Genomic DNA, 115,343 nt, shown 5'->3' with positions numbered 1-115,343 from the left:
ATTGCCTGAAGCAGCATCTCATTTGTTCTTTCAGGTCTACCTTAACGACACTGCAAAGGCATATCAAAGGCATGTCAAAGGCATGTCAAAGGTATGGATAAAGCGTACATGTATTCCTTCAGGTTGTCTGGTATCTTCCCGTTACCAATCCGGTACCAACGGTGTACCAATGGCCTCATCTTATGTTCATCCTACGTCTTTGAACGTAAGATGAACATAAGATGAGGCCATTGGTACACCGTTGGTACCGGATTGGTACTATACTGATCATTCGCCACAATAGAGCCCGTAGGGGGGCTTGTATTTGTAGCGCTGGGTTTCAACCCCGGGTCGTAATAGGTTTCAACCACAGGACGTAATGGGGTTTCAACCACGGGAACATAACGGATTTCACCCCGGAAATTCAACGATTTTCCCGTTGCCCACCATTCTGTAACCATTTCCCCGTTATGGCGTTATATATACATGGGCGTGGGTTTACAGACAAAAACAAATTTACACATGACAGAAAAAACGTGTAGGTTTGTAACAGCAGGCATACCAATATAATGCCCCTTACGTTTATATAGCATAGCCCGGCGGCTATACTCCCTTAACTAAACAAATCTATACAGGTGAAAAGACTATACTCATCCTTGCTTCTACTGGTCATGGCGGGTAGTTTGTATGCCCAGGAGTCAAATACGGACGGACTTTCAAAGAAAGAACAACGGGAACAGCGCAAATTGAAGCGTATTTCGTTGTTCAAACAACTGGAAGAAGGGGAGAACCTGTATCAGAGAGAATTCTCAGCAGGTGCCAGGCTAAATACCGATGGCTGGACCGGGTTGTTTGAATTAGGTTACCGGAAGAACAGAAACAAGGTGAATTATTTTCAGCTTGAATTCGGTGAGAAAAAGCACCCTAAGGAAGATAAAAAGGCGGGACAACCCAAAGGCGTTGACCCTTATGGATTTATCTACTCAGAGAAACCTTACATATACGGCAAGCAAAATAACTTCTACCAGGTGAAACTGGGAGTAGGGCAACAAAGATTGATCGGTGGTAAAGCCAACAAGAATGGCGTACTCGTGAACGCGATCTACTATGGCGGCCTGTCTGTGGGCATGCTGAAACCTTATTACCTCAACATCGTGGACCCCAATACCGAACAGGGCATACAGGTTAAATATGGCCAGAATCCATTATATGACCAGGCATTCCTTGACAGGGCCTCTATTATAGGCGGTGCGGGATTCGGTAAAGGCTGGGGCGAACTGAGCATCGTTCCCGGTGTACATGCAAAAACTGGCCTGCGGTTCGACTGGGCCCGTTTCAATGAGGTGGTAAGCGCCCTGGAAGTAGGTGTGAATGCGGAATACTATACCAAAGATATCAATATAATGATAGACCAGGATGCCAAGAAATTCTTCTTTAATGCATATATCGCTCTTCAGTTTGGAAAGCGTTGGGATAAGAAATAGCTGAGAAGTATTAAATTTGTGTCCTAAAGAAAGGATCAGAGATGGAAGAAACACCGATTACAACCGCAACGCCATGCAGCACAGCACCTGCTGCCGCTGCTCCGAGAACAAAAAAACCGGATTGGCTGAGGGTTAAGTTGCCAATAGGAGAGAGTTATAAGCAGGTACGTAACCTGGTTGATACACATAAGTTACACACGATCTGTGAGAGCGGAAATTGCCCTAATATGGGTGAATGCTGGGGAGCCGGTACCGCTACTTTTATGATCCTGGGGAATATCTGTACCCGTAGCTGTGGTTTCTGCGCGGTAGCTACCGGCAGGCCGGAAGCTGTGGATTGGGATGAGCCTCAACGGGTTGCAGAAGCAATATACCTCATGAAAGTGAAACACGCTGTGATCACTTCTGTGGACAGAGATGAGCTGAAAGATGGTGGTTCCATCATCTGGGCCAATACAATTAAAGCAGTCAGGTCACTGAATCCGGATACAACCATGGAAACATTGATCCCTGACTTCAGGGGACAGTGGGAAAACCTCCAGCGCATCATTGATGTGGCGCCGGAAGTAGTGTCCCACAACCTCGAAACAGTTGAACGCCTCACCAAACAGGTGCGTATCCAGGCAAAATATCACCGCAGCCTGGAAGTGATCCGTCGCCTGAAAGACGGTGGCATGCGTACCAAAAGCGGTATCATGCTCGGTCTTGGTGAAACTAAAGAAGAAGTGGTACAGGCTATGCAAGACCTGTACGACAATGGATGTGATGTGGTGACACTCGGACAATATCTTCAACCTACCCCAAAACATCTGCCGGTTGTCCGTTTTGTTCATCCTGACGAGTTCGCAGAATTGCGTGAAATAGGATATAACATGGGCCTGGATTATGTCGAGTCAGGACCATTGGTAAGATCTTCGTACCATGCAGAAAAACATATTCATAGTGGACGCGCGGTCAAATAAAAGTTAAACTGTTGTTTAAATTTACATCAGTGGTAACATGTTTCTGATTGCGAGTCACTATCTTTGCCGTGCAATTACGGGAAGGGCATAGCTATAATTCCCTCAACAGGAATTATAGTTAGCCCGTATGTCGGCTTTTATCCCAAAAATTGTAATCTACCGTTAACAACCTGAACCTACCTGTTTGCAGTTTGTGCATATGCTAAACTGTGCCCGTCGTATGCGAGATTCACTTTAGCATCGAAATCCTGAATTGATTAATATATATACCGGACAATATCGTCGTTGTCCTCCGATTGGTGTAAAGAAGAATCTGATTGTCAAAACCTTTTATGAAAAGAGTATTTTATCTGACCGCCGTACTAGGTGCCGTGTTATGCAACACAACCACTTATGCGCAAAAGGTCTCCGATTCATTGCTTCCTCAGGCAACCTTGCAGGCTTGCATTCAGTATGCACTCAACCATCAGCCCGTTGTAAAACAGGCCCGACTGGATGAAGACATCACTGAATATACCATTAAAGGTAAGCTCGCCGACTGGTATCCTCAGGTTGGGCTGGACTACAATCTGTACCATTACCTTAAGGTACCGACTTCCTATTTCAACGGTAACTATGCGCAGATTGGCGTAGCCAATACATCTGCTGCATTGTTCCAGTGGAACCAGAACCTGTTTAACCGCGACCTCCTGCTGGCTGGCAGAACCGCCCACGACGTCCGTAAACAGGCTAAACAGAATACAGAAAGCTACCGGATCGACGTGGTGGCCAATGTAACCAAGGCTTATTTTGACCTCCTGCTCACCCAGAAGCAGATCGATGTGCTGAATGAAGATATCGTTCGCCTGGAGCGCAGCCTTAGGGACGCCTATAATCAATACCAGGGTGGACTGGTGGATAAGACCGACTATAAACGGGCTACCATCTCTCTCAACAATACCCGTGCGCAGAAGAAGACAGGAGAGGAGCAGCTGAAAGCCCGCGAAGCTTACCTGCGCCAGCTGATGGGTTACCCTGTCGCAGGCCCGCTCCCGTTGGTCTACGATACTGTCCAGATGGCACAGAGTGTACAGCTGGATACCACCGTGACTGTAGCATACGATAACAGGATAGAGATGCAGTTGCTGCAAACACAAAAGGTATTACAGGAAGCGGAACTAAAGTATAATAAATGGAGTTTCCTGCCTACAGTGTCAGCTTTTGCGAACTATAGCTTCAACTACCTGCACCCGGATTTTCCGAAATTATACAGTAACAACCTCCCCAGTTCCCAGATAGGCCTGAAAGTGTCCCTGCCCATCTTCCAGGGCTCTAAACGTATCTACAATATCCGCCAGTCGGAGTTGCAGATAAAACGGATAGATCTGGACGTGGAAAATCTGCGCAATCAGATCAACACAGAGTATACACAGGCGATGGCTACTTACAAGGGCAATTTTAACCAGTTCATGGTGATGAAGGAGAACGTGGACCTTGCCCGGGAAGTGTATAACCTCATCGAACTACAGTACCGCGAAGGCGTGAAAACCTACCTCGAGGTGATCACCGCTCAAACTGATCTCCGCTCAGCGCAACTCAACTATTTTAATGCAATGTACACTGTACTGTCAAGCAAGGTAGATCTGCAACGGGCACTGGGAACAATATCAACTAACTACTAACAAAGAAACTGGCCGGGCTCACCAGCCTGGTCATTGAAAGGACAAATATTTTCAGATGAAAACAAAGCAACACATTCTCCTCATTGGCGCTACAGGCTTATTTTACCTGGCTTCCTGTAAAGGCCCGGCTCAGAAAGCAGCCATGGTATTGCCTCCTACTCCGGTAAGCGTTGTCCCTGCTACGCTGGGCACCGCTGTTTATTACGATAAATATCCCGCTACCGTAGTGGCACTGAACCAGGTAGAACTGCGTGCACAGGTATCAGGATACATCACCGGCATTTTCTTCAAAGAAGGTGAAGTGGTACAGAAAGGAAAACCGCTCTATGAAATAGACCGCCGTAAGTATGAAGCTTCCTACCGTCAGGCAGAAGCCAGCATTGCTCAGGCAAAAGCTAATCTTACCAAGGCGCAGAAAGATGCAGACCGTTATCATAAACTGGCAGAGCAGGATGCGATTGCCCGTCAGACGCTCGATAACGCTGATGCTGCGCTGGATGTAAGCCGCAGCCAGCTGGCAGCAGCAGAAGCAGCCTTACTGGCAGCACGTACAGATCTCGACTACTCCGTTATAAAAGCGCCTTTCACCGGCCGTATAGGTATTTCACAGGTGAAACTGGGTGCTCAGGTAAGTGCCGGAACCACATTGCTCAATACAATGTCTTCCGAAAACCCTATCGCGGTTGATTTCGTGGTAAATGAAAATGATATCCCACGCTTCTCAGCGCTCCAGGGTAAGGCAGTAAGCGCCGGCGATTCTACTTTCCGCCTGCAGCTGCCTAATGGCAAACCGTACGATGAACCAGGCCGTATCGCTGTCATTGACCGCGGTGTGGATAATTTGACTGCTACCATTAAAGTACGTATCGAATTCAACAACCCTAAGGGCGAACTCAAAGAAGGTATGAGCGGTGTGATGAATGTCCTGAACGATCAGTCAGGAGAGCGTGTGATCATTCCTTATAAATCAGTGATAGAACAAATGGGTGAATTCTTCGTATTCGTTGCAAAAGATACCGTTGCTGAACAGCGTAAAATACACCTGGGTCCACGTATGAGAGACAGGATCGTAGTAATGGACGGCGTACAGCAGGGTGAACTGGTCGTAACCGAAGGTTTGAACCGTTTGCGTGATGGTGGTAAAATCGATACTACAACGGTGAAGAAAGCACCGGACGCAGCTGCCGCTAAGAAATAGATAACAGTTTGAGTTTGAATCAATAGAAGAAGAAACATGATTGCAAATACTTTTATACGCAGACCGGTTACCGCAATAGTTATATCTGTTGTGCTGATACTGGTAGGGTTGCTGGCCATGACCAACCTGCCGATCGGTCAGTACCCTGAAATTTCTCCTCCCACTGTACAGGTAACCGGTACCTATATTGGCGCCGATGCCCAGACCGTTGAACAGACAACGGCCACTCCCGTGGAGGTACAGGTGAATGGTACCCCTGGCATGACCTATATGACCAGTAACAGTACCAACAGTGGGGCCATGAGCTTGACTGTTAACTTTGAGGTAGGTACAGATATCAATATCGCGGCGCTGGATGTACAGAACCGTGTAGGTATCGCACAGCCAACCCTGCCTCAGGAAGTACAGCGTCTCGGTTTGACAGTAAGAAAGCGTAACCCCAGCATCCTCATGCTGGTGGCTTTATACTCTCCTAACGGAACACACGACGTTACATTCCTCGACAACTACACCAACGTATTCATCAAAGATGCGTTACTGCGTGCGAAAGGTGTGGGTGATATCTTCACCCGTGCTGATGATTTCAGTATGCGTATATGGCTGAAACCCGACAAGCTGGCCCAGATGGGGGTAACAGCAGAGGAAGTGAGAGCGGCCATTACCGAGCAGAACGCGCAGATATCTGCTGGTACAGTAGGTGCTCCTCCGCAGAAAACCGGGCAAACATATGAGTACACCATTTTCGTAAAAGGCCGTCTCGTTACTGCCGAAGAATTTGGGAACATCATTATCAAAACCCGTCCTGAAGATGGCGCTGTTGTATACCTGAAAGATGTAGCCCGCGTACAGCTGGGTAAGTTCAGCTATAGCAACAACTCATATGTAGATGGTAGGAGAGCGTCTTACCTGCTGGTATACCAGGCGCCAGGTAGTAACGCGATCGAAACTGCAGAAGCTGTGTATGAAACCATGGCACAGCTGAAAAAGACCTTCCCTAAAGATGTGGACTACGTGGTACCATTCGAATCAGTTTCCGTGATCGAGGTATCTATACACGAGGTGGTAGAAACTTTGCTGGAAGCACTTGCCCTGGTGGTAGTGGTGGTATTCCTCTTTCTGCAAAGCTGGAGGGCGACCATTATTCCGGTACTGGCTATCCCGGTATCCATCATCGCAACGTTTATCTTCTTCATACCACTCGGATTTACCATCAACACCCTGACCCTGTTCGGTTTCGTACTGGCCATCGGTATAGTGGTGGATGACGCCATTGTGGTGGTGGAGGCGGTCCAGCATAATATGGACCACGAGCAGATGACACCTAAAGAAGCGACCTATGCAGCGATGCAGGAGATCTCCGGACCCGTAATCGCCATCGCGTTGATCCTGGCGGCGGTATTCGTACCGGTAGGGTTTATACCAGGTATCGTAGGACGTCTGTATCAGCAGTTTGCGATCACTATCGCGATCTCTGTACTGATCTCTGCTTTCGTGGCATTGTCCCTCACGCCGGCCTTATGTACGCTCATCCTGCGACCAATGCACCTGGATAAGAATTCCAAGGGGTTGAACAGATTCTTCTTTAAGTTCAATACCTGGTTTGGTCATGTAACCAGCCGTTATTCACTGGGTGTGAAGAAAAGTATCCGCGGAGCGCGTTATGTGATTATACTGCTGATCTGTATTGTGGTAGGAACTGTGATGTTATTCAGAGGCAAGCCAACGGGCTTCATTCCTACAGAAGATGACGGTCGTGTATACATCACTTTTGACCTGCCTGAGTCAGCTTCTACAGAACGTACCATCTCAGTAATGACAGAGATGATGCATACACTGGATAGTGTAAAAGCGATCGGTCACTACGCTGCCCTCGGTGGTCTGAACGTAGTAAGCTTCGCCACAAAATCAAACAGTGGTACCATCTTCTGTCAGCTGAAACCATGGGATGAACGTAAGGACAAATCACAGCAGATATTTGCGCTCGTAGCACAGCTACAGGCCAAACTGTCAAGGTTTAAAGAAGCCAACGTAGTGGTAATTCCTCCTCCGGCTATCCCGGGTCTGGGTTCTACAGCAGGTTTCTCCTTCATCCTTCAGCAGAAAGCCGGCGGTGGCGACATCAAAGAGTTTGAAGGCGTATTACAGAAATTCACAATGGCCATCAACCAGCGTCCTGAAATAGCAAGGGCATTCTCCTTCTTCACAGCGCGTACGCCTGGTTACCAGCTGGAAATAGACCGTGAGAAAGCCAAGAAAATGGGTGTGCAGATATCTTCTATCGCCACTGCGTTACAGACCTATCTGGGTAGTGCCTATGTGAATGACTTCACGGTATACGGACGTAACTTCCGTGTGGTAACACAGGCTGACTCCACTTATCGTGGCGATATCAAGGACCTGTCCCAGTATTTTGTACGCAACTCTTCCGGTACGATGGTGCCGCTGAGTGCTCTGACCTCTTATAAAGTGACAGAAAGCGCTCCGGTAATTTCCCACTATAACCTGTTCCGCTCCGCGGAAATAAACGGTAGCCCTGCTCCCGGTTACAGTAGTGGTGACGCCATCAAGGCGCTGCAGGAAGTGGCCGCACAGGTATTGCCTGAAGGTTATGGATATGAGTTCTCCGGTTTGAGCCGTGAGGAGATCCTGTCAGGTTCGAAGACGGTTTACATCTTCGCCTTGTCTATCGTATTCGTATTCCTCTTCCTGGCAGCTCTTTACGAAAGCTGGTCAGTGCCTTTCTCGGTACTGCTGGCAGTACCTATCGGGGCCTTTGGTGCGATCGCAACCCTGACCTTCCTGCCTAATATCACCAACAACGTATATGCACAGATCGGTCTGATCACGCTGATCGGTTTGTCGGCAAAGAATGCGATCCTGATCGTGGAATTTGCGAAAGAACGTGTGGACAGAGGTATGGAACTGGTAACGGCGACAGTAGAAGCGGCCAAGCTGCGTTTACGTCCTATTATCATGACGTCCCTGGCGTTCCTGTTAGGTATCATGCCATTGGTAATAGCCAGTGGAGCAGGCGCGGAATCGCGTAAAACAATGGGTTGGACAGTGTTGGGTGGTATGTTTACTGCTACCTTCCTGGCGATCTTTATTGTGCCGGTACTATTCGTAACAATTACCCGCCTGGCTTACGGTAAAGAAAAGCTGAAAGCTATGCAGGAAAATCATAAAGCGATGCAGCAGCACGAATTATAAACGGGAAACTATTGCATAGAAAAGAAAAGGCGTCCGCATTTGCGGACGCCTTTATTATTTAGTGTTGTTGTGGGCTTTCATCTGATGGTCATGGCAAAGAAGATCACTGAGGCGAGAATGGATGCTGCAATCATTGCCAGCAGGGCAATGAGCAATATCTTCCAGCCTATATGTACCCTCATCTGGTGAGGAGGGGGTGCAACATTTTCAACATGAATGTCTTTTCTTTTTGCGTACCAGGTCGAAGTAGCAACCGCTGTTCCGGCTTCCAGAGCAACCTGTTGCATAATCGCTGTTTTCAGGTGAACAGGAGGCTGCGCCGCTTCCCTGAAAGCCAGGCGTTCAAGCTTGCGTTCCACTTCATCCTTTTCGGTCTGTACTTCCGGAAAAATATCGAGATAGAACTTATATTCGGATTCTTCTTCCGGTGTAGCGAATCCGAGAAGTACTTTTTCAAGATTTCCATCTGATATATAACGCTCGTAGTCCATAGTCGTTATGAGGGTATTTTCTCAAGTTAACACATCCTTATTGAGGGTCGAGAAATATGCTTATTTATCCGTTCTGCGAATTTGGTGAAAAACTCAGAGAAAAAGTTGTCCAAACTAGCGAAATGGTTAACAGTAATAAAAAATATAAAAACCGGTCTGAAGGGATGTTTTCAGACCGGTTTTTCTTTGACTGATAATGTTTTAGTTAGTTTTTTTCTTGTTGAACAGATTACCGATCGTACTCTTTACAGCCTGTCCTGCCTGTTTGCCGGCATCCTGTAAAGGTGCTGATTTAGTACCGGTACTGGCAGTATCTTTCTTGCCGGTCAGCTGCTTGGTGATTTCATTCTTCACACCTGCAATAGCATTGTTCTTTACAGATGTGAGGCTGTCTTTCAGGGCTGTTTTTACTGTATCCACCTTATTCTTTACAAGTGTGGAAGCCTGGTCTTTCAGGTTGTTCAGCGTACCTGAAGCAGTTTCCTGCAGGTCGGTTTTGTAAGTTGGCTTCATAACATTACCACCCAGCAATACATTCAGGTGAACGCTATCGCTGATATTAACAGGAATACCTTTGCTGCTTGCCTTTGATGCCAGGCCGGTGATCAGGGCATCACCCTGTTTGCCGATCACGCTGCGGGGAAGCGTCATCTGCAGGGTATAGTCCAGTGACTGGTCAAAGCCATGGGAACCACCTACGAGCATGCTGATATTGCTGAAGTTCACTTTGAACGGATTAACCTTCACACGGCCATTCTCAAAAGCGAAATAGGTTTTGATATCTTTCAGTGAAAGGTTTTTCAGCTGGCTCACATTCAGTGTATTGGCCAGTTGTTCTACCGGCGCAAATTTCTGTAGCGCACCTTCCAGTACCAGCAGGTTACCATCACCAGTAAGGCTGCTTAACAGTGGCATCATATCCTGTCCCAGTTTACCGGAAAGTTCCAGCTGGGAATTGATCTTACCATTCAGGAATTTAGCTGCTGGCATGAGCGCCTGTACGGTATTGAAAGCATTGAAAGCCTGTTGTACGTCCACGTTCTGCACGTTGTAGGACATGTTGATGTCCGGATTGGTTTTACTGTTTTTCGTGCTGTAGCTACCATTTACTTCCATAGCACCCTGTAAGGCGTTTGCCTTGATCTGCTGCATGGATACTGTTTCATCTTTCAGTAACAGGTTACCGGACAGGTTCGACATATCCAGTTTATCGTAGTGTACTTTATCTACCTGTGCCTGTAATGCGAAGTTCAGGTTAGCCGGAACAGCGAAAGGAGCGCTGGCAGTATCAGCAGGTGTTGCTGCCGCAGTTGTTTCAGTCGTGCCCATCCATTTGTCCAGGTTCACTTCATCTGCTTTAACGGCCAGTTTACCATCCAACGGCTGATTTTTCAGCACATAGGCCAGCATATTATTCACTTCACCGTTCGCCTGGAAATTGGTTCCCAGGTATTGTCCGTCGAACTTAGACACCGTCACGTTCTTTGGATTGAACTGCATAGAAAGGGTGTTCACCTTTACGCCATCAGGATAATCTTTGCTACGGTACAGGAGATTGCTCACCAGGATGTTACCCGCTGCATAGAATTTATCATAAGCCTGTTTTTCGATAGCGCTCATATTTCCTTTTGCGCTTAGATCTGCATCCACAAGACCACTCAGGGCTGTACCATCTTCCAGTTTCACAAACTGAGATACTTTGGAAAGGTCCAGTTTACCTTTTGCAGCACCATCCACATACATGTCAGAGATAGGCGTTTTTACCAGCAGGCGCATGTCCAGCGGTGTATTATCCATTTCCACGTGTGCGGCAGGCATGTCCACCACAGTATGATCGGGAACACCATCAGGATTTTTCACATGGAGTTGTACCTGGATATTCTTCACTGGTTTAGGCAGATCAGGATATTGGAAGAAACCATTCTTCACGTCCAGGTTCAGGCCAAAGGCAGGCATCTGGGTGGCGCTGTAGGTGCCTTTTACGTAACCGTCAAAAGCAGCGGTACCCTCGGTTCTGATCTTGTCGAAGTCCTGCATGAAAATAGCCGGTACAAGAGAGAGGATGTCTTTGAATTTGGTAGACGGCGCCTTCATGGAGAGGTCCATGCCGTAGGTGCTGTCGTTCACCATTTTAAAGAAGCCCTGGAAAGCCAGTTCCAGGTTATTCAGCGTGGCCTTTCCTTTCTGGAAGGTGTAAGTGCTGGTTTTGTTGTCCACCTGTATATCAGCGTCCATAGTTGTTTTTGTACGCAGCAGGTAGGGGATGAGTCCATAGCGGAAGGTGATGCCTTCAGCCTGGGTATTGGTCTGCAGGGTGAAAAGGTCTTGTGTGAAGTCTCCTTTTCCCTGATGATCAAGTCCTTCTATGAGTAATGCCATATCACCTTCCTGGTCGTCATAACGAATGGTGGCATCTTCGATACTATATTTCTGGAGGTCCAGGGCAAATTTGGACGACGCGGTATCTGCCGGAGTTGCCTGTGCGGTATCAGGCTTCATGATATCCCAGTTTACCAGTCCCTGTTTATTGATAATTGCGTGTACTCTTGGTTCCTGGACGCTTACGTTGTAAATATCCATTTTATCCCCTTTAATAACGCTCATGAGGTTCAGCGCCAGGTCGATCTTCTTTACTGCAAACAGTGTATCGCCGGCAAAGGGAGCGCGGTTCACAACGCTCAGGTCTTCCAGTGCTACGGCCAGTCTGGGGAAATGTCTTATCAGACTGATATCCACGTCTTTAAAGTCAACGTCTGCAACAAGTTGCTTGTTTAGCTCCGTCTTAACGAGAGACATGATCTTACCTTTGAAGAAGTATGGGATTGCAATTGCTGCTATAACCAATACCAGCAAGAAGATTCCTACGATTTTGAGGATTTTTTTGAACATGTTTTAGATAAATGTTTTTTACTATGTATGAAGGTAGCAAGGAAAACCCGTATTCGGAAGTTTGATTTAGGTTAAATTTGCCCCCTGAAAATAATATATTCTTGATTATGACGCCGGAACGTAGGGAAAGGTTACTATCCGTATTAAATAAAAGACAGGCAGGGTTGACCGTAGTACTGGAAAATGTACAGGATCCGCACAATATTTCAGCTGTAATGCGTACCTGCGACGCCGTAGGTATCCAGGAGATCTATGTCCTGAACAACAAAATTCCCCGGCATAAGAAATGGGGCGCCAAGAGTTCTTCCAGCGCGGCCAAATGGCTGACTATCCATCAGTTCTCCGATACGGCGGAGTGTGTGGCAGCACTCAGACAAAAATATGATAAGATCTTTACGACCCATCTTGCTGCGGATGCTGTCAGCCTGTACGAAATTGATTTCACTGGTTCTGTAGCGTTGGTGTTTGGAAATGAGCATGAGGGCGTGAGCGATGAGATCCGTGCACTGGCAGATGGTAATTTCATTATTCCACAGGTAGGGATTATCAAGTCGTTGAATATATCTGTAGCGTGTGCGGTTAGCATTTATGAGGCTTTGAGGCAAAGGACAATTGCAGGGTGTTATGAAAAGAGGAACCTGCCGGATGGACAGTTTGAGGAGTTGCTGGAGAAGTGGGGGTTTGAGGAAGAGGAGTAAACGTCGATACTATCAAAGCATATCAGGGTGTCAAAAGTAATGGAGACAAAAAATAGCCCGTATCAAAACTTTTGATACGGGCTATTTCTTTGAATATCGATATACCTTATCTGGCAGCTGTTTCGGGTTGCGCAATAGCCTGCTTCGCCCGTTTTACTTCTTCGAGATAAGGGTTCCTGTAAGTTTCTATAAACTGTTTCTTGGCATCGCGGCAAGAACTCACACCACCGATAAATTTCAGTGTTCTGATGTAATACCAGGCTAAGTCAATCTGCCCTGGTAAAAAGCCTGACCTTGCACTTGCAGGATAAAGGTGATGGTTATTATGCCATTCTCCGGCAACGATTCCTGGCCACCACTGGTTGATGGACCTATCTTTTGTGTTAAAGTCAAACCCTGCCACCTGTTTGTCTTCCCCTTTGGCATGTCCTTCGTAATTGAAAGTTCTTACACCAACGCCCCATACACAGGCGCCGGCCAGTAAGGCTGCTACCAGGTAAAATCCGCCAATGACATAAAACACAGCGATCCAGAACGCCCAATTTGCAAATGTAGTAATGATCGTCCTTAAGGGGTGTGCTACAGATCCCCATTTAAGATAGCTGGCATAGCTATTGGCTTTTACACCTGTATGGCTTAACATGGCTGCCACTTTATTATAATCTTCTTCACTTAGGTTTTTAGCTATGGGCTGATGGTTGGCATCTGCCAGGAAGCAGTATAAAAAGCCACCCTCTGCATTATAAGGATCACCTGGTTCGTCTGACAATGCATGATGTACATGATGTGATACAACATATACTTCTTCTGCCAGCATTTTAATAACGAGATTAGCTGTAAAAAAGCGCCAGAATTTATTGCTGAACTGGTACGCCTGGTGAGTGCCATAGCGGTGGTACCAGATGGTGCCGTGTGTACCAATGAAGATCATCCCATACACAAAAGCAGCCAGTAAATACCAGAAGTTAAAATCCTGTACCTGCATTACAGTAAAAATGATCACGAAAGGAGCAAGGAGCAGGATACAGAACCAGGAGAAAAACGGCAGCCAGTTTTTACGTGATGCCGTAATATTAGTTCTGCGGAAAAATTCAGTAAGCAATTGTTTAACAGTTGGCTTTACAAGTAAACCATTGCTGTCTTTCCAGCCATAGCTGGGAGCCGCTAATACGTTCTCAATAAATGACATATTTCTTCAGATAAACAGTTGTAAATAAATTTCATAGGACCCACCAAAGGAAAAAAGGAGATGAATGCGAGAGCTATAAAGGAAAGAAGAATAGTTATACTACAGCGTAAAAAAATAATTCAAATGCAAGATGCTCTAATCATCGATCTGAGCTCAATATACGGTATATATTGGGAATCTATCTGTTAAAGTTATCAAAAATGAGTAATGGAACTGCCAAGGCCGGTAGGGATATTAAATCTTAACGCCGCTCTTTTCCTGCATTTCTTCAAATACCTGTTGGATGCAAACCTTTACAATTGTATCCATTTCATCTCTTGTTAAAACTTCCGGATATTTTTTAGTGATGAGTATCTGGCTCTTGTAACTAACAATGTATTCATATTGATCAAATTGCACATTGATCAAAGACTCTACGGAAAATGATGTATCCCCGTTTCTCTTGAAGTCAATAAGTGAATATTGCAGAGAAAGACTATGAATTACGTCTTTGTCGTGGTTAGCCTCAAATTCAAGTATAAAGGCAGGGAACCCTGATACGGAATTATACGTAGTCTCGTTGAAAAGCTTTCTGTTGATGATAGGCGTTTCCTGTGTTTTCCAGAAGAGATCAGTAAACTGCTCATGCTGATATTTGAATAGCAGAAATAGTTGCCCTATTGAATTCGCATATAGCTGATTGATATCAATATTATCACGATTGGCAGATTCAGTTTTTTTATTTTTCAAATGCTTTCTCCAGATATCAATTTGCTTTTGCAAATCATCATTTTCTAATATTGATTGTCCTTTTGCTGCATCAATACTTAAATTAAGACTCCAGATTAATTGCTCAGAAATATATTCTATAAGAGCTCCAGGATCCCCTGCATCCGCCTTGCTCAGGGTCCGTAAATACGCTTTTTTATCAACAGACTTAATCACCACAGGTGGCAGATGATGCTTAAACAAAACATAATTCATCAACAGCCGGGACAACCTTCCATTACCATCATCAAAAGGATGAATGCGCACAAAATTATAATGCAACATCGCCGCTAATACCACCGGATGCATCTCATTCTTTTCCTCCTCTTCCCGCAGCCACATCATTAATTCCCCCATCCTTATTGGCGTCTCTTCAGGAGAAGCATAGTGGAATATCTCTCCGTTGGGTAAGCGTACAGAATTGGGGTATTCTTTATAATTACCTACTTTGATTTCGCGGCGCGTATATTGCCCGTCTGGCGTGATTGCCTCTTTCCAGAACGGACGTACTAATAACAGAGAGTGCAGATTTTTAATGACAGTCTCATTAAGTGGTCTTTCGTGATCAGCAGCTAATTCTTTTATGAGCTCATAAGCAACATCGTGGCCTTTCATTTCCTCATATTCTCTTAACTCATGATTGCCGGTCGTTCTGTCGAATATCAGTAATAATTCGGTTTCACCATATGTAAGCGTATTACCTTCCAGATGATTGGAATTATAGTTGAATTCCAACCTGAACTTTTTGTCAAGCCTTTGCTGGTATTCTGTTTTCATGGGAAGGAGCTGTCGCAATTGTTCTGTAAGCAGCATTACTTTTTCAACACTGGATGCCATCTGCAGTAATTTGTTTAAAATTACTCAATTGAGATAATGCAGAAAAATCCATTCTACTCATTGCATTGAGTAGTCATTCATTCTGTTCACTGTTACTATCCCGCAAGAGAACATTTTTCACATCTTCGAAATAAACGCTGCTGCATCCGTCCACGCAATATCCGGATACCGATGATTATCCAGCGGCGCAAGTTGTACGCTGAACATACTCTGTATATACTGGCTTTGCTGCCAGTGGGGATACAGTTCATTTTCACCTTCCGGATGCGCTGCCCGTTCCTGTTGATTGTATGCTGCCAGTTCAGCCAGACTGCCCATTTTAACCAGCTTAAATTCCCTTTCCTTCACAGTACCGGCAGTAGCGGCTAATTCCTTCGGACTGACCTGAAAACCAGCAATACGCAATATTCTTGGTGCAGCGGTATCCAATGCTACAGCAGCGGTGTAAGCGGCAGCATTATCCATAGTAGTAAAGTCAAGCCGCCAGTCAGGATCTTCCCAGTAACCGACAGTATTATTTTGCAGATCGAGCAGGGGAGTGTGGTTGCACAATAGTTCTGCAAAAGCGCCGGTGAGAATGGATGTCGCAGCAATGGGCGCTCTGTCCAGCCGCTCGTGGAATTCACGCCTCAGATCAAAATTGCGGTTCTCACCACGGGGTTGTTTGGTGAAGTCTGCGGCAAAATCGGATGGAATAAAACGCGGAACGCCGGCATTAACGGCAGCAGCAAGCAGAATGGTCTGCACATCTACGATAACATCATGCAGTCCCTGCAAGGCGGAAATCACACAATCCACTCCCTTACAGGCCAGGGTCATTTCATGGATATTGGTCATATCCGTCTGGATGATGCCGATATCATGATGCTTAAGTGCAGCTATTTTCTTCAATGCTGTATTGGGTCTGATAAGAACGCGTATATCGGTACCTCTTGTGAGCAGTTCACGGATGATCCTGCTACCGAGATTACCTGTTGCGCCTGCTACCAAGATCTTCATATGATCGCCTTTTTGAAGTATACAGCATTATTGATGCCTGTTTTATGGCAACAAAAAAGCCGTCCACAAAAGTGAACGGCTCTTCTTATAATGAATCTGTTATTTCATCATGCACTGCAGGTTACACAACCTTCTTCCATGGTACATACTGCACCTTCCACAAATTCAACTTCATCGAGTTTGGAATCAACAGCTGCTTTAGCACCTTTCGCTTCAGCCTTCTTTTCCACCATTGGTTCCATCTGCTGACCACCCTGTTTTTCAACGGTGAACTGTACCGCCTGTGCAGCAGCCTGTGTACGCAGGTAGTACATACCTGTTTTCAGACCCTTCTTCCATGCGTAGAAGTGCATAGATGTCAGTTTAGCTGCAGAAGGAGTGTCAACGAACAGGTTCAGTGACTGAGACTGGCAGATGAATGCACCACGGTCTGCCGCCATATCGATGATAGTACGTTGTTTGATCTCCCATACTGTTTTGTACAGCTCTTTGATCTGAGTTGGGATTTCAGGAATATGCTGAATAGATCCGTTGGAAGTAATGATCTTGTTCTTCATATCATTATCCCAGAGTCCCAGTTCTACCAGGTCTTTCAGCAGGTGTTTATTTACTACTACGAACTCACCGCTCAGTACGCGACGGGTGTAGATGTTTGAAGTGTAAGGCTCGAAACATTCGTTGTTACCCAGGATCTGTGAAGTAGATGCTGTAGGCATTGGCGCCAGCAACAGGGAGTTGCGGATACCATGTTTCTTAATCTCAGCTTTCAGCGCTGTCCAGTCCCAACGTGGAGATGGTGTTACACCCCACATATCGAATTGCAGGATACCTTTGGATGCAGGTGAACCTTCGTAAGTTTCATATGCGCCGTCTTTTATAGCCAGGTCTTTGGATGCAGTTAATGCAGCAAAGTAGATGGTTTCAAAGATCTCGCTGTTCAGCTTTTTAGCTTCTTCACTTTCGAACGGATAACGCATCAGGATGAAGGCATCAGCCAGCCCCTGTACACCCAGACCGATAGGACGGTGACGCAGGTTACTGTTACGCGCTTCGTCAACAGGATAGAAGTTGTTATCGATGATGCGGTTCAGGTTCAAGGCAGCCTGATAAGTTACTTCATATAATTTCTCATGATCGAATTTACCATCTATCACGAAGCGTGGCAGTGCCAGTGAAGCCAGGTTACATACTGCAACTTCATTTGCATCGGTATATTCAATGATCTCTGTACACAGGTTGGAACTCTTGATAGTACCCAGGTTCTGTTGATTGGATTTGCGGTTGGCAGAATCTTTATACAACAGGTATGGAGTACCGGTTTCGATCTGTGCATCGAGTATAGCAAACCACAGGTCCTGTGCTTTTACTGTTTTACGTGCGCGTTTTTCCTGCTCATACTTTGTGTAGAGTTTTTCGAACTCTTCACCCCAGCACTCATGCAGTCCTGGTGCTTCATGAGGACAGAACAGGCTCCAGTCGCCATTTTCTTCTACACGTTTCATGAACAGGTCAGGCATCCACAGTGCGTAGAAGAGGTCTCTTGCACGCATCTCTTCCTTACCATGGTTTTTACGCAGGTCGAGGAATTCGAAGATGTCAGCATGCCATGGTTCCAGGTAGATAGCGAAAGCTCCTTTACGTTTACCACCGCCCTGGTCTACATAACGTGCGGTATCGTTGAATACGCGCAGCATTGGGATGATACCGTTGGAAGTACCGTTGGTACCACTGATGTAAGAACCTGTAGCACGGATATTATGAATGCTCAGACCAATACCACCAGCGCTCTGGGAGATCTTCGCAGTTTGTTTCAATGTATCGTAGATACCCTCGATACTGTCATCCTGCATGGTGAGCAGGAAGCAGCTGGACATCTGTGGTTTAGGTGTACCAGCGTTGAAGAGGGTAGGAGTAGCGTGTGTGAACCAGCGCTCACTCATCAGGTTATATGTCTTGATAGCAGAGTCGATATCGTTTTTGTGGATACCAACAGCCACACGCATGAACATGTGCTGCGGACGTTCTGCTACTTTACCATCCACTTTCAGCAGATAAGAGCGTTCCAGTGTTTTGAAGCCGAAATAATCGAAAGCAAAATCACGATCGTAGATAATGCTGGAATCCAGGATCTCAGCATTCTTTTTAATGATCTCATATACATCATCAGCAATCAGTGGAGCAGGTTTGCCTACTTTAGGATCGATGTATTCATACAGCGTCTTCATTGTTTTAGAGAATGATTTCACTGTATTTTTATGGAGATTGCTCACCGCAATACGCGATGCAAGCAAGGCATAGTCAGGATGTTTTGTAGTAAGCGACGCTGCAGTTTCTGCGGCAAGATTATCCAGCTCACTGGTAGTTACCCCATCATATAAACCCTGTATCACTTTCTTAGCTACATCTATGGCGTCTACGTATTCCGCATTCAGTCCGTAGCAGAGCTTCTCGACACGAGCAGTAATCTTGTCAAACTTAACAGCTTCTTTGTGGCCGTCGCGCTTAATTACAAACATGGGCAGGTGAATTTAAGAGGTTGAGTAATTTATGAATTATGGTTAGTTGGCAAATTGTGCAATAGACTGCAATTATTATGCCTTTATTAGAAATCTTCGTCCAGGCTGAAGGTCTGTGTATCCTTACCAGACATCACACCTGCTTTCTGATAATCGCCCACTCTCTTTTCGAAGAAGTTGGTCTTACCCTGCAGGGAGATCATTTCCATAAAGTCAAACGGATTTGCCGTATTATATATTTTAGCATAACCCAGTTCACTTAACCAGCGGTCAGCAACAAACTCGATGTATTCAGACATCAGTTTACTGTTCATGCCGATCAGTGCTACCGGTAATGCTTCTGTAATAAATTCTTTTTCGATGGAAACTGCATCACGGATGATGGTGTGTACCTGCTCCTGCGACAGTTTGTTTTCCAGCATGCTATACAGCAGGCAGGCAAACTCACAGTGCAATCCTTCATCACGGCTGATCAGCTCATTGGAGAAGGTCAGTCCCGGCATTAATCCTCTTTTCTTCAGCCAGAAGATAGAGCAGAAACTACCACTGAAGAAGATACCTTCCACAGCTGCGAAAGCCACCAGTCGCTCAGCGAAGTTGCCATTCTCGATCCAGCGCAATGCCCATTCTGCTTTTCTCTTTACAGCAGGTACTGTTTCGATAGCATGGAACAGACGATCCTTTTCTGCCGGATCCTTTACATAAGTATCTATTAATAATGCATACGTTTCCGAGTGGATGTTTTCCATCATGATCTGGAAACCATAGAAGCAACGGGCCTCAGGTAACTGTACCTCACTCATGAAGTTGACAGCAAGGTTCTCATTCACAATCCCATCACTTGCTGCAAAAAAAGCTAATACGTGTGTAATGAAATGACGTTCTCCATCATTGAGGTTGTTCCAGTCCTTCATATCTGCACTCAGGTCAATCTCCTCTGCTGTCCAGAAACTAGCCTCATGTTGTTTGTACTTCTCCCATACCTTCGGATAGTTGATAGGCAGCAATACAAATCTGTCTTTGTTTTCCTTTAAAAGCAGTTCATTCTCTAAATTCATCACTCAGTAAATTTTATATGGTTAACGTATACAGACAGAAAGGACATGACGGAGGTATTATTCTCACGTTATAAAACATTGAACCCTTTCTTGATACCCTTTGATACGTGAATGTTCCGACCGGATTTCATGTGCCTGCTGGTAAAAATTCCTGCCTGGCTGCCGGGGTGTTCGCAATAAATCCCTGGAGACTTAACAATCGCGTCGTGAACTGATACAAATGTACACATGAATGAAAACCCACCCTTTTTTAGTTTTTAACAGCCTGTGGAAAAACAGCTGATGAATTCCGAAGACATACTATGATAGCGCGCTCAGGCGAAACCGGAATATTAATAAATACTTAATCCCCAGGTTTCATGCACAAACTCATGTGAGTAGCAGGATCCGGCAGAAAGTTTTGTTAAAACATATATGTAAATTGACTTTCAGCCATTTATTGCACATATTTACAAATAAATCATATTTCTCTGATGGCATCTCATGTATTAAGCCTGCGCCATATTGTAAAATCTTATCATGAAGTAGTGGTGCTGGATATTCCCGGTCTTGAGCTGGACTATGGCGTGTACTGGCTGTTAGGAGGCAATGGAGCCGGTAAAACCACCTCCATGAAGGTCATGGCCGGCCTGATTCCGTTCCAGGGCGATATACTGCTCGAGAATAACATCAGCTGTAATAAACAACCTGTACAATACCGCCGCCTGGTGAATTACGCAGAAGCCGAACCCCTTTATCCGGGTTTTGTGACCGGTAGTGACCTGGTATCCCTGTATGTGAAAACCAAAGGAAAAGGGTATAAGGATATACAGGAAGTGATTGATCTCTTGGGAGTTGCGTCCTTCATCCACCAACCAGTAAGCAGTTATTCCAGCGGTATGCTGAAAAAGGTGTCTTTGTTGCTGGCTTTTACCGGTCAGCCGAAGGTCATCCTCCTGGATGAACCCCTGATTACACTTGATACACAATCAGTTCCACTGTTATACACAATGGTGGATGAATTTCACCGCCAATATGGCGTCACGTTTTGCATCACTTCCCATCAGCCGGTAACCGCCGGATCGATCCACCTGAAAGTGGAAGGCAAAAATATTGTGAAGGTCTAATTATTTATCCCCAATGGCTTTATCCAAGATATTCACAATACGCTATTATGCAAATAACACAGGATTTTTCCTGGTGATATTCTATTTCTTTTTTGGCATCGTTCCCGGTGGACAACTGCTATCTTACCACCATACGCTCATAAAAGGCTTTACCGGTAATATGGACTTCCTGGCCCTCGTATGCCTGGCCTGGTTGCTGTATAACCTGAAATGTATGGCGTTTGTCGTTAATGTATTATCCACAAAAGAACATACCTTCCTTTACGGCACCCTGGGCGTACTGGAAGGCGCTACCAAATGGCGTACCTGGTTATGGCTGCACCTAACCCTCTATGCGCCCGTACTGGTATATAGCTGTATTGCTGCGGCAATAGCCATACAGTTACATTTTTATGCCTCCGCTGCCATTATAGGCCTGTTTAATATTATCATGATCCTTGCGCCGCTCTGGATCTATGATCACAAAATGAAACATCCCGGTACAGTATCTTTTCTGGCCAGGTGGCAGCAATGGCTGAACAGGACCATCAGAAAGCCTGTCTGGTCATTGTATGGCTATGAGTTGCTCAACAACAATATAAAGTCGCTGGCAATCGCCAAAGTAGCATCAGGCGCCGTGGTCATTGCCACCGTTTCGCTGATGGGTAATGAGTATGACGAACGTTTCCTCCTGGTGGGTTTTCTCGTATGTACCCTTGCCCAGGTGATACTGATATACAATCACAGGCGCTTTGATGATCTTTATCTGTCCCTGCTGCCACAGTTGCCGGTACCAGTGTGGAAAAGATACCTGCAAACGGGTTTACTGTATCTGATGTTGTTATTGCCGGAAAGTATCCTGCTGGCCTATAAAGTAGGGCAACAGGCGGCGCCAGTGCACATCATGATGCTGGTGACTACAGGCGTATCTGTTTTAATGCTGTTACGAAGCATTTTATATTTTCCACGTATGGACCAGGACAAGTATTTCCGCTGGGTGTTGATCGTTATCGTAGGTCTGCTTTTCCTGGGACTGGCCCGTTTGTATTGGTATGGAATTATCCTGCTCCAGGTGCCTGCCTTTACTATTTTTTACAATAGGTATTACCGTTATGAGGCTCCGCTGGAAAAGGTGGATTAGCCCCCTACTTTCAAAGTGGAAATATGGGTATATTCGTCCGGAGATCGTAAACGGGGGCACAGAACACAAACATATTTTAACCATTGACTATGGGTTTTTTATCAAAAATCTTTGGTAGACGCAACAATGCCGGCGCTGAAGATCAATTACCGGTTGTGCACATAGCTGATGATGACGAACGTATGAACTGGGCTATTGAAAAAGCCAATGCTACCTTACATTATTTTCAAACCTGTCTGCAGCAGCCGGATCCGGAGCAGCAATACTTTTCTGTAAAGGTGCTGATCGACGATGGTGTGAACCGTGAACATCTCTGGCTGATCTCTCCCAGTTTTGATGAAGAGGGCAATCTGTATGGAATAGTCGGTAACAAGCCGGTTTATGTCAATTCCGTTACGGTCGATCAGAAGATTGGTATAGATCCCCGTTTTATCTCCGACTGGATGATCATCGAAGAAGGACGGCTGATAGGAGGGTATACCATCCGCGCTATCCGCGATGGCCGGCCAGTACATGAACGGGCTGAATTTGACCGGCAGGTAGGCTTATATATCGATGAGGGAATTGATTACTTTGTACACGATTTTTCCACGCCTGAAGGCGCCATTCTATGCCTCGAAGACGCCTACGATGAACAGGATATAGAAAAGGCCCTTGCCTGCAAGAACTTTATAGAGGAAGCCAGATTGCTGTTGCTGAAAATGAATGACAGATTCAGTGGTAAGGAAGTATTAGAGACTACGGCCGACATCTTACGTACATCATTCATCAAAAGCCTTAAAAAAGATGGCTTTCCGGTTTTTAAAGACCTGCGCCGTGCTTACCCTTATCGTAGGAAGATTACAGACAACCTTTACCTGATCACAGAAATATGCGTTTTTCCTGACGGAAGAAAAAGCAAACAGGAGATCTACACCTTTAAAGGCGAAGACGGTTGGAGAGTACTAAACATAGTAGAATAACAATACACAGGTCCAAACAATCCATGTCATGATGAAGAAGATCTTAAGTCAGAGCTTTTTGCTTTTATTCGCCGCTTTTACAGCAGCTGCACAGCAACCATTGAATGTAGGCGTAGTCGGTCTGTCGCACGATCACGTACACCTGCTGATGCATCAATGGAAAAAAGGTCAGGTAACCATCGCCGGCATTGCCGAAGCAGATGCACAACTGGTAGCCCGTTACAAAAAAAGTTATCAGCTGCCTGATTCCCTTTTCTATCCCGATCTGAATACGCTGCTGGCGCACAAACATCCGGATGCGGTACTCGGTTATAATCCGGTGTCAGAACATATTAATATCGTAGAAGCCTGCGCTCCCAAGGGCATTCCGGTGATGGTGGAAAAGCCACTGGCTACCACCGTAGCCCAGGCGGAAAGAATGGCGACACTGGCAAGGAAACATCATATTCCGCTGCTGACCAACTTTGAAACTACCTGGTATAATACCAACCAGTACGTGTATGACATGGTGAAAAAACAGGATGCCATCGGCCCTGTGCGTAAAATGGTGGTGCATGACGGTCATGAAGGTCCGCGGGAGATAGGTTGCAGTGAAGACTTTCTGCGCTGGCTCACCGACCCTGTAAAGAACGGGGGAGGAGCGCTGATGGACTTCGGATGTTATGGCGCTAACCTGATGACCTGGCTGATGGATGGCAAAGCACCGATCGCAGTTACAGCAGTTGCCCGCCACATTAAGCCGTCCGTTTACCCCAAAGTGGAAGATGACGCAACTATCCTGCTGGAATATCCGGAAGCAACCGGTATCATAGAGGCGTCCTGGAACTGGCCGTTCAGCATCAAAGATTGGGAGGTTTTCGGTAAATCAGGTTATCTGCATGCATTGAATCCCAGCGATCTGCAACAGCGTAAGAAGAGTGAATATCAGCCGGTTAAGGTGCCGGAAGCAGCCTATACGGACAATATTACGTATCTTGCAGCTGTGCTGAATGGTACCCTGAAGCCCGGCAACGATCTGTCTTCCCTGGAAAACAACCTGATCGTGGTGCGCATCCTGGAAGCCGCCCGTACATCTGTGAAGGAGGGAAAACGTATTGTTCTTAAGTAAAGAAGGTTTCGCGAACTAATACATAAACAGCCACACCGTTGTCATAAGCAACCGTGTGGCTGTTTGATCATATTACTATCCATAACACTATTAATAAACACCTATGTCTAACACATCACAGCAAGCCCGGTCCGCCAAAGATCGCGCCTGGATCATTACCCTGACCATCCTTTTCGGCGTAATGGCCCTTCTCCTTTTTTATACCATTATCTGCATCTGGCCCTCTGGTTATGTGAGCAGTAAAGACCCCTTCAAATTGTTCGGAAGTGTCTATACCATTACGGCTGAACACCGTTTCCTCTTGCTGATGGTACTGGGTGGAGCACTGGGTGCCAATATCCACCTCATTATATCATTCACCGCTTTTGTGGGTAACCGCACCTTTGTCACCACCTGGATACCCTGGTACCTGTTAAGGCCATTGATCGGCGCCGGTATGGCGATGTTTTTCTATATGTTGCTGAGAGGAGGTATCCTGACCTATAGTCCGCCGGTAGCTCCGGAACTGCCTGAAAATAACCAGGTAACAGAAGCCGTTTCCACTCCAGCCGTTACAGAAGGAGAGGTGAATGCCAGTGCCGTACCGGAAGAATCTACCGTACACAGTGGAATTACGCAGGATTCCGCAGTTGTGGATTCCGCCGCCGCAGCTAACGATTCTACCGCTGCAATACCTGCTGCCGAAAAGCACGAGGCTACAGAACAACGTGACAGTGTGCCGCTGAACCCTTACGGTATGATGGCAATCGCCTGCCTGGTAGGCCTGTTCTCGAAAGAGGCATCTGAAAAACTGGAAGAAGTGTTTAAAACGCTGTTCAACGTGAAAGAGAAAGTGCAGTATAAAGACCCGCTGCCGGCAGATGGGAATAGCAATGGTAACGAGAACACCAGTAATCAGACAGATGTTGCTGATGCAGGGCTGGCTGATTCGAAGACAGAACCGACGCAGGAGATATAGTACTTATGCTATCCATCATACTTCGTTTAAACAAGGTCTAAACAATGCTTCTCCTATGCTCATCTTACGTTCATCTTACGTCTTTGAACGTAAGATGAACGTAAGATGAGCATAGGAGAAGCATTGTTTAGACGACAGCTGAACGAAGTTATATCCTCTTCTCTTTCCGCACAAATTTCCGGTGAATGATCTCCTGCACCGGTATTCCCTCTATCTTACTTTCCAGCCAGGAAATGATATCCAGATACAGGAAGGATCGCCTCTCATAAGGATTTTGTGACAATTGCACCAGCCTTTCTTTCAGGTCAGCAAAGGCGCTGCGCAGGGCTTTGGGATGCGCATAGATATTTCGCCGTAAGAATTTCAGGATCTCCTCCATCATCTGGCCAAGGTCTTTGTTCTTGGCAATGAAGTGGTAAACTGATTTGATCAGGTATTCCACCAGGCTGTAGTTTTCCAGCTCATAATGGGCTATAAGGTGGAGAATGCGTGCAAAACATTGAATATCAGCGCGCAGATTGCCTATCCGCAGGTGAATTATCTTGTTCAGATAATCGATCGCCTTGTTATTGTCTCCGCTGCCGAAATACAGACACGCTATCTTGTAGTAGAAGAGGAGCACCCTGTGCTGGTCTACCTTCAGCTGATGCTCGGCTATCTCCGTTTCCAGCTGTGGCACGAGGGATAATCCCTCACTGAAAGTCCCTTCGAGGAAGTAATGGTTAATGCGTGCCGTATATACGTACACAAAAGCCGAGGTCTTGGTATTCTCGTTGAAGCTCTCCTGGTTTTCGGCGATGAAGGTTTCAAGCTGGTCCAGGTCGCGCATGAACTTTTCATGGTTCATGGTATAGAAATGGGCGGTCAGCAGGTTGTGCATAGCCTTGATATACAGTTCCACATCGGTCCGCTGCAGGGAAGGGTATTCCTTGAACAGGTCCACCCATTTCTGGGTATAGCGGTAGAACATGACAAAGTCCTGGAGGATGTAGTAATACCAGCTATAGGCCTGGTAGAGGTGGATCTTCTCATAGAAACTCATATCCGTACCACAGTTGGCCGGCAATTCCTGTTCGAAGAACATCTTTACCATGTCGGCGTCTTTTTTGTCCCTGGCGTGACCCAGTTTCAGGTACAGGCCGTACATGCGGAGGGACAGGGTGGAAAGCCGGCTGATATTGCTGAGCCGGTGCTCTATCTGGCGCGATTCTGCGCTCAGTTCATCAGCCCGGTTCTCCAGGCTGCGGGTAATGTGCCGGCTCTCGATCTGTTTCTCAAATTCTATAATTTCATAGCTTAGCATGACCTCTTCCTGCTCAATTGCCATCGCTTTTGCCCGGGAAAGGATCTTAAGGCTCTGGTTATAAAGCCCTTTACTGTACAAGACCCGGGCATAGTCCAGCTGCTCCCGCAGGTCTATCAGTGGATCTTTCTGCTTGTACAACAGGCGGAGGCTGGTAAGCAGCTGTTTATAAAGATGGGCCTTAACATTGCTGAGCTGCTGTTTTTTGATTGCGGGTATCTTCTTGAGAATCAGCTCCTCATCATACTCCTTTAACTTGTCCAGGGTATTGAAAAGTTGAATGAAGAGAACGTCCTCCTTAGTGTTATTTTTATTAAAAGCAAGTTGAAAATTGCGCTTTTCAGCTTTTGTGAGTGTTTTAATTAATATAAAGAGGGCGTCGTGCTGGTTGTTGGACATCGTTAATAATGTGTTATAATTCACTGACAATCAAAATAATAATCGATGTCAGGCGTAGTTATATATCGTAATTAAGTCAAATTTAGCTATGTGGTAATTAACATTGACTATTAGCTTTGAAGGTACAAACAAACTAGGAAGCATAAAATTATCAATTTCGCCGGTGTCAGTGTCTTGAAGATCTTAACACAAGGCGTTTCAAAATGTAAAATTACGGATGGGAAAAACATTATTTGACAAGATCTGGGACAGCCACGTGGTGGTTAGCAAGCCCGGCTTTCCGGATGCAGTATACATCAACACGCATTTTATTCACGAAGTGACCAGTCCGCAGGCTTTTGACGGACTGCGCAAAAGGGGGATACCGGTTTTCCGTACTGCTAAAACCAGGGCTACGGCAGACCATAATGTGCCTACCATCGATCAGCACCTGCCTATTAAAGAGGCCCTGAGCCGCAAACAGGTAGAAATGCTGACCACCAATACTAAAGAATTTGGAGTGGAACTGTACGGCCTGGGGCACCCTTACCAGGGTATCGTACACGTGATCGGGCCGGAACTGGGTATTACCCTGCCGGGAATGACCATCGTGTGTGGCGACAGCCATACCAGTACACACGGCGCTTTTGGCGCAATTGCCTTCGGTATCGGTACATCCGAGGTAGAACAGGTGCTGGCTACCCAGTGTATCCTGCAATACCGTCCGAAACGCATGAAGATCGAGGTGAACGGTAAACTGAAGAAAGGTGTGGTGTCCAAGGATATCATCCTGTACATCATCTCTAAAATATCCGCTTCCGGTGCTACCGGCTACTTTGTGGAATATGCCGGTGAGGCTATCCGCAGCCTGAGCATGGAAGCCCGTATGACGATCTGTAACATGAGCATCGAAATGGGTGCCCGTGGTGGTCTGATCGCTCCTGACGAAACTACTTTCGAATATATCAAAGGCCGTGAGTTTGCCCCTAAAGGTGCAGACTGGGATAAGGCGCTGGCTTACTGGAAAACACTGTACACAGATGCAGATGCTACCTTCGACGAAGTGCTGACCTTTGACGCGGCTGATATCGAACCAATGATCACCTACGGTACCAACCCTGGTATGGGTATAGGTGTAACCCAGCACATTCCTACACTGGAAAGCCTGGAAGAAAAGGAAAAACCATCCTTCAAAAAGTCCCTCGACTATATGGGCCTCGAACCAGGCAGCGAACTGCTGGGTAAAAAGGTGGATTATGTGTTTATCGGTAGCTGTACCAACTCCCGCATTGAAGACCTCCGTATGGTGGCCGACTTTGTGAAAGGAAAGAAAAAGGCGGAAGACGTGGTGGTATGGATCGTGCCGGGTTCCAAACAGGTGGAAGCACAGGCGAAGAAAGAAGGTATCGATAAAATATTTGAAGAAGCCGGCTTCAACTTACGTCAACCAGGCTGCTCTGCCTGCCTGGGTATGAACGAAGATAAGGTGCCTGCAGGTATGTATTGTATCTCTACTTCCAACCGTAACTTTGAAGGCCGTCAGGGACCTAATGCCCGCACCTTCCTGGCAAGCCCGCTGTCAGCAGCAGCAGCAGCCATTACCGGTAAAGTAACAGATGTAAGAGAACTGGTATAATCAACTGAAAAATGTCCTGGAACGCAGAATTATATAAGGAAAAGCACGCTTTTGTATTCGAACATGGCAATAACCTGATCGAATGGCTGCAGCCAAAGGAAGGGGAGACTATCCTCGACCTGGGTTGTGGTACCGGCGAGCTGACTTCCCAGATAGCAGCTTCCGGCGCAAAGGTAACGGGAATGGACGCCTCGGCATCTATGATCGCCAGTGCGCAGGAGCATTACCCGGATATTACTTTCAAAGTGGGAGATGCTACTAACTTCTCCCTGCCTGAAACCTTCGATGCAGTTTTTACAAACGCTACCCTGCACTGGATACGCCAGCAGGAAAAAGCGCTGGACCGCATCTGGCAGCACCTGAAGCCGGGAGGGCGACTGGTACTGGAAATGGGTGGTAAAGGCAATGTGGACGATATTACCGGAGCACTGGAGAAAGCCTTGCACAACAGGGGGTACAGCTACAAGCCGCTTTGGTATTTTCCTTCCGTGGGAGAGTATACGTCCCTGCTGGAAGAATATGGATTCCGCGTGAACCAGGTACTTTTCTTTGACCGTGAAACTGAACTGGCAGACCCAGATAACGCTATCGTGGAATGGCTGCAGATGTTTGGTGCACACTTCCTTGAACAGGTACCCGAAAAGGATAGGTTGCCTGTCCTGCAGGATGCACAGGAAGCCTTGCGCGCTACCAATTTCCGCAACGGTAAATGGTATGCGATGTACAGACGCTTACGTGTAAAAGCAGAAAAAATTAATTCGGATCTTTAACTTGTAAAATGAAAGACCTTCTCCGAAGGCTGTTAAATAATGAGTAAGAATTTTCAACATCTGGTTTCCACCGCAGTTCCTATTGCGATAGAAAATATTGATACTGATCAGATCATCCCTGCCCGCTTCCTGAAAGCAACAACAAGGGAAGGCTTTGGAGAAAATCTCTTCCGTGACTGGCGTTACGAAAGCAACGATGCACCTAAGAAGGACTTCGTGCTGAACAATCCTATCTACAAAGGCGAGATCCTGGTAGCAGGTAAGAACTTTGGTTGTGGTTCCTCACGCGAGCATGCAGCCTGGGCTATCGCCGACTATGGTTTCAAAGTAGTGATCAGCAGTTTCTTTGCTGACATCTTCAAGAACAATGCACTGAACAACTTTATCCTGCCTATCCAGGTGACCGACGAGTTCCTGGACAAGATTTTCAGCGCTATCGAAAAAGATCCTGCTGCCAAACTCGAAGTAGACCTGGAAAAGCAGACGCTGAAGATCGTTGCTACCGGTGAAGAAACACGTTTCGATATCAATCCTTACAAAAAAACATGCCTGATCAATGGCTACGATGATATTGACTACCTGTTGAGCCTTCGTAAGGAGATTGAATCTTACGAAGCCAGCCGTGAGTTTAATTTTTAACATTTTACTTCAGCAGTTTCGCCGTACTTTTCTAAGGAACGGCAGACCGCTGTGGTATGCAATGAAGTAAACATCAATTCTAATCAACTGTAAACTAAATGGGCGTAGACAAAAAGATACTGGTAATTCCCGGTGATGGTATCGGACAGGAGGTAACTGCCTGGGGTCAAAAAGTACTGGAAACAATTGCTGTAAATTACAAGCACAACTTCGTTTTTGAAGAAGGCATAATGGGGCATGTTGCAATCGAAGCTACCGGTAATCCGCTGCCTGACGAAACACTGGACAAAGCCCGCAAAAGTGATGCGATCCTCTTTGGTGCCATTGGTCATGCCAAATATGACAATGACCCTACACTGAAGGTACGCCCTGAGCAGGGATTGCTGAAGATCCGCAAGGAGCTCGGTTTATATGCCAATCTGCGGCCTATTAAGTTGTTTGATGAACTGCTGGAAGCATCCAGCATTAAGCCGGAAATACTGCGCGGAGCGGATATCCTGTTCTTCCGTGAGCTGACCGGTGATGTGTACTTCGGTGAAAAGAAACGTTCGGAAGATCGTAACACTGCTTCTGACCTGATGATCTATCATCGTTATGAAGTAGAACGTATTGCCCGTAAAGCATATGAAGCTGCCCGCAGCCGCCGTAAAAAGCTGTGCTCAGTAGATAAAGCGAATGTACTGGAAGCCAGCCGCCTGTGGCGCGAGGTTGTACAGGAACTCGCGAAGGAATATCCTGATGTGGAAACAGAACACATGTTCATCGATAACGCTGCTATGCAGCTGGTGAAAGATCCTAAACGTTTTGATGTGGTGCTGACAGCAAACCTGTTTGGCGACATCCTGACCGACGAGGCTTCACAGATCGCTGGTTCCATGGGGATGCTGGCGTCTGCATCTGTAGGCGATAGTACAGGTTTCTATGAGCCTATCCATGGTTCCGCGCATGACATTGCAGGTAAAGGTATTGCCAACCCGCTGGCCTCTATCCTGTCTGCTGCACTGATGCTGGATATTTCCTTCGGACTGAAAACAGAATCACTGCGTGTGATCAAAGCAGTAGAAGCAACATTGAAACAAGGCTTCCGTACCATGGATATTGCCAACAAGCATACGGAAAATCACTTCGTGATGGGTACAGACGCAATGGGTGCAAAAGTGCTGGAGAACCTGAATTAATTCTGCCAACACAATTGCCAACTAAAGTAAATTATCCAATAACACAATTAATTTAAGATGAGCGATAAAAATCGTGTATACGTCTTCGATACTACCCTCCGTGACGGTGAACAGGTGCCTGGATGCCAGCTTACAACTGTTGAAAAGATCGAGGTAGCTAAAGAACTGGAAGCGCTGGGAGTAGATGTTATTGAAGCCGGGTTCCCTATCTCCAGTCCCGGCGATTTCCAAAGCGTGGTTGAAATATCCAAAGCGGTAAGCGAGCCGGTTATCTGCGCGCTGACCCGTGCCAATACCATGGATATTGATGCAGCAGCAGAAGCCCTCCGTTTTGCTAAACGTAAGCGTATCCATACAGGTATCGGTGCTTCCGATATGCATATCAAATATAAATTCAACAGCACCCGCGAAGATATCCTGAAACGTGCCGTAGACGCTGTGAAGTATGCCCGCAAGTATGTGGACGATATTGAATTCTATGCAGAAGATGCAGGCCGTGCCGACAATGAATACCTGGCAAAAATGATCGAAGCAGTGATTGCTGCAGGTGCTACAGTGGTGAACATTCCTGATACGAATGGTTACTGCCTGCCTGACCAGTATGGCGCTAAGATCAAATACCTGATGGACAATGTATCAAACATTGACAAAGCCATCATCTCTGTGCATTGCCATAATGACCTGGGGCTGGCTACTGCCAATACCATTGCGGGTGTTATGAACGGCGCACGTCAGGTGGAATGTACCATCAACGGTATCGGTGAACGTGCTGGTAATACTTCTCTGGAAGAAGTGGCCATGATCCTGAAAACCCACCATGCACTGGGTTATCACACAGGTATCAACTCAAAACGTATCTATGGTATCAGCACCATGGTGGAGACCATGATGCGTATGCCTGTACAGCCTAACAAGGCGATCATCGGCCGTAATGCTTTTGCACACAGCTCCGGTATTCACCAGGATGGCGTGCTGAAACACCGCGAAAATTACGAGATCCTGAATCCGGAGGATGTAGGTATCTCATCCAATGCGATCATTCTGACTGCACGCAGTGGCCGTCACGCATTGAAACATCACCTGGAGCGCCTGGGTTATAAGATGGATAAGATAAACCTGGATGAAGTATATCAACGCTTCCTCATCATGGCCGATCAGAAGAAAGAGATCAACGATGCTGATCTGCAGGAACTGATGGGCGATGGCGACGATAAGAACTATGATGATAAAGCGATCAAGGTAACATTGCTGCAGGTAGTATGCGGAGATCCGCTGCGCCCGATGGCAACTGTGAAACTGAAGATCAACGGTGAAGAGAAAGAGGCCAGCTCCGCAGGTAATGGTCCTGTAGATGCCGCTATCAATGCTATTCATGAGATCATCAAAGACCAGATAGATATCGACGAATTCAATATCCAGTCTATGCGTGGTGGTAGTAAAGATGTGAGTAAAGTGAATATGCGCGTGAAACACAATGGCCAGGCTTATTATGGCTATGGTTATTCTACCGACATTGTGAACGCTTCTATGCATGCCTATGTGGATGCACTGAACAAGATCTTCTAAGCAACATTGATATGAATGAAAAAAGCCTGTATCACATTTGATGCAGGCTTTTTTCATTCGGATATAAGATTAGTCAGGAATTCATTTAGGCGACTCTCCGGAGGTCCATTTGTCTTTATTTCCTTTTTCTATTTGATGTCTTTGAAAGCAATATTCATCAGAGGGTATTGCTTGTGCTCTTTCAGATAATAGTGCCACCATTCTGTAGGTAGCGGCACGAAACCATATCGCTCCATTGTACTGCGTAATAGTGCCCTGTTGGCCGCAATTGTGCTATCGGGTTCTGCATAATCATGATGTGCTTTTACGGTAAAGTCGTCATAACCTGTCGGCATAAGGACCGGTTTACCGGTACGCAGGTCCACAATGGTCAGGTCGACTGCTACACCGCGGTTATGTCCTGAACCCACATGCGGGTCTGCCGCATAGCGGTCGTCCGGTACGATCTCCCACATCATCTCTGTAACACTATAAGGCCGGTAGCCATCAAATACCAGCAATCCCAGTCCTTTCTTATTCAGTTCCTGCTGTACGGCCTTCAAGGCTTTGGCGGCGGGCAAACGCAGGTACACAGCGGGGTAGGGGTACAATACCTTATGCGTGAAATTGTCGGCGGTAGCATAGCGGATATCCTTGCGGATACCCGGAATATAGGTCATGATATTGACGAATGCCTGGTTGCTGTCGGCAGATACCAGTTCCTTATACAGGCCGACGGTATTTACCACCGGCAGGCCGTATTTGTTCGGCGGTATCTTTTGAGCAGAAGCTGAGTAAATATTGTTTGTCAATATGACATATAAGAGCAAAACAGCTGTCTTTCGGAAAGTCCGGTAATTGATTTTCAACCTTTTTTTATTTAAATATTCATAAATATGGTAATAAAGTACAAATTACTGGTAAAAAAGGATAGCTTTTGCCTGCTTAAAAGGGTTATTTTAGAACCCTTAAATCAGACAAATTATGAACCTGTTTAGATTAGACAACAAAGTGGCTGTGATCACCGGTGGTGGCAGCGGCATAGGACAGGCAATTGCGAAGGTATTTGCAGCGCAGGGGGCTAATGTGCACATCCTTGAGCTGAATGAGGACGGAGGTAAGCAGACAGCGGCAGACATTGCTGCGGCAGGAGGAAAGGCGCAGGTACATGGCTGCAACGTAGCACAGCAGGCATCTGTAACCGCTACTATGGATGCGATCATTGCGGCGGCAGGCCGTATCGACATCCTGGTGAACTGTGCCGGCATCGCACATGTAGGTAAGCTGGAAACCACTACAGAAGAAGATCTGGACAGGATATATAATGTGAATGTAAAGGGAACATACAATTGTATGTATGCGGTGATAAAACAAATGAAGGAACAAAAAGGCGGCGTGATACTGAACGTAGCGTCTATCGCGTCCAGTGTGGGCATTCCCGACAGGTTCGCCTATTCCATGAGTAAGGGTGCGGTACTGACCATGACCCTTTCCGTAGCGAAAGACTATATACAGGATGGCATCCGTTGTAATTGTGTGTCTCCTGCGCGTGTGCATACGCCTTTTGTTGACGGATTTATTGCGAAGAACTATCCTGGTAAAGAAAAGGAAATGTTTGATAAACTGTCCAAAACACAACCGATCGGACGTATGGCAAAACCGGATGAGGTGGGCACCCTGGCATTGTTCCTGTGTGCTGATGAAGCAGGTTTCATCACAGGTTGCGACTATCCGCTGGATGGAGGATTTATCAGACTGAATAATTAAGAATTTGTGAAAAGCAGATTACGAATGAGGGATTAGGTATATTCGTAATTCACATTCTTAATTCTTCATTCGAAAATCAATGCACAATTCCATGAAAGCTTGGCCATTATTACTTTCAGCGACTTTATTCTTTGCCTGTGATCCACGTCCAAAACCGGCATCCAACGATGTAGAAGATACCTCCTCTGCAGGAGAGGCCTTTGAACCGGTAGCAGCGGCGGGAAAGGTTAGTGTATCTTTTCCGGTGACCGATACTACTGAGATCAAGATCCTTTTTGAACTGAATGGCCAGACGAAAGAGAAAAGCTTTGAACTGCCACTGGCGAAAGATGTTGAAGAGAAGGACCTGTACCGTTTGGTATGGGATAAGCCGAACAGCTGTTACATTGGTGTGTTGAAGCAAAACCGTACTACCCGTTACTACCACGCCAGTGTGGACGACAAGGGCTATCTGCAGATCAACCACGTAGGAACGCCTCCCGCAGGTGTATGGCAATATGCGGAAAACAGGATGGGATTAGGAAAAGTAAGCGTGTCTGCAAAAGCGAAACTGGAAGATACGTATAAGAAGAACTTACAGTCAGGCAGGATCATCGCAGACTTTATTGTGAGAGTAGTACCGCTGGCAGCTAAAGATTCCGTGCATATTTACGCTGAATTCGGCGGAGCTAACAGGACCATTTCTCAGGCTGTACCGGCAGGTTACAAAGCAGGAGTACTGGTGTCAGCAGACAAACCGGCCGAATGTTTTATAGCGCTGGAAAAAGATGGTAAACTACTCAACACTGTAGAGATCAAGGTAGATGGCGGACATTTAGAGATCAACAATTTAAGATAATAGCATGTGCTGCACAGCAGCCATCGCATAAAGCAAAAGCATAAACAGTAAATTTTTATATGAAACTGATCAGATTTGGTTTACCGGGTGCAGAAAAGCCAGGTATTGTAACAGAAGCAGGTACATTCGATGTAAGTGCATTTGGAGAAGACTTCGGCGAAAAGTTCTTTGAGACAGATGGTTTACAGCGCCTGGCTGCATGGTGGGAAAAGAACAGCGGCAGCTGTGCACAGGTAGCTGCAGGCACACGCCTGGGATCCTGCGTACAAAGGCCTTCCAAGATCATCTGTATAGGTCTGAACTATGCTGACCACGCAAGGGAAACCAATGCGCAGATACCTGCGGAGCCTATCGTATTCTTTAAAAGCACTTCTTCCCTGGTAGGGCCTAACGATAATCTGATCATTCCCCGTAACAGTGAGAAAACTGACTGGGAAGTGGAACTGGCGGTTGTGATCGGTAAAAAAGCCAGCTATGTGGATGAGAAAGATGCCCTGAGTTATGTAGCTGGTTATGCATTGCACAACGACTACAGCGAACGCGCTTTCCAGCTGGAACGTGGCGGACAGTGGGTAAAAGGAAAGAGCAACGATACCTTTGCTCCCCTGGGCCCATGGCTGGTTACCAAAGACGAAGTGAAAGATGTTGATAACCTGCGCCTCTGGCTAACCGTAAACGGTAAAACCATGCAGGACGGTACCACTGCCAACCTGATCTTCAAAATACCTTTCCTGGTATCTTACCTGAGCCAGTTCATGACACTGCTCCCGGGAGATGTGATCTCTACAGGTACACCGGCGGGTGTAGGACTGGGTATGAACCCACAGGTATACATTAAACCAGGCGATGTGATCGAACTGGGTATTGATGGATTGGGCAGTTCCAAACAAACGGCTGTCGCGTATAAATAAACACTATGAAACGTTACTGCCTGGCATTGGACCTGGTGAATGATCCGGCTCTGATAGCAGAATATGAAGCCTACCATCGTGAGGTATGGCCGGAGATAAAAAAGAGCATCACTGATAGCGGTATCACCAATATGGAGATCTACCGTATCATGGACCGTCTCTTTATGATCATGGAGGTGAACGACAGTTTCTCCTTCGACGCGAAAGGAGCGGCAGATGCTGCCAATCCTAAAGTACAGGAGTGGGAGCAGCTGATGTGGAAGTATCAGAAGGCCCTGCCTGTAGCGAAACCCGGCGAGAAATGGCTGATGATGGACAGGATCTTTTCACTACATTGATGAAGCGGAATAGCAGTAAGGAAGTATAGCTTTATAACCACTGAAAAGGAAGCTAAACGTTATGAAATAATGATTATAGACGCACACCAGCATTTCTGGCAATATCACCCTGTAAAGGATGCCTGGATCACTGACGATATGAAAGTGATCCAGGAAGATTTTCTGCCACACCATCTGCAACCTGTGTTGCAGGAAAATGGTGTGGATGGTTGTGTAGCAGTACAGGCAGATCAGTCGGAAACAGAAACCAATTTTCTGCTTGATCTGGCCGCTCAACACAATTTCATTAAAGGTGTAGTAGGATGGGTCGATCTTCGCGCAGATGACCTGTCTGAAAGACTGGAACATTTCAGTCGTTTTGAAAAGCTGAAAGGCTTCAGGCATATTGTACAGGGAGAGCCAGATCCTGCCTTTATACTGAGGAGTGATTTCTGTGAAGGGATACGGGCATTGTCAAAATACAATTTCACCTACGATATACTGGTATATCCTGTACAATTACCCGCAGTGGCGGCTTTTGTACAGCAGTTTCCCGGTCAGCGGCTGGTCATAGATCATATGGCCAAACCTTATTTCAAAACGGGAGATATCAGCGCCTGGGAAACGCATATGCGTGCGATCGCACAACATCCGCATGTATACTGCAAACTAAGTGGGCTGGTGACAGAAGCTGACTGGCAGAAGTGGGATGCTGCGCATTTTACACCTTTCCTGGATGTAGTGCTCGAAGCCTTCGGTCCCGAACGCCTGATGTTCGGGTCTGACTGGCCGGTATGTAAACTAGCGGCCAGTTACGCGGAAGTAATAGGGATTGTTACTGATTATATCAGCCGTCTTTCTGCCAGTGAAAAGGCAGGTGTCATGGGCGGAAACGCTGTCAGGTTCTACGGTCTGTAGTTCCTTGGTCAATTAAAACAATTTAAACGATTCACATGGATCTGGGATTAAAAGATAAAGTATTTATAGTTACAGGTGGCGCTAAAGGCATTGGTGAGGCAATCTCCAAACTGATTGCTGCAGAAGGCGGTATTACCGTAATTGCGGGCAGAAGCACAGAAGACAACAATAAGACAGTAGCAGCTATCACTGCTGCCGGTGGCAAAGCCGTTGAGGTAACTGCAGAACTGGGAGAAGCAGCCGCCTGTAAAAAGGTGATCGATTTTACCGTGGAAAAATACGGCCGCATCGACGGATTAGTAAATAATGCCGGTGTAAATGATGGCGTGGGCCTGGAAAGCGGTAGTCCTGAGAAGTTCATGGCATCTTTGCAGAAGAACATCTCCCACTACTACAACCTGGCGCACTATGCATTGCCTCACCTGAAAGCTACGAAAGGTAATATCGTAAATATCGGTTCTAAGGTAGCAGATACAGGCCAGGGAAATACATCCGGTTACGCAGCCTCCAAAGGTGGTATCAATGCGCTGACCCGTGAATGGGCAGTAGAACTGATACCTCATGGCATCCGCGTAAATACAGTGATTCCTGCAGAGGTATGGACGCCGCTGTATGAAACCTGGATCAACTCTTTACCGAATCCACAGGAGAAACTGGCGTCTATCGTAGCCAAGATCCCGTTTGAAAAACGCATGACCACTTCAGAGGAGATCGCTAACATGACGGTGTTCCTGTTGTCAAATGTGTCATCCCATACCACTGGACAGATCGTATATGTAGATGGTGGTTATACACACCTTGACAGGTCTATCAGCTAGTTGCCAACAGCAATTTTCACTATATAAATTTTACATATGGCCGGAGCCGCGATGCCCACTTCCACAGTTAAGGCAAACACCGATACAAAAAAGAGTTACCTGTTCGCATTCATACTGGTAACCAGTTTATTTTTTCTCTGGGCGCTGATCCACAATATGAGCCCTATTCTTATTCCACACCTGAAAAAGGCCTGTCAGTTGTCAGATATGCAGTCTGCATTTATTGACTCCGCAGTCTTTGCTGCCTACTTCCTGATGGCACTGCCAGCAGGAGCGGTGATGAAGAAGTTTGGATATAAGGCGGGTATTATCCTCGGATTGGCCCTGTATGCATTGGGCGCTTTTTTGTTTATTCCGGCCGCCAATACGCGTGAATACAGCTTCTTCCTGGGAGCACTGTTCATCATTGCTACTGGTCTTACATTCCTGGAAACAGCTGCCAATCCTTATGTATCTGTATTGGGTAGTCCGGAGACCGCTACAACACGTCTGAACCTGGCACAGTCATTCAATGGTGTGGGGGCAATGATCGCGCCGATATTGGGTGCAAAGTTCATCCTCTCCGGTACAGAACTGAGCAAGGAGCAGATCACGGCAATGTCGCCAGATGCATTGCAGCAATATCTTATCGGCGAGGCCAGCACTGTAAAGGTGCCCTACCTTGTGATCGGTATCGTTGTACTGCTGATCGCTATATTGTTTGTTGTCACCAAAATGCCGGAAGTAACTGAACAGGAGGATACAAGCATCGATGCAACAGCAGGCGAAAAAGGTAGCATATTCAGGCATCGCCACCTGATTGCTGCCGTAGTAGCAATGTTCTTTTATATCGGCGGACAGGTAGGTGTAAATGCCTTCTTTATCCGTTTCGCAAAGTTCACAGCAGGAATAGGAGAGAAGGAAGCTGCGGTATTGTTAGGTTCTGTGGCAGGTTTAGGTTTCATGGTTGGCCGTTTCTTCGGTACGTTCCTGATGCGCACCTTTAAACCACAAACCTTATTAACACTGTATGGTGCTATCAACGTGGGATTGATCCTGATCGCAATGACCACCAAAGGACAGATAGCCGTATGGACTGTACTGGCAGTACCGTTCTTCATGTCTATCATGTTCCCGACTATCTTCTCCCTGGGTATTAAAGGCCTGGGACCTGATACAAAGTTCGGATCATCACTGATCATCATGTCTATCGTAGGTGGTGCTATCTTCCCTCCGCTGATGGGACTCATCTCTGATAATTCCAATATCCAGATGGCTTACATCCTGCCGCTGATCTGCTTTGCAGTAGTGGTGTGGTTTGGCGTGAAAGGATATAAGCTGGATAAAGCACACTAATAAACAATCAAATAGTTCAATAGAAGGGTGTCAGCATGGCGCCCTTTTATTTTTTATTTTGTTGCTGACAATGATAACGTATGGAAGATTTGCAAATTAAAGATCCGGGTATCAGATACATATATAATCTGATCGTGAAAATGCTCGGAGAAGATGTTGTTGAACTGGTAGACTTCTGGGAGGCTGATTTATGTGCTGTTGGGTTTAAGAAGAAAGATAAGCTGGTTTATGTATCAAACTGGAAGTTCAGGGATTGTGCGCAGGAAGACATGAAATATTATGCCGAGTTTGAGGTGATTGATGAGACTACATCAGAAACACAAAGCGTCGCGAAGGTACTTAAGGAGGTTAGTGAGGAAGTGTTGTTGAAAGAGGTGTATGACTATTGGAATGGCTGAATTTTTTGTCTCCGGATGGAGTATTGAAATATCTGAATGGTGTATATTCAGCCACTGATCTGTTCAGAAAATGTCCTATTTTAGCTAACGATGTCAAATTCTCTCGATCATATAGCCATCAATAATTTTAAATCCATCAGGAATTTGGAGCTAGACGGCTTCAAACGGATCAACCTTTTCATAGGTCGTCCTAACGTAGGGAAATCCAATATCATAGAGGCTTTATCATTATTTTCATTGCCGTATCTAAGGGAAAATGCACTCAAAAAATTAAATAGCCTGATCCGTTTGGAACATGAAACGGAATTGTTTTATAATGGTAACACTGCGAATAATGCTGTGATCAGGACGAATGGAGGTGACGTCCAATTGAAATATCACCCCAAGGAAGGATTGAATATTGCTTTATTGTATCCCGGTGAATCATTCGATTTTCATGTCGATGAAAAACTATTAGTAAAAGGTGGGAAAAGAAGCGATTCTTTTGAACCCCCAATCAAACGATATACCTATAAATCTGACGTCGCCTATAAAAAAGGGCATAGCAAATATCTTATTCCACCTTTCGGATTCAACCTGTTATCGGTTATAGAACAGTACGGAGAACTTAAAAGCCAGGTTACTGCGCTGTTTAAAGAATATGGTTTAGACATCGCTTTTGATAAGAGCAGCCAGACTGTTAAAGTGATCCAATCTACTGATAAGGATGGCATGTTCCTGATACCTTACAATTCCATTGCAGATACCCTTCAACGTGTTATATTCTTCAAAGCAGCCATCGCTTCAAATAGAGATAGTGTACTACTGTTTGAAGAACCAGAAGCGCATTCGTTTCCTCCATATATGGCGCTTCTTACACAGGAAATGATCCATGGCCCGAACAATCAGTATTTTATCGCTACCCACAGCCCTTTTATACTAAATGATCTGTTGGAAAATAGCCGGAATGAACTATCAGTTTTCTTAGTTCACTATGAAAATAGTGCAACAAGCGTTAAGCGACTTTCTGACCAGGAGTTGCATGACGTCTTTCAAAACGGAGTAGATTTATTCACCAATAGCGAAAGTTTTATTTGATGGATTTAGCAGTCATCCCTGAATGTTTTGTTGACACCAATCTTCTTGAAACTTTAGTACCACCAGTAACACGATATAATCATCAGAAAGGTTGTGGTACTGTTACTAAAGTAATGAAACAAAACTTCTCAGATCGTTTTGCCATTGGCATTATAGACAAAGACAAGTATGAGGTAGATTATCTTAAAGAATTTACCGTTGTCTGCCAGGCAGGGGCTTTAATATTGCACAGGCATTCCAATATTGCCAGGCATCATTACATTATTCAGATAAGTCCCGCCATGGAGCGGTTCATACTGGATAATGCTACACTTGCAAATATTTCCTTATCTGATTTTAATTTACCGGAAGATCTTGAGCAGCTTAAGAAAGTATCAAAATCTGTGAACTCCAAGTATGATGAGCGCTTCAAACGCTTGTTCATCGCAATGCGCGAGGCCGGGGCAAGAGACCTGATAAGACTGGCGGATTGGGTTAGTTATCTGAAAGAGAATACGTATCAGGCGGATTTGCGAGTGCTTAAGAAATTTTAAACACAACATTGTAACGGGCGCGAAAAGATAAGCTAGCTAGTTTATGTCACGAAACGTGCTTATATGTCGCGCAAATGCATTTTATGTCACGAAAAGGCACTATATGTCATGTAAAAAAGGCTTCCAGGTACTCCCTGAAAGCCTTTCCGCCTCACTTCGCCAGCACTACCAGCGGCTTCCCTTTTTCCACTACATACGTCGCAAGTTCCTTCGCTTCACCCTTTCCCACATTCTTCACTTCATGCTTCACGCCGTATGGTATGAACAACACATCACCAGCCTTGAGCGTTACCGGCGGTTTCCCTTCAAGTTTATACTCTAACACTCCTTCAGTCACATAGATAATCTCTTCTCCCGGATGGCTATGCTTGGGAGCTGTTACGCCCGGCTTAAAATCCACAAGTACCTGCACGGCTTCACGTCCGGGAATGCTGAGATCATGTTGCTGAAGATCAGTACGGCCAAGGCCTTTTAGCTGCGCACTGGCAGAGCCGGGGATGATCGTTGCTGCCATCATAACTACTGTAACTATTGCGCCTGCGAGAATGTTATTACGTTTCATGTGTTTAATTTTTTAATGTTCAGAATTGTAACGTAAAGGTATACCCGGTATACCACCCTGACCAGCAGCATCTCGCGGGGTGGACAAGATTTACCGGGAAACGGGCATTCCGGTACCTAAAACAGCAAAGGCCCCCGGAAAACTGTCCGGAGGCCTTTACAAAAAGAGATGCAAGCTATTTCTTCACCGCAATAATGATCCCTGTTGCCCATACCATTTTCGTGAGTAACAGGTCTTCTCTTGCTTCGAGGTCTTTTATCAGTTGTGTTGCTTTTTCTGCATGTCCTTCCGGCCAGTTAGGCTGCGGCAGCATATCGTCGATAATGTAAAGGCCTCCTTTGTTGAGCATGGTCAGTGCTTCTTCCAGCATCAGGTATTTACCATGCCAGGTATCGGCAAAAATGAAATCGAACTTTCTGCGCCTGTTTTCCTTGAGCCATTCGCCACCATCGGCGTGTACGAGTTTCAGGCGCTTGTCGTCGCTTAAAAACTGTTTGGCGATATCCAGGAACTCTTCTGCATTATCTACAGAAATAAGGGTGCTTTCCTTATCCATTCCGTCCAGTATCCAGGACGTGGAGAGGCCGGTGCCTGTGCCCAGTTCGAGAAAGCTGCCATAGGGTTTGGATGCTGCCAGTGTACGGAGCAGGGAGCAGGTGAGCGGGTCGGAGGCCATAGTAAATCCGGAAGCGTTCGTGGCGTCGGCAATGTACTGGTAGTGTTCTGGGAATTGCTGTAATATGTCTTCTGTCATGGGTTATAATGTTAAACGTATTTCGACAAGGTAATAAAAAAAATCGCTTACTTTCGATATTATGAACCGCCTGTTATTACTGATATTCCTGTTCATTTCCACGGGCACAGCTGCACAGCAGATGCAGCTGGAGATCAGTCATATAGTAGCCAGCCAGCCCATGCAGCTGCGGACGGGGACCTACACCAATGCTGCAGGAGATACTTTCAATATCACATTGTTCAAATACTATCTCAGTAATTTTTCACTGATAGCTGCCAATGGCAGGAAGATCGCACTGCCGCCGGCGTATTTCCTGGTCAGTGAAGACAGTGTTGCTTCGAAGAAGATCCTGTTGCCACAGTGCCCGGAAGGGGAGTATACACAGCTGTCTTTCATGATAGGTGTGGATAGCGTGCTGAATTTCAGCGGCCCGCAGAGCGGCGCATTGGATCCGTTATATGGGATGTTCTGGACCTGGAACAGCGGTTATATTATGGCGAAACTGGAAGGTACTTCCCCATCCTCCCGGCTACCCAACCATATGCTGCAATTCCATATCGGCGGATACAGGGCGCCTCACGTTACCCAACGTATGGTGACGCTGTCCCTGCCTTCACCACTGCGGACCGGCCCGCAATCTAAACCCAAAGTTATCTTGCAGGCGGATGCCATGAGCTGGTTCAACGGTGCTACGCCGGTCAGCTTCCGGCAGATGGCTGGGTTTATGACGCCTGGTACACCGGCCGACCGTATTGCAGATAATTATCAGCACATGTTTTCCGTTAAAAATATCGTAAACCAATAACAGCAAATGTTCCGGAAAGCGGCATATATCCTTATCGCCTTCTGCCTGTGGTTGTGGATCATGGGCAGGGACCGGTATGCGCTTACCGCTCATTCCCCGGCAGTGGAATACTATCAGCTGAAACTGCCCGATAGCCTGCCACCCCCGGTATACGACTTTAAGAACAATCCGCTTACCAAACAGGGCATAGCCCTGGGAAGGCGTCTGTTCTATGACCCGAAACTATCGCTTGACAGCTCCGTTTCCTGTGGTTTCTGCCATCAGCAGTTTGCCGCTTTCGGGCATTTTGACCATGCTATCAGTCACGGGGTACTGGGCCGTACGGGTAACCGCTCGGTACCGGCATTGTTCAACCTGATCTGGCAGAAAGACTTCATGTGGGATGGCGGCGTGAATCACCTCGATATTCAGCCTTTAACGCCTATTACAGACGAAAATGAGATGGGAATGGACCTTGGAGTACTGATTAAGCGTTTGCAGGGAAATGCCACCTACAGGAAGCTTTTTAAAGAAGCTTACGGAACCGAACAGGTGACCAGCCAGCGATTGTTTAAAGCCCTGTCCCAGTTTATTGCCACCATGATCTCTTTTGAATCGAAATATGACAGTGTGATGCGCCGGGAACCGGGTGTGACATTTACTGCGGAAGAACGGGGCGGATACAGGACCTTCACCCAGAAATGCGCCAGCTGCCATAAACCTCCTTTCTTTACAGATTACAGTATCCGGAATAACGGACTGCCTTACCTGCCTTCCATGAATGATGTGGGCAGGATGCGTATCACTAACAATACGGCCGATTATCTGAAGTTTAAAGTGCCCTCACTGCGTAATGTGCTGATCAGCGCTCCCTATATGCACGATGGCCGGTTCTTCGATATTTTCCAGGTATTTGCCATGTACGATCATGGGCAGCAAAAAGGGAATACCATTGATCCTCTTGTGAAGAACGGTATTCCCCTGACAGAAAAAGAACAGCGGCAGCTGTATATGTTCCTGAATACTTTGACAGATAAGAAATTTGTGACCAATAAGGAATTGAGCGAAGTGCTGATCACTGATTAAGCGATACTTTGTTTTTGTTTGATGCAGTTGTCAGCTACCTGTTCTTTGGTGCACTGCAGAAAACTCTTCGTAAAACAAGTTCATCATCCGAAGCAAACTGCAATGTTGTATGACAGCTGTAACAAATGTTATTGCTCAACTACAGCGGCGTTGCTCAAACCCCACTCTTCAATCAGGCTGCTTACTTTCTTCTTATATTGTTTCAGTTCTGCAAGCGTCTGCTGTATAAAGCTGTTATCTTCCAGTTTGCCTATTACAGCTTCCATTTCTGCTTCGCTTTCATAGGTCATCTGACGGAAAGGATTCTGATAATCTTTCGCCCTGGAATGATGGATACCCTCTGTGAGGAAAGTTTGTATATGCACGGATTGCAACAGACATTCCTTGAGGAAGGAAGGTGTAAAGTCCCTCGCTGTTTTATCCTCTATATACAACAATGAAGCAATGGCATGCTGCAGTTTGTCCGTTGAATAATGTTCACCGATGATTCTATAGTTTTCGTGTAATGCAGCCCAGCTGTTGACAGCGCCCGAGCGGATCCTGTCCTTAAGATCCAGCAGTGTTTCTTCTTTCATCAGCTGTCCGCCTACATTGTACCACGGGCCCCTTTCTGCAGTTTCCACAATAGCGCGGAGGGAGGTAAAATGTCCGGGATGTTCTTCCAGATAGCTGAGGATGTTACGCACGGCATATAGATTGATCAGCTCACGGAACAGCGGATAAGACCTGTGTACTTTCAATAGCTGTACTTTACGTGAACTGTTCTCTACATTGGTAGCGAATATCTGCAAGCCTGCTACTATTTCAGGATCGTGTATTAATAACTCTTTTCCTTTCTCCTGCAGGTCGTGTTCAGACAGCTGATCCGCCAGCGGATCATGTTGGCTGTACCATGCTTTACCGGTGGCGATTTCCATCAGTGTCATGGCATGGATCATCTCTTCGACGCTATCCGGCGCCAGGTAATCATATTCTATCAGCTGTGTTTTATCAGTACGTTTATCGCGGTCAATATATTTCCATGAGTTACGTGCCAGCGCATACATGTTATGCAGGAACCAATAGCCGGTCATGATCTTGAGGCTGTTGCTCTGTTCATCGTTCAATACAAGGCTGAATGGATAAGGTACATCCATTTCATACATGTAAGTGCCCTTGGCGATCAGCGTGAAGCTGGCAAAGCGGGAATTGTGTTTCAGACTTACGCATAGTCCGGGCCAGAAACCACGCCCTGCTATTACTTCACCATCTGCTCCGCGGGAATTGTGATTGGAACCTATCGTAGCGCCGGCAGCCATGTTGCTCTGTCCCATGATCAGTGCAGCGCATAGGAAAGAGTTATTATGATGCTGCTCATGCGCGGGAAATATCAGTGAATTCAATACCTCGCAACAGGAGATCGTCGCATTGTTGCCCAGGTAAGAGTTGATCAGACGGGCGCCATATTTCAACTGCGAATGAGAGGCCATTACAAAACGTACTGCCTTCACACCATAGAACACACGGCAACCATAACCAACAATGCCATTCACCAGTTCGCAGCCTTCACCTATCTGGCTGGTGGCATCAGAAGAACTGTTGATAGTAACATTTTTGATCTTGTTGGCGCCTTTGAGATACGCATCTGTACCGATATGCACATCCTTGATGATCTTACAGTTCTTGATCACCGAGCGGTCGCCCACCATACCATAGTAGCCGCGTTTTTTATCAAACTGATTTTCGGTAAATCGCTTGAATTGTTCCTGTAACGCCTTATCGTCACGGTTGCGTGTCCATAACCAGGCATCGCCAGGCAGCATACCATCAAAAGGCATGACGCTTCTGCCGCCATTCTCGTTGCACAGCTCCAGCCAGATGCGCAGATGTTCCGGCTCGCCTTCCTTCACAATACCATTGCCGAACTTCGAATGATCGGTAGTAGCCATCTCGTTGACATTAGAGATGATCACTTCATTACCGATGATATAATGGGAAAGAAAATTGACGTTATGAATAGCGGTATTGTCGCCAAAATCGCAGGAGGTGATGGTGCTGTTATACAGTCCTACCGGTAGCCTTAGATTATGGAACTCCAGGTAATAAGGTTCCAGTTTACCGATGCGCACCACGCCAAAGAAGTGGCAGTGTTTCACCAGCTGAGGGCTGAATTCATTGCCTACAAAGATGTTGTTCCAGTCATCGGAAGTATTGTCGTTGCGTACTAATATCTCTATCTCAAGTGCGCTGAGTTTACGGTAATTGCGTTGCTGTTTACCCAGTTGTTTATTCCGCAGGTAGTATTCATCCTGACCTTCAGGCAAATAGGATGCCGCTACAAAATTGTAGCCTAACTCTGTGAGTGGCTTCTTCTGTATCACATTCATCGGAAAAGAATTGAGGTTATTGATTATTCTACGGTAACTGATTTTGCAAGATTCCTCGGTTTATCCACATCAAATCCTTTCAGTACGCCAATATGATAAGCAAGCAACTGCATGGGAATAACTGAGATGATCGGCGCTACCAGTTCATCTGCCGCCGGTACTTCGATGACGTCATCTGCCATACCGGGAATAGTCTGGTCGCCTTCTGTTACTACTGCGATCACTTTACCTTTACGCGCTTTTATTTCCTGGATATTAGATACTACTTTCTCGTAATAGCTGTCGCGGGTCGCTACAAAAACAACCGGCAGGTTTTCATCTACCAGTGCTATTGGGCCATGCTTCATTTCTGCCGCCGGATAACCTTCAGCATGTATATAAGAGATCTCTTTCAGTTTCAACGCCCCCTCCAGTGCCACAGGGAAGTTATAACCACGGCCCAGATAGAGGAAGTCGCGTGCATCTTTATATTTCTCTGCTATCTCCCTGATCTGATCATTCAGTTTCAGAGTGGTCGCTACCTTTTCAGAAATGGTATCCAGTTCGTCCAGCAGGTGCTGGAAGCGTTGTTCTGTAATAGTGCCTTTTTCCTGTGCCACTTTCAGTCCTATCATGCAGAGTACAGCCAATTGTGCTGTAAATGCCTTGGTGCTGGCTACGCCAATCTCCGGACCGGCATGGGTGTAAGCACCTGCATGGGAGAGACGTGCTATGGAAGATCCTACCACGTTACAAACGCCCAGTATGATAGCCCCTTTCTCTTTGGCGCTTTCCATGGCCACCAGTGTGTCTGCTGTCTCGCCGGACTGCGACACTGCTATGATCACATCGCCTTCACCTACTACCGGATTACGGTACCTGAATTCTGAAGCGTACTCGACCTCTACAGGAATGCGGCACAGTTCTTCTATCATGTATTCCGCCACCAGTCCTGCATGCCAGGAGGTGCCACAGGCCACTATAATGATACGTTTTGCCTGACTAAGCAGACCTGCATGCTCACGGATGCCACCCAGGGTGAGTGTACCGCTCTTCGCATCCAGGCGGCCGCGCAAGCTGTCAAAGATGGTTTGAGGTTGTTCGAAGATCTCTTTTAGCATGAAATGATCATACCCGCCTTTCTCAATAGCGGCCAGTTCAATATCCAGCTTCTGGATATAGGGGGTCTGACGCTCATTGGAAATGTTTTTCAGGATCAGTTCATCTGCCTTTATAATAGCGATTTCATAATCGTTCACGTACACTACTTCCTTGGTGTATTCCACGATGGGAGAGGCGTCCGAAGCCAGGAAGTGTTCTCCCTTGCCTACACCGATCACCAGGGGACTGCCTTTACGGGCGGCGATGAGCGTATCGGGATTTGCTTCATCTACCAGCACGATCACGTAAGCGCCTACCACTCTTTTTAAAGCGATACGCAGCGCCTCTTCCAGTCCGCACTGATTGCTTTTTTGTATTTCTTCTATGAAGTGGATCAGCACTTCGGTATCCGTGTCACTTTTGAAAACATGGCCTTTTTTCAGCAACTCCTGTTTGAGTTGGGAATAATTTTCTATGATACCGTTATGTATCATGGCCAGGGTACCGCTACCGGAGGTGTGGGGGTGTGAGTTGCGGTCACTGGGCTCTCCGTGAGTCGCCCATCTTGTATGGCCGATAGCCACATGACTGCGCACATCTTTGCCGGTGAGGTGGTCTTCTAGTTCGGCAACTTTTCCTTTTTTCTTGTAGACTTTTAGTCCGCTGCCGTTGAGTAAGGCCACGCCGGCACTGTCATAACCGCGGTATTCTAATCTTTTCAATCCTTTTAATACGATGGGGTAGGCTTCTCGCTGGCCTATGTAAGCAACTATTCCGCACATAAAGTTTTTCAGTTTACATGGATAAGACGTGCAATATGGATAAAAAATGTGAAAAACGTACAAAAGATTGCGAAGAATGACTCATAATAACGAAATGAGCCTCATTCTTTTAGCCGCATAAGCAACAATACTTATGTGTTTTATGCCTAATCAGACTTATCAAATTGCATGCCTGCTGAGAAAATTCGTAATTTGTACCCCTTAATCGAACAAGAGGTCCTATGAGATACATCGTAATAATCTTACTATGCTGCCTGGCATGTGATCCACCTCCACCTGAAAGGCAACCCATTCCGGTTGCCGAAGACAGTACCTTTCTCACCGGCACTTTTTACCTGGTACGCCATGCTGAACAGGGAGCTGGTGAAGATTCCGCACTCACAGAGGCAGGTCATCGCAGGGCAGGAGCGCTTTACAGGTTATTACAGGACTCAGGGATCCAGAAGGTTTATTTCACCCATTATCAGCATAGTATACAGACGGCCGATTCCATATGCCAGTACCTGGCAATCGATACCGCTTCCTATCTGCCCGATTCTACAGGGGAAGATCTGTTGTATGAGATCACCCGTCACAACGACTGGGGAAAGAAGCTGCTGGTGATAGGGAATAAAAATACACTGGTGCCTATCATGCATTCCTTAAAAGCAAAACCGAAGATCGATTCTATAGCGGAACAGGATTATAGTAGTTTGTTTGTTGTGAAGAAGTACAGGGATAGTGTGAAGTGCAGAAGGGTTAGCTACGAATAGCAAAAAGATCTTTTATGATATTGTGAAGGGGTACCGCCCCGGGCTACAAACACGTAGCTCCTGACGGAGCTGCGCGTTCTGAGGTCCCGGATTATTTTACAATAAAATGCCTTTCATTAGTGTGTAAGCCACTGAGAAGTAGATCAACAGTCCCGTTACGTCAACAAGTGTGGCCACAAAGGGGGCGGAAGATGTAGCAGGATCCGCGCCCAGTTTCTTTAAGATCAATGGCAGCATAGAGCCTGAAAGCGTTCCCCATAGTACAACACCTACCAGCGACAGCCCTACAGTTGTGCCGATCAGGATAGTATGGTCGCCATAAGTGTGGAAGAAGGAATTCCACAACAGTATACGTGTGAAGCCAATAATACCCAGTACGCCACCCAACAGCAATCCGGAAATGATCTCTCTCCTCATCACGCTCCACCAGTCGGAGATGGTGATCTCACCCAGCGCCATTGCCTGAATGATAAGGGTGGATGCCTGTGAACCGCTGTTACCACCGCTGGAGATGATCAGTGGAACAAATAAAGCCAGTACAACGGCTTTTGCTATTTCATCCTCAAAGAAACCCATAGCAGTAGCGGTAAGCATTTCTCCGATAAACAGTATGATCAGCCATCCTATCCGCTTTTTCACCAGTTTCATTAAGGGAATATCGAGATAAGGCTCGTCCAGCGCCTCGGTACCACCGATACGCTGTATGTCTTCCGTATGCTCTTCATTGGCGATCCACAGGATATCGTCGATGGTGATGATACCCAGCAGTATGCCGGCATCGTCGACCACAGGCAGCGCTACACGGTTTTCCATGCGGAACACCTGTATGGCCTCTTCCTGGTCGTCGTTCACATGGAGGGCAACAAAGCGGTCGTCCATCAGTGTATGGACCACCGTATCAGGCGATACCAGCAGGAATTCCCTGATACGGAAGTCATCTATCAGCTTGCCTTTTTCGTCTACTACGTAGATCACATCAATGGTCTCACTGTCCTTGCCATACTCCCGGATATAACGCAATACCTGTTTCACTGTCCACTCTTCCCTCACGGCTATATAATCCGGCGTCATGATACGCCCTACGCTCGTCTCGGGGTATCCCAGCAGGCTGAGAGTAATTTTACGCTCTTCGGGGTCCAGTAGTTTGATCAACTCTTTTACCACATCACTATGCAGCTCTCCCAGGAAGGCCGTACGGTCATCCGCCGGCAGCTCATTGAGCAGTTCTGCTACTTTGGTGGCAGGCAGCTCACGGATCACGTCTTCCTGTACATGAAACTCCAGGATCCTGAAGGCAGCAGCAGCACGGCCTATGGACAAGTGATTCATTATCACGTCAGCATGTTCCGGCATCTCGTGAATGAGCTCGGCTATGTCTGTGATGAGCTGATCATCCAGGTACACTTTCAGTTCCGGGTAGTTCTGCTCAGCGACCAGCGTCTCAAATTTTTCCTGTAAAGCTTCATTTTCCATATTCCAAAATGCTGTCAGTGAGGCGAAATTAAACAAAGTTGATGTCCTACGTCACAATATCTCTGCCACATGCTTACGGATATTCGTAGAAATCGTCTCCGTAGGCAGATCATTGGCATCTAATCCGAAAGGGTCTTCAATTTCCTCGGCAATCAGCTCAAGGCTGGCCAGCACGTAAAAAATGAATACTACCACAGGTATGATGAGGTAATGAAGCGTAAAGACATAACCCAGTGGCAGCGTCATTACGAAGAAGAAGATAAACTTCTTGATAAAGACACTGTAAGAGAAGGGGATAGGGGTATTCCTGATCCGCTCGCAGGCGCCGGAGATATCTGTAAAGGATTGCAGCTCCGCATTGATGGTGATCAGCTGGTCGCCGGAGATCTGCCCCTGACGGTATAGCTCATGTACGTGCGCCATTATCATGCCGGCTATCTGGTTGGGTACATGTTTATCAGCATCTAACTGTATGCCTGCCGGCAACTGCAGGTCCTCAATGATATATTTATTACGCAGGTGGTTCTTCAGGCTAAAGGCAAAATTAGGTATCATCAGCCGGAAGAACTCACGGGAAGCGGTATTGGAAGCCGGCAGTATAGCAGCTACTTTAAGGGCAAGGTTGCGGCTGTTGTTCACCAGGGAGCCCCATAACCTACGGCCTTCCCACCAGCGGTCATAAGCAGTATTGGTGCGGAATACCAGTAACAGGGATATCACAAAGCCCAGTAATGAATGGATCAGGGTGATCTGCTTGAGGTCACTGTTGGGCGTCAGCTTTAACAGGTCCAGTTCAAGGAAAGCGATCAACGCCGAATAGGCAGACAGGGCTATAAACATTGGGAACAGCTTCCTGACGGTGTCGGCTTTATGGAAGCGGAAGATAAAAGTAAACCAGACTTTCGGGTTGTAGTCAATCATATTTTTCTATAGAGATTTACGCAAACCTAAAAATTTTACACATGATTTTGATAACTTCCTGCTTTACCTTTATTTTACGCTTCGTTTACATAACATTATGATCAAGCCATATTTATACGTCGACAAGACAAAAGGCAAGGGCCGCGGTGTATTTACAAAAGATAAAATACCAGCCGGCACCCGCATAGAAACTTCCCCTGTACTGGTTCTGTCTTACGACGATACAGCGATTGTCGATAAAACTAAACTGCACAATTACATCTTCCTGTGGGGTGCACGCGAAACACGCTCCTGTATAGCACTGGGTTTCTGTTCCATCTACAACCATTCCTATGAGCCTAACTGCGAATACGAAATGGACTTCGATGCTGAAACCATGAGCATTATCACCCGCCGGGAGATAAAGAAAGGGGAAGAACTGTGCATCAACTACAATGGAGATGTAACCGATACATCACCAGTATGGTTTGATGTAAAGAAGAAATAGTACAGTAGGGCCATTTAATACCGCTTCACAGGTCTCAGCCGGAAAAGCCTTCACCAGCCAGAAAGCCAACTCTTTGAAGAAATAAATAAGGAATTGAGAAATTCCTTATTATTGTACCAAAATATATAAGCGCTTATATAATTTGCCTTATGAGTTTTTATGCTTCTTTAGGATACCTGGTCTTTGGCAGCCGTTTAAGACGGCTGAGCGAATACTTCCTTATGGAGGTCAATAAGGTATATGAGCAGTCTGGTATTGCTTTTGACGCCAGCTGGTTTCCCGTATTCTACATCTTGTCCCGCCAGCAGAACATTCCACTGATAGATATTGCCGAACAACTGGAGGTCTCTCACTCCGCCGTCAGTCAGCTGATCACCGGTCTGAAAAAGAAAGGCCTAGTTAAGACAGCCCCCTGCCCGGATGATGGTCGCCGGCAACTGGTTATGCTCAGTAAGAAAGGAGAGGAGCTGCTACAACAGGTACAACCTGTATGGGGCGCTATCACGGAAGCCATGAAAGAACTGACAGACGAACATAAACAAAGCAGATTATTGCTGGAGGCGGTGTCGCAGGTGGAAAGTGCTGTGCAGGAAACGCCTTTATCCGTACGGATCCTGGCGTCTATGAAAAACTAATTCGATTCAATCCAATTTACAATGATACACCAATTCAAGTACGGAATTGATCAGCTTACCGTAGGTAAAGCGCTGGATGTGGCGGCTGGCCGCCTTCCCGGCGTACTGGTACCGGAGGTGACTGAACGCATAAGAACCAGTGCTGCACATGTACAGGCCATCGTAGCGGCACACAGTACCGTATATGGTATCAATACAGGCTTTGGGCCCTTGTGCGATACCAAGATATCCGAAGAAGATACCCGTGCCCTGCAATACAATATTCTCCAGAGTCATAGCGTAGGTGTTGGCAATCCTATTCCTGAAATGGTGGCCCGCGTCATGCTGGTCACCAAAGTTCATGCGCTGGCGCAGGGCTATTCAGGGGTGGCGTTGTCCACCCTTGAACGCATCATCTGGCATATCGAACATAACATTACCCCGGTGGTGCCAGAAAAAGGCTCTGTAGGTGCTTCCGGCGACCTTGCGCCTTTAGCGCATCTCTTCCTGCCATTGATAGGTCTGGGTGAGGTGTACTATAAAGGACAACGCCGGCCTGCATCGGCGGTCTTACAGGCAGAAGGAATGGATCCTGTCGTGCTGGGACCTAAAGAGGGACTGGCGCTCATCAATGGTACACAGTTCATCCTGGCCTTTGCCGTGACTGCTTTACAGCGGATGCACAATGCACTCGAAGCGGCAGATATCATCGGGGCTTTATCTCTCGAAGGCCTGATGGGAACATCCCGTCCTTTTGATCCACGGCTACACGCCATCCGGCCTTACGCCGGCAGCCAGCTGGTAGCACACCGCCTGAAGACCATGTTGGAGAGCTCTGGTATCATGGCGGCACATGTTGACTGTGGCCGTGTACAGGACCCTTACTCCCTGCGCTGTATGCCACAGGTACACGGGGCCTCGCGCACCGCTTGGCTGCACCTCTGCGACCTGACCACCATAGAGCTGAATGCGGTGACTGACAACCCTATCATCTTCAGTGCAGAAGATACTATCAGTGGTGGTAACTTCCACGGACAACCACTGGCCTTACCGCTCGATTATGCTACTATAGCGGCTGCGGAACTGGGCAACATCTCTGACCGCCGCTGTTATATGATGATTGAAGGCCGTTACGGGCTGCCTAAATTACTGATAGAAGATGCCGGTCTGAACTCCGGTTTTATGATACCACAGTATACTACAGCAGCCCTGGTGACAGAAAATAAGACTCTCTGTTTCCCAGCCAGCGCTGATAGCGTACCAACTTCCCTGGGCCAGGAAGACCATGTTTCCATGGGTTCCATCAGTGGCCGCAAACTGCACCAGGTAATAGACAATCTCGAATATATACTTGCAATAGAACTGCTGTATGCTGCACAGGCAGTAGATTTCAGACGCCCCCTGCAATCAGGCCCGATCCTGGAAGCTGTTCACTCCTTCGTACGTGAAACGGTGTCTTTCGCAGCGAAAGACAGGATCTTTGCAAATGATATACAACTGCTGCACACAATTGTCGCCAATCAATCTTTAGTAAATGTGGCCAACGAAGCGGCCCTGGATAATCATTTATCACTAAACGGTATTTATCATGACCAGTTCGGAATTTATTAAAACATATGCGGCTCACCCGCACTATAAAGCACCCCGGGGGAATGAGCTGCATGCACGCTCCTGGCAAACGGAAGCGCCCCTGCGCATGTTGCTGAACAACCTCGACCATGAAGTAGCTGAGAACCCTGATGAACTGGTAGTATATGGTGGCATCGGCCAGGCAGCGCGCAACAAGGAAGCACTACAGAAGATTATTGAAATATTGCTTGAACTGGATGAAGACCACTCTTTACTGGTGCAGTCAGGTAAACCCGTAGGTGTGGTACGCACACATCCACAGGCGCCACGTGTGATGCTGGCCAACAGTAACCTGGTGCCTAAATGGGCTACCTGGGAGCACTTCAATGAACTCAGAGCAAAAGGACTGATGATGTATGGCCAGATGACCGCCGGCAGCTGGATCTACATAGGTACGCAGGGTATCTTACAGGGTACCTACGAAACCTTTGTGGCCTGTGGTAAGCAGCATTTCAACAGCGATCTGAAAGGTAAGCTGGTGGTAACTGCCGGTTTAGGTGGTATGGGCGGCGCTCAGCCACTGGCAGCCACGATGGCAGGCGCAGTGTTCCTGGGAGCAGATGTAGATGAAACGCGTATTCAAAAGAGAATAGCGACCCGTTATATAGATCGTATTACACACTCTTATGAAGAAGCCATTGCCTGGGCGATGGACGCCAAAGCCAAAGGTGAAGCGCTTTCCATCGGATTAGTAAGTGATGCAGGCGATATGCTTGAACGCTTGTTACAGGACAATATCATCCCCGATGTATTAACTGATCAGACGTCTGCACACGATCCCGTGAATGGTTATATACCCAACGGATTGTCTTTACAGGAAGCGGCTGATCTGCGTAAAAAAGACCCTGCTGCATACAAACAACGCGCACTGAAAAGTATGGCCCGCCATGTAGGCTATATGCTGGCATTACAAGAGAAAGGCGCTGTTACCTTTGATTACGGCAATAACCTGCGCGAATTTGCACGTGAAGGCGGAGAAGTTAACGCATTCAATTTCCCGGGCTTTACGCCTGCGTATATCCGTCCCCTGTTCTGTGAGGGTAAAGGTCCTTTCAGATGGGTTGCCTTATCAGGCGATCCACAGGATATCTATACTACCGACCAGGCTTTAATGGAAGCATTCCCTGAAAATAAAGCATTGATCAACTGGCTGAAAAAAGCACAGCAACAAGTGGCCTTCCAGGGTTTACCGGCACGTATCTGCTGGCTGGGACTGGGAGAGCGGGAGAAGGCAGGACTAATCTTCAATGAGCTGGTAAGAACAGGTAAAGTAAAGGCGCCTATCGTAATAGGGCGCGACCACCTGGATTGCGGCTCAGTAGCATCTCCCAACAGGGAAACAGAATCAATGAAAGACGGCTCTGACGCAGTATCTGACTGGACATTGTTAAACCTGATGGCTAACACTGGTGGTGGTGCTACCTGGGTATCATTCCATCATGGTGGTGGTGTAGGCATGGGTTATTCACAACATGCAGGTATGGTGATACTGGCCGATGGTACTGATCGCGCCGCCGCTTGTCTGCAAAGAGTGCTGTTCAATGATCCGGCGCTTGGCATCTTCCGTCATGCAGATGCAGGTTATGAAGAAGCAAAGGAAACAGCCAGAAAATTTAATATCTGACGCATGGAACTAATTGGCCCCTTTTCACAGATATTACCGCTTACAAACCTGCCCCTCAAAGGAGCTTTGCACGATGAACAGCTGCTGATCATCGAACAGGGCGGTGTTGTAACAGACAGCGGCAGAATACTCGCTGTGGGCGATTTTAAAGCATTGCAACATCAGTATCCTGACTGCGATGTCACACACATTACAGTGCCTTCGGTGCTGTTGCCAGGCTTCATAGACTGTCATACGCACATCTGTTTTGATGGCTCCCGCAACCGGGATTATGCCATGCGTATTGCAGGTAAGTCCTATCTTGAAATAGCCCGCGCAGGCGGTGGCATATGGGATTCTGTCACGAAGACAAGAGTGGCAGATCAGGAAACACTGATGAACAATACAGCCGCGCGTGCAAACCGGCATTTACACGAAGGCGTTACTACTATCGAAGTAAAAAGCGGTTATGGCTTGAACCTCGAAGGAGAACTGAATATGCTGCGTGCTATCCAGGACGCTGCCAGTCATACGAAAGCCACGCTCATTCCTACCTGCCTGGCAGCGCACATGCGACCTAAAGACTTTGAAGGAACAGAGGAAGCTTATCTGAACTGGATCATCAGCAACTTACTGCCCGTCATTCAATCAGAACAACTGGCGCATCGTGTTGATATCTTCATAGAAGAAACGGCATTCACACCAGGGCCTGCGAAACATTTCCTGCAACAGGCTGCTGACATGGGCTTTACTGCCACTGTACATGCCGATCAGTTTTCCACCGGAGGTACTGCTGTTGCCATCGCTTCCGGTGCGCTTTCTGCGGATCATCTTGAAGCCAGTGACGACGCTGCTATTGCACTACTGGCCGCTGCAGATATTGTTGCAGTGGTATTACCGGGTGCGTCATTAGGTCTCGGTATGCATTATGCACCGGCAAGACGTTTGCTCGATGCAGGTGCTTCGGTGGCTATTGCAAGCGACTGGAACCCCGGCTCTGCGCCGATGGGCGACTTGTTATTACAGGCTGCCGTATTAAGTGCGGCAGAGAAATTATCGACTGCTGAGGTATTCGCAGCCCTCACAACCCGCGCTGCAAAGGCATTACAACTACACAACATCGGGCAGCTCGCCCCCGGATCCGTAGCAGACATGCAGGCATACCCCTGCGCTGATTACCGTGATATCCTGTATTACCAGGGTAAAATGAAGCCAATAAGGGTCTGGAAAGAAGGGGAGCGGGTGAAGTAAAAAAAACCGCCTCATTTTCATGAGACGGTTTAGTTGGCAAAATATAGTTTTCGTTTATTGTTTTACCACTTTACGTGTAATGGCTTTTTCTCCATAAGTCAGTTTCACGGTGTACACGCCTTTAGGTAAATGGTGGCCTGCGAAGCTGCTGTTGTACTGTCCTGCGTCCAGACGGCCGCGTTTCAGCACTGCTACCTGTTTACCATTGATATCGTATACTGCCAGTACTACATCTGCTGGTTTTTCCAGGAAGAAGCTGACAGTGCTGTTATCACCAAACGGGTTAGGATAGCTGGTCAGGGAAGTGCTCAGTTTAACAGGTTCCTGCAGTGGTTTTGCTGCTGCCAGTTTTGCTGCGGATGTTGTGGAAGTGATCACCAGTTGTGGTGCAGTCAGACCTGCTTCTTTTGATCGCCATACAATGCGCGGATCAGCCACCGTGTTGCTCAGCAGGGCCAGGGAAATACCATTACGGCCAGCTGCTTTTTCGCTCTGTACATAACTGGTGATATCCCATGAATAGTATCTGCCGGTGGAGTCAGTTACTGTTGTTGTTTGTAATGCAGCTGTACCTGCAGCAGGTTTGTTGTTCCAGGTCAGTACCGATTCTGTCCAGGTGGTATTGCCGACAGCGTAAACACCTACAGGAATGTTGGACACACGGTTATCTTCAATCCTGCCAAATACTTTCAGTACAGCAGAAGAGATGTTGCTTGCACTGCTTATATCGAAACGCAGATAGGCCTGACGGTCGTAACCCGGTGAGGTAGCAACATTCAGTTTGGATGATAATACTGCAGGATCAGTGGTGCCATAAGTAGTAGCTGCATAATCACCGTTCCTTACATAGGCGTCCTGCAGAGGAGCTAATGTAGTCTGCGTTGAAGAAGAAGAACTAACGATCCTCACTTCAGTCAGGCTGTTCCAGGCATTTATACTGTTACCATGACACAATATTCTTACGTGTTTTGCACTACGTGCAGAGAAGGTAAATGTTTCCAGTGCATTGGAAGTGCCGCTGCTGCTGAGGCCTGTGGCAGCTGATGACCACGTGTTGCCATCAGTGCTGGTCAAGATATCGAAGAATGTTTGTCTTTGTGTACCGTTGTAGAACGCAATGTCAACACGTGATACAGTAGTGGTGGTTTCAAGACAGAACTGTATCCACTGACCATCGCCTTCGGCAGACCAGCGGGTGCTGTAGTTATTGTCCTGTACATTGGCAGGTACGTTGCCATCATTAGCGCTTGCTGATACAGGTACGCACACGTTACCGCCCGGAAAATCATCCGCAGGACTCAATATACGCTCGCGGATCCATAGGCCTGCAGGTTTTAACCTGGCCGTGGTCCAGGGACCGTTAGAGCAGGTGCCGGTGATCCATACAGCACCGGAACGGAAGTCGTCAGAATAGTTCCAGTTCGTCCAGCTGATCTTTTTGTTGCGCATCAGATCGATGAACTGCTGCGCCATAGCGAAGTCGTTAGTGCCATCACCACTGGCTTTCTGTGTACCGAACTCCGTAACGAACACCGGCAGTCTGTCAGACGCTGTATTCAGCTGATTCAGGTATGGTGTGCGGTGATCCATCGCATAGAAATGGAAAGTATACATCACGTTGGGATACGTCAGCGGATTGTTGAATATATCCTGCAGGGAACCATCGCCGGAAAGGCCCATGGTGGACCAACCGTGCGTACCGACGAGAATAACGGCATCATTATCGATAGCACGGATGAACGGGATCATCTGGTCTGCATAGGTTTTGATCCTTGCCCAGGTAGCGCCTGAGTTAGGTTCATTACAGATGTCGTAAATGATGTTGTTCTTGTTCTTGTGTGTGTTGGCAATGGCCGAGAAAAAGGTCTTTGCGTTTGAAAGGTTCTCGTTCGGATCGCCGGGCGTCAGCTGGTGCCAGTCAACAAGCGCATACATACCACGTGCAGTGGCTTCTTCAATGAGACGGTTCACTTGTGCAGTGAAGCCTGCAGGATCGGTTTCATAACCGCCTTCCTGTACATAAAGGGAAATACGTAGTACGTCTGCACCCCAGTCATAGGCAAGGGCATCGAGAGAGGCTGCTGTCAGACAGCTTCCCCAGCCATACCACTGGATGCCATGTGTGCTCATGCCTCTGAGCTGGATAGGATTACCATACTGATTGCATAGTTTGGTACCGATCACCCGGAGCTGACCATTTCTGGATACCGGTGTCTGTGCGTGGATCTGTGACCATATGCCGGTCAGGCATAACAGCAACGCCGCAAGTTTGAAAGAAAGGCGTCTTCCGTTCTTTTTCATTTGGATAGTTGTTTTGAGGGTGAGAAAATAAAAAAGTGATATGTTGATTTTGTAATGGTTACATAGGCGGATATTGATATGGTTATGCCATAGGTTGATGCTACAGATTACATATACTACTAGTCGCTATAGGTTGTTTAATTCGCTTATCGCAATATAGGTACAAATTTTTAATACGAGCTAATTTTAAGTAACAATACTACCTTTACAGTATATGAAGAAGCCTGATTTTTACCGGCAGCCCGTTGCATGGACGGGAAGGATAGATGGTACGGATGAAGAATTATTGCGCTGGCATCAGCGTATTAATGTTGTGAATTTACTCACGGGTACATTGCCGGCATTAAAGCCGCATCAACAGGGCATTGCGTTCCTGGGATTTGCATGTGATGAAGGCGTACGCCGCAATAAAGGGCGTGTAGGCGCTGTTGAGGGGCCTGCAGCATTGAGGCGTGCATGCAGCAATTTTCCGGTACACTTTGATAACGAGCTGGTTTTTGCAGACACTGGTGATATCATCTGCAGGGATCATCAGTTGGAAGAGGCACAGGCAGCATTGGCTGATACCGTGCTGGCTATACGTAAAGCCGGTTATCTGCCGGTGTTACTGGGTGGTGGTCATGAGATCACTTACGGACATGCACAGGGTATTTACCAGCACCTGCAGCAACGCAAGAGAAGTGAGAAACTGGGACTGGTGAATATAGATGCGCATTTTGATTTGCGTATACCGGGGCAGGAGGGAAGTACTTCCGGCACTGGTTTCTGGCAGCTGGCGCAGGACTGTAAACTGGAAGGCATTCCCTTTTATTACCTGGCCCTTGGCGTACAGGCCAACAGCAATACCCAGCAGTTGTTCCGCATAGCGGGCGACCTCGATGTGCAGTATGTGGATGCAGACGCTTTCCACCTGCAGGATAAAGTGCTTTTACAGGCTGCTATAACCCAGTTCCTGAGGGATGTGGACCATGTATACCTGACGGTGGATTTAGACGTTTTTTCGGCCGCTTTTGCCCCCGGCGTGAGCGCTGTTGCTTATAATGGTATCCGTCCGGATGGTTTGTTCCTGGAATCTTACCGCAGTATCCTGCAAAGCGGTAAGCTGGCAGGCATCGATATTGCTGAACTGAACCCTTCGCTGGATATTGATAATCATACTGCCAAACTGGGCGCCTCCCTTCTGTTTGAGATGGCGAGTAATCTGCATTATCACTAAGGTCGTTTTAATCGCTTTATAGCTGCAAAATAGTATCATTATCCCCCGGTAAGGTATGCGTAGTTCCCGCAAATATTGCCGGGGGATGTTGTTTTTTAGAGAGCTTTTCTATATTTGGGGTCATAAAAAAGATTAACCATGACGTTCATCCCCAAAACAGCTATCATCGCTGCGATAGCTTTATGTTCCATCTCAATGGCTGACGCCCAGAAAATTAAAATTACAGAAGGTAATTTCTCTGCATTAAAGGGACAAACAGAGATTAACACAGAGTACTCATATGATCACATCAAGGTGGGTAACTTCGATAATGAAGATGATTACATCCAGAAGAAGAAAGACGAGTACAACAAGAAAGAAGCCGGAAGAGGCGATACCTGGGCAGTTGCCTGGAAGGAGGATCGTGCGAACCGCTTTGAGCCTAAGTTTGAAGAACTGTTCTCCGAAAATGCCGGTATCAAGGCTGGCAAATCTCCCAATGCGAAGTACACAATGATCTTCAAGACCACTTTCGTTGAGCCTGGCTTTAACGTGGGTGTGGTGCGTAAGAACGCATATATCGACGGAGAGATCTGGATCGTGGAAACAGCGGATCACGGTAAGGTTGTTGCTAAAGCAACGGTTGACAATTCACCGGGCAGAATGTTTGGTGGCTTTGACTTTGATACCGGTGCGCGTATCGCTGAAGCTTATGCTGCTGCTGGCAAAACGTTTGGAAGGAAAGTGAAAAAAGAAGCTGAATAATTATTGCGCCTGCAGAAGCTGAAGATAATAATGAAGCAGTGGTGGATACCTGAGATGCATGGTGTCCACCACTGATTCTGTGATCAGAATACGATCGTCTTGTTGCCATGGATGATGATCCTGTCTTCAACATGCGCCACTACTGCTCTGGTCAGCACCTGTCTTTCTATGTCGCGGCCCAATGCCACCAGATCGCTTACATCATGCCTGTGACTTACACGGGCCACGTCCTGGTCAATGATCGGTCCTTCATCCAGATCGTTGGTGACGTAATGCGCTGTAGCACCGATCAATTTTACGCCGCGTGTATAGGCGTTCTTATAAGGATTGGCGCCTGCAAATGCGGGCAGGAAGGAGTGATGTATATTGATGATCTTCCCCGGAAATACGCTGACGAAATCGGGAGATAAGATCTGCATATAACGCGCCAGTACTGTGAAATCAGCCTTTGCCTCCTGAATCAGCCGGATAGCTTCCTGTTCTTTCTCCGCTTTGGTGGCAGGAGTAACTGGCAGATAATGGAACGGGATACCAAAATCTTCCGTCAGTTCTCTCAGATCTTCATGATTGGAGATCACCAATGGTATATCCACGGGCAATTCGCCGCTGCGCCAACGCCAGAGTAACTCCATCAGGCAATGGTCGTAACGGGATACCATAATGGCCATTTGTTTACGATGGGAGGTATAGTCAATATGCCAGTCCATCTGTAATGGTCCACCTACTTTTTCCTGAAATTGTTTTTCCAGTTGTTCACTTGTAATGCCGGTATTTTCCAGGTGAAATTCCATGCGCATGAAAAATACCCCTTCTTTAGGGTCGGTACTGTGCTGACTCGCATCCAGGATGTTCGCGCCACAGGTATAAAGGAACTGTGATACGCCGGCAACGATGCCGGGCCGGTCCGGACAGCAGATCAGTAGCCTGCCGGTAATATCGCTCTGCATAAATCGAAATATATTGTCAGTAAAATACTAAATGTTATTTTACTTTTGGCCCAATTTTGAAGCATGAAGAAGATAGGATTGATGTCAGATACGCATAGTTACCTCCATCCGGACGTATTCAGGTACTTTGACAAGGTGGATGAGATCTGGCATGCGGGGGATATTGGTAACACTGAGCTGGCGGATAAACTGGAGGCTTTTAAGCCCTTCCGTGCTGTATATGGGAATATAGATGGGGCCGAGCTACGGGTGCGGTATCCGCTTCACCTGCATTTTGAATTGGAGCAGGTAAAAGTTTACATGACACATATAGGTGGCTATCCTGGGAAATATGCCCCCGGCGTAAAGGACGAGCTCCTGAAAAACACGCCCAAAGTGTTTATTTGTGGTCATTCGCATATATTGAAAGTAATGCCTGATCCGGCTTTAAAGCTGCTGCATATAAATCCCGGAGCCTGCGGTATACAAGGGTGGCATAAGGTTAAAACATTGTTACGTTTTGAATTGTCAGAAGGAAATATCAGCCAACTTGAAGTAATTGAGTTGCCAAAATAGGGAGGAAGTTTATACGTGAATATCATACAACTGAGAGGATAATGCAAAAATGGCTCGTTCTGTTGTCGGGGTGCCTTTTGTTATGTCTGGCTGTTTCAGCACAGAAAACTTCGCTGTTCAGAAAAGTGGGGAGCTGGCTGGAAGCTAAAAATGATTCAAATTATATCGAGGAGCATACCAGGGACCTCACTGTCCGCGTGTTTGGTTCCCGTAAGTACAATTATTACGATATCGTAGATAACAAGATCGTGGATGACGGGATCGTGGATAATGGTATTGTTTCAAATACAAAAAGCTCGCAGGAAGTACTGTACCGGCCGAATACGCCTTTTAACGTCGGATTTGGCTTTAACTACCGCTTTATAGGTATTAATGTCGCATTCAACCTTCCTTTTATCAATAAGCAAAGTGGTGACTACGGCAGAACAAAAGTGCTGGACCTGCAAACGCATATTTACTCCCGCAAACTGGTAGTGGACTTCTATGGACAGGTTTACAGAGGGTATTATATTGCCAATACAAGAAGGCTGTTCAGCAACCTGGGATCGGGCAATGTGGAAATGATCCGGCCGGATGCCCGCAATGTGAATATAGGCCTGGATGTGCAGTATGTCTTCAATGCGCAACGATTCTCTTACCGGGCGGCTTACCTGCAGAATGATTATCAGAAGAAGAGTGCAGGATCTTTTCTTATAGGAGGGGGGCTCTTTGGGATGAGAATGAAAGGCGATTCGGGATTGATCCCCTCATATGTTGAGAAGGCCGGGTTTTTCAACGGAGAGAATTTTTACAGGACGAGGGTCTTCAGTGCAGCTGCTAATGCCGGTTATGCCCATACCTTCGTTTATAAAAAACATTGGTTTGCCACGCTCTCTCTTACCGGCAGCTTAGGATTGAACTATACTACCCTGAACAGGGCAAAAGAGGCTGACCTGAGAAAAATAGGTTTACAGCTGAATAATAATATCCGTATTTCCATCGGGTATAACTCCTCCAGGTACTTCGCCGGTATCCACTATGTCGATTTGACCACCAGAAGCCAGTCGCCTGTGCCAGGCACTTACCAGACCATGGGGGCAGGTAATTTCCGTATCAGTTTTGCAAGGAGATTTACGTTGAAGAAGCAGTTGTTTTGAGTGCCGGGACTTCGGCTTTCTTGTATATCTGCAAACTACTGGTCAGATTGCCAGATCATTTCCGGTAACCAACACTCATATATCTATGGGTAGCCTGGTCAGACTGCAGATCATTTCCGGTAGTCATGTTAGGCTTTCTTTATTTTACAGCAGCTTGCAGCCAGGTAAGCCTGCTGAATTATTCCCTTTATCATCCCAAAGTCTTTAACTCTTCCTGCAAATTCTGACGCGCCAGGGCTTCGCGTTCTTCCCTGAACAGACTTGTTTTATAAATGACCGGAAGCTCCAGAAAATGGGTTAATACTTTCTTTCTGCCAGGCTTGTATAACATGTCGGGATAAATGCTGTATTCCTTCCTGATCTGTTGCGTATAGGTGATATAATCCGCCGCCGGTGCGCTTAATATAGACAGGTCAAAATCCAGGAAGTAATCCAGGTCGGTATTGTGGCTGCTGTTCACATGTGTTTTGGTAGCGCGGATAAAGTCCATTACCTGTTCTATACGTTCCGCCGGATAGCTGGTCTGGCGTAGGAAAGCCGCAGCGGCCATTGCGCTCTGTTCTTCATTATCCGTTTGTTTTACATCATAGATGATGTCGTGGAAGAAGATGGCCAGCGACAGTCTTTCGTTGTCTGCAATGCGATCTGCATAGGTATGTTGCAGTTGCAGCAACGCCTGCAGGTGATGGAGGTCGTGATAATGACGGTGCGATTCGGTATAATGACTGATGACAAGCCGGAAGCCTTCTCCGATCAGGGCCTGATCTTGTGTATATGGTTGTAGCAATTGCTGCCAGGTGGAATGCAGTGATTCGGTTAGCATAGGCTTAAAGTTAAAATAAAAATCCCGCCTACTGGAAGCAGGCGGGATCTCTTTATCGTTCATAGCCAGTGGCTATTATGCTTTTGCTTTTGCCTTTGCAAACTGTGCACGGATCACGTTCAGTGCACCACCTGCTTTGAACCACTCGATCTGTTGTTCATTGTAGGTGTGGTTTACCAGGATCTGGTCTTTGCTGCCGTCTTTGTGGTTAGCCACAACAGTCAGTTGTTTACCAGGAACGAAAGAAGTCAGACCAACGATATCGAAGGTATCATCTTCCTGGATCTTTTCGTAATCTTCCTTATCAGCGAAGGTCAGCGCGAGCATACCTTGCTTTTTCAGGTTGGTTTCGTGGATACGTGCGAAAGATTTAACCAGGATAGCGCGAACACCGAGGTGACGAGGTTCCATTGCAGCGTGTTCACGGCTGGAGCCTTCACCATAGTTTTCATCACCTACAACGATAGAACCGATGTTAGCCGCTTTATAAGCACGCTGTACAACAGGTACGCCTGCATAATCGCCGGACAGCTGGTTCTTTACAGAATCAGATTTGTCGTTGAATGCGTTGATAGCACCGATCAGCATGTTGTTAGAGATGTTATCGAGGTGACCACGGTATTTTAACCACGGACCTGCCATTGAGATGTGGTCAGTAGTACATTTACCTTTTGCTTTGATCAGCAGTTTCAGGCCTTTCAGGTCGGTACCTTCCCATGCAGCGAATGGCGCCAGCAGTTGCAGACGGTCGCTGGTTGGAGATACGATTACCTGAACACCGCTACCGTCAGCTGCAGGAGCCTGGTAACCAGGATCATCTACAGAGAAACCTTTGGCAGGCAGTTCGAAACCGGTAGGCTCATCGAGCATTACTTCCTTACCATCTTTGGTTTTCAGTTTATCTGTCAGCGGATTGAAGGTCAGATCACCTGCAATAGCGAAGGCAGTAACGATTTCCGGAGATGCCACGAAAGCGTGTGTAGCAGCCAGACCATCATTCCTCTTAGCGAAGTTACGGTTGAAGGAAGTGATGATGGAGTTTTTACGGTTAGGATCGTCGATGTGACGAGCCCACTGACCGATACAAGGACCGCAGGCGTTAGCCAGTACAACACCACCGATCTGGTCGAAAGTATTCAACAGACCGTCTCTTTCGATGGTATAACGTACCAGTTCAGAGCCAGGAGTGATAGTATATTCAGCTTTAACGTCGAGGTTCTTGTCAACCGCCTGTTTCGCCAGGGAAGCAGCACGGGAGATATCTTCGTAGGAAGAGTTGGTGCAGGAACCGATCAGGGCAACTTCCAGTTTCTCTGGCCAGTTGTTTTCTTTTACAGCCTGTGCGAATTTAGAGATAGGCCATGCCAGGTCCGGAGTGAAAGGACCGTTCACATGTGGCTCCAGTTCGCTCAGGTTGATCTCGATCACCTGATCATAGTATTTGGAAGGATCTGCATATACTTCAGTATCCGGACGCAGGTGATCTTTCACACCGTCAGCCAGGGCTGCGATATCAGCACGCTCAGTTGCTTTCAGGTAAGCAGACATTTTGGTATCGTAAGCAAATACGGAGCAGGTAGCACCTATTTCCGCACCCATGTTACAGATAGTACCTTTACCGGTAGCGCTCAGGTTATCAGCGCCTTCACCGAAATATTCAACGATGCAACCGGTACCACCTTTAACGGTCAGTACACCGGCTACTTTCAGAATTACGTCTTTAGGGGAAGACCAGCCGCTCAGTTTACCTGTCAGTTTAACACCGATCAGTTTTGGCATTTTCAGTTCCCATGGCAGACCTGCCATCACGTCCACAGCATCAGCACCACCAACACCGATAGCCAGCATACCCAGACCTCCTGCGTTAGGAGTGTGAGAGTCAGTACCGATCATCAGACCGCCCGGGAAAGCATAGTTTTCCAGTACAACCTGGTGGATGATACCAGCACCTGGTTTCCAGAAACCGATGCCATATTTATTGGAGATAGAAGACAGGAAATCGTATACTTCCTTGTTGGTGTCCACAGCCGTCGCCAGGTCTTCCTTGGCGCCAGTCTTGGCTTGAATGAGGTGATCACAGTGTACGGTAGAAGGAACAGCTACTTTATCGCGTCCGCAGGTCATGAACTGTAACAGGGCCATCTGTGCGGTGGCATCCTGCATAGCTACGCGATCAGGCGCAAACTCCACATAAGACTTTCCACGCTCATAAGCCGCGGTGGTAGGTGCATATAAGTGAGCATATAAGATCTTTTCTGAGAGTGTGAGCGGGCGTCCCAGCAGTTTACGGGTAGCTTCCACTTTACCCGGCAGTGCCGCATACACTTTTTTAATCATTTCAATATCAAACACCATGGAAAAAAATTATTTAAGACCGGTTAGAAAATGCACCGCGAAATTAATTAAATTCAACAAGTTTTTAAAAGATATGTAGGTTATTGTCTATAAATGATAAGCCTGGAAAACGCCCGGTTGCCCTGCCGGCCCATTGTGTGAAATGCCGCTAAATCACTGCCAGCTTAATATCGGCTATTTACAGGCGGAGAAATCAGGACTTGTTTTTAACCCGGGATTGTAATAAATTTGATATATGAATAGGTTCAAAGACTTCGTGGAATGGCAGGCCTTTGGGGTTTGCACAGCTATCGGCAATAAGCTGGGTATAGCTACGTCCCGTATCCGTCTGTTTTTTATCTATACCTCCTTTATCACCATGGGCTCCCCGCTCATCGTTTATATGATCATGGCCTTCTGGGTGAATATGAAAAACTATATCCTGAACGCCCGCAGGAACCCCCTGAGATACTTATAATTAAGATTTAGCATTCTTTTTGCAATACAGTCATTCAAAGAGAATGGCTGGGAGACTAATCCCTGATAACAGGGATATTTTGCATTAGGATAAGTTTATATATTCGTGCCACAATCAGGATAAGGAAGCGAAATTTTAACCAAATACACATACAAAATGAGAATGCCTTCATGGAAACACCTGGCAAATGGTGTGCTGCTTTTATCTACCGCGTTATTTATGGCTGCATGTTCGAAAAACGATAACGATGGCAAATCCAGAATTCAGGTCGCACTTACCGATGATCCAGGAGACTTTAAAGCTGTTTACATTGATGTTCAGGAAGTAAATGTCAACTACAGCGACAGCGATGACAATGGCTGGCAGACTTTAGCCGGCATGAAAAAAGGACGCTACAACTTACTTACACTTGTTAATGACAAGGACACTGTACTGGCAGATGCTGAAATCGCATCCGGTACAATTAAAGAAATCAGACTGGTGCTGGGAGATGACAACTGGGTTGTAACTAACGCCGGTGACTCTATCAAACTGCAAACACCAAGTGGGCAGTCTTCCGGTGTAAAACTGAAGATCAACATGCCTGTATCTGAAGGGGTTGCTTACAAACTGCTGCTCGATTTCGACGTAGCAAAATCCATTCATGAAGCAGGTGCCGCAGGCAAGTACATACTGAAACCGGTTATCAGAACTGTTCTTCAGGCACAGGGCGGTAGCATCAAGGGTGTTGTATTGCCTGCAGTAGTACCTTCTGCCGTACTGGTACTGAATGGTGCAGACACTGTTGCCAGCACTTACTCCGGTGTTGGTGGCGCTTATCTGCTGAAAGGTATTGCAGCTGGCAGCTATACCCTGCACTACATCTCTACCGATTCTACCTTGAAAGCTGCTACAAAACAGAGCGTAGTAGTAGAAACTGGTAAAGTGACAACCGTGGATACCCTGACTTTGGTACACTAAGTTTGTCAGTTACAGTCTGCAACGACTTCAATAAAAAAATCCATCCGCATGCAGCCGGATGGATTTTTTTATTGCTTTATTCTTAATCCAGGTGGAAATTTGTCATTGCGTGGTAGTGATTCTGCAACTGGTTCACAGTGATAGAACCTTTGATCTCCCGGTGTTCGTCCCGGTAATCGAGACGTGTAGCCGGCATCCCATCTGCCAATGTATGCAGTTTCACTGAGAACGGGCCACGTACATAGATCTGTCCACCGCCGTTAACAGAGAGGGATTCGTCTTTTTTGAATTTTAGTCTGAATAACTGCTCTTCATTCAGTGGAATCGGGTAGAGGTCATTCAGGTCGTACCAGAACTCCTGTTCTCCTGTTAGTACACAGACCTGTTTGTCCTCACGGTTAACTTCCAATACCTGACCTTCCACAGTGTTTCCTTCGTACTGCACCAATACTATATCTCCTGCTTTTACATCTTGTAAATTGATCATGGTGAATAAAATTTTGGGTGTTTGTGTTATATATTATAGTCTGTAAAGAGCGGTAGTAGTCTTATCCTAAGATAAGCATAAGATAAGAAATAGTCCATAGACCCCGGACATTTTCCCATCTTCTGTTCCAGTACAAAAGGCAGGCCATCCGGCTTCCATGGACTATCAAAATATCATCGTTTATAAATATTTGGCTATAAACGTGTTACCATTACTATAAGGCTATAAACACGCGGCCCGCATTATTTCACCACTTCACGGATCTTCACCAGTTGTTCCAGCAGATCTTCCAGGAGGTCGAGATGCAGCATGTTGGCGCCGTCTGACTTAGCTTTGGACGGGTCAGGATGGGTTTCAATGAATAAACCGTCTGCTCCGGTAGCAATGGCAGCTTTAGCGATAGTACCGATCAGTTTGGGATTACCACCGGTAACACCGCTGGTCTGGTTCGGCTGCTGCAGGGAGTGGGTGCAATCCATGATCACCGGTACGCCATGTTCCCTCATAATCGGAATATTGCGGTAGTCTACCACCAGATCCTGATAACCAAAGGTGGTACCACGCTCGGTCAGCCACACTTTATCGTTACCGCCCTGTTTTACTTTTTCTACAGCAAATTTCATTGCCTCGCCACTAACAAACTGTCCTTTCTTCACATTGACGAATTTACCGGTTTCCGCTGCTGCCAGCAGGATATCGGTCTGGCGGCACAGGAATGCCGGGATCTGCAATACGTCCACATAAGCGGCAGCCATAGCAGCTTCTGCTGCAGAGTGGATATCGGTGGTAACAGGCAGGTTGAATGTCTGCCCTGTTTTCTGCAGGAGGTCCAGGCCTTCCACATCACCTACGCCGCTGAATGAGTTGATGCTGGTACGGTTTGCCTTACGATAAGACGCTTTAAAAATATATGGAATATTCAGGCGTTTGCAGATGCCTGATACCTTTTCAGCTACATGCATCAGCAGCGCTTCATCTTCTACTACGCAAGGCCCGGCTATCAGAAAGAAGTTATCTGGGTTATATTGATCCTTAAAAATTGACTTCAGGTGTGTTTGTGCTGACATGATTTTTGTATTTGAGAGTGCAAAGTTATGCTATTCCATGGGATTACTTTTCAGCAAAGGGAATTGCTGCGACTCGCCGAATTGTCATAATATTGTAATTCGATGCCGTAGGATGTTCACTGGGCTTGCATCTGTTCCAACAGGATTCCCGGAATTGTTACCGCATTGTCATGCCCTGAGGTTGCCTGTTCTGAATTATTGCGGAAGCTGTTAATATTACGCCCAAATTAAAAGTCATTCATTCGAGATAGCATGAAGAAAGATAAAATACTGGTAATCGGCGCCTGCGGGCAGATTGGTGTTGAACTTACACTGGCATTAAGGAAAATGTACGGCGATGCAAATGTGGTTGCTTCAGATCTGCGTGAAGAGCATGACCTGCTGAAAGGAACAGGCCCTTATGTATCCCTGGATGTGATGAATAAGGAGATGCTGCACGTATTGATTATCCGTCATAATATCACCCAGATCTATCTGCTGGCGGCGATCCTTTCTGCTACCGGTGAAAAGAACCCTTTGCTGGCATGGCATATCAACATGCAAAGCCTGCTGAATGTACTGGATATTGCGAAAGAAGAAAATATCGACAAAGTATACTGGCCAAGTTCCATTGCGGTATTCGGGCCTAATTCCCCGAAGGAATCCACTCCCCAACATACCGTTATCGAGCCTACTACCATTTATGGTATCAGTAAGTTTGCCGGTGAACGCTGGTGCGAATATTACAGCCACCGTTATGGCGTAGACGTACGCAGTCTGCGTTATCCTGGTCTGATCAGTTACAAATCAGCTCCGGGTGGTGGTACGACAGATTATGCTATTGAGATCTTCCATGAAGCATTGGAAGAAAAGAAATATACCTGCTTCCTCTCTGAAGGTACTTATCTGCCAATGATGTATATGCCGGATGCTATCCGCGCCACCATTGAGCTGATGGAAGCCGATAAAGCAAAGATCAAGGTGCGCTCTTCCTACAACCTGGGCGCTATGAGTTTCTCTCCGAAAGAGATCGCTGCAGAGATCAAAAAGCACATTCCTGAATTCACCATTAACTATGAACCGGATTACCGTCAGCAGATAGCCGACGGATGGCCACAGAGCATGGACGACACCCTGGCCCGCGAGGACTGGGGCTGGAAACCGGAATTCTGCCTGGAGAAAATGACGGTAGATATGCTGAAGAACCTCAAAAAATAGGTACTTATCGTACATTTGGCTTCAGGCAAAATTCATTTTGCATATGAAGCTGGAGAACGGAAAATATCTGGGGAATAACAGCCATACTTTCCATATGGATGGGCTTATTGTCAGTAAGACGACCTACCATGAGAAGGTATTTGAAGGATGGCATTTCCATGAGAATAACCATCTATCCTTCATACTGGAAGGAGGGAACCGGGAATACCGCAAAAATGGCGAGGAAACTGTTCTTCCCGGAAGTATTAGGTTATACCACAGCGGTGAATGGCATCGTAACAGCCATACACAACATCCATCTCAGAATATCAATCTTGAAATAGAAGACAGTTTTTTAAGTCATTATGAGGCCAGCTTTACCCCCTGGTCTCATAGTGACTTACATACATTGCAAACCCGCGCCTCGCTGACAGCCATAAAGATCTATCATGATTGTCTGGCGGAAGATCAGCACAGCCACCTCTCTATCCATCAACAGGTACTGTCTCTGTTACAAGGAGCGGGTAACGCCCATCAACCTGAAAAACAGTTATTAGCTGGTCGTGCCAGTGAAGTAGCAACATTGCTGCATGACCGCTGGAATGAGAACATTTCCCTGCAGGACCTTGTCGCTATTACACAACTCCATCCTGTCACTGTTTCCAGGCATTTCTCTGCTTATTTCAGGTGTTCCCTGGGTGAATATATGCGGAAGATCCGCGTACAAAAAGCACTGACCATGATCCGACAGACGGAAGAGCCGCTGACAGGCATTGCTTATCAATGCGGGTTCTTTGACCAGAGCCATTTTATCAGGGCCTTCAGGGAGCAGACCGGATTCCTGCCCAAAGCATTCCGCAAGCTCTGATATCGCTCAGTTAAATCCATACAATTTTGTCTGTGCTATATGTCTGACCTTTGGTAAAAACAGGGTTATGAACTATCAGAAGATATGGCTTTCAATTGTTTGCAGTATTTTTTTACTGACTGCCAGGGCGCAGGTGCTTCCTGCAGCTGAAGTCTCTGTTGCTATCGACAGGATGGCCGCCTTATTGAAGGACCATTATGTTTATCCGGAGAAAGGTGTTGCCATTGCAGATCATTTGCGGACTATTTATAAATCCGGAAAATTAGCACCAGCCAATAGTTGGAAGGCCTTGGCGGAAATGGCAACAAAGCAGCTGAAAGATGTTAGTCGTGACGGGCATCTGTATGTCCGTTATGATACAGCCACAAGCCGTAACCTATTACGGCAGCAGAATGCTGCGGGTAAGCATCCGGAAGGCAATACTATTGCAGAAGAAGGCCCAGATCCTTTCTTTTACGGCGCCGCTGCTGCAGAACATAATTATGGCTTTGAAAGTGTGAGAATAAGTAAGGATAATATCGGTTATCTGCATTTGTCTGAGATCAACATTTCCCGGAAAAGTCTGCCGGTATTATATGCTACCATGAATTTTGTTGCCAACACCCGGGCATTGGTCATCGATCTGCGTAACAATGGTGGAGGCGGCAGTGACACCGGGGCGGTATTGGAGAGCTTTTTTCTGCCGGAAAAGACACCGCTTATCACGTTCTCAAACAGAACAGGTAAGCAATTTACAGATAGCACGGTATCCTGGTTGAAAGAAAAGCGTTACGATCGTCCCGTCTTTATTCTGATCAGCAACAAGACTGCATCTGCCGCAGAAGCCTTTACATTTTCCATGAAAAAAACAGGACGGGCAATTGTGATCGGGCAACCTTCAGCTGGTGCGGCAAATATGAATGCATGGTACCCTGTGAATGAACACATTTATATCTCCATATCAGAGATGGCGCCTGTATGGCATGGCACAACGGATACCTGGGAACAGAAAGGGATACAACCTGATTATACAGCAACAACAGAACAGGAAATAAATGCCTTCATCCAAAAGAAAATAGGAAAACCCACATCGAAGTAACGAAAACCGAGACGTATCAAAACAACGAACGCTCTTATATACACATGACAGATTAGCTGATTTCTTCAGTTATTCCCATAAAAAAAGCCCGTATCATACTTTTGATACGGGCTTTTTTGAAACACTTATAATCTTATTAATCAACAAACCCAACCGCTACGGTTGAATTACTGAATTCGTCAATCAGGATGAACGCACCATTGGCAGGATTAGCATCATAGCTATCTGCAAATATCGGATGTGCGAGCTTCACTGTAATTTTACCAATATCATTCAGGCCCAGCTCTTTCTTGTCTTCCACGATCTTATTTGAAGTTACATCTATCACATGTTGTATCAGCTGCACCTTTGCTTTCACGCGGTTAATGCCGTGTTGCAGCAAATATGCTTTACCTGGTACAAGTTTCTGCTGATCCATCCAGCATACCTGCGCAGAGATCTCTTTCAGCAGGGCAGGGGCATTGTCAGGTTTGGAGAACATGCTGCCACGGCTGGTATCAATCTCATCTTCCAGTGTGATCACTACGCTCTGACGTGCTTCGGCGGTGGTGAGCTGTGTTTCGAACTGTTCGATGGTTTTGATCCTGCTTTTCTGCTGGGAGGGGAGGGAGATGATCTCATCGCCTACATTAAAATGACCACTCACCACTTTACCTGCAAAGCCACGGAAGTCGTGATAAGCCTCTGTTTTCGGACGGATCACTGACTGCACTTTGAAGCGGGCAGGGTGGCTGTTATCAGCATGATCGAAGCTGATCTGCTCCAGGTATTCCAGTAGTGAATCGCCATTATACCAGCTGATCTTTTCAGAGCGGGCAGCCACGTTTTCACCATAGAGTGAAGAGATCGGAATGAATTTAATAGAAGGTGCTTTGAAAGCCGCATTGGCAATCAGTGCCTGGAAATCTTCCACGATCTGATTAAAGCGTGCCTCATTATATTCTACCAGGTCCATTTTGTTAACGCATACCACCAAATAAGGGATACGCAGCAGGCTGGCGATAAAGAAGTGACGGTATGTTTGTTCTACGATACCTTTACGTGCATCGATCAGTATCAGGGATACCTGTGCATTGGATGCACCGGTTACCATGTTACGGGTGTATTCGATATGTCCGGGAGTATCGGCAATGATGTATTTACGGGTAGGCGTAGAGAAGTAGATGTGGGCCACATCAATAGTGATCCCTTGTTCGCGTTCAGCTACCAGGCCGTCTGTCAGCAGCGACAGGTCTGTAAAATCAAGTCCCTTACGTTTGCTGGCAGCATGTAATGCCTCCATTTTATCCTGTGGAATAGAATGTGTATCATACAACAGCCTGCCTATCAGGGTGCTTTTTCCATCATCTACACTGCCGGAAGTGGTTATACGTAAAACCTCCATGTTATATTTTTTGAGTGGCGGAAAGCCTTGCTGTCCGCGACGATTTTATACTAATTGATTGAATCCTGTAAACAGAAAAGAAGCTGTAAAGCCGGCGATCATTAAAAGTAACCGGCCTGTTTTCTTTTCTCCATCGCTGCTTCAGAGCGTTTGTCATCGATACGGGCGCCCCTTTCAGATATTTTGGCTTCCAGTATTTCACCGATGATGTCTTCGAGTTTATCAGCTTCTGAGATCACCGCTGCGGTACAGGTCATATCACCAACGGTACGGAAGCGAACTTTCTGGCGGAAAGGCACTTCTTCTTCAGTGGTATTTAGGAAAGGAGAGTAAGGCCAGTACATGCCATCGCGCTCGATGATCTCTCTTTCGTGAGAGAAATAGATGGATGGGATCTGCAGGTTTTCGCGGCGGATATAATTCCATACGTCCAGTTCTGTCCAGTTGGAGATAGGGAATACCCTTACGTTCTCGCCCAGGTGTATTTTGCCGTTCAGCATATCGAACAGTTCAGGGCGTTGCATTTTAGCGTTCCACTGACCGAATTCATCTCTAACAGAGAAGATCCTTTCTTTCGCGCGTGCTTTCTCTTCATCACGGCGGGCACCACCGATGCAGGCATCAAATTTCAGTTCTTCGATAGCATCCAGGAGAGTTACGGTCTGCAGGGCATTTCTGCTGGCGTATTTGCCAGTTTCTTCCTGCACTTTACCCTGGTCGATGCTGTCCTGTACATTTCTTACAATAAGATCAAGACCCAGTGATTCCACCAGCCAGTCGCGGAACTGAATGGTTTCGGGGAAGTTATGTCCGGTGTCTATATGCAGTAACGGGAAAGGAACTTTACCCGGATAGAATGCTTTCTGTGCCAGTCGCACGATAGTTATAGAGTCCTTACCACCCGAGAACAGGATGGCGGGGCGTTCAAACTGTGCAGCTGTTTCACGTAAAATATAGATGGCCTCATCTTCCAACGCCTGCGGAAACTCCCACTGTATTTTATTGGTCATAAGTCTTTATTTAGATGTCCCTGCGGACCAGTTTATCAATTTAATCTTTTGTATGTTGTCTTTATCATTATCCGTGCAATCCGCACTCTTTCTTGGACAGTTCCCACCACCATCTGCCGGCGCGGGGATGTTCTCCTGGTTCAATCGCACGGGTACATGGAGCACAACCGATGGAGATAAAACCTTTATCGTGCAATTTATTGTACGGTACGTTTTTCTCCTTCAGGTAGTTGATCATTTCATCGTACGTCCAGTTGATGAGCGGATTGTATTTATACAGTTGTCTGGCTTCATCCCACTCGATGGCGTGTAGTGACTGCCGGTTTTCGGACTGTTCAGCGCGAAGACCGGTGATCCATACTTTCACACCCTGGAGGGCGCGGTTCAGCGGGACAACTTTGCGGATGTTACAACATTCTTTGCGGTTCTCTACAGATTCGTAGAAGCTATTAGGTCCTTTTTCCGCCAGCAGTTTCTCGACTGCAGCCGTTTCCGGGAAATAGACTTCAAAGTTTTTCTTGTAGCGGGCGCGGGTGAGGTCCATCAGGTCATAGGTTTCCTGGAACAGACGTCCGGTATCGAGTGTGAATACCCTGATCGGCAGGTTATTGCGCCAAATCATGTCGGCAATCACCTGATCTTCCTGTCCAAATGAGGTGGAGAAGGCCACCGCTCCGGGGAATTGTGCTGCCAGATACTGCATGGCAGCGATTGGATCTAGTCCTTCCAGTGCTGTACTGATATTATCCATGTGATCTATCTCAATAGCCTGGCATCCATCGTTAGATGCCAGTAATACTTCCTTTAGTTAAAATTGGCAGTTTCTGCTGTCTACAAAAATACATAAACTCTATAAAAAGGATAGACTTTTTTTAGTAACAGGTTATGCAGGGGGTTGTTTATTGATTATCATTTATTTGTGTTGGTTGGATGATTCGGTTTGGAAGGCCGTCGTCCGGTTTCAGGTAGGGATACCGGGCTGTACCCCTTGCGCGTACTAATCATTAAGCATGGTCAATCGTGTGGGCTTTGGAATGTCGATTTAACTCCTGTCAATCGTATGTGGACGCTGCAAGGGCTACGGGCCCGGTATCTCCTCCTGAAACCGTCTGATCAGGCCTTCCGCTTGGGGTGAGGGGAGGGGAAAATAATGTCCGACTTAAGTGCCAGTAATAGCCCCCTAATAAACTATGTTAAAAAAAGTGGCGGTTGATAAGCCGAAAGTGAAAGCTAAAAGCTAAGTCTAATGTTATTTCGAAGGTTAAGGTTTAGGTTTAAGTCTAAGATCAGAGTACAATAGGCAAGTTTTGAGGTTAAAGAACAAAAGTGCTAACACTAATGGATGGCCAGTCACAAATGGAAGAGAGGAATAATCTCCAATGAATATTAAACAGATATATAACTATTGGACGCCATTGAAAGAGGACCGTCCCTCATCACCTTAAACTCAGTTGGGAGCCAGGAAGTAGCGGAACGGTTTCAGATGGAGACCGCGGGCCTTCGGCTCTTTGACCCACGCTGGATGAAGTTAAATAGCGATCCAATGCCCACACGCTTGACAACGCTCCATAGTCATGCTGCCAAAGAGGCGCCGACTGCGGTCCCATCTGGAACCGCAACGCTTTCCGGATATCCAACGCCAATCCCGCCATCACCATTCATTTCGCGTTTATCACTTGAAAGCAATTGAGCGCACGTTAATCACAAAGTGTATAAAACAAAAAAGCCGGAGATCAACCCCGGCTTTTAAAAAGATTATAATATTGAAACATTCCTCGTCAATATATCCTTCAGCGTTTTATTCTCAAGGATCTTCAGCGTCGCATCCCGCACTTTACTCATGACATCATTCAACCCACATACCGCTTCATCCCGGCAATTCTCGCATCTTTCATAGTAATTGAGACTCACACAGGGAAGCAGCGCAATCGCACCATCCAGCAAACGGATAATCCTCGCCAAAGGTATCTCTTTAGGAGCCTTCAGCAGGTAGTAACCACCACCCTTGCCTTTCTTACTCCCCAGTATGCCGGCATTCTTCAATTCCAGCAGGATGTTCTCCAGGAATTTGATAGAGATGTTCTTTTCCTGGGCAATTTCAGAGATGAGAATGGGACCCTTATCTGCATTTTCTGCCAGGTGTATGAGCGCGTGAAAAGCGTATTGCGTTTTTTTAGACAACATATCGATTGATTTGCATCCCTCCCAGATGTTCTTGTTACTACAAAGATAACAGCTTTTTACGTCTTAAAGGCTCAGTACATCTTTCATACTGAAGATCCCTGTTTTACCTTTCAGCCATTCCGCAGCAATCACGGCGCCGGAAGCGAATCCTTCGCGGGAATGGGCGGTATGGGTAATGGTAATATCGTCGATAGCGGAGGTATAGGTGATGCTATGGGTACCAGGCGCAGGATCTATACGCTTAGAAATGATGGAGAGCTGCTCAGGTTTGGAAGTCTCCTCATTTACCCATTCCTGTTTACGACGTACTTTCTCCATCAGCTGCTCGGCGAGAGTAATGGCGGTACCACTCGGCGCGTCCCGTTTCTGGGTATGGTGGATCTCCTCCATTTTTACCTCATACTGGGACTGATTCGCCATTAATTCTGCCAGGCGTTTGTTAACCTCGAAGAAGATATTCACGCCCACGCTGAAGTTACTGGCGTAAAGGAATGCCCGGTGCTGTTCCAGGCACAAAGATTTGACAGCAGGGAGTTGTTCCAGCCATCCGGTACTGCCACAAACGACAGGCACATTAGCGGCGAAACACTTCAATATATTATTATAGGCGGTTTCAGGACCCGTAAACTCGATAGCCACATCTGCCTTGCTGAGTTCTTCCTTCTCCAGCAGGTGCTGACTGTTCAGGTCAATACGATGAACGATCTCATGTCCTTTAGCTACGGCGATGGCCTCAATTGCCTTTCCCATTTTTCCGTAACCGATAAGCGCTATTTTCATAATATATTGAGTTAGATAGTATTAGTAGAAATTCGTAAAAGGGGAGAAATCACCACTTGTTGCCAAGGGCGATCTGATTGCTGTACTTCTTCTTACCACCTATGGAGAACCGCAGACTGAGCCCAAGTGCCTGATTATTAATAACGGTTGGTACGATCTTCATACTCAGGTCATCCGACATGTTGAAGTCTTTCAGGTGGGCAAATACAGTGGCATCCACAATATTTAATCCATAGGCAAGCACAAATACCAGCACGGAGTAGTCTACATATTCCCGGTAGGCATCCCGCAGGAATTTAAGACCATTGTCACTGTACAGTCCAACATAGTCATCCACCGTATCAGCATTGCCGTCCGAGCGGATACGATAGGCGTTCCGGAAGGTACGATAGTTGTCCATGTTGATAATAAAGGTACCGGTAGTGATGCCGAGGGCGGCATATACCAGGGGGATCTTCCAGTACTGCCTGTTGTAGGCCTGTCCGAGGCCCGGTAGTACGGCAGAATAAAAAGCTGCCTTCCGCGGACTATGAGGAGTGGGAGCGACAGGTTTTACTGAATCTCTTTTAACATACAGTTCAGTAGTGTCTTTCCGGCTGTCCGGCTGCTGTTTACGCAGGTAGGCAGCCTTGGTGCTGTCCTGGGCCAGCAGGGTAGCGGGCAGACAAACAAATACCGGTAATACCAGTAAGTAAAGACGTAGTAAATAAGAAAATGTATTCCCGGACTGTTTAGCCACCGTATAAGTCTATTTTTTCTAATATGCTATCGAGTTCCTCGTCAGAGTAAAACTCGATGGTAACGCTACCTTTTCCATTCTTGCTTCTGTCCAGTTTCACTTTTGTGGCAAAATGACTTGCCAGGTTATCTTCAATCTTCTGGTAGGCTGGTGGTAGTGAGCTTTTTGCAGCCTTTTTCACATTGCCTTTGTCAATATGGGTGGTTTTACGCACCAGGTCTTCTGTTTGACGTACGGAAAGCCCATGTTGCATGATCTCGTTAAAAACGAAGAGCTGTTTCTCTACATTTTCCACAGCGATCAGTGCTCTGGCGTGTCCCATGCTTATTTGTCCGTTGCGGACAGCTACCTGGATATCAGGGGGCAGTTTAAGCAGGCGTATATAGTTGGTAACGGTACTTCTTTCTTTACCCATACGGTCGGCTACCTGTTCCTGAGTGAGTACACACTCTTCCATCAGGCGTTTGTAGCTCAGGCCGATTTCTATGGCATTCAGATTTTCCCGCTGTAAGTTCTCCAGCAGGGCCAGTTCCAGCAGTTCCTGGTCGTTCGCTTGGCGGATATAGGCCGGAATATCCTTTAGACCTGCCATCCGGCTGGCGCGTAAACGCCTTTCACCTGCTATCAGCTGGTATTTGTTAGGGCCCACCTTGGACACGGTAATAGGTTGTATTACATCGTGCAGCGAGATGGACATACTTAATTCCTGTAAAGCTTTCTCGTCAAAGTCCCGGCGTGGCTGCTTAGGGTTCACATCCACCTGATCGAGCGGGATACGCTCAATACCGGTAGCCCTTGCCACGACCTGCTCACCCAATACGCTGGTGGTCTGTTTCAGGTCGGTATCAATATTTTGCAGCAGCGAGCGGATACCTTTACCCAACGCCTCTTTCTTATTCGGATTCCCCTTACTCTGATTGCTCATTGTTAATTGCTAATATTTTATCTTCCAGGTTAATACGTGTGAAGTTATTCTTTTGCAGAATTTCTTTGGCCAGGTTGAGATAGTTGATCGCACCGGTACTGGCGGCATCGTACATGATCACAGACTTACCGAAGCTGGGCGCTTCACCCAGTTTGGTATTACGGTGAATGATCGTGTTGAATACGCTTTCCTCAAAGTGTTGTTTCACTTCATCCACTACCTGGTTGCTCAGGCGCAGACGGCCGTCGTACATGGTCATCAGGATGCCCTCTATGGCCAGGTTGGTATTTAAACGGCTCTGAACGATCTTAATTGTATTTAACAACTTACCCAGACCTTCCAGTGCAAAAAACTCGCACTGTACCGGAATGATCACCGAGTCGGACGCCACCAGGGCATTCACCGTGATCAGACCCAGGGAAGGGGAGCAGTCTACTATAACAAAATCATAATCATCCTTTACAGCATCTATCACCTGCTTCATCACCTGCTCCCTGTTGGGATGGTTGATAAGCTCCAGCTCTGCACCTACCAGATCAATATGAGATGGCAGCACTTTCAGATTCGGTGTATCTGATTCCAGGATCACATCTTTGGCCTGCCCGTCATTAACCATGCAGTCATATAAGCTCTGCTGTATATTACGCAGGTCAAAACCTAAACCGGTGGTACTGTTAGCCTGCGGATCCGCATCTACCAGCAATGTTTTATACTCCAGTACAGCCAGGCTGCTTGCCAGGTTAATAGCACTGGTAGTTTTTCCTACCCCACCTTTCTGATTTGCGATTGCAATTACTCTTGCCATTGTTGATTAGGTATTTCTTAGGTTTTACTATAGGATAATAAATAGGGCATGGCTCAGAAAGACGCTGGTCTCGTTCACCATGAAAAGATATGCGTTTTACTATAGATTGATACTGCTTCCTATTGCCGGCAGCAATAATTCCAGTCCTGCGGCTGAAAACTGTTGCTGCGTTTTTTCCTTATCTATCTTAATGTACCCAAAGGTGTCGTAGTGTACGCCGATAATGCGTTTACAATCAACGAATCCTGCCGCTACAATCGCATCGTCAGCTCCCATGGTGAAATTATCTCCTATTGGTAAAATTGCAAAATCCAGTTTAGCATACTTAGGGATCAGCTGCATGTCAAGAGTCAGCGCTGTATCCCCCGCAAAATAAAAATTCCCATCCTCAGTGGTAAACACAAATCCCATTGGATTGCCCCCATAAGACCCGTCTGGCAGGCCACTGGAATGGTGAGCTACCACACATTTCACTGTGCCAAAGTCAAAATGCCACTTGCCGCCTGTATTCATCGGGTGCACTTTCTCAAGGCCCTGTCTGCCCGCCCATTCGGTCAGTTCAAAAGCACCTACAACAGTTGCGTTTGTACGTTTTGCCAGTCCTACGAGGTCGGCCACATGGTCTGCATGACCGTGGGAACAGAATATATAGTCAGCCTCTATCTTGTTGATATCTACCGCCTTAGCCAGTTCGTTGTGTGTAATGAAAGGGTCAAAAACAATCTTCTTCCCCTTAATTTCAACCGCAAAACTGGAATGTCCGTAATAGGTGAAATTCATCTTGCAGGTGTCTATGTAAACAAAGTATATACTTATCCAAAGTGTACAAAAGTACAACGATTAGAGAATAATAAGGTCTACCCCGCTATTTATTTATTCACAGCTGGTGCACATTTCAATTGTTAATTAACTCAAAATGAGATGTTTAATATTATTTGTTAAAGTAAATGCAAAATCTGCTTTCCGGTACAATATGTGGACGGGTAGTTCGTCATACCATGATACCGCCCGCTGGTACCAAAAAAACGGATAGGTGTACCGAAGGGATTATTTTTGTAAGGACAAATTCTCTACATGCGTTCTGGATTCAACACGATAGTACTGTTAATCATACTATTACTACTCGATCTTTATGTTTTCATGGCCATTAAGGCCATTTTTAATGGTTCATCAGCAAGAGTGCGCAGCTTTGTATTTGGGGGCTACTGGGGACTATCAGCCCTGGTAATAGTGACGATCGCCCTCTTACCTTACCTGAACTGGCAGGAATGGCCTGTCAATGCCCGTTCCTATGTACTTACTATCATATTCGGACTGGTTTTCGCAAAGGTGCTGGCGGCAGTATTTCTCCTGCTTGATGATGCCCGGCGCGGTATCCAGTGGATTATCGCCAGGTTTTCTTCCGGCGGAGGGGAGGCCGTGGCTGCCAATGCCATCTCCCGGTCAAAATTCCTTTCCCAGATGGCATTAGTACTGGGAGGCGGTATGTTTGCCACGCTTGTATATGGTCTCTCTAATAAATACAATTACCGGGTGCATAAGATGAAACTCGCTTTCAAAAACCTGCCTCCCGCTTTCAAAGGACTTAGAATCGTACAAATATCTGATATTCACTCCGGTAGCCTGACAAACAAAGAGGCAGTGGTAAAAGGAGTGGAGCTCATTAATGCACAAAAGGCTGACATCGTGCTCTTTACCGGCGACCTGGTGAATGACCGGGCCACCGAAATGGATAGCCTCATGGAGGTTTTCAGCCAGGTGAAGGCGCCTATGGGCGTGTATTCGACCTTGGGCAACCATGATTACGGTGATTATTACGCCTGGCCCGATAGGGATGCTAATGGCTTTAGTGCCCTGCGCAACCAGAACCTGGAAAGACTGAAAGCAGTGCATGGGGAACTGGGCTGGAAATTGTTGATGAATGAACATGTTACCCTGGAGCGTGGCGGACAACAGATTGGTTTACTGGGAATTGAGAACTGGAGCGCCATGAGCCGCTTCCCTAAATACGGTGATATGAAGAAGGCATACACCGGCGCTGCTCACCTGCCATTCAAGATCCTGATGTCGCACGACCCCACCCACTGGGATGCCCAGGTGAGAACAGAATATCCTGATATTGACCTGATGCTGGCAGGCCATACCCATGGCATGCAGTTCGGTGTGGAGATCCCCGGCTTCAAATGGAGTCCCGCCCGCTTTATCTATAAGGAATGGGCCGGTCTTTATAAAGAGGGCGACCAGCGCCTGTACGTGAACAGAGGCTTCGGTTTCCTGGGTTATCCCGGCCGTGTAGGCATTCTGCCGGAAATTACTGTCATAGAGCTGACATAACTTGTCGGCTCCAGTTTCGCAGTCAACGACATTCCGTCCTCATCCACCGATAAACGGCTATAGTCTATCGGCTATTTACCCTATCTTGCAGCTGTAAAATGCTCCGTGCATGCGCTGCTGCTTTCTATTCTTATTTCTGTTATGTAGTAAGGCTGTCATGGGCCAGTCCCTTGCCGAGTTGGAACGACAACTGGATTCCCTGCTGAAAAAGAGGGAGAAAAGTGAGTTGATCCTTGGTGTAGGGTATGGCAATAGCCCTGCCTATGGCAAAAAAACACAGACATATGAGACGCCGATAGTCATGAAACCTTTCCTTTCCCCAACGGTCTCCTACTTCCATAAAACAGGATTATACGCCAGCGCCAGCAGCTATTACCTTTTTCAGGCAATCGGCAAACCCTGGTTCGAATGGGACCTTTCGGTAGGATATGACTATTCAAAGAACAGGAAATTCCTGACAGGTATTTCCTATACCAGATATCTCTTCACCGATTCCGTTGATATTCCGGTTACACCTATCAACAATGAATTGTTTGCTTACTTCTATTACAGGGACTGGTGGTTGCAACCCGGCATCAGCCTGGACCTGGGTTGGGGCAGCACACAAGAGAGGATTGCTGGAGGCCGATTGAACCGGAACATTTCCGGAAAAGATTTCAATATCGTTACAGCAGTACGTCACCCGTTCATCTTTATCGACGTTTTAAAGAATGATGACGCCATTTTATTGACGCCGTCTGTCGGGCTGACGATGGGAACTGCCAATTATTACAGCAATCTTAAGTCGTTCCAGTATCTTTCCCGCTCTCCGAAATTACATTGGGAATGGAGCGATACCCCGCCACCGGAAGATATCCAGCGGTCGTTTCTGAGCAGCAAGACCGCCACCGGTTTTGAAATGCGGGCAATTGACCTTACCGTCAATGCATCTTACATGATCGGCAACTTCACGATCTCACCCTCCTATACTATTTTCAAACCTTTCCAGGGAGAAGAAAAACAACTCACCGGCTATTTTACGGCCAGGTTAGGGTATACTTTTAAGTGATCCTATTTAGCATTTTTACTCTCACGTTACTGTTTTTTGTATTTTGTTATCCACACATTGCTAATTGTTAATAATTGTAGCACGCATTTTGCTATCTGTCAGGATAGGGGTATGCTTTGTGAGGAACGTTATATTAATCAGACCAGAAAAACCTTTAAATCAATCAATAAAATCATCCTCTTCTGTTTAAAAAACAACTATTATGAAAAAACTGTTTCTCGCGATCGCAGTACTCAGTGTGACTGCCGTTTCTACCGCAAATGCTCAGACCAAATTCTTAAGATTCGGTCTTAAAGGAGGTGCTAATCTGGGTAAACTGGACGGTCAGGGTTACAAAGATGGCTTCAATCTGGGATATCACCTGGGTGGTTTTGCACAGGTTAACCTGACAAAAGCCTTTGGTGTACAGGGTGAATTGATCTTTTCTTCCAGCACAGTAAAAACTACAAGTAATTTCGGCGAGGTCGTTGATCCTGAAAACCTGAACGATCCTGCAAACAACGACAAAAAGATAAAACTGAACTATCTGAGCATCCCGCTGCTGGCGAATATCTCTTTGGGTAGCCCGCGTGTTAAACTGCAGGTAGGTCCTCAGTTCAGCGCCCTGGTGAGCGACAAGAATGTATTCAAAGGTGCTGATGATGCCTTTAAGGGTGGTGACGTATCTGGTGTGGCCGGTTTATGGCTGCAGCTGCCAATCATCAATATCAGTGCACGTTACATCATTGGCTTCACCGACGTAAAAGGTATAAGTACTGTTACCGACAGAGGCAACTGGAAAAACCAGAGCATTCAGCTGGGTGTAGGTGTGACTTTGTAAAAGCAGCTTAAATAATATTGAAGAGTCGCCTCGTTATAAAACGGGGCGACTTTTTTAATATCATTATCTTTTCGTGGCATTATACTTGACAATATACCTATGCTTATAAAAATGAATGGAAAGAAGGCCGCAGGCTGACAATTTGGCCACTTTCCCGATTAAACTACGCAGATGAATAGATTCTATTTTGCAAACTCGGAAGAAGAGATGGAGTTCATGCCGATTATCCCTTTGAATGAAGAGAATGATGGCCTGGAGGACGAGAAGATACCTGAAGAACTGGCATTATTACCGCTAAGAAATACTGTACTTTTCCCTGGAGTGGTACTGCCAATTACTGTTGGCAGAGATAAATCCATAAAGGCAGTAAATGATGCCTATAAGGCAGACAAACTGATAGGGGTTGTAGCACAAAAAGACAGTACCATAGAAGATCCCAACCTGGTCGATCTTACCGATGTAGGTACTGTGGCCCGTATCGTTAAGCTCATTAAAATGCCGGATGGCGGCACCACAATCATTATACAGGGACGAAAACGTTTTAAGATCAGTGAAATAGTAGCAGAAGATCCTTACTTCAAAGCCCGTATCGAACTGCTGCAGGATGAAATAGTGACAGATGATCCGGAATTTGACGCCTACATTTCTTCCATTAAAGACCTGGCAGGGCAGATCATCCAGCTATCGCCCAACCTGCCATCCGAAGCCAGTATCATCCTGAAGAACATTGAAAATGAATCCTTCCTGGTACACTTCGTGTCTTCCAATCTGAACTGTGACCTGAAAGATAAACAGCAACTGCTCGAGATCAACAACCTGCGCACTCGTGCAGAATTGCTCCTGAAATTATTGCAGGTAGAACTGCAGCTGGCAGAGCTGAAAAATAAGATCACCAACAAAACCAAGGCAGATCTTGACAAACAACAGCGGGAATACTTCCTCCAACAGCAGCTCAAGTCCATCAAGGAAGAGCTGGGAGGCGATTCTAATGACCGTGAGGTAAAGGAATTGCAGCGCAAGGCGGAAAAGAAACAGTGGACAGAAGCCGCTGCCGACTTATTCCGTAAAGGCATTGAAAAGCTGGAACGTATGCACCCCAGCACGCCGGATTACTCCGTAGTGTACAACCACCTGGACCTGATGCTGGATCTGCCCTGGAAAGAATATACCGAAGACAGCTACGACCTGAAAAAGGCGAAAAAGATCCTGGACAATGACCATTATGGTATGGACAAGATCAAGGAACGTATTCTCGAATACCTGGCCGTTCTCAAACTGAAAGGCGACATGAAGTCTCCGATCCTCTGTTTTGTAGGTCCTCCGGGTATCGGTAAAACGTCCCTGGGCCGTTCTATCGCCAGCGCCATTGGCCGTAAGTACGTACGACTGAGCCTTGGTGGTCTTCATGATGAAAGTGAGATCAGGGGGCATCGTAAAACATATATCGGCGCTATGCCAGGTCGTGTATTACAATCCATCCGCAAGGTGAAAACTTCCAATCCTGTTATGATCCTCGACGAGATCGACAAGATCGGTAATGACCACCGCGGCGATCCAAGTTCTGCTATGCTGGAAGTACTGGATCCGGAACAGAACGGCACTTTCTACGACAACTACCTGGAGCTGGAATATGACCTGAGCAAGGTGTTATTTATCGCTACCGCGAATAATATTAACGCTATCAGCCCTGCTCTTCGCGACAGGCTGGAGATCATAGATTTAAGTGGTTATTCCATAGAAGAAAAAGTGGAGATAGCCAAACGTCACCTGATCCCTAAACAGAAGGATGCACACGGTCTGAAAGCGCTGAAAATGCGTATCAGCAACAATATCATCGAAAGAGTGATCCAGGATTATACCCGTGAAAGCGGTGTGCGAGAACTGGACAGGCAGTTTGCCTCTATCATGCGTTCCATTGCCAAAGACGTGGCGCTGGAAGAGGAAATACCTGAAAGCCTGACAGAAGAGCATATCGAGGAAATACTGGGTAAGTCCCGGTACTCCAATGAGATCTACAAGGTGGGCAACCCGGCAGGTGTAGCAGTAGGACTGGCCTGGACCTACGTAGGAGGGGACATCCTCTTCATTGAGACCAGCCTCAGTGAAGGTAAAGGTGAGCTGAAGCTGACCGGTAACCTGGGTAACGTGATGAAGGAATCCGTGAGTACCGCACTGAGTTACCTGCATGCACACGCCAGGGAATTCAAGATCGATCCTAAACTGTTCAGCCAGCGCAATGTCCATGTACACGTTCCGGAAGGAGCAGTACCGAAAGACGGGCCAAGCGCCGGTATCACGATGCTGACAGCCTTAACGTCTGCATTTACAGGCAGAAAGGTGAAGTCATACCTGGCTATGACAGGTGAGATCACCCTCCGCGGACAGGTATTGCCAGTAGGAGGTATCAAGGAAAAGATCCTGGCTGCCAAAAGAGCAGGTATTAAGGAAATTATCCTCTGCTGGCAGAACGAAAAGGATATCAAAGAGATAAATCCCGACTATATCAAAGGATTAAAGTTCCATTTTGTAAAAGAAATGAACCAAGTGATCGATATAGCGTTATTAAAGAAGTAACATTTCCCTGCCAGCCTTTTTTAACAGTTGTGGCTGGCAATGGATACTAATGTTGATTGTTTTAAGGGTTTGGGAATGCCATATGCAAAGCGTATGGCATTCCTGTTTATAATCAAATGATTACGTTGTTTACGGAGCCCCATGTAAGATCAAAACCCAGGGCCCTCCTCAAAGTCAGATGAAAAGTCAGGATGCCGGAAGTAAACTCCTGCAGACCCTTAAAGATTACTAAGACCCTAAAGGCACCTAAACACACTGAATACATTGAAAGGCGACAAAGTCTGTTTCCAATAACCTCTCCGCCTGATAACCGGCTTACTTTAGTGTTTTATAACCTATTATTATTTAGTTTTATGCCTCTTTATGAGGAAAAACATCATTGCGCTGCTGATTGCGCTCCCATACCTCTGCCTTTCTATGTCAACCGCCAGTGCCCAGGTACTGGGAGGAAAGAGCGTATTCTCCTTCCTTGATCTGCCCGTTTCCCCGCAAATAGCTGCTCTGGGCGGCTCCAACGTCAGCTTACAGAATAATGATATTGCTTTATCTGCGCTGAACCCAGCCTTGTTAAGGGAGAATATGCACCAGCATTTGCAGATGAATTACACCAATTATTTCGCCGGTGTGCAGTATGCCCACGCCATGTTTGGCTACCACCTCGAAAGGTATGGTACTACGCTTGCCGGCAGTGTACAATACATTGATTATGGCAGCGTCACCCAGACTGATGCAGCCGGTAACGTTCTGGGAAGTTTCAAGCCGCGGGACATCGCCTTTCAGCTAACAGCTTCCCGCAGATACCTGGAGCGGTGGTACTACGGCATCAGTATCCAGTATGTTCAATCGTCCTATCTGCAATACCGTGCGTCCGGATTAGCATTTCACTTTGGCCTGAATTACCAGGACACCGCCCATCACTGGCAGGCCGGTCTGGTAGTACGTAACATGGGAACACAGCTAAAGACTTATACAAAAGACAACCAGGAACCTTTACCCTTCGATCTGCAGATTGGTATCTCAAAAAAGCTGGAGAATCTTCCCCTGCAATTCTCTGCTACTATACACCACGTACACCAGTTTGATGTCCGTTATGCCGATCCTGACTTCCAGGAAGGTAACATTATCTCCGACGGTGACACGACTGGCAATGGCAACACCGCAGACAAAATCTTCCGGCATTTTATACTCGCTGCGCAATGGGAGATAGGCCGTTATATAGAACTGACAGCATCCTACAATCATCTCCGCAGACAGGAACTAGGTTTACCGCAGCAAAAGGGTATGAGTGGCATCTCCGGAGGACTTGGCATTATCACCCGCAAGCTGCAATTAAGATATACACGCTCCTGGTATCAACGCAGTGAGGCCTTGAATCAATTGGGCATCAATCTGCCATTAAAGGAATGGAGATACTAAGCCCACCGCCAATATCTGCCATCAGCCTACCCCTAATAGGGAGCCTGGAGGTACGAACGGTTTCAGGAGGGAGGACCGGGCCTTCGGCTCTCCGGCGACACGACCAGTGCTGCCCAATTCATCTTCCAAATCCCATTCGATTGACAACGCCCAATCGGCGTCCAGAGAGGCGCCGACCGGGCCCCCTTCCTGAAACCGCGAGAAACATCAGCAAACGCCAACCAAACACCAACAAAACACCAAAAAAAACGGGACTACAGAACGCATCTGTAATCCCGCAAAAAAGTATATCAACAACAGCTACTCTTCCAACTGTCTCTTATACAACTGTATCGTATTCTCCAATCCGAAATAAAGCGCATCACACACCAGCGCATGCCCTATAGACACTTCTTTCAGCTGAGGAATATGCAGCTTAAAGAACCGTAAGTTATCAAGATTAAGATCATGACCCGCATTAAGATCTAAACCAATAGCCGTAGCAGCACGTGCAGTATTTTTATAGTCATTGAACAGCTGAAGATTCTGTGGCTGTGTACGTGCACGCTCATACTCTTCCGCATAAGGACCGGTATAAAGCTCAATACGATCTGCACCAGCAGTCTTCGCCGGCTCTACTTTATCTACTTCAGCATTCAGGAATATAGACACACGGATACCCGCTGCTTTTAATGTACCAATAACCTCCCGGAGAAAAGACTGGTTCTTAACAGTATCCCAGCCGGTATTGGAAGTGATAGCATCAGGAGGATCCGGTACCAGCGTTGCCTGATGAGGCTTTACAGAGAGCACAAGATCCATAAAGTCTTTTGAAGGATATCCTTCAATGTTGAATTCCGTTTTCACCAGCGGCTTCAGATCTCTTACGTCCTGGTAGCGGATATGCCGTTCATCCGGTCTCGGATGTACGGTGATACCGTCTGCGCCGAAACGCTCGCAGTCCTGCGCTACTTTTAATATATCCGGCATATTACCACCACGCGCATTGCGGAGAGTGGCAAATTTGTTGATGTTTACGCTTAGCTTGGTCATAATACAAAATTAGTGGAATTACGTGGATAGTAAATGAAGAGGGGAATAACTTAAAAGTAAATAGCCCATAACTATCACAGTTATGGGCTATTGCTAATATAGTGATTAATCAGATTAGTATCTGTAGTAATCTGGTTTGAACGGACCTTCAGCAGGGATGTTCAGGTATGCTGATTGTGCAGGAGTCAGCACATCCAGTTCCACACCGATCTTCTTCAGGTGCAGACGGGCAACTTTCTCATCCAGGTGTTTAGGCAGTACGTAAACTTTGTTTTCGTATTTGTCTGTATGCTGCCACAGTTCCAGCTGCGCCAGTACCTGGTTGGTGAAGGAGTTACTCATCACGAATGATGGGTGACCGGTAGCGCAACCCAGGTTCACCAGGCGGCCTTCAGCCAGCAGGATGATGTCTTTACCGTCGATAGTATATTTATCTACCTGAGGTTTGATCTCAACTTTAGTATTACCATAGTTCTTGTTCAACCAGGCAACATCAATTTCGATATCGAAGTGACCGATGTTGGATACGATACACTTGTCTTTCATCAGTTTGAAGTGTTCAGCAGTGATGATATCGCGGCAACCGGTAGTGGTTACGATGATATCAGCTTCTTTCACAGCATCGCTCATTTTCTTCACTTCATAACCTTCCATAGCAGCCTGCAGCGCGCAGATAGGATCGATCTCTGTAACGATCACACGGGCGCCAGCACCTCTCAGAGATTCTGCGGAACCTTTACCTACGTCACCGAAACCGGCAACAACGGCAACTTTACCGGCGATCATCACGTCTGTAGCACGACGGATAGCGTCTACACAGGATTCGCGGCAACCATATTTGTTATCAAATTTGGATTTGGTAACGGAGTCGTTGATATTGATAGCAGGAATAGGCAGAGTACCATGCTGCATACGCTCATACAGACGGTGAACGCCGGTAGTGGTTTCTTCACTCAGACCTTTCGCGTGTTGGATCAGCTCAGGATATTTATCAAATACCATGTTGGTCAGGTCGCCACCATCGTCCAGGATCATGTTCAACGGACGGTCCTGGCTGCCGAAGAACAGGGTCTGTTCAATACACCAGTCAAATTCTTTTTCATTCAGGCCTTTCCAGGCAAATACAGGTACACCTGCAGCAGCGATGGCAGCAGCGGCGTGATCCTGGGTAGAGAAGATGTTGCAGGAGCTCCAGCGAACCTCAGCACCTAGGTGAACCAGGGTTTCTATCAGTACGGCGGTCTGGATGGTCATGTGCAGACATCCGGCAATACGCGCGCCCTGTAAAGGCTTGGAATTGCCGTACTCTTCCCTCAGGGACATCAAACCCGGCATTTCGGCTTCTGCAAGTTCAATTTCTTTACGTCCCCACTCGGCCAGAGACATATCTTTTACCTTGTAAGCAAGGGTAAAGTCAATGTTAGAATTAGCAATTGTAGACATTATTTCTTGTTTTGTGCAAATCTACCGTTATTTTATGGGTTTAAACTATGCATTTGTTCTTTTTTTATTTAGCCAAACAGAACAATAGCACTTTTATAACCCGCTTGACCTCACAAGACTGCTAAAAATATGTTGTGACACCGTTTTAGCATAAGTATAATAATTTTTTCCACTATAAATGTGGATTTATAATTTATTGAGCATTAGTACTTCATAGTACTTATCCACATTCGGACATGCCATATATCCACAGAATATATAAAATTGTTTGTATAAGTATGAAAAAGTAAATATGTTTGTATCTTATATATATGTATTGTCTTTTGTTTTATAAGGTAATACTGTAGGTGGTTCCCAGAAATGGGGGTGGTGAATTGTTTGATGCGAACTACCAAAAAAATCCGGCACATCACAGTGCGCAGGCTAACCATCTTTATTGAGCAGTGACTTTTTTTAAAGTATTTGATGGATTATTACAACTTTACACAGATTACTATGTTCAAGCTTCCCAATCCTATGAAACGCAGTTCCATTGCAGCGTTGCGTAAATTGCCGAATGCCATTTGCAGGATCGTGCTGCCTTTGTTATTGCTGCTGATGTGCAGTGAGCTCAATGCGCAGACTGTTAAAGCTGTGATCAATCCTTCCGGTGGTACTCCTGCGTCTAATGACCTGAAGATCGAGATACTCAGTGACGGTGGAATCAAGGTCACGCGGAAAGGATTGTTAGAAAGTTATATCAGAACAGACAGCTCTCAGGGTATGAGAGCTTTTTTAGATTTTAAGAACAGCTCTTATCTGGTTCCCCCAAACCTGAAAAGTCCTGCTGTTTGTTACATTTCTCCCATATCAGGTAGCGGCGAATACTGGGATCCTTACAAGGTACATATCGTAGGCACCATCCTCGATAAATATAAAAACTATCCTACCGGACAAACCGGTACGGTAACTATCATCGTGTCTTACGTGAAGAATACCAATTATTTCTTCATGGACTATGTATTACACCTGCCACAGACCAGCGGCTTCACGAAAGCACTGCTGTATCAGTCAGAGCAGGTAGTAATGGGTGCTGCCGCGGGCGATGATCCTGATGCTGCCAGTACCTGTTCTTACGGCTTCATAAGCCCTGATGGTACTACCGTCGGCGTGTATCGTGATGCCAGCTGCGCCCTCACTCCCGAAGCGCCCAGAAGCCACGTATACCGCTCACTGAGGAAGTTCGATTCCTGGGAGGTTTCCCTTCCCGGTCACCGTTTCTATATAAATGACGCCGGTTACTTCCCTTATAATACTGTTGCCGGCGGTATTGACGGCAACGCCCGTTCCATGGGTATCATGAAACAGTTAGGCTCCGTGTTCCGTGACGGATCGCTCGATCCTGACCCGATGAACTTTAAAACATATCGCCTTCTTTCCGGATATGGAACGAGCATGACAGAGTTCGACACCATCGCGGCGATGAAAGATACTATCCCTGTTCCCGGATTTGCGGCCGTGAATATCAAATTCTCCAACGGCACCTTATCAGGTAATGAAGGAAATACATCCGACGGCGAAAAGGCGGCACAGGGCCTTACCCTCACCGTATCCGGAGGCAAGCTGAATGCACCTGCCTACGTACTGGTAAAATACGATGCGGCATATGCTGCCAACTATTCACATCCCGCTGTACCTGGAACAGATTTTACTCTCACAGAGGAAGCTTTCCTTGTACCTGCAGGCGACTATACCACGCCTAAAAACGTGACTATTCCTAATCTGCATGTAATTGGAAATGACCAGCTACAATATAGCCGTACCCTTCGTCTTAAACTGGTAAGTACCTGTACTTCCCTGTTAGGGATCTCCGGAACTTCCGAAGTGGATTATACCATTGTCGATGATGAGCCGAGAACGCTGACAATGAATATTGACAGTACGTCCCTGTTTGAAGGAAATTCTTCCAAGGCAAGGATCACCATGCCAATTGGTATTACCTGTCCGGAAGATATCGTGATCACTTTTTCCCGCGTCGGAACATCTACCGCTGGCGATACTGACTACGTAGTACCTGCTAATGTGGTAATACCTGCTAACCAGACAGGTACACCTGTATTCACTTTCAGCGCGAAAGCAGACAGAGTGCTGGAAAACACAGAGAACCTGTCCCTGAAATTCCAGGGTACCATCTTAGGTATCGGCGTTGCCAGCCAGAAAGACATACAGATCAAAGACAGTACCTTCCTGAATCCTGCTTACTCACAGATCCAGGCCGACTGTATCTCTCCTGATGCAGCACGACCTGTTCCTGAAGGGTATAGCGGTTTCCTTGGTCTGCACCTGCCTCCGGGAGTAACTACAGAAGTCACCATCACCCTGCAGGACATCTATGTGGATTGGGACAATGCTACTGCGGAAGACCAGGTAGACTTTGACCTGAACTATTATTCCGGTCTGGAGTTCAAAATAACGCCAGGTACTACAGTTACGAAAGTGCCTTTTACCGTCTTCGCAGATAAACTGATAGAGAGCGCTACACCTGAATATTTCGACCTGGATCTGGTAGCGATAGATGATGTAGGCGCAGGCCGTGTATATAATTATACCGGTCCGCAGATAACTATCAGAGACGTGGATGCCGACAGTTCCAACAAAGTGATCCTGACAGCTACGCCATCAACTATTAAAGAAGGAGATGCCGGTGCAACTGTAACAGTATCATTACCACCGGGTGTTACAGCATTGTATGATATTCCGGTAGTTATATCAAAAGGTCTAAGCTCACAAGCAAATGATGCTGATCTGGCAACAACATTGCCAACCAGCGTAGTGATAAAAAAAGGACAGAACTCCGTATCCTTCCCGGCTAAAGTGATCGCCCAGGCGGATAACGTACTGGAAGCTGACGAAAGCCTGTGGATCGTAACCCAACCTAACGGATTCACCACAGACTCTTCCCTGATCACCATCCAGGATGCTACAGGAGATGTGCCAGGTAACAAGGATATGAAGATCGAACTGGTGACGCCAACTTTAAAAGAAGGTAGCAACAGCGGTATCAGGATCAGTTTTGTAAATACAACAGTTACCGCACAGGATCCGATCGTTATCACTTTATCACACGACGCTTCCTCAGCAGCTGCAACTACAGATTATAACGTTCCGGCTACTATCACACTGCCAGCCGGTCTGAATACATTTACTATAACCGGCGGGTTCACTGCTGTCAGCGATAAGATCTTTGAAGCAGATGAAGCAGTTACCCTCACAGGTGTGGCTACTACTATCCCAGGCCTGACGGTAAGCGGTTTCAGTGGATTGATCCAGGATGGTACCGGAGATGATCCTGCAAATAAACAGATCACCGTTACATCCAGTCATCCGGAAATGGATGAAGGCGGCACGGGCTACAGCTTTACTTTCAGCCTGCCTGCCGGTTTCACAACAGAAGTACCGATCGACATTACACCAGCGCTTGTACCACCATCTACTGCTGCTGCAGATGATTATACTTTAGCTACCACTCCGCTTACATTGACCAGTGGTAACAGTGTAACAACAGCAGTAACAATTGCAGAAGATGTTGTGGTAGAAGGAGATGAGAACATGGTACTGGGTGGTACAGCTACTTCTCCGGCTATTACCGGTCTGACAGTAGTACCAGCTACCGTGGTTATTAAGGATAAAACAAAGATCTCCGGACCAAAAGTTACTACAGATATAACAGATATCGTTGAAGGCGGCGCAGGGGCATTCATTACGATTACTTTACCATCAGGTACAGTGCCTGCCACTCCTTTGACTATCAACCTGACAAGAGGACTCAGTTCCCAGGCTGTTGCCGGCTTTACCGGTCTGCCACAAACAGTTACACTGAGTGGTAACTCCGTTACCATTCCGGTGCCTGTAGCGGCCAGCATGGATAACATACTGAATGATAATGAGAAGCTGGTAGTGATAGTAGAAACCGAAGGTTATCCGAAAGACTCAGTAACGCTCAACATGATTGATGTTACTGCAAATGATCCCGCAAACCTGAAGGTCACTTTCACACCGCAGCCAGCAAGCCAGGGTGATCGTGTAAAAGAAGGTGTTCCATATACAGTGCGTGCCAGCCTTCCTCCGGGAGTGACGCCATATAAACCCGTGATGTTGTCAGTATACGCAACGTCGGCATCACAGGCAGTGTCTGCAGACTATACCGGAGTGCCTACCAGTTTTACACTGAATCCGGCAGTAGGTTATGCAGACTTCACCATCAATCCAACGGCAGACAAGATCATTGAAAGTCCGGAACTGTTACAGTTCACCGGTGGTGCGACGCTGATGCCAAACTTAGTAGTTGACACTTTTGATCTTTATATAGACGATGCTACCATCAGTGACCCGACTAAAGCGGGCCTCCAGATATCATTCGATTCTACTGCCATTACCAAAGGTGGTGGCGCAACAAAAGTAACGATCGGGTTTGCTGATCCAGCAGTGATAACAACTATCCCTATCACTATCAACATTACACCGGATCCTTCTTCTACTGCTGATATCACTAACTATGTTGGTCTGCCAACAACAGTGACCATCGCAAAAGACAGCAATAAGGTAACCTACTTCCTGAGTGTACCGAACAACTACAAACTGGAAGGAACTACCATACTGCAGTTTGCCGCCAGTTCGACAGGCTTCACCTTCTTACCGGTACCGGCACTGAACATTCTGGAAATAGCAGGAGCGGCGCTGACAGTAGAGAAAGTAAGCGACGCTGCAGAACCATCAACAGATGGTGCATTTATCATCAAAATGCCGATCATTTCCACATCAGATGTTACCGTAAGCTATAGGGCAATATATAGCGGTACCAATATCGAGCCGCTTCCAACATCTGTAGTTATTCCGGCCGGCTCTCAGGAAGTGACCGTACCTGTGCGTATAAAGGATGACCTGATACTACAGGGTGACCAGACATTGAGAGTAACACTCACAAACGCGGTTGCAGACAATGGTGGTAATCCTATCAACATGACGGTGGATATTACACCTGTGTTGATAACAGTAGTAGATGATGAAAATGCTACTACCGGTCCAAAATCAGATGCCCGTAAGATATTAATAGAAAGGATCAGTGATGCGACCCAGCCATCTACTCCGGGTGCATTCAGGATCCGCTTTAATGATTCAACACTGGTGGCATCAGACAATGTGAAGGTGATCTATAACCTTGGAGGTACTGCAACGCCGGGCACTGACTACAATATCTTACCTGGATATGCGATCATTCCGAAAGGAGAGAGCATGGTGTATGTGCCAGTATCACCTGCCGGCATCCACTACGCAGGACCAGATGTAACAGTACAATCTACATTGACAGACGCTAGTTCTGCATTGCCTAATGTAACCTGGACATTTGTCAACAACCCGGTAGCTACGCTGATCATTTACAACCATAACATCGATACGCCAACAGTAAACCTGTTTGCTGCTACCAGCCAGATCACAGAAGGAGAGGAAGTTGAGTTTGTGATCAGATTGAGCAGGACTATTACAGTAGATCTGCCTGTAACGCTCGATGTTACCAATGATATTTACAGAACACTTACACTTTCAGGTGGTACAGTAAACGGTAAGAGCATTGAGGTAACGGTTCCGAAAGGTAAACAGGAAGCGCGCTTTAAAGTGAAAGTAGACGACAATGAACTGAGTGATGATGATGGATGGATCAAAGCAGCAGTAAAGGATTATGATCCGCTCAGCGCCAAGCCTCCTTATTATACCGGTCTGGCAAGTGAAGTGATCAATTCCGTGGGTGACGACGATTCACTGAAACTGACCTTTACTGACAGTCGTTATGCAGTGAAAGTAGCGTTCGATACCATCGGCCAGCCATTACCATTCAAGCTTCGTTTGAATCGCGCCAGCTCACGTATCATCACTGTATACTATGAGTTCTATACACCGGCGCCAACTGAGATCCCTGCTAATACACTGGCAGCAACACCAGTAAAAGACTATGATAATACAGTATCGCCTGTATTGATATTACCTGGTGAAACAGAAATTGAGATCCCGGTATTAGTGAACAGTGTCGAGAAGGATAAGGTCTTCGGTATGCGATTGCTGAGAGCGACCGTATCATCTAACCAGCATCCGCCAACCCTCGATTCTATTATCGCTGCCACTGGTCTGATCCAGATCTGTATGGATTGTGATGTGGATGGTGATGGTGTACCAGACTATGTAGAGCGCTTCATCACAGACGGCAGATGGAAGGATGATAACGGCGGTAACCTGCGCGTACATCCGGCAATGTCACCAAACAATGATGGATTGGGTAATGATGCGATGCAGATCGAGAACATAGAGAAATATCCGGAAAATGAAGTGACAGTATTTAACCGTTGGGGCGGTACCGTATTCACAACGAAGAATTATAACAACCAGACGAACAACTTTAATGGTAAGGGTAATGTCGGTGGTGCTAAAGGCCAGGATGTTCCGGATGGTTCTTACTTCTTTATCATCCATACTACGGATGCCAATGGTAATAAGAAACGTTCTACTGGATTCATTGTAATAAAAAGATAGCGATGACTGCTAAGACGAAAATCCTTTTAAATCTACTTGTAGCGGCTGCATGTTATGTACCGGCGAAGGCTCAGCAGAGTCCTATCTATTCCCAGTACATGCTGAACGGAATTGTCATCAATCCTGCTTATGCCAGTACGGATGAATCAGCCAGTTTAACAGTAGTAGGACGTAACCAGTGGGTAGGAGTGGATGGTGCGCCTAAAACAGCTACCATGTCGTTTTATACGCCGATGAATCAAAAAGGGACCAGCATTGGTTTCTCGGCCATGAGAGAATCGATCACCGTTCAGACACGTACCGACTATAACCTGCTGGCAGCACAGAAGGTATCGCTGAATGAAACTTTGCAGCTTGCCATGGGACTGCAGGCCGGGATGTCGCAATACAATGAAAAGAATAGTGAACTGACCACCACCGACCCTACATTCGCTTCCAATCTGAGTTATTGGAAAACGCAGGTGGGATTTGGCTTCGCCCTCTTTTCTGAGAATTTTTACCTGGGTTTATCTGCGCCCGCCTTCAAAAGTTTTGATCTGGGCAACAGTGTAAATAAAGTGAAGACAATTTCACACTATTATATGCAGGCTGCGTATGCAGCAAGAGTAAATGACGACGTACTGGTAAAACCTTCCATATTGCTGAGACAGGCGAAAGGAAGTGGTTTTCAATATGATATCAACACAAGTGTACTTCTAAAGGAGATAGTTTGGCTGGGAGCTTCCTGGCGTTCGGAGAAAACGGTGACGGGTCTGGTACAGGTGAGGGTAGGACCTTATTTCCAGATCGGTTATTCCTACGATACGCCGATGTCATCCAACCTGAAAGGAGCACAGACGGTATCACATGAGCTCATGCTGAATTTACGTTTCGGATGGAGTAGTGATCACGAAATTCTGCCGCGTGTTTTCTAATTCATGAGCTTATATTACCGAAAACACATACTGATTTAGCAAATTCCCGCATAACAAATGCGGGAATTTTTTTTGGCCTTATATTCTGTTGATAATGAAGGGCTAGCGTAGGTTTCCTTCTTTTTAGGAAAAAGACGGAGGCTAAAATCCATGTTTAAACATTTATCGTATGTATGTATAGATAGGTGAAGAGGGATAAGAATATTTTCCGGATACACCTGAAGAATTTTAATTAGAAAAGTTGTGTCTTTTAATGGTTAACTTGGGAAACAGCCTGGTATTTTTACCAGGCTGGATTTTTTTATAGCGGTTTCCGCATGACGTAGTCCCTCATCCAGTAATCGTTACCGATATACGTATCTTTCTCTTTCAGGATGGTAAAACCCTGTTTTTCGTAAAAGAACCTTGCCTTATTATCCCTTTTTACATCCAGTTCCAGACTGGTGGCATTCGCAGCTTTTACGCGTTCAATCACGGCCTCAAGCAGGAATTTGCCTACACCTTTCCCCTGGTAGTCGCCATGCAGGTATATCTTCTGCAGCTTGTAAATGCCCGGTTCGTCGGTAGTACTATATGATGCAAACCCAATAGCCCGCTGTTCATCGTACAAGAGGAGAAACGCATGTTTTTTTTCTTCCATCTGGCTGGTCAGTGAAGCTGTGCTGTACATCATGCCTATCATATATTCGAGCTGTTCCGGTGCCATGAGGTCCTTGTAGGTCGGTCTCCAGATCTCGTCTGTAAGCTGCTGTATGAGTGGAATATCGCTGATGGTAGCTGTTCGTATCTGATACATAATTTATCCAGTGATTGTTATGCCTTTCCTTTTATTTTTTCTATTACTTCCAGCAAGCGTTCTATCGGCGTATATCCTTTAGCGATGAGGAAGTACTCCTTACCGTCGTCCAGGATTGCTGCCGGAAAGCTCGTTATACCCCATTGTTCCACTTGTTTGAATTCCTGAACAGTATCATACCTGTTGGCATCTTCTTTCATTTTTGCCAGGAATTCTTCTACAGGCAGCTGATATTTTGACAATAAATGGCGATAGGTATCATCGTCATTCAGGCTCTTGCCATCATAGTTTAAAGCCAGCTGCATATCGTGTGCAAAAGACAGCGCATTAGCGGGCTGATATTGTTTGAATACAGTGAGTGCAATGCTGGGTTTCTCTGAATCCATGACATCGTCTGTGTGCAGATATTCTTCCAGAAATGCCGGTCCGAATTTAACACCGGTTACTGCCTCAACCTGTTTATGCGCCTGGCTGATATAGTTGTACATAGCTGATGCCGGCCTGTGATTGGCACTGAGGAACATCCCTCCGGAAAGGACTTCAACTTCCATTTCGTTTTCGAACCGCTGAAGTAATTCCTCTATAACAGGTGTAAAACCATAACACCACCCGCAAAGGGCGTCGTATATGTAGATCAGTTTCATGTATGCTGTTTACGTTGGCAACTCTTACTATCGTTATTTTTTCTTCCGGCTGATGAAAGCCTCCAGTTCTGCGGCGCTGAAGCTACTCAGGTTATGAGCAGCTGTTAATCTGCCTTTACGTGCGGCCAATGTGCCGTAGTAAATATCATGGAATCCGTCTGTGCTGTGTGCATCCGGGTCGATAGACAGCAATACGTTTTTATCCATGGCGTAGGGGATCCATTCCCAGTCGATATCCAGCCTGCGTGGATGCGCATTGATCTCAATAACGACGTTGTTGGCAGCGCAGGCATCAATAATTTGCTGATGGTTTACCGGGTAACCGTTGCGGCTCAGAAGTAGTCGCCCGGTCATATGTCCAAGAATAGTGGTATATGGATTTTCTATGGCTTTTAACAAGCGCGCCATTGCTTTCTCTTCATTCATCTTCAGATTGGAGTGAACGGATGCAATAACCAGGTCAAATGTGGCCAGTATCTCATCCGGATAATCCAGGCTGCCGTCATTCAGAATATCGGCTTCGATACTCTTGAATATGCGGAAGGGCGCCAGTTGTTTATTCAGTTCGTCGATCTCTGCGTGTTGTGCCTGTATCCTTTCAATACTGAGACCATTGGCATAAAATGCAGAGCGGGAGTGATCGCTGATAACGAGGTATTCAAAGCCCTGTTCTTTTGCTTTCACGGCCATTTGCTGCAGGGTATGTTCGCCATCGCTCCAGGTACTGTGACTGTGGATAATGCCTTTAATATCCTTGTGTGTGATCAGTGCCGGCAGTTGCTTTTTAATTGCCAGGTCAATAGTTGCTGCACTATAGCGCAGACAGGGCTCAATGTAATCCATACCGGCGAGGCTGAAGATATCAGCTTCAGTGGCATTTTGAGGCGCACTGTTCACATCGTATATGGCATTAAAGTATTCCCGGAAAGGAACGGATGCAGTGGTGGTGAACAGTGTTTTACCAAAATTTTCAGCACCGGCGGGATATATCCTGACTTTGATATGTTGTTCGTGTTGCCACAACAGCGCATCTTCCGTAGCCGTCAGCTGCGTCAGTGATGAAAGCTGTCCCAGTTTTTCCTGCAGGGCAGGAGCGGGGAGGGCAGCCACCAGTTCTATTTCATCAATAATATTTTCGGTACGGCGGAACTGGCCTGTGAGTGAGACGGCGGCAGGCGCCAGTATTTGTTGCAGTTCTTTTTCCAGCGACAGTGCAAGTGCTTCTGCCTGGGCATAGAGGTAGCGGCCCTGGTTACTGAAGTAGAATTCTATGCTTTGTTTTACAGCGTCCTGTGTTTTCTGACCGAATCCTTTCAGGAGGGTCAGGCGGTTTTCGTTACAGGCATACAGCAGTTCTCCGAGGGTTTCCACTTCGAGTTCCTTCCAGATGGTAGCGATCTTTTTAGGCCCCAGTCCCTTTATTTTCAGCATTTCGAGGATGCCGGGAGGTGTTTTAAGCAGGTATGATTCGAGGGCGGAAAACTTTCCCGTCGTCAGCATTTCCTGGATAGCTTTGCCAATGGAATCGCCGATGCCTTTTATTTTAGAGATCTCTTCCGGCGGCGTGACCTGTAATTGCACAGGGAGTTTTTCCACGGTAAAGGCTGCGCTGGAAAAGGACTTAGCTTTAAAGCTGTTATCCCCCTGGATATCCATTAGTTTGGAAATCAGGGAGAAGTTATCGGCGATGGCGTAGTTATCGAGCATAAATTGGATTGAAATGCGAATTTAATGGATCAAGTTGAAAACCGGGGAGGGAAAGGAGATCAAATTGAAAACCAGGGGGAGGGCCACGCAGATCAGCGCTATTAGGAGCTGCCGTGTTTTTAGCGCAGGGTTTTAACCCCGGGAACGCATAACACAATCATTCGCGACAATAGGCTCCGTTAGGAGCCGCGGTGTTTGTAGCCCGGGGTTTCAACCCCGGGGCAAATGACAATATCGCAACTCCGGGGTGACATAACGCAATCATCCGCGACAATAGGCTCCGTTAGGAGCCGCGGTGTTTGTAGCCCGGGGTTTTAACCCCGGGTGGGTGCAATCCGCGGTTAGAACCCCGGGTGGATGCAACCCGATGTTAAACCGCCGGGTTGCATCCACCCGGATTGGTACAAAATAAAAAAAGATCCTGGTGGTGACCAGGACCTTTTATTTTCACAGTTTGTAAAGTCGATCTTACAACTCTGGAGCGATTGGCGCTGTCGGAGTTGGAGGAGTTGTAGATGCTGGTTTGGAAGATTTTTTCCTTGCAGCAGCTTTCTTTTTAGGAGCAGCTTTCTTAGCAGCGGCCTTTTTAGGAGCAGCTTTCTTAGCAGCAGCCTTTTTAGGAGCGGCTTTCTTAGCAGCAGCTTTCTTTTTAGGAGCAGCTTTCTTAGCAGCAGCCTTTTTAGGAGCAGCTTTCTTAGCAGCAGCCTTTTTAGGAGCAGCTTTCTTAGCAGCAGCTTTTTTAGGAGCAGCTTTCTTAGCAGCAGCTTTCTTCTTAGGAGCAGCTTTCTTAGCAGCGGCTTTTTTAGGAGCAGCTTTCTTAGCAGCAGCTTTTTTCTTAGGAGCAGCCTTTTTAGCAGCAGCTTTTTTAGCCGCTTTCTTAATTGTTGCCATTGTTTTTTGAATTTTGGGTTAGTAATTAAAATTGGGTATTAAAAAAAAACTTTATGGCAAACACTGTTCCAGACTTACGCCTGGGCAGTGGTGTCAAGTGATCTTACGGAAACGATGGTTCTGTTTTCACGTCCTTTTCTGAATTCCACAACACCATCAGCTACAGCGAAAATGGTAAAATCTCTACCAATTCCTACATTCTGTCCAGGATGATAAACGGTACCGCGCTGGCGAATGATTACATTCCCAGATACGGCTGCCTGACCACCAAATATTTTTACTCCAAGCCTTTTGCTCTGAGAATCACGGCCGTTCTTAACGGAACCTTCACCTTTTTTATGTGCCATTTCTTATGTAACGTTTTAAACTTTATCTAATAAAAATTAAGCAATCTCGTTGATCCGGATCTTCGTAAAGTGTGTACGGTGACCAACTTTCTTTCTGAAACCTTTTCTGCGTTTCATTTTGAAAGCAATTACCTTATCACCCTGAACGTGGCTCAGGATCTCTGCTTTAACCACTGATTTTACATCAGTACCAACGGTCAGCTGGCCGCCATTATCTATTAACAACACTTCAGAGAACTGCACTTTATCTCCAATATTTCCCTGCAACTGTTGTACAAAGATTTCCTGGTCTTTTTGTACTTTGAATTGCTGACCTGCGATTTTTACAACTGCAAACATAGTTATCCAAAAATAATTTCCTGCAAAAGTAGGATTTGTTTTCTAATTGACAAACTTTTCTCAGCTTTTTGCTATCAGACCGTTTACAGGACTGATTCCACTGAGAATTACAATTTATATTTTCAAAGATACATACTTTATTTTAATATAGTTGATTGTAATCGCTATATATACTACTGTTTTCGCTGATAATAGCGGCCACAGAGCGGTTTCCCGGACACGCACAATTACCTGCGAACCCTTGCAATATGGGCTTTTATAACAATTTTTATTTTATACATTTGTCCTTTCACTTATCCTAAAATAAAAGGCATGAAGCTTAAATCACTGCTTGCCAAACCATTTGCTTCCATCGTAGCTAACAAGATCAGGAAGGAAATGCAACGGGCGGTAGAAGACCAGGAGGCTATTCTGGAGGAGTTGATAAAAACAGGAAGGAAGACCGAGTTTGGAAAAGATCACCAATTTGATAATATCAATAACTACAATGATTTCAAACAGGCAGTACCTGTCAGGGATTATGAACAGTTCAAGCCCTATATCAATAAAATAAAGGACGGGAAACAGAACGTACTGTGGAAAGGACAGCCTATTTACCTGGCTAAGACTTCCGGCACAACGAGTGGCGTCAAATACATTCCTATTACAAAAGATTCCGTTTCCAATCATATAGATACCGCCCGTAATGCCTTGCTGATGTACATGGCCGAAACCGGCAAAACCGAGTTCGCCAGCGGAAAACTCATTTTCCTGTCCGGTTCTCCCGTACTGGAAAGGGTGGGAGGCATCCCTTACGGTCGTCTGAGCGGTATCGTAAACCATCACGTGCCCCGCTATCTGCGCACCAATCAGCTGCCTTCATACGAAACCAATTGCATCGAAGACTGGGAAACAAAGCTGGATAAGATAGTTGATGAAACCATCGATCAGGATATGACACTGATCAGCGGTATTCCACCATGGATGCAGATGTACTTCGACAGGCTGATTGAAAGAAGCGGAAAGCCGGTGGGAGAGTTGTTTAAGAACCTGGATGTACTTGTATACGGTGGTGTGAACTTCGAACCTTACCGTGCAAAACTGATGGCTTCCGTTGGTCGCCCAATCAATACAGTTGAGACTTTTCCGGCATCTGAAGGTTTCTTTGCTTTCCAGGATACCCAGGAACATAAAGGACTTTTGCTGAATACCAACTCGGGTATCTTCTATGAATTTATTCCTGCAAACGAAATCTTTAATCCGAATCCTACCCGTTTATCCCTCAGGGATGTACAGGTGGGGGTCAACTATGCACTGGTGGTAAGCACCAATGCTGGTTTGTGGGCATACAATATTGGTGATACGGTGAAGTTCGTATCCACTAATCCTTATCGTTTACTCGTCACAGGCCGTATCAAACACTTTATTTCCGCATTCGGCGAGCATGTGATCGGCGAGGAAGTAGAGTATAGTCTGATGAGGGCTGCAAAGGAGGAAAACCTGCGCATCACCGAGTTCACTGTAGCTCCTATGGTGGCGCCACAGGGGGAACTGCCCTATCATGAATGGTTTGTGGAATTTGAAAATCCTCCTGCCGACCTGGCTGCTTTTGCTAAAAAAGTGGACGGATATATGCAGGAAAAGAACATTTATTATAACGACCTGTTGACCGGAAATATCCTGCAACCCCTGAAGATCAGACCGGTGCGCAAGCAGGGATTTATCGATTATATGAAGTCAGTAGGTAAACTTGGTGGACAGAATAAGGTACCCCGTTTAAGCAATGACCGATCATTGGCAGATGAACTGAGCAAGTTCCTCCAGTGAGCACTTTTTTATTAGGAATTAGTAGTCAGGAACAAGGAGAAAGTACTCCTTCTGCTTAAATCCTACGTTCCTAATTCTCTTATTTCCCTTATTATTGCATCAATGAGCAAGAAGAACATAGCCATATTTGGCTCCACAGGATCTATTGGCATCCAGGCATTGGAGGTGATTGAAGCACATCCTGACAAGTTCAGTGTGGAAGTATTGACCGGCGGACAGAACGCCGGACTTTTAATTGAACAGGCATTGAAATTCCGTCCGAATGCTGTTGTGATAGCCGATGAAACACAGTATGACAAGGTTAAGGAAGTATTATTCGATAAAGGAATTAAGGTATTCGCTGGCGCCAAAGCAATGGTGGAAGTGGCTGCCTGGAGTAATATAGATATGATGCTGGCCGCTATAATGGGGTTTGCCGGTCTGGCGCCCACCCTGGCGGCTATCGAACAGGGCACACCCATCGCCCTGGCTAACAAGGAAACCCTGGTAGTAGCCGGCGATATCGTAATGGCAGCTGCCAACAGGAGGAATGTGCCGGTAATCCCGGTAGATTCTGAGCATTCCGCTATTTTCCAGTGTCTGCTCGGTGAGTCGCTCAGTAAAGTTGACAAGGTGATCCTGACCGCTTCCGGCGGACCTTTCCTGGGTAAGAAGCCAAACTTCCTTATCAACGTGAAGAAAGACCATGCACTCCAGCATCCTAACTGGAGAATGGGCGCGAAGATCACGATTGACTGTGCCACCCTGATGAATAAAGGTCTGGAGATGATCGAGGCCCGCTGGTTATTCAACCTGCCGCCCGATAAGATCGAAGTGGTGATACATCCACAGTCCATCATCCATTCCATGGTAGAATTTGTGGACGGGTCGCTGAAAGCACAGCTGGGCGTACCTGACATGAAATTACCTATACAGCTGGCTTTAGGTTTCCCGGACAGATTAGCCAACGATTTTCCGAAGTTCTCTTTCAAGAACAATCCTACGCTGACATTCGAACAACCGGATACCAAGACTTTCCGCAACCTGGCCATTGCCATTGAGGCGATGCACAAAGGAGGAAATGCTGCCTGTGTAATGAATGCTGCCAACGAAGAAGTAGTACATGCCTTCCTGAAGAACAGGATTGGTTTCCTGCAAATGACCGAGGTGATTGAAGAGATCATGGCGAAGGTGCCGTTCATTGAAAAACCGACCCTGCACGACTACTATGAAAGCGATCAGGCTGCCAGAGAATACGCGAATTCTATGATCAATGCGATTGTAATTTAATATTACATTAACGCTGTACTGCAGTTGAACCGCCTATATTTGCCGGACTATCCCATAGATTATTAACATTATATATTTACGTCAGATTCATCTACATGACCACACAAGAAATATTGGTAAAGGCCGGGCAGTTAATACTGTCACTCTCAATACTGGTAGTATTACATGAGCTTGGGCACTTTATCCCTGCCAAGCTTTTTAAAGCAAGGGTTGAAAAATTCTATCTGTTCTTTGATCCCTGGTTTTCCCTGTTTAAAAAGAAGAAAGGAGATACAGAATATGGTATAGGCTGGTTACCCTTAGGCGGATATGTGAAAATATCGGGTATGGTGGATGAGAGCATGGACCGCGAGCAGATGGCCAAACCGCCTCAGCCCTGGGAATTTCGTTCCAAACCAGCCTGGCAGCGTCTGATCATTATGATAGGAGGTGTGACCGTTAACCTGGTCCTGGGTTTCCTGATATACGCTATGATGCTGTGGCACTGGGGCGAAAGCTACCTGCCAACCAAGAACCTGACTTATGGTATCGCTGTAGACTCCCTGGCACAAAGCATTGGTCTACGTGACGGTGATATGGTGCTGTCTGTTAATCACGAGCCTGTAGAAAACTTTAAAGCTATTCCTGCCGAGATCATCCTCCGCGAAGCTACCAGCATCCAGGTGTCACGCGCCGGCCAACCGATGGATATCAAGATCCCTGCAGGTTTTATCCGTGAAATGATCAAAAGGAAGGGAACCCTGATGGAGGTTCGTGTGCCATTCACTGTTGATAGCGTATTACCGAAATCAGCCGCTGAAAAGGCCGGTATCCGCAAAGGGGATAAGACTTTGACTGTTAATGGTCAGCCTGGTTATTACTTCCATGAGTTCAAAAAGTCCTTACAGGCTTATAAGAATAAAACTGTTCCGGTGCAGGTATTACGCGAGGGAGACACCATTCAGTTGTTCGCCCATGTACCGGAGACTGGTATGTTGGGTATGGCTCCTGCCAATCCTGAGAAGGATTTCAAACTGGCTACCCGCGAGTATACCTTCTTTGAAGCAATCCCTGCAGGTTTTTCCAAATGTATCAATACGCTGGTGAAATACGTGCAACAGCTCCGCCTGATCTTTGTATCGAAAGAAGTAAAGGCAAACGAGTCACTGGGTGGTTTTATCAGTATTGGCAACCTGTTCCCTGCTCATTGGGACTGGATCGCCTTCTGGGAAATGACGGCTTTGCTGTCCATCATCCTCGCTTTCATGAACATCCTGCCAATTCCGGCCCTGGACGGTGGTCACGTACTGTTCCTGCTGTATGAGATCGTTACCGGCCGTAAGCCAAGTGAGAAGTTCCTGGAATATGCGCAGATTGTGGGTATGATTATCCTGTTTGGTTTGCTGATTTATGCAAACGGATTGGATATTTGGAGGAGTTTGTTTAAGTAGCTGATAATCATGGATTATATGAAAAAGAGGCCTTTCGGGGCCTCTTTTTTTATGTGGTGAATTTGCTTCACGGCGTTATTGACAAAGGTTGTTAGTTAAGCGCATTTTGATTGTTGCAGGTCGAACCTAAAGGCATTTATACGTCTGGTATAAAGCGCACTTTAGTTTCCTTCAAGTCCACCTATAAGGCATGTATACGCCATGTATAAGGCATGTATAAAGCGTATTTGCTACAAACCGGATACAAAGATCGGTCAATTCTCCCGCATTACTCCTTACTGTGATGGAAATTCGTTAGAATGTCGTACCTTTGTAAGCTGCGAAAGCAAACTGGGGTCGCCTGGTTTTGACAGCATAGATCTTTGAGAGTGTAAGCATGTCGTGCGTTGTATAATTAGCACGTAAATCTGAATATACAACCTTTAAATGGCGAATCTAACTACGCCATGGCTGCCTAATCAGCGATTAGCGCACCCATTTTGGCCGCCGCAAGTTCCCGTCTGCTAGAACTGCCGCCGCCTAAATCAAAACCTTAGCGGAATAGGTACTCATGGTTTCCGTGAGTGGGTACCGAAACAACAACGGATAAGGACCAGGCTGGTTAGTTGCGCCCCTGGCACGGTTCCGACACAATAATGCGCAAATAAACATGTAGAAAGCTTTCGGCGAATATGTTTGGACGCGGGTTCGATTCCCGCCGACTCCACACACCTGGATTTCGAAATTCGAATAACCGGAAAAAATTGAAAAGGCAACTTGTAAAAAGTTGCCTTTTTTTATGCCCATAACTGGTAGATCCAATGGGTGGGTATGCCGTGCCGTCTTCCCTCCGGGCTCAAACGTCACCGTCGCTACTACGCCCCGTCTTGTTTCGTTGGCGTCAAACAACGGAACTATGCGCACTGCACCAATGAACCTGTCTGCAGGCCCTTGCAATAGTACCCCTCATAAAAATTGATTTAAATGTTCTCATTGAGAACACTATACCATGACTACCGGTCTAAACCGGTTTGCTCCAGACAATAGTTCCAAATGAGTTGTTCGCGCTCCGCCGTGAAATATCTTGTGCTTTTCTTAGCCGGTTTCCTGTCTACAAAATAATCGCCTGACTTGCCACGCACATTTTCCGCAGTCGCCAGGTATACTATGGTATCTGCACCCGACTCAGGACTTCTGAAGAATGAACGAGCCAACTTGCTGACAAAATTCAGTACCGGGCCGAGATCACTGCCAACACCGAAACCGGTCGCTACCGCACCCGGATGAAGCGTATACGCCCTCACATTGGTAATACCATCCCGCTGCAGCTGCCCTGCCAGGTGCTGGGTATTCCAAATCAGGAATAACTTCGCATTGCCGTATGCCCGTAGTGGATTATACTGTTTTTCCAGCTGTATATCGCCAAAATCCGGCTTTGCATTTAACTGGTGAGAGTTAGACGCCACATTGATAATGCGGGCATCAGCACTCTTTATCAGCAAATCGATCAACAAGTGAGTGATCAGGAACGGGGCCAGGACATTGACTGCAAATGTCTTTTCAAAATTCTCCCGGGTGGCCTCCCGACTTTTACCCATCAGACCGCCCGCGTTGTTGATCAGTATATCAATCCTCGAAAACTGCTCACGTATACCCGCACACATCGTGTGGATGTCCGCCAGGTTATAAAGGTCGGCCGTTACCGCACTGACTTGATCGTTCCCGCTCTCGTCAATGATCTCTTTCTTTATCATTTCCGTTTTTCCAGAATTTCTTCCATGGATGATTATCTGATAGCCCTGCTGCGCCAGCGCCAGTGCTGCCGCCTTGCCAATGCCACTGGTAGCACCTGTGATCAATACCGTTTTTGCCATTCTTACTTTTTTGACAAAGCTACCAGCATAATGGTATACTTTTGATGCCAGTTACCTAAAGGATACCAAAATGGCGAAAAAGGAATTAAGCATCGAGCAGAAGATTAAGTATGTACAAGACACATTGTTCGTGATCAGTGGCAAATGGAAATTGCCCATCATGATGGCTATCAACAGCGGCAATAACCGCTTTCGCGATATCCAGCGCGCCGTACCTAATATCACCACCCGCGTACTTTCAAAAGAACTCAAGGACCTGGAAGAAAACAGGTTAGTAGTGCGCACTGTGTATGACTCCCTCCCTGTTACAGTGAGCTATACGGTCACACCGTATTGCAAGAGCTTAAAACCAATGGTAGATGAAATGATCAAATGGGGCGAAAACCATCGTGCAGAGTTGAAGAAGACAAAGCCAACGTAATAAAACATCTCCCAACACAGTATCCGTCCAGCACGCAGGTGTCGATTTTGTTGCTCATTTAAATTCTTTGCTTTTAGTACTTTGTAAAAGCAGGGATCATGAGTTTCAGTAACGGCCTCGTAGCCTCTTTCCGCGCAGCCTATTATCAATTAACTAACAAGCCGGTGGAAATAGCGCCCGCCAGGCGAACAGCAGTAAAGCACCCGTCTATTTCCCTGGCATGTTACAAGCGCTGGTGACGAGCGGGATAGTACGCAACAGCGCTATGCTTTTTCTACTTACAGGCATTATACCGCCAGTATGGTACTTTGGAGCAGGTACTAAGGTGATGGCAGTATGTCGGTAAATTTCACCTAATTTACGGATGTAATCCCATAGCCCAGGAAACGTTTTATGAAAAATACCCGCTTGCTCTTCGCCATCTTTAGGCGCTGTAAGGTTTTTGTTTTATGCAGCTCCTTATTATGTGTACAGGCTACGGCTCAACAGGTGCCGGCACTTATGGAGGGTTTTCTGCATCCACCGCAATCGGCCAGGCCTATGGTGTTCTGGCATTGGATGAGTGGCAATATTACCAAAACCGGCATCCGGAAGGATCTGTTGGACATGAAACGTTGTGGCATAAGTGGCGTGATGCTCTTCAATGTGGACCAGGACGTGCCACCAGGGGCTGTACGTTATGGTAGTGATGCATGGTATGAGCACGTGTTGTATGCCATGCGTTTGTGTGATAGTCTGGGTCTAACGTTTATCAATACCAACTGCCCGGGATGGTCGACCAGCGGCGGTCCCTGGATCAAGCCAGCACAGTCGATGAAAGTGCTCACCTGGAGCGAGCATGAAGTGAAAGGAGGTTCGCTCCAGCGGATGGTGCTGCCGATGCCACCGACCAAATTGAATTACTACCGGGAGATTGCCGTGATGGCAGTTCCCTCCGATAAAGACCGGGAGCTGCCCTTAAGAGAGCTTGCGACGATCACTTACTCAGTCCCCAGCGTGACGATGCCTACCAACCGGTTGATGGACGGAGATGATCAAACAGGTGTGTCGATACCCATTAGTCATGCAAAGGAATATATTGAATTGTCATTCCGCCAACCCCTTACTGCGAGTTTGCTCAACGTGCGACTGGGCACCGGCGCCTGGATCTATACTTTTGCAGGCCGCATCACCTATTCCACGGATGGCAAACATTACCAGCCTTTGCGCGATTTCAACTACTATGGTCACATCTTTCAAACGAGTATTACCATTCCATTCGACACCGTAAGGGCACTGAGTTTCCGCATTTATTGTAAAAGTGCTTACCGCAACATCCCACTGGCTACAGATATCCGTGAAATAGGCTTGTCTACCTGTCTGCGCCTTGAAAACAAGGAATCCCTGATCGGCAGGAATTGGTCTAACGTCGACCGTCGTCCAGGTAGCCGCGTAGATAATGGGCAAACAGCTGCTATAGACCTTTCGGCGTTAACAAACGCCCGGGGAGAACTGGAATGGAACGTACCTAAAGGCAACTGGACCATACTGCGAATGGGGTATACCAGCTCGGGCACTACCAATCATCCTGCTCCTCCCGAAGCAACGGGCCTCGAAGTGGATAAACTGGATGCGGCTGCAGTAGCCTTTCATTTTCAGGAGGCGCATAAGAAGATGTTGTCAATGACGCAGGCCAACAGTATTGCGTCCTGGAAAGGTATTATCCTGGACAGTTATGAAGCCGGATTGCAAAATTGGTCGCACGATTTTTTGCGTGCATTTGAGCAGCAACATGGCTATGATCTGAAAAGATACTTGCCAGTGCTAACCGGCAGGATCATGGGCTCTTATGATGCATCAGCCGCTGTGCTTTGGGATTATCGCAAAACGATCAGCACACTGTTTGCCAAAAACTTCTATGGAACCACGCAGAAGCTTGCCCACAATCATGGTATGAAATTGTATGTAGAGCCTTACGCAGGCTTTTTCGATACCTGGCGCAACGCAGCCTACGCAGATATGCTGATGGGAGAGTTCTGGATGTATTTTGGTACCAACAATATCAAGCTGATCTCCTCAGCAGCGCATGCCTATGGTAAAACATTTGTAGGGGCTGAGGCCTTTACCGCCGTACCACAATATGGTGCTTACCAGGATATGCCATCGTACCTGAAAGCGCGCGGCGATCTTGCCTTTACAGATGGCCTTAACCTGCATGTGCTGCATTCTTATGTACACCAACCACAGGATGTACCGCCCGGATACACACTAGGACGCTTTGGTTCGCATTTCGGAAGGCTGAATACCTGGTGGCGTCACGCACCGGCATGGATCGATTATTTATCAAGAGTGCAACACCTGTTACAGCAGGGTAGCTTTGTGGGCGATGTTTGTGTGATACGCAATGACGAACTCGACTACCTGGCTGGTGAAGATCCCACCGATTCCATTAGAGCAGCATTGAAGGGATACGATTTCGATTTCTGTTCTCAGGAAGAGGTACTGCAAATGAGGGTGCAAAACGGCCGCCTTTACCTGCCGCAGGGCCAGGATTACCGGGTACTGGTCTTGCCGCCAAATCGCATGCTGCAATGGCCAGTGCTGAAGCACTTGCAACAGTTGATACAGCAGGGAGCCATCGTAGTTGGATTACCGCCGGTTAGCCCTTCAGGATTGACAAGCGCCGGTCAGCTGGCCGCGTATGAAAAGATCCGATCGGCTGTATGGAACAATAAAACAGAAGCGACGTATGGAAGAGGCAAAGTATATACCGCTGGCAAATTACAAGATATCCTCCGGGACAATAATATTCTTCCAGACGTCGAAACAACAGGAGGGGACTCGCTCCGGTTCATTCACCGGCGAACCCGCGATGCCGATATTTATTTTATATCCAACCAGGCAAACCGGGAGCTGCGTGAAGTAGTGAAGCTTCGCACGGCAAGGGGCCGTCCGCAGCTATGGCACCCTGTGCAAGGAAAGATACACGATATTGATAACTATACGATCGCAGACAGTAGTACCAGTTTCCTGCTTTCACTAGCGCCTTATGGTTCCACCTGTGTAGTATTTACAGAGGGGAAAGGCAATTCCGGAGCCGTCAGTACAGTGCAGGCCTTAAACGTTCCGGCACCTGTTTATTCAATGTCCCTGGGAAGGTCCTGGGAGCTACAATTCCTTGATGGCATGGGAGCGCCAGCCAGCATGCAAATGGACAGTCTGCGTCTGTGGAATACCTTCGCTGAGCCAGCCATTAAATACTATTCGGGTACTGTGGCATATTCTCAAACGTTTCATCTGCCCGATAGCTTGGCTCCTTACCGGAGTTGTGAATTGCAGCTGGAACAACTTTATGATCTTGCCGCTGTAAGAATAAATGGGAGAGAGGTGGGCGTCATATGGACAAAACCATATACAATCGACATCACTTCCTGGTTGCACCAGGGTAGCAATAGTATCGAGTTACAAGTCACTAACCGGTGGATTAACCGTCTCATTGGTGATGAGCAGGATAGTACGCAGCAGCGATATACTTTTTCTACGTATAAACATTATACCGCCAGGGACTCAGTAATGCCGTCGGGATTGGCTGGAAAGGTGTTGTTGGGGTTTTATAGGTAGCGGAAGTGATCGAAGTATGTTGCGGCGTTTATGCCCGACAAACCCCGTTAAGGATAACAGTGGTTACACTGTCACCCTGTCCGACCCGGCAACACCAGGTCTGATCCGGATCCTCCAGACCGCTATCTCCTGGCCGTATTGTTCCGTATTCTTCCGTATTCACAGGTCATGACCGGTAGCATTACAGTTTTATATATTTTAACTTTTTTATATAAAAGACAAAGTTCTCCAGTCCTTTTTTATCTTTGCACCGCAGAAATCAACAAGAACCTATACCTATATAGTTATTAAGAGGGCAACATTAAAAGCCTGACAAGCAATAATCCAATTACAATTCCTTTACCCATGAAAAAAGCATTACTCCCTATCCTGCTGTGCAGTTTTTTTGCATGTAAAAAAGAGCAGCCCGACCCCGTAAGTCCTCCGCCAATGGAAGATAAGA

97 protein-coding genes and 1 other RNA gene (2 of these 98 cut by a window edge) are annotated in these 115,343 nt (G+C 46.6%); 59 read left to right on the top strand and 39 right to left on the bottom strand.

What is annotated here, in order from left to right:
• The 6 genes from L3C95_RS12320 to L3C95_RS12295 all read left to right on the top strand — a co-directional run.
• On the top strand, positions 1-9 hold the final stretch of the coding sequence (locus tag L3C95_RS12320) for a DUF2851 family protein (RefSeq protein WP_236387470.1). Its footprint begins 1,290 nt before the window's first position; the window shows 9 of its 1,299 coding nt (coding positions 1,291-1,299); the start codon falls outside the window, past its left edge; its stop codon occupies positions 7-9.
• Positions 10-614: 605 nt separating this feature from the next.
• Positions 615-1,463 carry a hypothetical protein gene (locus L3C95_RS12315; protein ID WP_236387469.1) on the top strand — a complete coding sequence of 283 codons (849 nt, stop codon included), beginning with the start codon at positions 615-617 and terminating at the stop codon, positions 1,461-1,463.
• A 41-nt stretch (positions 1,464-1,504) separates the two neighbouring features.
• Positions 1,505-2,425 (top strand): lipoyl synthase, encoded by a 921-nt coding sequence (gene lipA, locus L3C95_RS12310; RefSeq protein ID WP_236387467.1) that lies wholly within the window; start codon positions 1,505-1,507, stop codon positions 2,423-2,425.
• Between the two features lie 332 nt (positions 2,426-2,757).
• A complete protein-coding gene (locus tag L3C95_RS12305; RefSeq protein ID WP_236387465.1) occupies positions 2,758-4,086 on the top strand; it encodes a TolC family protein in 1,329 nt (442 codons plus the stop codon).
• A gap of 55 nt (positions 4,087-4,141) precedes the next feature.
• Positions 4,142-5,284, top strand: a complete 1,143-nt coding sequence (locus L3C95_RS12300) for an efflux RND transporter periplasmic adaptor subunit (protein WP_236387463.1) — start codon at positions 4,142-4,144, stop codon at positions 5,282-5,284.
• A 36-nt stretch (positions 5,285-5,320) separates the two neighbouring features.
• A complete protein-coding gene (locus L3C95_RS12295; RefSeq protein WP_236387461.1) occupies positions 5,321-8,494 on the top strand; it encodes an efflux RND transporter permease subunit in 3,174 nt (1,057 codons plus the stop codon).
• 77 nt (positions 8,495-8,571) lie between these two features.
• On the opposite strand, the gene L3C95_RS12290 is transcribed toward L3C95_RS12295, so the two are convergent.
• Together L3C95_RS12290 and L3C95_RS12285 are read right to left on the bottom strand one after the other, a co-directional pair.
• The gene (locus tag L3C95_RS12290; protein ID WP_236387459.1) at positions 8,572-8,985 is read right to left on the bottom strand and encodes a hypothetical protein; all 414 of its coding nucleotides are present in this window, start codon (positions 8,983-8,985) and stop codon (positions 8,572-8,574) included.
• A gap of 201 nt (positions 8,986-9,186) precedes the next feature.
• Positions 9,187-11,874 carry an AsmA-like C-terminal region-containing protein gene (locus tag L3C95_RS12285; protein WP_236387457.1) on the bottom strand — a complete coding sequence of 896 codons (2,688 nt, stop codon included), beginning with the start codon at positions 11,872-11,874 and terminating at the stop codon, positions 9,187-9,189.
• 107 nt (positions 11,875-11,981) lie between these two features.
• Here L3C95_RS12285 and L3C95_RS12280 point away from each other — a divergent pair, with 107 nt between their 5' ends.
• Positions 11,982-12,572, top strand: coding sequence for a TrmH family RNA methyltransferase (locus L3C95_RS12280; protein ID WP_236387455.1), 591 nt, complete (start codon positions 11,982-11,984; stop codon positions 12,570-12,572).
• Positions 12,573-12,678: 106 nt separating this feature from the next.
• Here the strand turns inward: L3C95_RS12280 and L3C95_RS12275 are convergent, their stop codons facing one another.
• From L3C95_RS12275 to L3C95_RS12255, 5 genes are all read right to left on the bottom strand, one after another.
• A complete protein-coding gene (locus L3C95_RS12275) occupies positions 12,679-13,761 on the bottom strand; it encodes a fatty acid desaturase (protein WP_236387453.1) in 1,083 nt (360 codons plus the stop codon).
• Between the two features lie 234 nt (positions 13,762-13,995).
• A complete protein-coding gene (locus L3C95_RS12270) occupies positions 13,996-15,345 on the bottom strand; it encodes a Fic family protein (protein WP_236387451.1) in 1,350 nt (449 codons plus the stop codon).
• Positions 15,346-15,462: 117 nt separating this feature from the next.
• Complete coding sequence (locus tag L3C95_RS12265; protein ID WP_236387449.1) at positions 15,463-16,344, bottom strand: NmrA family NAD(P)-binding protein; 882 nt, start codon at positions 16,342-16,344, stop codon at positions 15,463-15,465.
• Positions 16,345-16,451: 107 nt separating this feature from the next.
• Complete coding sequence (locus tag L3C95_RS12260; RefSeq protein WP_236387446.1) at positions 16,452-18,860, bottom strand: ribonucleoside-diphosphate reductase subunit alpha; 2,409 nt, start codon at positions 18,858-18,860, stop codon at positions 16,452-16,454.
• 86 nt (positions 18,861-18,946) lie between these two features.
• Positions 18,947-19,918, bottom strand: a complete 972-nt coding sequence (locus tag L3C95_RS12255) for a ribonucleoside-diphosphate reductase small subunit (RefSeq protein WP_236387444.1) — start codon at positions 19,916-19,918, stop codon at positions 18,947-18,949.
• A 473-nt stretch (positions 19,919-20,391) separates the two neighbouring features.
• Here L3C95_RS12255 and L3C95_RS12250 point away from each other — a divergent pair, with 473 nt between their 5' ends.
• The 5 genes from L3C95_RS12250 to L3C95_RS12230 all read left to right on the top strand — a co-directional run bounded on the left by L3C95_RS12250 (position 20,392) and on the right by L3C95_RS12230 (position 25,172).
• Complete coding sequence (locus tag L3C95_RS12250) at positions 20,392-21,024, top strand: ABC transporter ATP-binding protein (RefSeq protein WP_236387442.1); 633 nt, start codon at positions 20,392-20,394, stop codon at positions 21,022-21,024.
• Between the two features lie 13 nt (positions 21,025-21,037).
• A complete protein-coding gene (locus L3C95_RS12245) occupies positions 21,038-22,144 on the top strand; it encodes a hypothetical protein (RefSeq protein ID WP_236387440.1) in 1,107 nt (368 codons plus the stop codon).
• Between the two features lie 89 nt (positions 22,145-22,233).
• A complete protein-coding gene (locus tag L3C95_RS12240) occupies positions 22,234-23,106 on the top strand; it encodes a YegJ family protein (RefSeq protein WP_236387438.1) in 873 nt (290 codons plus the stop codon).
• Positions 23,107-23,134: 28 nt separating this feature from the next.
• Complete coding sequence (locus tag L3C95_RS12235; protein WP_236387436.1) at positions 23,135-24,214, top strand: Gfo/Idh/MocA family protein; 1,080 nt, start codon at positions 23,135-23,137, stop codon at positions 24,212-24,214.
• A 103-nt stretch (positions 24,215-24,317) separates the two neighbouring features.
• The gene (locus L3C95_RS12230) at positions 24,318-25,172 is read left to right on the top strand and encodes a hypothetical protein (protein WP_236387435.1); all 855 of its coding nucleotides are present in this window, start codon (positions 24,318-24,320) and stop codon (positions 25,170-25,172) included.
• 148 nt (positions 25,173-25,320) lie between these two features.
• Here L3C95_RS12230 and L3C95_RS12225 read toward each other — a convergent pair whose 3' ends face one another.
• Positions 25,321-26,874: a hypothetical protein gene (locus L3C95_RS12225; RefSeq protein WP_236387432.1), complete on the bottom strand. Its 1,554-nt coding sequence runs from the start codon at positions 26,872-26,874 to the stop codon at positions 25,321-25,323.
• Between the two features lie 217 nt (positions 26,875-27,091).
• On the opposite strand from L3C95_RS12225, the gene leuC reads away from it, so the two are divergent.
• The 5 genes from leuC (at position 27,092) to L3C95_RS12200 (ending at position 32,642) form a co-directional block, all read left to right on the top strand.
• Positions 27,092-28,489 carry a 3-isopropylmalate dehydratase large subunit gene (gene leuC, locus L3C95_RS12220; RefSeq protein WP_236387430.1) on the top strand — a complete coding sequence of 466 codons (1,398 nt, stop codon included), beginning with the start codon at positions 27,092-27,094 and terminating at the stop codon, positions 28,487-28,489.
• Between the two features lie 11 nt (positions 28,490-28,500).
• Positions 28,501-29,259, top strand: a complete 759-nt coding sequence (locus L3C95_RS12215) for a methyltransferase domain-containing protein (protein WP_236387428.1) — start codon at positions 28,501-28,503, stop codon at positions 29,257-29,259.
• Positions 29,260-29,298: 39 nt separating this feature from the next.
• Positions 29,299-29,898, top strand: coding sequence for a 3-isopropylmalate dehydratase small subunit (gene leuD / locus L3C95_RS12210; RefSeq protein ID WP_236387426.1), 600 nt, complete (start codon positions 29,299-29,301; stop codon positions 29,896-29,898).
• Positions 29,899-29,996: 98 nt separating this feature from the next.
• Positions 29,997-31,076, top strand: a complete 1,080-nt coding sequence (gene leuB, locus L3C95_RS12205; RefSeq protein WP_236387423.1) for a 3-isopropylmalate dehydrogenase — start codon at positions 29,997-29,999, stop codon at positions 31,074-31,076.
• A gap of 57 nt (positions 31,077-31,133) precedes the next feature.
• Entirely contained in the window at positions 31,134-32,642 is a 1,509-nt protein-coding gene (locus L3C95_RS12200) for a 2-isopropylmalate synthase (RefSeq protein WP_236387421.1), read from the top strand.
• Positions 32,643-32,770: 128 nt separating this feature from the next.
• Here L3C95_RS12200 and L3C95_RS12195 read toward each other — a convergent pair whose 3' ends face one another.
• Complete coding sequence (locus L3C95_RS12195) at positions 32,771-33,490, bottom strand: M15 family metallopeptidase (RefSeq protein WP_236387419.1); 720 nt, start codon at positions 33,488-33,490, stop codon at positions 32,771-32,773.
• Positions 33,491-33,605: 115 nt separating this feature from the next.
• Between L3C95_RS12195 and L3C95_RS12190 the strand changes: the two genes are divergently transcribed.
• The 10 genes from L3C95_RS12190 to L3C95_RS12145 all read left to right on the top strand — a co-directional run bounded on the left by L3C95_RS12190 (position 33,606) and on the right by L3C95_RS12145 (position 41,533).
• Positions 33,606-34,388, top strand: coding sequence for an SDR family NAD(P)-dependent oxidoreductase (locus L3C95_RS12190; protein ID WP_236387417.1), 783 nt, complete (start codon positions 33,606-33,608; stop codon positions 34,386-34,388).
• A 91-nt stretch (positions 34,389-34,479) separates the two neighbouring features.
• Positions 34,480-35,226 carry a hypothetical protein gene (locus L3C95_RS12185; protein WP_236387415.1) on the top strand — a complete coding sequence of 249 codons (747 nt, stop codon included), beginning with the start codon at positions 34,480-34,482 and terminating at the stop codon, positions 35,224-35,226.
• 59 nt (positions 35,227-35,285) lie between these two features.
• On the top strand, positions 35,286-36,137 hold the full coding sequence (locus L3C95_RS12180; RefSeq protein ID WP_236387414.1) for a fumarylacetoacetate hydrolase family protein: 852 nt from the start codon (positions 35,286-35,288) through the stop codon (positions 36,135-36,137).
• 5 nt (positions 36,138-36,142) lie between these two features.
• Positions 36,143-36,475, top strand: a complete 333-nt coding sequence (locus tag L3C95_RS12175) for an L-rhamnose mutarotase (RefSeq protein WP_236387412.1) — start codon at positions 36,143-36,145, stop codon at positions 36,473-36,475.
• Between the two features lie 69 nt (positions 36,476-36,544).
• The gene (locus tag L3C95_RS12170) at positions 36,545-37,372 is read left to right on the top strand and encodes an amidohydrolase family protein (protein ID WP_236387410.1); all 828 of its coding nucleotides are present in this window, start codon (positions 36,545-36,547) and stop codon (positions 37,370-37,372) included.
• A gap of 35 nt (positions 37,373-37,407) precedes the next feature.
• On the top strand, positions 37,408-38,190 hold the full coding sequence (locus L3C95_RS12165) for an SDR family oxidoreductase (RefSeq protein WP_236387408.1): 783 nt from the start codon (positions 37,408-37,410) through the stop codon (positions 38,188-38,190).
• Between the two features lie 36 nt (positions 38,191-38,226).
• Positions 38,227-39,525: an L-fucose:H+ symporter permease gene (fucP, locus tag L3C95_RS12160; protein ID WP_236387406.1), complete on the top strand. Its 1,299-nt coding sequence runs from the start codon at positions 38,227-38,229 to the stop codon at positions 39,523-39,525.
• Positions 39,526-39,605: 80 nt separating this feature from the next.
• Complete coding sequence (locus tag L3C95_RS12155; RefSeq protein ID WP_236387404.1) at positions 39,606-39,923, top strand: hypothetical protein; 318 nt, start codon at positions 39,606-39,608, stop codon at positions 39,921-39,923.
• A gap of 90 nt (positions 39,924-40,013) precedes the next feature.
• Positions 40,014-41,000 carry an AAA family ATPase gene (locus tag L3C95_RS12150; protein ID WP_236387402.1) on the top strand — a complete coding sequence of 329 codons (987 nt, stop codon included), beginning with the start codon at positions 40,014-40,016 and terminating at the stop codon, positions 40,998-41,000.
• Positions 41,000-41,533: a hypothetical protein gene (locus L3C95_RS12145; RefSeq protein WP_236387400.1), complete on the top strand. Its 534-nt coding sequence runs from the start codon at positions 41,000-41,002 to the stop codon at positions 41,531-41,533. Before L3C95_RS12150 ends, L3C95_RS12145 begins: the two co-directional genes overlap by 1 nt.
• Before the next feature lie 151 nt (positions 41,534-41,684).
• On the opposite strand, the gene L3C95_RS12140 is transcribed toward L3C95_RS12145, so the two are convergent.
• Positions 41,685-42,095 (bottom strand): cupin domain-containing protein, encoded by a 411-nt coding sequence (locus L3C95_RS12140; RefSeq protein WP_236387398.1) that lies wholly within the window; start codon positions 42,093-42,095, stop codon positions 41,685-41,687.
• A 175-nt stretch (positions 42,096-42,270) separates the two neighbouring features.
• On the bottom strand, positions 42,271-42,849 hold the full coding sequence (locus L3C95_RS12135) for an O-methyltransferase (protein WP_236387396.1): 579 nt from the start codon (positions 42,847-42,849) through the stop codon (positions 42,271-42,273).
• 61 nt (positions 42,850-42,910) lie between these two features.
• Between L3C95_RS12135 and L3C95_RS12130 the strand changes: the two genes are divergently transcribed.
• Both L3C95_RS12130 and L3C95_RS12125 read left to right on the top strand, forming a co-directional pair.
• Positions 42,911-43,636, top strand: coding sequence for an MbnP family protein (locus L3C95_RS12130; RefSeq protein ID WP_236387395.1), 726 nt, complete (start codon positions 42,911-42,913; stop codon positions 43,634-43,636).
• Between the two features lie 6 nt (positions 43,637-43,642).
• Positions 43,643-44,701, top strand: a complete 1,059-nt coding sequence (locus L3C95_RS12125; protein WP_236387393.1) for a cytochrome-c peroxidase — start codon at positions 43,643-43,645, stop codon at positions 44,699-44,701.
• A 128-nt stretch (positions 44,702-44,829) separates the two neighbouring features.
• On the opposite strand, the gene L3C95_RS12120 is transcribed toward L3C95_RS12125, so the two are convergent.
• Both L3C95_RS12120 and glmS read right to left on the bottom strand, forming a co-directional pair.
• A complete protein-coding gene (locus L3C95_RS12120) occupies positions 44,830-47,067 on the bottom strand; it encodes a DUF4954 family protein (protein ID WP_236387391.1) in 2,238 nt (745 codons plus the stop codon).
• A gap of 23 nt (positions 47,068-47,090) precedes the next feature.
• Positions 47,091-48,929, bottom strand: coding sequence for a glutamine--fructose-6-phosphate transaminase (isomerizing) (gene glmS / locus L3C95_RS12115; RefSeq protein ID WP_236387388.1), 1,839 nt, complete (start codon positions 48,927-48,929; stop codon positions 47,091-47,093).
• A 221-nt stretch (positions 48,930-49,150) separates the two neighbouring features.
• Here glmS and L3C95_RS12110 point away from each other — a divergent pair, with 221 nt between their 5' ends.
• Complete coding sequence (locus tag L3C95_RS12110) at positions 49,151-49,681, top strand: histidine phosphatase family protein (RefSeq protein WP_236387386.1); 531 nt, start codon at positions 49,151-49,153, stop codon at positions 49,679-49,681.
• 96 nt (positions 49,682-49,777) lie between these two features.
• Here L3C95_RS12110 and mgtE read toward each other — a convergent pair whose 3' ends face one another.
• A complete protein-coding gene (gene mgtE / locus L3C95_RS12105) occupies positions 49,778-51,154 on the bottom strand; it encodes a magnesium transporter (RefSeq protein WP_236387384.1) in 1,377 nt (458 codons plus the stop codon).
• A 51-nt stretch (positions 51,155-51,205) separates the two neighbouring features.
• Complete coding sequence (locus L3C95_RS12100; RefSeq protein WP_236387382.1) at positions 51,206-52,075, bottom strand: bestrophin family protein; 870 nt, start codon at positions 52,073-52,075, stop codon at positions 51,206-51,208.
• Between the two features lie 97 nt (positions 52,076-52,172).
• Between L3C95_RS12100 and L3C95_RS12095 the strand changes: the two genes are divergently transcribed.
• The 5 genes from L3C95_RS12095 to hutI all read left to right on the top strand — a co-directional run bounded on the left by L3C95_RS12095 (position 52,173) and on the right by hutI (position 57,659).
• A complete protein-coding gene (locus tag L3C95_RS12095) occupies positions 52,173-52,562 on the top strand; it encodes an SET domain-containing protein (RefSeq protein ID WP_236387380.1) in 390 nt (129 codons plus the stop codon).
• 149 nt (positions 52,563-52,711) lie between these two features.
• The gene (locus L3C95_RS12090; protein WP_236387379.1) at positions 52,712-53,197 is read left to right on the top strand and encodes a MarR family winged helix-turn-helix transcriptional regulator; all 486 of its coding nucleotides are present in this window, start codon (positions 52,712-52,714) and stop codon (positions 53,195-53,197) included.
• Between the two features lie 21 nt (positions 53,198-53,218).
• Positions 53,219-54,787, top strand: coding sequence for a histidine ammonia-lyase (gene hutH / locus L3C95_RS12085; RefSeq protein ID WP_236387377.1), 1,569 nt, complete (start codon positions 53,219-53,221; stop codon positions 54,785-54,787).
• Positions 54,765-56,429 carry a urocanate hydratase gene (gene hutU, locus L3C95_RS12080; RefSeq protein ID WP_236387375.1) on the top strand — a complete coding sequence of 555 codons (1,665 nt, stop codon included), beginning with the start codon at positions 54,765-54,767 and terminating at the stop codon, positions 56,427-56,429. The genes hutH and hutU overlap by 23 nt, the downstream gene beginning before the upstream one ends.
• A 3-nt stretch (positions 56,430-56,432) precedes the next feature.
• Positions 56,433-57,659 (top strand): imidazolonepropionase, encoded by a 1,227-nt coding sequence (hutI, locus tag L3C95_RS12075; RefSeq protein WP_236387373.1) that lies wholly within the window; start codon positions 56,433-56,435, stop codon positions 57,657-57,659.
• 54 nt (positions 57,660-57,713) lie between these two features.
• Here hutI and L3C95_RS12070 read toward each other — a convergent pair whose 3' ends face one another.
• Entirely contained in the window at positions 57,714-59,960 is a 2,247-nt protein-coding gene (locus tag L3C95_RS12070) for a cellulase family glycosylhydrolase (protein WP_236387371.1), read from the bottom strand.
• Between the two features lie 214 nt (positions 59,961-60,174).
• On the opposite strand from L3C95_RS12070, the gene hutG reads away from it, so the two are divergent.
• Positions 60,175-61,176 (top strand): formimidoylglutamase, encoded by a 1,002-nt coding sequence (hutG, locus tag L3C95_RS12065; RefSeq protein WP_236387369.1) that lies wholly within the window; start codon positions 60,175-60,177, stop codon positions 61,174-61,176.
• Between the two features lie 138 nt (positions 61,177-61,314).
• Positions 61,315-61,920: a hypothetical protein gene (locus L3C95_RS12060; protein ID WP_236387368.1), complete on the top strand. Its 606-nt coding sequence runs from the start codon at positions 61,315-61,317 to the stop codon at positions 61,918-61,920.
• An 83-nt stretch (positions 61,921-62,003) separates the two neighbouring features.
• Here L3C95_RS12060 and purU read toward each other — a convergent pair whose 3' ends face one another.
• On the bottom strand, positions 62,004-62,867 hold the full coding sequence (gene purU / locus L3C95_RS12055; protein ID WP_236387367.1) for a formyltetrahydrofolate deformylase: 864 nt from the start codon (positions 62,865-62,867) through the stop codon (positions 62,004-62,006).
• Positions 62,868-62,930: 63 nt separating this feature from the next.
• On the opposite strand from purU, the gene L3C95_RS12050 reads away from it, so the two are divergent.
• Together L3C95_RS12050 and L3C95_RS12045 are read left to right on the top strand one after the other, a co-directional pair.
• Positions 62,931-63,422 carry a metallophosphoesterase family protein gene (locus L3C95_RS12050; RefSeq protein ID WP_236387365.1) on the top strand — a complete coding sequence of 164 codons (492 nt, stop codon included), beginning with the start codon at positions 62,931-62,933 and terminating at the stop codon, positions 63,420-63,422.
• Positions 63,423-63,463: 41 nt separating this feature from the next.
• Positions 63,464-64,558 (top strand): DUF4421 domain-containing protein, encoded by a 1,095-nt coding sequence (locus L3C95_RS12045; protein WP_236387363.1) that lies wholly within the window; start codon positions 63,464-63,466, stop codon positions 64,556-64,558.
• A gap of 190 nt (positions 64,559-64,748) precedes the next feature.
• Here the strand turns inward: L3C95_RS12045 and L3C95_RS12040 are convergent, their stop codons facing one another.
• Positions 64,749-65,381, bottom strand: a complete 633-nt coding sequence (locus L3C95_RS12040; protein ID WP_236387361.1) for a hypothetical protein — start codon at positions 65,379-65,381, stop codon at positions 64,749-64,751.
• Between the two features lie 75 nt (positions 65,382-65,456).
• Positions 65,457-67,736 carry an aconitate hydratase gene (locus tag L3C95_RS12035; protein ID WP_236387359.1) on the bottom strand — a complete coding sequence of 760 codons (2,280 nt, stop codon included), beginning with the start codon at positions 67,734-67,736 and terminating at the stop codon, positions 65,457-65,459.
• Between the two features lie 235 nt (positions 67,737-67,971).
• On the opposite strand from L3C95_RS12035, the gene L3C95_RS12030 reads away from it, so the two are divergent.
• Together L3C95_RS12030 and L3C95_RS12025 are read left to right on the top strand one after the other, a co-directional pair.
• Complete coding sequence (locus tag L3C95_RS12030) at positions 67,972-68,193, top strand: PspC domain-containing protein (protein ID WP_089832467.1); 222 nt, start codon at positions 67,972-67,974, stop codon at positions 68,191-68,193.
• 156 nt (positions 68,194-68,349) lie between these two features.
• Positions 68,350-69,153 (top strand): DUF4382 domain-containing protein, encoded by an 804-nt coding sequence (locus tag L3C95_RS12025; RefSeq protein ID WP_236387357.1) that lies wholly within the window; start codon positions 68,350-68,352, stop codon positions 69,151-69,153.
• 82 nt (positions 69,154-69,235) lie between these two features.
• Here the strand turns inward: L3C95_RS12025 and L3C95_RS12020 are convergent, their stop codons facing one another.
• A complete protein-coding gene (locus L3C95_RS12020) occupies positions 69,236-69,640 on the bottom strand; it encodes a hypothetical protein (protein ID WP_236387355.1) in 405 nt (134 codons plus the stop codon).
• A 242-nt stretch (positions 69,641-69,882) separates the two neighbouring features.
• Entirely contained in the window at positions 69,883-70,707 is an 825-nt protein-coding gene (kdsA, locus tag L3C95_RS12015; RefSeq protein WP_236387353.1) for a 3-deoxy-8-phosphooctulonate synthase, read from the bottom strand.
• Between the two features lie 252 nt (positions 70,708-70,959).
• On the opposite strand from kdsA, the gene L3C95_RS12010 reads away from it, so the two are divergent.
• The 3 genes from L3C95_RS12010 (at position 70,960) to L3C95_RS12000 (ending at position 73,829) form a co-directional block, all read left to right on the top strand.
• Entirely contained in the window at positions 70,960-71,904 is a 945-nt protein-coding gene (locus tag L3C95_RS12010) for an NAD-dependent epimerase/dehydratase family protein (RefSeq protein ID WP_236387351.1), read from the top strand.
• A gap of 43 nt (positions 71,905-71,947) precedes the next feature.
• The gene (locus L3C95_RS12005; RefSeq protein ID WP_236387348.1) at positions 71,948-72,751 is read left to right on the top strand and encodes a helix-turn-helix transcriptional regulator; all 804 of its coding nucleotides are present in this window, start codon (positions 71,948-71,950) and stop codon (positions 72,749-72,751) included.
• Between the two features lie 67 nt (positions 72,752-72,818).
• On the top strand, positions 72,819-73,829 hold the full coding sequence (locus L3C95_RS12000; RefSeq protein ID WP_236387346.1) for a S41 family peptidase: 1,011 nt from the start codon (positions 72,819-72,821) through the stop codon (positions 73,827-73,829).
• A 136-nt stretch (positions 73,830-73,965) separates the two neighbouring features.
• Here the strand turns inward: L3C95_RS12000 and L3C95_RS11995 are convergent, their stop codons facing one another.
• From L3C95_RS11995 to L3C95_RS11955, 9 genes are all read right to left on the bottom strand, one after another.
• Complete coding sequence (locus tag L3C95_RS11995; protein ID WP_236387345.1) at positions 73,966-75,213, bottom strand: sulfate adenylyltransferase subunit 1; 1,248 nt, start codon at positions 75,211-75,213, stop codon at positions 73,966-73,968.
• Between the two features lie 101 nt (positions 75,214-75,314).
• On the bottom strand, positions 75,315-76,223 hold the full coding sequence (gene cysD, locus L3C95_RS11990) for a sulfate adenylyltransferase subunit CysD (protein WP_089832479.1): 909 nt from the start codon (positions 76,221-76,223) through the stop codon (positions 75,315-75,317).
• 67 nt (positions 76,224-76,290) lie between these two features.
• Positions 76,291-76,974, bottom strand: coding sequence for a phosphoadenylyl-sulfate reductase (locus L3C95_RS11985; RefSeq protein WP_236387343.1), 684 nt, complete (start codon positions 76,972-76,974; stop codon positions 76,291-76,293).
• A gap of 1,004 nt (positions 76,975-77,978) precedes the next feature.
• Entirely contained in the window at positions 77,979-78,407 is a 429-nt protein-coding gene (locus tag L3C95_RS11980; RefSeq protein ID WP_199657417.1) for an RrF2 family transcriptional regulator, read from the bottom strand.
• 63 nt (positions 78,408-78,470) lie between these two features.
• The gene (gene dapB / locus L3C95_RS11975; protein WP_236387341.1) at positions 78,471-79,187 is read right to left on the bottom strand and encodes a 4-hydroxy-tetrahydrodipicolinate reductase; all 717 of its coding nucleotides are present in this window, start codon (positions 79,185-79,187) and stop codon (positions 78,471-78,473) included.
• Between the two features lie 49 nt (positions 79,188-79,236).
• Positions 79,237-79,926 carry a DUF5683 domain-containing protein gene (locus L3C95_RS11970; RefSeq protein ID WP_236387339.1) on the bottom strand — a complete coding sequence of 230 codons (690 nt, stop codon included), beginning with the start codon at positions 79,924-79,926 and terminating at the stop codon, positions 79,237-79,239.
• Complete coding sequence (locus L3C95_RS11965) at positions 79,919-80,851, bottom strand: ParB/RepB/Spo0J family partition protein (RefSeq protein ID WP_236387336.1); 933 nt, start codon at positions 80,849-80,851, stop codon at positions 79,919-79,921. Before L3C95_RS11965 ends, L3C95_RS11970 begins: the two co-directional genes overlap by 8 nt.
• Positions 80,835-81,656, bottom strand: coding sequence for a ParA family protein (locus L3C95_RS11960; RefSeq protein WP_106603209.1), 822 nt, complete (start codon positions 81,654-81,656; stop codon positions 80,835-80,837). The genes L3C95_RS11965 and L3C95_RS11960 overlap by 17 nt, the downstream gene beginning before the upstream one ends.
• A gap of 99 nt (positions 81,657-81,755) precedes the next feature.
• Positions 81,756-82,436 (bottom strand): metal-dependent hydrolase, encoded by a 681-nt coding sequence (locus tag L3C95_RS11955; RefSeq protein WP_236387334.1) that lies wholly within the window; start codon positions 82,434-82,436, stop codon positions 81,756-81,758.
• A 294-nt stretch (positions 82,437-82,730) separates the two neighbouring features.
• On the opposite strand from L3C95_RS11955, the gene L3C95_RS11950 reads away from it, so the two are divergent.
• From L3C95_RS11950 to porQ, 5 genes are all read left to right on the top strand, one after another.
• On the top strand, positions 82,731-83,990 hold the full coding sequence (locus tag L3C95_RS11950) for a metallophosphoesterase (RefSeq protein ID WP_236387332.1): 1,260 nt from the start codon (positions 82,731-82,733) through the stop codon (positions 83,988-83,990).
• Positions 83,991-84,147: 157 nt separating this feature from the next.
• Positions 84,148-85,038, top strand: coding sequence for a hypothetical protein (locus L3C95_RS11945; protein WP_236387330.1), 891 nt, complete (start codon positions 84,148-84,150; stop codon positions 85,036-85,038).
• Positions 85,039-85,240: 202 nt separating this feature from the next.
• Positions 85,241-85,858 carry a porin family protein gene (locus tag L3C95_RS11940; protein WP_236387328.1) on the top strand — a complete coding sequence of 206 codons (618 nt, stop codon included), beginning with the start codon at positions 85,241-85,243 and terminating at the stop codon, positions 85,856-85,858.
• A gap of 171 nt (positions 85,859-86,029) precedes the next feature.
• Positions 86,030-88,432: an endopeptidase La gene (lon, locus tag L3C95_RS11935; protein WP_236387326.1), complete on the top strand. Its 2,403-nt coding sequence runs from the start codon at positions 86,030-86,032 to the stop codon at positions 88,430-88,432.
• 363 nt (positions 88,433-88,795) lie between these two features.
• The gene (porQ, locus tag L3C95_RS11930) at positions 88,796-89,848 is read left to right on the top strand and encodes a type IX secretion system protein PorQ (RefSeq protein WP_236387323.1); all 1,053 of its coding nucleotides are present in this window, start codon (positions 88,796-88,798) and stop codon (positions 89,846-89,848) included.
• 300 nt (positions 89,849-90,148) lie between these two features.
• On the opposite strand, the gene L3C95_RS11925 is transcribed toward porQ, so the two are convergent.
• Entirely contained in the window at positions 90,149-90,880 is a 732-nt protein-coding gene (locus L3C95_RS11925) for a pyridoxine 5'-phosphate synthase (protein ID WP_236387321.1), read from the bottom strand.
• Between the two features lie 114 nt (positions 90,881-90,994).
• Positions 90,995-92,323 (bottom strand): adenosylhomocysteinase, encoded by a 1,329-nt coding sequence (gene ahcY / locus L3C95_RS11920; protein WP_236387319.1) that lies wholly within the window; start codon positions 92,321-92,323, stop codon positions 90,995-90,997.
• Between the two features lie 516 nt (positions 92,324-92,839).
• Between ahcY and L3C95_RS11915 the strand changes: the two genes are divergently transcribed.
• Both L3C95_RS11915 and L3C95_RS11910 read left to right on the top strand, forming a co-directional pair.
• The gene (locus L3C95_RS11915; RefSeq protein WP_236387317.1) at positions 92,840-98,884 is read left to right on the top strand and encodes a gliding motility-associated C-terminal domain-containing protein; all 6,045 of its coding nucleotides are present in this window, start codon (positions 92,840-92,842) and stop codon (positions 98,882-98,884) included.
• A gap of 2 nt (positions 98,885-98,886) precedes the next feature.
• Positions 98,887-99,798: a type IX secretion system membrane protein PorP/SprF gene (locus tag L3C95_RS11910; protein ID WP_236387315.1), complete on the top strand. Its 912-nt coding sequence runs from the start codon at positions 98,887-98,889 to the stop codon at positions 99,796-99,798.
• 301 nt (positions 99,799-100,099) lie between these two features.
• On the opposite strand, the gene L3C95_RS11905 is transcribed toward L3C95_RS11910, so the two are convergent.
• From L3C95_RS11905 to rplU, 6 genes are all read right to left on the bottom strand, one after another.
• The gene (locus L3C95_RS11905) at positions 100,100-100,594 is read right to left on the bottom strand and encodes a GNAT family N-acetyltransferase (RefSeq protein WP_236387313.1); all 495 of its coding nucleotides are present in this window, start codon (positions 100,592-100,594) and stop codon (positions 100,100-100,102) included.
• 17 nt (positions 100,595-100,611) lie between these two features.
• A complete protein-coding gene (locus L3C95_RS11900; protein ID WP_236387311.1) occupies positions 100,612-101,238 on the bottom strand; it encodes a DsbA family protein in 627 nt (208 codons plus the stop codon).
• Positions 101,239-101,271: 33 nt separating this feature from the next.
• Entirely contained in the window at positions 101,272-102,945 is a 1,674-nt protein-coding gene (locus tag L3C95_RS11895) for a DNA polymerase/3'-5' exonuclease PolX (RefSeq protein WP_236387308.1), read from the bottom strand.
• 468 nt (positions 102,946-103,413) lie between these two features.
• Positions 103,414-103,836: a histone H1-like repetitive region-containing protein gene (locus L3C95_RS11890; protein ID WP_236387306.1), complete on the bottom strand. Its 423-nt coding sequence runs from the start codon at positions 103,834-103,836 to the stop codon at positions 103,414-103,416.
• A 74-nt stretch (positions 103,837-103,910) separates the two neighbouring features.
• Positions 103,911-104,183, bottom strand: coding sequence for a 50S ribosomal protein L27 (gene rpmA, locus L3C95_RS11885; RefSeq protein WP_110055132.1), 273 nt, complete (start codon positions 104,181-104,183; stop codon positions 103,911-103,913).
• A gap of 36 nt (positions 104,184-104,219) precedes the next feature.
• Complete coding sequence (gene rplU, locus L3C95_RS11880) at positions 104,220-104,522, bottom strand: 50S ribosomal protein L21 (RefSeq protein WP_089832519.1); 303 nt, start codon at positions 104,520-104,522, stop codon at positions 104,220-104,222.
• A 312-nt stretch (positions 104,523-104,834) separates the two neighbouring features.
• Between rplU and L3C95_RS11875 the strand changes: the two genes are divergently transcribed.
• From L3C95_RS11875 to ssrA, 4 genes are all read left to right on the top strand, one after another.
• On the top strand, positions 104,835-106,328 hold the full coding sequence (locus L3C95_RS11875) for a GH3 auxin-responsive promoter family protein (RefSeq protein WP_236387305.1): 1,494 nt from the start codon (positions 104,835-104,837) through the stop codon (positions 106,326-106,328).
• A 102-nt stretch (positions 106,329-106,430) separates the two neighbouring features.
• Entirely contained in the window at positions 106,431-107,597 is a 1,167-nt protein-coding gene (locus L3C95_RS11870; RefSeq protein ID WP_236387302.1) for a 1-deoxy-D-xylulose-5-phosphate reductoisomerase, read from the top strand.
• A 95-nt stretch (positions 107,598-107,692) separates the two neighbouring features.
• The gene (gene rseP / locus L3C95_RS11865) at positions 107,693-109,027 is read left to right on the top strand and encodes an RIP metalloprotease RseP (RefSeq protein ID WP_236387300.1); all 1,335 of its coding nucleotides are present in this window, start codon (positions 107,693-107,695) and stop codon (positions 109,025-109,027) included.
• A 332-nt stretch (positions 109,028-109,359) separates the two neighbouring features.
• Positions 109,360-109,736: a transfer-messenger RNA gene (ssrA, locus tag L3C95_RS11860) on the top strand.
• A 283-nt stretch (positions 109,737-110,019) separates the two neighbouring features.
• On the opposite strand, the gene L3C95_RS11855 is transcribed toward ssrA, so the two are convergent.
• Positions 110,020-110,880 (bottom strand): SDR family NAD(P)-dependent oxidoreductase, encoded by an 861-nt coding sequence (locus L3C95_RS11855; RefSeq protein ID WP_236387297.1) that lies wholly within the window; start codon positions 110,878-110,880, stop codon positions 110,020-110,022.
• Between the two features lie 70 nt (positions 110,881-110,950).
• On the opposite strand from L3C95_RS11855, the gene L3C95_RS11850 reads away from it, so the two are divergent.
• From L3C95_RS11850 to L3C95_RS11835, 4 genes are all read left to right on the top strand, one after another.
• Positions 110,951-111,301, top strand: coding sequence for a winged helix-turn-helix transcriptional regulator (locus L3C95_RS11850; RefSeq protein ID WP_236387294.1), 351 nt, complete (start codon positions 110,951-110,953; stop codon positions 111,299-111,301).
• Between the two features lie 98 nt (positions 111,302-111,399).
• On the top strand, positions 111,400-111,540 hold the full coding sequence (locus L3C95_RS11845) for a hypothetical protein (protein ID WP_236387292.1): 141 nt from the start codon (positions 111,400-111,402) through the stop codon (positions 111,538-111,540).
• Between the two features lie 262 nt (positions 111,541-111,802).
• Positions 111,803-114,901, top strand: coding sequence for a glycosyl hydrolase (locus tag L3C95_RS11840; RefSeq protein WP_236387291.1), 3,099 nt, complete (start codon positions 111,803-111,805; stop codon positions 114,899-114,901).
• Positions 114,902-115,246: 345 nt separating this feature from the next.
• Positions 115,247-115,343: the start of a RagB/SusD family nutrient uptake outer membrane protein gene (locus L3C95_RS11835; RefSeq protein ID WP_236387289.1), read on the top strand. It continues 1,553 nt past the right edge of the window; 97 of the gene's 1,650 nt are visible here — the first part of the coding sequence; it begins with the start codon at positions 115,247-115,249; the stop codon falls past the right edge of the window.

Origin of the sequence: Chitinophaga filiformis (assembly GCF_021646545.1) — a bacterium.
Classification (GTDB): Bacteria; Bacteroidota; Bacteroidia; order Chitinophagales; family Chitinophagaceae; genus Chitinophaga; species Chitinophaga filiformis_A.
Note: the sequence above shows the minus strand (reverse complement) of the source record. Positions and strands in the feature narration are given on the sequence as shown.

Bases quoted from the DNA above. Each gene is read 5' to 3' on its own strand.
- lipA (WP_236387467.1), top strand. From the start codon at position 1,505: ATGGAAGAAACACCGATTACAACCGCAACGCCATGCAGCACAGCACCT.
- L3C95_RS12305 (WP_236387465.1), top strand. From the start codon at position 2,758: ATGAAAAGAGTATTTTATCTGACCGCCGTACTAGGTGCCGTGTTATGC.
- L3C95_RS12300 (WP_236387463.1), top strand. From the start codon at position 4,142: ATGAAAACAAAGCAACACATTCTCCTCATTGGCGCTACAGGCTTATTT.
- L3C95_RS12295 (WP_236387461.1), top strand. From the start codon at position 5,321: ATGATTGCAAATACTTTTATACGCAGACCGGTTACCGCAATAGTTATA.
- L3C95_RS12290 (WP_236387459.1), bottom strand. From the start codon at position 8,985: ATGGACTACGAGCGTTATATATCAGATGGAAATCTTGAAAAAGTACTT.
- L3C95_RS12285 (WP_236387457.1), bottom strand. From the start codon at position 11,874: ATGTTCAAAAAAATCCTCAAAATCGTAGGAATCTTCTTGCTGGTATTG.
- L3C95_RS12280 (WP_236387455.1), top strand. From the start codon at position 11,982: ATGACGCCGGAACGTAGGGAAAGGTTACTATCCGTATTAAATAAAAGA.
- L3C95_RS12275 (WP_236387453.1), bottom strand. From the start codon at position 13,761: ATGTCATTTATTGAGAACGTATTAGCGGCTCCCAGCTATGGCTGGAAA.
- L3C95_RS12270 (WP_236387451.1), bottom strand. From the start codon at position 15,345: ATGGCATCCAGTGTTGAAAAAGTAATGCTGCTTACAGAACAATTGCGA.
- L3C95_RS12265 (WP_236387449.1), bottom strand. From the start codon at position 16,344: ATGAAGATCTTGGTAGCAGGCGCAACAGGTAATCTCGGTAGCAGGATC.
- L3C95_RS12260 (WP_236387446.1), bottom strand. From the start codon at position 18,860: ATGTTTGTAATTAAGCGCGACGGCCACAAAGAAGCTGTTAAGTTTGAC.
- L3C95_RS12255 (WP_236387444.1), bottom strand. From the start codon at position 19,918: ATGAATTTAGAGAATGAACTGCTTTTAAAGGAAAACAAAGACAGATTT.
- L3C95_RS12250 (WP_236387442.1), top strand. From the start codon at position 20,392: ATGGCATCTCATGTATTAAGCCTGCGCCATATTGTAAAATCTTATCAT.
- L3C95_RS12245 (WP_236387440.1), top strand. From the start codon at position 21,038: ATGGCTTTATCCAAGATATTCACAATACGCTATTATGCAAATAACACA.
- L3C95_RS12240 (WP_236387438.1), top strand. From the start codon at position 22,234: ATGGGTTTTTTATCAAAAATCTTTGGTAGACGCAACAATGCCGGCGCT.
- L3C95_RS12235 (WP_236387436.1), top strand. From the start codon at position 23,135: ATGATGAAGAAGATCTTAAGTCAGAGCTTTTTGCTTTTATTCGCCGCT.
- L3C95_RS12230 (WP_236387435.1), top strand. From the start codon at position 24,318: ATGTCTAACACATCACAGCAAGCCCGGTCCGCCAAAGATCGCGCCTGG.
- L3C95_RS12225 (WP_236387432.1), bottom strand. From the start codon at position 26,874: ATGTCCAACAACCAGCACGACGCCCTCTTTATATTAATTAAAACACTC.
- leuC (WP_236387430.1), top strand. From the start codon at position 27,092: ATGGGAAAAACATTATTTGACAAGATCTGGGACAGCCACGTGGTGGTT.
- L3C95_RS12215 (WP_236387428.1), top strand. From the start codon at position 28,501: ATGTCCTGGAACGCAGAATTATATAAGGAAAAGCACGCTTTTGTATTC.
- leuD (WP_236387426.1), top strand. From the start codon at position 29,299: ATGAGTAAGAATTTTCAACATCTGGTTTCCACCGCAGTTCCTATTGCG.
- leuB (WP_236387423.1), top strand. From the start codon at position 29,997: ATGGGCGTAGACAAAAAGATACTGGTAATTCCCGGTGATGGTATCGGA.
- L3C95_RS12200 (WP_236387421.1), top strand. From the start codon at position 31,134: ATGAGCGATAAAAATCGTGTATACGTCTTCGATACTACCCTCCGTGAC.
- L3C95_RS12190 (WP_236387417.1), top strand. From the start codon at position 33,606: ATGAACCTGTTTAGATTAGACAACAAAGTGGCTGTGATCACCGGTGGT.
- L3C95_RS12185 (WP_236387415.1), top strand. From the start codon at position 34,480: ATGAAAGCTTGGCCATTATTACTTTCAGCGACTTTATTCTTTGCCTGT.
- L3C95_RS12180 (WP_236387414.1), top strand. From the start codon at position 35,286: ATGAAACTGATCAGATTTGGTTTACCGGGTGCAGAAAAGCCAGGTATT.
- L3C95_RS12175 (WP_236387412.1), top strand. From the start codon at position 36,143: ATGAAACGTTACTGCCTGGCATTGGACCTGGTGAATGATCCGGCTCTG.
- L3C95_RS12170 (WP_236387410.1), top strand. From the start codon at position 36,545: ATGATTATAGACGCACACCAGCATTTCTGGCAATATCACCCTGTAAAG.
- L3C95_RS12165 (WP_236387408.1), top strand. From the start codon at position 37,408: ATGGATCTGGGATTAAAAGATAAAGTATTTATAGTTACAGGTGGCGCT.
- fucP (WP_236387406.1), top strand. From the start codon at position 38,227: ATGGCCGGAGCCGCGATGCCCACTTCCACAGTTAAGGCAAACACCGAT.
- L3C95_RS12155 (WP_236387404.1), top strand. From the start codon at position 39,606: ATGGAAGATTTGCAAATTAAAGATCCGGGTATCAGATACATATATAAT.
- L3C95_RS12150 (WP_236387402.1), top strand. From the start codon at position 40,014: ATGTCAAATTCTCTCGATCATATAGCCATCAATAATTTTAAATCCATC.
- L3C95_RS12145 (WP_236387400.1), top strand. From the start codon at position 41,000: ATGGATTTAGCAGTCATCCCTGAATGTTTTGTTGACACCAATCTTCTT.
- L3C95_RS12140 (WP_236387398.1), bottom strand. From the start codon at position 42,095: ATGAAACGTAATAACATTCTCGCAGGCGCAATAGTTACAGTAGTTATG.
- L3C95_RS12135 (WP_236387396.1), bottom strand. From the start codon at position 42,849: ATGACAGAAGACATATTACAGCAATTCCCAGAACACTACCAGTACATT.
- L3C95_RS12130 (WP_236387395.1), top strand. From the start codon at position 42,911: ATGAACCGCCTGTTATTACTGATATTCCTGTTCATTTCCACGGGCACA.
- L3C95_RS12125 (WP_236387393.1), top strand. From the start codon at position 43,643: ATGTTCCGGAAAGCGGCATATATCCTTATCGCCTTCTGCCTGTGGTTG.
- L3C95_RS12120 (WP_236387391.1), bottom strand. From the start codon at position 47,067: ATGAATGTGATACAGAAGAAGCCACTCACAGAGTTAGGCTACAATTTT.
- glmS (WP_236387388.1), bottom strand. From the start codon at position 48,929: ATGTGCGGAATAGTTGCTTACATAGGCCAGCGAGAAGCCTACCCCATC.
- L3C95_RS12110 (WP_236387386.1), top strand. From the start codon at position 49,151: ATGAGATACATCGTAATAATCTTACTATGCTGCCTGGCATGTGATCCA.
- mgtE (WP_236387384.1), bottom strand. From the start codon at position 51,154: ATGGAAAATGAAGCTTTACAGGAAAAATTTGAGACGCTGGTCGCTGAG.
- L3C95_RS12100 (WP_236387382.1), bottom strand. From the start codon at position 52,075: ATGATTGACTACAACCCGAAAGTCTGGTTTACTTTTATCTTCCGCTTC.
- L3C95_RS12095 (WP_236387380.1), top strand. From the start codon at position 52,173: ATGATCAAGCCATATTTATACGTCGACAAGACAAAAGGCAAGGGCCGC.
- L3C95_RS12090 (WP_236387379.1), top strand. From the start codon at position 52,712: ATGAGTTTTTATGCTTCTTTAGGATACCTGGTCTTTGGCAGCCGTTTA.
- hutH (WP_236387377.1), top strand. From the start codon at position 53,219: ATGATACACCAATTCAAGTACGGAATTGATCAGCTTACCGTAGGTAAA.
- hutU (WP_236387375.1), top strand. From the start codon at position 54,765: ATGACCAGTTCGGAATTTATTAAAACATATGCGGCTCACCCGCACTAT.
- hutI (WP_236387373.1), top strand. From the start codon at position 56,433: ATGGAACTAATTGGCCCCTTTTCACAGATATTACCGCTTACAAACCTG.
- L3C95_RS12070 (WP_236387371.1), bottom strand. From the start codon at position 59,960: ATGAAAAAGAACGGAAGACGCCTTTCTTTCAAACTTGCGGCGTTGCTG.
- hutG (WP_236387369.1), top strand. From the start codon at position 60,175: ATGAAGAAGCCTGATTTTTACCGGCAGCCCGTTGCATGGACGGGAAGG.
- L3C95_RS12060 (WP_236387368.1), top strand. From the start codon at position 61,315: ATGACGTTCATCCCCAAAACAGCTATCATCGCTGCGATAGCTTTATGT.
- purU (WP_236387367.1), bottom strand. From the start codon at position 62,867: ATGCAGAGCGATATTACCGGCAGGCTACTGATCTGCTGTCCGGACCGG.
- L3C95_RS12050 (WP_236387365.1), top strand. From the start codon at position 62,931: ATGAAGAAGATAGGATTGATGTCAGATACGCATAGTTACCTCCATCCG.
- L3C95_RS12045 (WP_236387363.1), top strand. From the start codon at position 63,464: ATGCAAAAATGGCTCGTTCTGTTGTCGGGGTGCCTTTTGTTATGTCTG.
- L3C95_RS12040 (WP_236387361.1), bottom strand. From the start codon at position 65,381: ATGCTAACCGAATCACTGCATTCCACCTGGCAGCAATTGCTACAACCA.
- L3C95_RS12035 (WP_236387359.1), bottom strand. From the start codon at position 67,736: ATGGTGTTTGATATTGAAATGATTAAAAAAGTGTATGCGGCACTGCCG.
- L3C95_RS12030 (WP_089832467.1), top strand. From the start codon at position 67,972: ATGAATAGGTTCAAAGACTTCGTGGAATGGCAGGCCTTTGGGGTTTGC.
- L3C95_RS12025 (WP_236387357.1), top strand. From the start codon at position 68,350: ATGAGAATGCCTTCATGGAAACACCTGGCAAATGGTGTGCTGCTTTTA.
- L3C95_RS12020 (WP_236387355.1), bottom strand. From the start codon at position 69,640: ATGATCAATTTACAAGATGTAAAAGCAGGAGATATAGTATTGGTGCAG.
- kdsA (WP_236387353.1), bottom strand. From the start codon at position 70,707: ATGTCAGCACAAACACACCTGAAGTCAATTTTTAAGGATCAATATAAC.
- L3C95_RS12010 (WP_236387351.1), top strand. From the start codon at position 70,960: ATGAAGAAAGATAAAATACTGGTAATCGGCGCCTGCGGGCAGATTGGT.
- L3C95_RS12005 (WP_236387348.1), top strand. From the start codon at position 71,948: ATGAAGCTGGAGAACGGAAAATATCTGGGGAATAACAGCCATACTTTC.
- L3C95_RS12000 (WP_236387346.1), top strand. From the start codon at position 72,819: ATGAACTATCAGAAGATATGGCTTTCAATTGTTTGCAGTATTTTTTTA.
- L3C95_RS11995 (WP_236387345.1), bottom strand. From the start codon at position 75,213: ATGGAGGTTTTACGTATAACCACTTCCGGCAGTGTAGATGATGGAAAA.
- cysD (WP_089832479.1), bottom strand. From the start codon at position 76,223: ATGACCAATAAAATACAGTGGGAGTTTCCGCAGGCGTTGGAAGATGAG.
- L3C95_RS11985 (WP_236387343.1), bottom strand. From the start codon at position 76,974: ATGGATAATATCAGTACAGCACTGGAAGGACTAGATCCAATCGCTGCC.
- L3C95_RS11980 (WP_199657417.1), bottom strand. From the start codon at position 78,407: ATGTTGTCTAAAAAAACGCAATACGCTTTTCACGCGCTCATACACCTG.
- dapB (WP_236387341.1), bottom strand. From the start codon at position 79,187: ATGAAAATAGCGCTTATCGGTTACGGAAAAATGGGAAAGGCAATTGAG.
- L3C95_RS11965 (WP_236387336.1), bottom strand. From the start codon at position 80,851: ATGAGCAATCAGAGTAAGGGGAATCCGAATAAGAAAGAGGCGTTGGGT.
- L3C95_RS11960 (WP_106603209.1), bottom strand. From the start codon at position 81,656: ATGGCAAGAGTAATTGCAATCGCAAATCAGAAAGGTGGGGTAGGAAAA.
- L3C95_RS11955 (WP_236387334.1), bottom strand. From the start codon at position 82,436: ATGAATTTCACCTATTACGGACATTCCAGTTTTGCGGTTGAAATTAAG.
- L3C95_RS11950 (WP_236387332.1), top strand. From the start codon at position 82,731: ATGCGTTCTGGATTCAACACGATAGTACTGTTAATCATACTATTACTA.
- L3C95_RS11945 (WP_236387330.1), top strand. From the start codon at position 84,148: ATGGGCCAGTCCCTTGCCGAGTTGGAACGACAACTGGATTCCCTGCTG.
- L3C95_RS11940 (WP_236387328.1), top strand. From the start codon at position 85,241: ATGAAAAAACTGTTTCTCGCGATCGCAGTACTCAGTGTGACTGCCGTT.
- lon (WP_236387326.1), top strand. From the start codon at position 86,030: ATGAATAGATTCTATTTTGCAAACTCGGAAGAAGAGATGGAGTTCATG.
- porQ (WP_236387323.1), top strand. From the start codon at position 88,796: ATGAGGAAAAACATCATTGCGCTGCTGATTGCGCTCCCATACCTCTGC.
- L3C95_RS11925 (WP_236387321.1), bottom strand. From the start codon at position 90,880: ATGACCAAGCTAAGCGTAAACATCAACAAATTTGCCACTCTCCGCAAT.
- ahcY (WP_236387319.1), bottom strand. From the start codon at position 92,323: ATGTCTACAATTGCTAATTCTAACATTGACTTTACCCTTGCTTACAAG.
- L3C95_RS11915 (WP_236387317.1), top strand. From the start codon at position 92,840: ATGAAACGCAGTTCCATTGCAGCGTTGCGTAAATTGCCGAATGCCATT.
- L3C95_RS11910 (WP_236387315.1), top strand. From the start codon at position 98,887: ATGACTGCTAAGACGAAAATCCTTTTAAATCTACTTGTAGCGGCTGCA.
- L3C95_RS11905 (WP_236387313.1), bottom strand. From the start codon at position 100,594: ATGTATCAGATACGAACAGCTACCATCAGCGATATTCCACTCATACAG.
- L3C95_RS11900 (WP_236387311.1), bottom strand. From the start codon at position 101,238: ATGAAACTGATCTACATATACGACGCCCTTTGCGGGTGGTGTTATGGT.
- L3C95_RS11895 (WP_236387308.1), bottom strand. From the start codon at position 102,945: ATGCTCGATAACTACGCCATCGCCGATAACTTCTCCCTGATTTCCAAA.
- L3C95_RS11890 (WP_236387306.1), bottom strand. From the start codon at position 103,836: ATGGCAACAATTAAGAAAGCGGCTAAAAAAGCTGCTGCTAAAAAGGCT.
- rpmA (WP_110055132.1), bottom strand. From the start codon at position 104,183: ATGGCACATAAAAAAGGTGAAGGTTCCGTTAAGAACGGCCGTGATTCT.
- rplU (WP_089832519.1), bottom strand. From the start codon at position 104,522: ATGTTTGCAGTTGTAAAAATCGCAGGTCAGCAATTCAAAGTACAAAAA.
- L3C95_RS11875 (WP_236387305.1), top strand. From the start codon at position 104,835: ATGAAGCTTAAATCACTGCTTGCCAAACCATTTGCTTCCATCGTAGCT.
- L3C95_RS11870 (WP_236387302.1), top strand. From the start codon at position 106,431: ATGAGCAAGAAGAACATAGCCATATTTGGCTCCACAGGATCTATTGGC.
- rseP (WP_236387300.1), top strand. From the start codon at position 107,693: ATGACCACACAAGAAATATTGGTAAAGGCCGGGCAGTTAATACTGTCA.
- L3C95_RS11855 (WP_236387297.1), bottom strand. From the start codon at position 110,880: ATGGCAAAAACGGTATTGATCACAGGTGCTACCAGTGGCATTGGCAAG.
- L3C95_RS11850 (WP_236387294.1), top strand. From the start codon at position 110,951: ATGGCGAAAAAGGAATTAAGCATCGAGCAGAAGATTAAGTATGTACAA.
- L3C95_RS11845 (WP_236387292.1), top strand. From the start codon at position 111,400: ATGAGTTTCAGTAACGGCCTCGTAGCCTCTTTCCGCGCAGCCTATTAT.
- L3C95_RS11840 (WP_236387291.1), top strand. From the start codon at position 111,803: ATGGAGGGTTTTCTGCATCCACCGCAATCGGCCAGGCCTATGGTGTTC.